Source organism: Rhizobium sp. 57MFTsu3.2, from assembly GCF_012932765.1.
Lineage (GTDB): Bacteria > Pseudomonadota > Alphaproteobacteria > Rhizobiales > Rhizobiaceae > Rhizobium > Rhizobium altiplani.
The window spans coordinates 1-99,457 of the sequence record NZ_JDWI01000026.1; the positions used below are offsets into that span (position 1 = coordinate 1).

The 99,457-nt window shown below is 59.6% G+C and carries 91 protein-coding genes, 2 tRNA genes and 1 pseudogene; 31 read left to right on the plus strand and 63 right to left on the minus strand.

Going from position 1 to position 99,457, the window contains the following annotated elements; translation table 11 throughout:
- Both AF71_RS23095 and AF71_RS31855 read right to left on the minus strand, forming a co-directional pair.
- A partial coding sequence (locus AF71_RS23095) for an IS110 family transposase (RefSeq protein WP_169683340.1) occupies positions 1-722 on the minus strand: 722 nt, incomplete at its 3' end.
- A 397-nt stretch (positions 723-1,119) separates the two neighbouring features.
- Positions 1,120-1,476 carry a ComEC/Rec2 family competence protein gene (locus AF71_RS31855; protein WP_246733779.1) on the minus strand — a complete coding sequence of 119 codons (357 nt, stop codon included), beginning with the start codon at positions 1,474-1,476 and terminating at the stop codon, positions 1,120-1,122.
- A gap of 675 nt (positions 1,477-2,151) precedes the next feature.
- On the opposite strand from AF71_RS31855, the gene gltA reads away from it, so the two are divergent.
- On the plus strand, positions 2,152-3,441 hold the full coding sequence (gltA, locus tag AF71_RS23105) for a citrate synthase (protein ID WP_018858813.1): 1,290 nt from the start codon (positions 2,152-2,154) through the stop codon (positions 3,439-3,441).
- Between the two features lie 29 nt (positions 3,442-3,470).
- On the opposite strand, the gene lpxB is transcribed toward gltA, so the two are convergent.
- From lpxB to AF71_RS23180, 15 genes are all read right to left on the minus strand, one after another.
- Positions 3,471-4,652 (minus strand): lipid-A-disaccharide synthase, encoded by a 1,182-nt coding sequence (gene lpxB, locus AF71_RS23110; protein WP_169683341.1) that lies wholly within the window; start codon positions 4,650-4,652, stop codon positions 3,471-3,473.
- Complete coding sequence (locus tag AF71_RS23115; RefSeq protein WP_169683343.1) at positions 4,649-5,530, minus strand: LpxI family protein; 882 nt, start codon at positions 5,528-5,530, stop codon at positions 4,649-4,651. Before AF71_RS23115 ends, lpxB begins: the two co-directional genes overlap by 4 nt.
- Before the next feature lie 3 nt (positions 5,531-5,533).
- On the minus strand, positions 5,534-6,352 hold the full coding sequence (lpxA, locus tag AF71_RS23120) for an acyl-ACP--UDP-N-acetylglucosamine O-acyltransferase (protein WP_169683345.1): 819 nt from the start codon (positions 6,350-6,352) through the stop codon (positions 5,534-5,536).
- Positions 6,349-6,816 carry a 3-hydroxyacyl-ACP dehydratase FabZ gene (gene fabZ / locus AF71_RS23125; protein WP_018858817.1) on the minus strand — a complete coding sequence of 156 codons (468 nt, stop codon included), beginning with the start codon at positions 6,814-6,816 and terminating at the stop codon, positions 6,349-6,351. Before fabZ ends, lpxA begins: the two co-directional genes overlap by 4 nt.
- Complete coding sequence (lpxD, locus tag AF71_RS23130; protein WP_062375388.1) at positions 6,809-7,870, minus strand: UDP-3-O-(3-hydroxymyristoyl)glucosamine N-acyltransferase; 1,062 nt, start codon at positions 7,868-7,870, stop codon at positions 6,809-6,811. The genes fabZ and lpxD overlap by 8 nt, the downstream gene beginning before the upstream one ends.
- Before the next feature lie 50 nt (positions 7,871-7,920).
- Entirely contained in the window at positions 7,921-10,257 is a 2,337-nt protein-coding gene (gene bamA / locus AF71_RS23135) for an outer membrane protein assembly factor BamA (protein ID WP_169683389.1), read from the minus strand.
- Between the two features lie 194 nt (positions 10,258-10,451).
- Positions 10,452-11,585: an RIP metalloprotease RseP gene (gene rseP / locus AF71_RS23140; RefSeq protein ID WP_169683347.1), complete on the minus strand. Its 1,134-nt coding sequence runs from the start codon at positions 11,583-11,585 to the stop codon at positions 10,452-10,454.
- Positions 11,586-11,613: 28 nt separating this feature from the next.
- A complete protein-coding gene (locus AF71_RS23145) occupies positions 11,614-12,447 on the minus strand; it encodes a phosphatidate cytidylyltransferase (RefSeq protein ID WP_112641333.1) in 834 nt (277 codons plus the stop codon).
- Positions 12,447-13,193: an isoprenyl transferase gene (locus tag AF71_RS23150; protein WP_169683348.1), complete on the minus strand. Its 747-nt coding sequence runs from the start codon at positions 13,191-13,193 to the stop codon at positions 12,447-12,449. Before AF71_RS23150 ends, AF71_RS23145 begins: the two co-directional genes overlap by 1 nt.
- 43 nt (positions 13,194-13,236) lie before the next feature.
- Positions 13,237-13,797 (minus strand): ribosome recycling factor, encoded by a 561-nt coding sequence (frr, locus tag AF71_RS23155; RefSeq protein ID WP_018858823.1) that lies wholly within the window; start codon positions 13,795-13,797, stop codon positions 13,237-13,239.
- Between the two features lie 52 nt (positions 13,798-13,849).
- Positions 13,850-14,572, minus strand: coding sequence for a UMP kinase (pyrH, locus tag AF71_RS23160; protein WP_018858824.1), 723 nt, complete (start codon positions 14,570-14,572; stop codon positions 13,850-13,852).
- 93 nt (positions 14,573-14,665) lie between these two features.
- Positions 14,666-15,592 (minus strand): translation elongation factor Ts, encoded by a 927-nt coding sequence (tsf, locus tag AF71_RS23165; protein WP_025659039.1) that lies wholly within the window; start codon positions 15,590-15,592, stop codon positions 14,666-14,668.
- A gap of 242 nt (positions 15,593-15,834) precedes the next feature.
- The gene (gene rpsB / locus AF71_RS23170) at positions 15,835-16,602 is read right to left on the minus strand and encodes a 30S ribosomal protein S2 (RefSeq protein WP_016553822.1); all 768 of its coding nucleotides are present in this window, start codon (positions 16,600-16,602) and stop codon (positions 15,835-15,837) included.
- Between the two features lie 247 nt (positions 16,603-16,849).
- Positions 16,850-17,560 carry a pentapeptide repeat-containing protein gene (locus AF71_RS23175; RefSeq protein WP_192240746.1) on the minus strand — a complete coding sequence of 237 codons (711 nt, stop codon included), beginning with the start codon at positions 17,558-17,560 and terminating at the stop codon, positions 16,850-16,852.
- A 700-nt stretch (positions 17,561-18,260) separates the two neighbouring features.
- Complete coding sequence (locus AF71_RS23180; RefSeq protein WP_025659042.1) at positions 18,261-19,097, minus strand: cell envelope integrity EipB family protein; 837 nt, start codon at positions 19,095-19,097, stop codon at positions 18,261-18,263.
- A 137-nt stretch (positions 19,098-19,234) separates the two neighbouring features.
- Here AF71_RS23180 and AF71_RS23185 point away from each other — a divergent pair, with 137 nt between their 5' ends.
- From AF71_RS23185 to AF71_RS23200, 4 genes are all read left to right on the plus strand, one after another.
- Positions 19,235-19,702: a RidA family protein gene (locus AF71_RS23185; RefSeq protein ID WP_113471672.1), complete on the plus strand. Its 468-nt coding sequence runs from the start codon at positions 19,235-19,237 to the stop codon at positions 19,700-19,702.
- Positions 19,702-20,421 (plus strand): glycerophosphodiester phosphodiesterase, encoded by a 720-nt coding sequence (locus AF71_RS23190; protein WP_169683350.1) that lies wholly within the window; start codon positions 19,702-19,704, stop codon positions 20,419-20,421. The genes AF71_RS23185 and AF71_RS23190 overlap by 1 nt, the downstream gene beginning before the upstream one ends.
- 78 nt (positions 20,422-20,499) lie before the next feature.
- Entirely contained in the window at positions 20,500-21,690 is a 1,191-nt protein-coding gene (locus tag AF71_RS23195) for a GNAT family N-acetyltransferase (protein WP_169683352.1), read from the plus strand.
- A gap of 53 nt (positions 21,691-21,743) precedes the next feature.
- Positions 21,744-22,169: an HIT family protein gene (locus AF71_RS23200; protein ID WP_018858831.1), complete on the plus strand. Its 426-nt coding sequence runs from the start codon at positions 21,744-21,746 to the stop codon at positions 22,167-22,169.
- Here AF71_RS23200 and AF71_RS23205 read toward each other — a convergent pair.
- The 8 genes from AF71_RS23205 to AF71_RS23240 all read right to left on the minus strand — a co-directional run bounded on the left by AF71_RS23205 (position 22,166) and on the right by AF71_RS23240 (position 29,662).
- A complete protein-coding gene (locus AF71_RS23205; protein WP_169683354.1) occupies positions 22,166-23,098 on the minus strand; it encodes a phosphatase PAP2 family protein in 933 nt (310 codons plus the stop codon). The two genes, AF71_RS23200 and AF71_RS23205, sit on opposite strands and share 4 nt — an antisense overlap.
- 108 nt (positions 23,099-23,206) lie before the next feature.
- Complete coding sequence (gene clpA, locus AF71_RS23210; protein ID WP_018859929.1) at positions 23,207-25,708, minus strand: ATP-dependent Clp protease ATP-binding subunit ClpA; 2,502 nt, start codon at positions 25,706-25,708, stop codon at positions 23,207-23,209.
- A gap of 10 nt (positions 25,709-25,718) precedes the next feature.
- Complete coding sequence (gene clpS / locus AF71_RS23215) at positions 25,719-26,072, minus strand: ATP-dependent Clp protease adapter ClpS (protein WP_008526939.1); 354 nt, start codon at positions 26,070-26,072, stop codon at positions 25,719-25,721.
- A gap of 259 nt (positions 26,073-26,331) precedes the next feature.
- On the minus strand, positions 26,332-26,703 hold the full coding sequence (locus tag AF71_RS23220; RefSeq protein ID WP_026372161.1) for a phasin family protein: 372 nt from the start codon (positions 26,701-26,703) through the stop codon (positions 26,332-26,334).
- Positions 26,704-26,933: 230 nt separating this feature from the next.
- On the minus strand, positions 26,934-27,356 hold the full coding sequence (locus AF71_RS23225; RefSeq protein ID WP_018859931.1) for a DUF3597 domain-containing protein: 423 nt from the start codon (positions 27,354-27,356) through the stop codon (positions 26,934-26,936).
- A 246-nt stretch (positions 27,357-27,602) separates the two neighbouring features.
- Complete coding sequence (locus tag AF71_RS23230; RefSeq protein WP_007532353.1) at positions 27,603-27,806, minus strand: DUF3126 family protein; 204 nt, start codon at positions 27,804-27,806, stop codon at positions 27,603-27,605.
- Between the two features lie 127 nt (positions 27,807-27,933).
- On the minus strand, positions 27,934-28,767 hold the full coding sequence (gene cysE, locus AF71_RS23235; RefSeq protein WP_169683356.1) for a serine O-acetyltransferase: 834 nt from the start codon (positions 28,765-28,767) through the stop codon (positions 27,934-27,936).
- Between the two features lie 112 nt (positions 28,768-28,879).
- Entirely contained in the window at positions 28,880-29,662 is a 783-nt protein-coding gene (locus AF71_RS23240) for an alpha/beta hydrolase (protein WP_169683359.1), read from the minus strand.
- 154 nt (positions 29,663-29,816) lie between these two features.
- Here AF71_RS23240 and AF71_RS23245 point away from each other — a divergent pair, with 154 nt between their 5' ends.
- Together AF71_RS23245 and AF71_RS23250 are read left to right on the plus strand one after the other, a co-directional pair.
- Complete coding sequence (locus AF71_RS23245) at positions 29,817-30,062, plus strand: zinc-finger domain-containing protein (RefSeq protein WP_018859934.1); 246 nt, start codon at positions 29,817-29,819, stop codon at positions 30,060-30,062.
- A gap of 25 nt (positions 30,063-30,087) precedes the next feature.
- On the plus strand, positions 30,088-31,233 hold the full coding sequence (locus tag AF71_RS23250; RefSeq protein ID WP_018859935.1) for an FAD-dependent monooxygenase: 1,146 nt from the start codon (positions 30,088-30,090) through the stop codon (positions 31,231-31,233).
- Here the strand turns inward: AF71_RS23250 and AF71_RS23255 are convergent, their stop codons facing one another.
- Complete coding sequence (locus tag AF71_RS23255; RefSeq protein WP_169683361.1) at positions 31,234-32,424, minus strand: cystathionine beta-lyase; 1,191 nt, start codon at positions 32,422-32,424, stop codon at positions 31,234-31,236. It lies immediately after the preceding gene.
- A gap of 364 nt (positions 32,425-32,788) precedes the next feature.
- Here AF71_RS23255 and AF71_RS23260 point away from each other — a divergent pair, with 364 nt between their 5' ends.
- The 4 genes from AF71_RS23260 (at position 32,789) to AF71_RS23275 (ending at position 37,057) form a co-directional block, all read left to right on the plus strand.
- A complete protein-coding gene (locus tag AF71_RS23260) occupies positions 32,789-33,814 on the plus strand; it encodes an amino acid ABC transporter substrate-binding protein (RefSeq protein WP_018859938.1) in 1,026 nt (341 codons plus the stop codon).
- A gap of 91 nt (positions 33,815-33,905) precedes the next feature.
- Positions 33,906-35,108: an amino acid ABC transporter permease gene (locus tag AF71_RS23265; protein WP_026372163.1), complete on the plus strand. Its 1,203-nt coding sequence runs from the start codon at positions 33,906-33,908 to the stop codon at positions 35,106-35,108.
- A gap of 1 nt (position 35,109) precedes the next feature.
- On the plus strand, positions 35,110-36,264 hold the full coding sequence (locus AF71_RS23270) for an amino acid ABC transporter permease (protein WP_018859940.1): 1,155 nt from the start codon (positions 35,110-35,112) through the stop codon (positions 36,262-36,264).
- A 19-nt stretch (positions 36,265-36,283) separates the two neighbouring features.
- Entirely contained in the window at positions 36,284-37,057 is a 774-nt protein-coding gene (locus tag AF71_RS23275; protein ID WP_018859941.1) for an amino acid ABC transporter ATP-binding protein, read from the plus strand.
- A gap of 149 nt (positions 37,058-37,206) precedes the next feature.
- On the opposite strand, the gene AF71_RS23280 is transcribed toward AF71_RS23275, so the two are convergent.
- Positions 37,207-37,641 (minus strand): hypothetical protein, encoded by a 435-nt coding sequence (locus AF71_RS23280; protein WP_018859943.1) that lies wholly within the window; start codon positions 37,639-37,641, stop codon positions 37,207-37,209.
- 230 nt (positions 37,642-37,871) lie between these two features.
- Between AF71_RS23280 and AF71_RS23285 the strand changes: the two genes are divergently transcribed.
- From AF71_RS23285 to AF71_RS23295, 3 genes are all read left to right on the plus strand, one after another.
- Positions 37,872-38,933, plus strand: a complete 1,062-nt coding sequence (locus tag AF71_RS23285; RefSeq protein ID WP_018859944.1) for a class I SAM-dependent methyltransferase — start codon at positions 37,872-37,874, stop codon at positions 38,931-38,933.
- Between the two features lie 230 nt (positions 38,934-39,163).
- Positions 39,164-39,238: transfer RNA gene (locus AF71_RS23290), tRNA-Glu, on the plus strand.
- Between the two features lie 215 nt (positions 39,239-39,453).
- Positions 39,454-39,813 (plus strand): hypothetical protein, encoded by a 360-nt coding sequence (locus AF71_RS23295; protein ID WP_156828822.1) that lies wholly within the window; start codon positions 39,454-39,456, stop codon positions 39,811-39,813.
- Here the strand turns inward: AF71_RS23295 and AF71_RS23300 are convergent.
- The 5 genes from AF71_RS23300 to AF71_RS23320 all read right to left on the minus strand — a co-directional run bounded on the left by AF71_RS23300 (position 39,806) and on the right by AF71_RS23320 (position 45,468).
- Positions 39,806-40,219 (minus strand): hypothetical protein, encoded by a 414-nt coding sequence (locus AF71_RS23300; protein ID WP_018859946.1) that lies wholly within the window; start codon positions 40,217-40,219, stop codon positions 39,806-39,808. The two genes, AF71_RS23295 and AF71_RS23300, sit on opposite strands and share 8 nt — an antisense overlap.
- Positions 40,220-40,236: 17 nt before the next feature.
- The gene (recJ, locus tag AF71_RS23305; protein ID WP_169683363.1) at positions 40,237-42,039 is read right to left on the minus strand and encodes a single-stranded-DNA-specific exonuclease RecJ; all 1,803 of its coding nucleotides are present in this window, start codon (positions 42,037-42,039) and stop codon (positions 40,237-40,239) included.
- 182 nt (positions 42,040-42,221) lie between these two features.
- Positions 42,222-43,544: a homoserine dehydrogenase gene (locus AF71_RS23310; protein WP_018859948.1), complete on the minus strand. Its 1,323-nt coding sequence runs from the start codon at positions 43,542-43,544 to the stop codon at positions 42,222-42,224.
- Between the two features lie 64 nt (positions 43,545-43,608).
- The gene (locus AF71_RS23315; protein WP_007532313.1) at positions 43,609-44,826 is read right to left on the minus strand and encodes an LL-diaminopimelate aminotransferase; all 1,218 of its coding nucleotides are present in this window, start codon (positions 44,824-44,826) and stop codon (positions 43,609-43,611) included.
- A gap of 225 nt (positions 44,827-45,051) precedes the next feature.
- Positions 45,052-45,468: a hypothetical protein gene (locus AF71_RS23320; protein WP_018859949.1), complete on the minus strand. Its 417-nt coding sequence runs from the start codon at positions 45,466-45,468 to the stop codon at positions 45,052-45,054.
- A 154-nt stretch (positions 45,469-45,622) separates the two neighbouring features.
- On the opposite strand from AF71_RS23320, the gene phaC reads away from it, so the two are divergent.
- The gene (phaC, locus tag AF71_RS23325; RefSeq protein WP_112641381.1) at positions 45,623-47,461 is read left to right on the plus strand and encodes a class I poly(R)-hydroxyalkanoic acid synthase; all 1,839 of its coding nucleotides are present in this window, start codon (positions 45,623-45,625) and stop codon (positions 47,459-47,461) included.
- 24 nt (positions 47,462-47,485) lie between these two features.
- Here phaC and AF71_RS23330 read toward each other — a convergent pair whose 3' ends face one another.
- On the minus strand, positions 47,486-48,505 hold the full coding sequence (locus AF71_RS23330; protein ID WP_169683365.1) for a methyltransferase: 1,020 nt from the start codon (positions 48,503-48,505) through the stop codon (positions 47,486-47,488).
- Between the two features lie 315 nt (positions 48,506-48,820).
- Between AF71_RS23330 and AF71_RS23335 the strand changes: the two genes are divergently transcribed.
- The 6 genes and pseudogenes from AF71_RS23335 (at position 48,821) to AF71_RS23360 (ending at position 56,539) form a co-directional block, all read left to right on the plus strand.
- A complete protein-coding gene (locus tag AF71_RS23335) occupies positions 48,821-50,146 on the plus strand; it encodes a DUF2778 domain-containing protein (protein ID WP_026372164.1) in 1,326 nt (441 codons plus the stop codon).
- Positions 50,147-50,714: 568 nt separating this feature from the next.
- Positions 50,715-51,551: a type I methionyl aminopeptidase gene (gene map / locus AF71_RS23340; protein ID WP_018859953.1), complete on the plus strand. Its 837-nt coding sequence runs from the start codon at positions 50,715-50,717 to the stop codon at positions 51,549-51,551.
- Between the two features lie 7 nt (positions 51,552-51,558).
- A pseudogene (gene radC, locus AF71_RS23345) lies at positions 51,559-52,379 on the plus strand (DNA repair protein RadC).
- Between the two features lie 149 nt (positions 52,380-52,528).
- Positions 52,529-53,065 (plus strand): dual specificity protein phosphatase family protein, encoded by a 537-nt coding sequence (locus AF71_RS23350; RefSeq protein WP_245268038.1) that lies wholly within the window; start codon positions 52,529-52,531, stop codon positions 53,063-53,065.
- 87 nt (positions 53,066-53,152) lie between these two features.
- Positions 53,153-54,559 carry a Si-specific NAD(P)(+) transhydrogenase gene (sthA, locus tag AF71_RS23355; protein WP_018859955.1) on the plus strand — a complete coding sequence of 469 codons (1,407 nt, stop codon included), beginning with the start codon at positions 53,153-53,155 and terminating at the stop codon, positions 54,557-54,559.
- Positions 54,560-54,748: 189 nt separating this feature from the next.
- The gene (locus tag AF71_RS23360) at positions 54,749-56,539 is read left to right on the plus strand and encodes a radical SAM protein (protein WP_026372165.1); all 1,791 of its coding nucleotides are present in this window, start codon (positions 54,749-54,751) and stop codon (positions 56,537-56,539) included.
- Between the two features lie 38 nt (positions 56,540-56,577).
- Here the strand turns inward: AF71_RS23360 and AF71_RS31860 are convergent, their stop codons facing one another.
- From AF71_RS31860 to AF71_RS23385, 5 genes are all read right to left on the minus strand, one after another.
- On the minus strand, positions 56,578-56,820 hold the full coding sequence (locus tag AF71_RS31860; RefSeq protein WP_018859957.1) for a hypothetical protein: 243 nt from the start codon (positions 56,818-56,820) through the stop codon (positions 56,578-56,580).
- Between the two features lie 336 nt (positions 56,821-57,156).
- Positions 57,157-58,635 carry a trigger factor gene (gene tig, locus AF71_RS23370; protein WP_169683367.1) on the minus strand — a complete coding sequence of 493 codons (1,479 nt, stop codon included), beginning with the start codon at positions 58,633-58,635 and terminating at the stop codon, positions 57,157-57,159.
- A gap of 186 nt (positions 58,636-58,821) precedes the next feature.
- Positions 58,822-58,906: transfer RNA gene (locus tag AF71_RS23375), tRNA-Leu, on the minus strand.
- Positions 58,907-59,060: 154 nt separating this feature from the next.
- The gene (locus AF71_RS23380; RefSeq protein WP_018859361.1) at positions 59,061-59,648 is read right to left on the minus strand and encodes a GDYXXLXY domain-containing protein; all 588 of its coding nucleotides are present in this window, start codon (positions 59,646-59,648) and stop codon (positions 59,061-59,063) included.
- Positions 59,645-60,748 carry a DUF2157 domain-containing protein gene (locus tag AF71_RS23385; RefSeq protein ID WP_018859362.1) on the minus strand — a complete coding sequence of 368 codons (1,104 nt, stop codon included), beginning with the start codon at positions 60,746-60,748 and terminating at the stop codon, positions 59,645-59,647. The genes AF71_RS23380 and AF71_RS23385 overlap by 4 nt, the downstream gene beginning before the upstream one ends.
- 869 nt (positions 60,749-61,617) lie before the next feature.
- Between AF71_RS23385 and AF71_RS23390 the strand changes: the two genes are divergently transcribed.
- The 3 genes from AF71_RS23390 (at position 61,618) to AF71_RS23400 (ending at position 62,590) form a co-directional block, all read left to right on the plus strand.
- Positions 61,618-61,764, plus strand: coding sequence for a DUF1127 domain-containing protein (locus AF71_RS23390; protein ID WP_018859364.1), 147 nt, complete (start codon positions 61,618-61,620; stop codon positions 61,762-61,764).
- 296 nt (positions 61,765-62,060) lie between these two features.
- On the plus strand, positions 62,061-62,204 hold the full coding sequence (locus tag AF71_RS23395) for a DUF1127 domain-containing protein (RefSeq protein WP_018859365.1): 144 nt from the start codon (positions 62,061-62,063) through the stop codon (positions 62,202-62,204).
- 182 nt (positions 62,205-62,386) lie between these two features.
- Positions 62,387-62,590 (plus strand): hypothetical protein, encoded by a 204-nt coding sequence (locus tag AF71_RS23400; RefSeq protein ID WP_026372073.1) that lies wholly within the window; start codon positions 62,387-62,389, stop codon positions 62,588-62,590.
- A gap of 58 nt (positions 62,591-62,648) precedes the next feature.
- On the opposite strand, the gene AF71_RS23405 is transcribed toward AF71_RS23400, so the two are convergent.
- Positions 62,649-63,536, minus strand: a complete 888-nt coding sequence (locus AF71_RS23405) for a LysR family transcriptional regulator (protein WP_169683369.1) — start codon at positions 63,534-63,536, stop codon at positions 62,649-62,651.
- A 111-nt stretch (positions 63,537-63,647) separates the two neighbouring features.
- Between AF71_RS23405 and AF71_RS23410 the strand changes: the two genes are divergently transcribed.
- From AF71_RS23410 to AF71_RS23425, 4 genes are all read left to right on the plus strand, one after another.
- Positions 63,648-64,265: a glutathione S-transferase gene (locus tag AF71_RS23410; protein WP_018859368.1), complete on the plus strand. Its 618-nt coding sequence runs from the start codon at positions 63,648-63,650 to the stop codon at positions 64,263-64,265.
- Between the two features lie 48 nt (positions 64,266-64,313).
- Positions 64,314-66,383 (plus strand): pyridoxamine 5'-phosphate oxidase family protein, encoded by a 2,070-nt coding sequence (locus tag AF71_RS23415; protein WP_169683371.1) that lies wholly within the window; start codon positions 64,314-64,316, stop codon positions 66,381-66,383.
- A 76-nt stretch (positions 66,384-66,459) separates the two neighbouring features.
- Complete coding sequence (gene trmFO, locus AF71_RS23420) at positions 66,460-67,893, plus strand: methylenetetrahydrofolate--tRNA-(uracil(54)-C(5))-methyltransferase (FADH(2)-oxidizing) TrmFO (RefSeq protein ID WP_018859370.1); 1,434 nt, start codon at positions 66,460-66,462, stop codon at positions 67,891-67,893.
- An 88-nt stretch (positions 67,894-67,981) separates the two neighbouring features.
- Complete coding sequence (locus AF71_RS23425) at positions 67,982-68,578, plus strand: class I SAM-dependent methyltransferase (protein WP_169683373.1); 597 nt, start codon at positions 67,982-67,984, stop codon at positions 68,576-68,578.
- Here AF71_RS23425 and AF71_RS31865 read toward each other — a convergent pair.
- The 8 genes from AF71_RS31865 to yajC form a co-directional block, all read right to left on the minus strand.
- On the minus strand, positions 68,551-68,733 hold the full coding sequence (locus AF71_RS31865) for a GDCCVxC domain-containing (seleno)protein (protein ID WP_312867262.1): 183 nt from the start codon (positions 68,731-68,733) through the stop codon (positions 68,551-68,553). The genes AF71_RS23425 and AF71_RS31865 overlap by 28 nt on opposite strands.
- Positions 68,734-68,809: 76 nt before the next feature.
- Positions 68,810-69,847, minus strand: coding sequence for an MBL fold metallo-hydrolase (locus AF71_RS23435; protein WP_018859372.1), 1,038 nt, complete (start codon positions 69,845-69,847; stop codon positions 68,810-68,812).
- 36 nt (positions 69,848-69,883) lie between these two features.
- On the minus strand, positions 69,884-70,543 hold the full coding sequence (locus tag AF71_RS23440) for a peroxiredoxin (RefSeq protein ID WP_018859373.1): 660 nt from the start codon (positions 70,541-70,543) through the stop codon (positions 69,884-69,886).
- Between the two features lie 191 nt (positions 70,544-70,734).
- Positions 70,735-71,202: a hypothetical protein gene (locus AF71_RS23445; protein WP_169683375.1), complete on the minus strand. Its 468-nt coding sequence runs from the start codon at positions 71,200-71,202 to the stop codon at positions 70,735-70,737.
- Positions 71,203-71,270: 68 nt separating this feature from the next.
- Complete coding sequence (locus AF71_RS23450) at positions 71,271-72,122, minus strand: phytoene/squalene synthase family protein (RefSeq protein WP_018859375.1); 852 nt, start codon at positions 72,120-72,122, stop codon at positions 71,271-71,273.
- Between the two features lie 2 nt (positions 72,123-72,124).
- Positions 72,125-72,511, minus strand: coding sequence for an Mth938-like domain-containing protein (locus AF71_RS23455; protein WP_113470175.1), 387 nt, complete (start codon positions 72,509-72,511; stop codon positions 72,125-72,127).
- Between the two features lie 4 nt (positions 72,512-72,515).
- Positions 72,516-75,074, minus strand: coding sequence for a protein translocase subunit SecDF (secDF, locus tag AF71_RS23460; protein ID WP_169683377.1), 2,559 nt, complete (start codon positions 75,072-75,074; stop codon positions 72,516-72,518).
- Positions 75,075-75,130: 56 nt separating this feature from the next.
- Positions 75,131-75,478 carry a preprotein translocase subunit YajC gene (gene yajC, locus AF71_RS23465; RefSeq protein WP_018859378.1) on the minus strand — a complete coding sequence of 116 codons (348 nt, stop codon included), beginning with the start codon at positions 75,476-75,478 and terminating at the stop codon, positions 75,131-75,133.
- A gap of 208 nt (positions 75,479-75,686) precedes the next feature.
- Between yajC and AF71_RS23470 the strand changes: the two genes are divergently transcribed.
- Positions 75,687-76,559, plus strand: coding sequence for an ATP-binding protein (locus tag AF71_RS23470; protein WP_018859379.1), 873 nt, complete (start codon positions 75,687-75,689; stop codon positions 76,557-76,559).
- A gap of 52 nt (positions 76,560-76,611) precedes the next feature.
- On the opposite strand, the gene AF71_RS23475 is transcribed toward AF71_RS23470, so the two are convergent.
- The 13 genes from AF71_RS23475 to AF71_RS23535 form a co-directional block, all read right to left on the minus strand.
- The gene (locus AF71_RS23475) at positions 76,612-78,165 is read right to left on the minus strand and encodes a peptidoglycan DD-metalloendopeptidase family protein (protein ID WP_026372075.1); all 1,554 of its coding nucleotides are present in this window, start codon (positions 78,163-78,165) and stop codon (positions 76,612-76,614) included.
- A 137-nt stretch (positions 78,166-78,302) separates the two neighbouring features.
- Positions 78,303-78,956 carry a protein-L-isoaspartate(D-aspartate) O-methyltransferase gene (locus tag AF71_RS23480; protein ID WP_018859381.1) on the minus strand — a complete coding sequence of 218 codons (654 nt, stop codon included), beginning with the start codon at positions 78,954-78,956 and terminating at the stop codon, positions 78,303-78,305.
- Positions 78,957-78,962: 6 nt separating this feature from the next.
- Complete coding sequence (surE, locus tag AF71_RS23485) at positions 78,963-79,730, minus strand: 5'/3'-nucleotidase SurE (protein WP_018859382.1); 768 nt, start codon at positions 79,728-79,730, stop codon at positions 78,963-78,965.
- Between the two features lie 4 nt (positions 79,731-79,734).
- The gene (serS, locus tag AF71_RS23490; protein WP_018859383.1) at positions 79,735-81,018 is read right to left on the minus strand and encodes a serine--tRNA ligase; all 1,284 of its coding nucleotides are present in this window, start codon (positions 81,016-81,018) and stop codon (positions 79,735-79,737) included.
- Between the two features lie 91 nt (positions 81,019-81,109).
- A complete protein-coding gene (tatC, locus tag AF71_RS23495; RefSeq protein ID WP_018859384.1) occupies positions 81,110-81,937 on the minus strand; it encodes a twin-arginine translocase subunit TatC in 828 nt (275 codons plus the stop codon).
- Positions 81,934-82,548, minus strand: a complete 615-nt coding sequence (gene tatB / locus AF71_RS23500) for a Sec-independent protein translocase protein TatB (RefSeq protein ID WP_169683379.1) — start codon at positions 82,546-82,548, stop codon at positions 81,934-81,936. The genes tatC and tatB overlap by 4 nt, the downstream gene beginning before the upstream one ends.
- Before the next feature lie 49 nt (positions 82,549-82,597).
- Positions 82,598-82,795 carry a twin-arginine translocase TatA/TatE family subunit gene (locus AF71_RS23505; RefSeq protein WP_007532194.1) on the minus strand — a complete coding sequence of 66 codons (198 nt, stop codon included), beginning with the start codon at positions 82,793-82,795 and terminating at the stop codon, positions 82,598-82,600.
- Between the two features lie 185 nt (positions 82,796-82,980).
- The gene (gene scpB / locus AF71_RS23510; RefSeq protein WP_051085621.1) at positions 82,981-83,661 is read right to left on the minus strand and encodes an SMC-Scp complex subunit ScpB; all 681 of its coding nucleotides are present in this window, start codon (positions 83,659-83,661) and stop codon (positions 82,981-82,983) included.
- Between the two features lie 32 nt (positions 83,662-83,693).
- The gene (locus AF71_RS23515) at positions 83,694-84,554 is read right to left on the minus strand and encodes a ScpA family protein (protein WP_169683381.1); all 861 of its coding nucleotides are present in this window, start codon (positions 84,552-84,554) and stop codon (positions 83,694-83,696) included.
- A 21-nt stretch (positions 84,555-84,575) separates the two neighbouring features.
- The gene (gene nagZ / locus AF71_RS23520) at positions 84,576-85,589 is read right to left on the minus strand and encodes a beta-N-acetylhexosaminidase (protein ID WP_169683383.1); all 1,014 of its coding nucleotides are present in this window, start codon (positions 85,587-85,589) and stop codon (positions 84,576-84,578) included.
- A 108-nt stretch (positions 85,590-85,697) separates the two neighbouring features.
- Positions 85,698-88,640, minus strand: coding sequence for an SPOR domain-containing protein (locus AF71_RS23525; RefSeq protein ID WP_169683385.1), 2,943 nt, complete (start codon positions 88,638-88,640; stop codon positions 85,698-85,700).
- 59 nt (positions 88,641-88,699) lie between these two features.
- The gene (gene argS, locus AF71_RS23530; RefSeq protein ID WP_062369581.1) at positions 88,700-90,457 is read right to left on the minus strand and encodes an arginine--tRNA ligase; all 1,758 of its coding nucleotides are present in this window, start codon (positions 90,455-90,457) and stop codon (positions 88,700-88,702) included.
- A 65-nt stretch (positions 90,458-90,522) separates the two neighbouring features.
- Complete coding sequence (locus AF71_RS23535; protein WP_169683388.1) at positions 90,523-91,740, minus strand: deoxyguanosinetriphosphate triphosphohydrolase; 1,218 nt, start codon at positions 91,738-91,740, stop codon at positions 90,523-90,525.
- A 215-nt stretch (positions 91,741-91,955) separates the two neighbouring features.
- Between AF71_RS23535 and erpA the strand changes: the two genes are divergently transcribed.
- Together erpA and xth are read left to right on the plus strand one after the other, a co-directional pair.
- Positions 91,956-92,288 carry an iron-sulfur cluster insertion protein ErpA gene (gene erpA / locus AF71_RS23540; protein WP_018859392.1) on the plus strand — a complete coding sequence of 111 codons (333 nt, stop codon included), beginning with the start codon at positions 91,956-91,958 and terminating at the stop codon, positions 92,286-92,288.
- Positions 92,289-92,408: 120 nt separating this feature from the next.
- Complete coding sequence (gene xth, locus AF71_RS23545) at positions 92,409-93,200, plus strand: exodeoxyribonuclease III (RefSeq protein ID WP_112641435.1); 792 nt, start codon at positions 92,409-92,411, stop codon at positions 93,198-93,200.
- A gap of 38 nt (positions 93,201-93,238) precedes the next feature.
- On the opposite strand, the gene exoR is transcribed toward xth, so the two are convergent.
- The 3 genes from exoR to AF71_RS23560 all read right to left on the minus strand — a co-directional run bounded on the left by exoR (position 93,239) and on the right by AF71_RS23560 (position 99,270).
- Positions 93,239-94,042, minus strand: a complete 804-nt coding sequence (exoR, locus tag AF71_RS23550) for an exopolysaccharide production regulator ExoR (RefSeq protein ID WP_018859394.1) — start codon at positions 94,040-94,042, stop codon at positions 93,239-93,241.
- A gap of 707 nt (positions 94,043-94,749) precedes the next feature.
- Positions 94,750-96,024, minus strand: a complete 1,275-nt coding sequence (locus AF71_RS23555; protein WP_026372078.1) for an OmpP1/FadL family transporter — start codon at positions 96,022-96,024, stop codon at positions 94,750-94,752.
- Between the two features lie 402 nt (positions 96,025-96,426).
- Positions 96,427-99,270 (minus strand): valine--tRNA ligase, encoded by a 2,844-nt coding sequence (locus AF71_RS23560; protein WP_018859397.1) that lies wholly within the window; start codon positions 99,268-99,270, stop codon positions 96,427-96,429.
- Between the last annotated feature and the right edge of the window lie 187 nt (positions 99,271-99,457).

Sequence of the window (99,457 nt, forward strand, 5' to 3'; positions counted from 1 at the left end):
CGACCAGATCTAAATAGCCGCGGATCTGGGGTCTTAATCATCAAAAGCGATGCGCCGACCGGCCCGACACCCGGAATTTGGGCCAGGCGCCTGCTGCATTCATCGGAGCGATGCAACGCGGTCAGTTTTTCCTCGACCGCCTTCGTTTCGGCAAGCAAGTCGCGATACTCAACGCCATGCATGGCAAAANGCTCGCGGGCCAATGCAGGCAGGGATTGATCAGCCGCAATCCGCTCGAGCAACGGTTCGATGCGGCACATGCCCTTGGCTGCGGCTATGCCGAACTCCATGGCAAAGCCGCGGATGGCATTGGCGAGCTGCGTTCGATTGCGAATGAGTCTCTCTCGCAAACCGACCAGCATCAATGCCGCTTGCTGGTCCGCAGTCTTCACCGGCACAAACCGCATTGTGGGTCGGCTCATCGCCTCACACAAAGCCTCTGCGTCCGCCGCGTCGTTCTTGCCGCGTTTTACATAGGGCTTTGCCAATTGAGGCGCGATCAATTTCACCTCATGACCGAACGAACCTAACAGCCTCGCCCAATGATGAGAACCTCCGCAGGCTTCGAGTGCGATGGTAGTCGGCGGCGTTTTCTCGAAGAATTTCACCATCTCCCTACGCGAAAGCTTCTTGCGAAGGACTGGTTGCTCGACTGCGTTCACGCCATGCAATTGGAAAACGCTCTTTGACGTATCCATGCCAATTCGGATAATCTCTTCCACGGACGGTCTCCTTCGATTGAGCTTTCAACGAACTCATTCTGGCACATTGCGATGCCGTTGGGAGCCGTCCACCCCAACACGGCAGATAACCTTTCCGATCTGCCTTGACTGTCCCGCCGCCTGATAGCGTTGACACCCTCCAACAATTGCGGTGGTTGATGTAGCTCCGCGGCGAGCGCCATTCGCCATTGGTCGAAAATGAAGTCAGGCGGATGCGGCCGGTTCGGTGCAAGGACTTGTCCTCTCACAATCGCGACGAGATTGCCGTCTTCGGCAATGACCATGTCGGGCGGCGGTTCGCTCGGCGCAACCACAACGAGCACTGTTGCCAGCGCTGCAACGCCAGCGCCGAGGTAGCGGATCTTGGTGCGCAGAGGGGCAAGTAAGAGGAACCCTGCTACCGCCACAGGAAAATACCAACCCGGCAATCTGCCGATATCGATATTGCCGCCCAGGCCGAGACCATCTGGGCAATGGCGATCACGATGTCGAGCCCGAAACCGGCAATTTTCCATGGAATGACGTCGAGGCCAAAAGGTGTCAGCAGCATAGCGAGCATGCCCATCGGCAACACCACGAAAGAGACCACCGGCATGGCCATGAGATTTGCCGGCAGACCATAAGCGCTGAGCCGGTGGAAGTGCTCGACGGCGAAAAGCGCGGTCGAGAAGCCGCCGATCATCGCGGTCAGCAGGGTGCCACCAAAGAAGCATATGATGAAAACGACGGGCGTTACTGCGGCGACCTGCAGCAAGGGATGTTCGTGCGGCGGCCTTCTTGACCAGATCGCGTAAACCGGCGACGAGGGCAAGCGTCGCCGCAAACGACATCCGGAGCTCGGCCGGGGGCACTTCCAAGCACGAACCAGAGGATCGCGCCCGCCCCAGCGAAGACGGACGAAACCAGGAAGAACCGCCCATGCTCTATCTCCGTTGCCACGGCGAGACGAAGCCACACGGTACAACGATCCGGCGCAGTCCTTATCCGTGTCGGCCACGGCACGAAGGATTGCGTCCGGAAAGTTAGCGGAGGTTCCGCAGGAACTCGTGGCACGAGAAAAGAAGGCTGTGGCGCGCGCCCAAACGCGTCCGCGCCGGGTGTGGCTTCCCTCACCTCCAATGGCCTCAACCCCGGCATGCATTGCGCCCAAAAACAGCCGCCCGTACAACCAGAATGAAAGCTAACGGGCTTCCAAGCAAGAATAATCGATTGAAATCTGAAGGAAAATCGGAAGCCGGAAAAGCTAAGGATAATCATCAGCTTCTGCTATGCGCAGGGGTCATCGCAGAAGTGCCCAAAAGTTGATACTGCGATGCACAAAATGGCGTCACGGTAACTTGGCATTAGGCGCGCGATCATATAGCAATCATCGACGACGCTTAACCCTATGGCGCTTTTATGGCGCCAACCGCCAGTTTGGAGGATCATAATGACGGAACAAAGCGCAACACTGAAAATCGGTGACAAATCAGTCGATCTCGCCGTCAAGAGCGGCACCATCGGTCCTGACGTCATCGATATCGGCGCCCTGTACAAGAACACGGCTTCCTTCACGTACGATCCTGGTTTCACCTCGACCGCGTCCTGTGAATCGAAAATCACCTATATCGACGGTGACGCCGGCGTACTGCTGCATCGCGGCTATCCGATCGAGCAGCTCGCCGAGCACGGCGACTTCCTCGAAGTCTGCTACCTGCTTCTCTACGGAGAACTGCCGACCGCAGCCCAGAAGAAGGACTTCGACTATCGCGTGACGCATCACACGATGGTGCATGAGCAGATGAGCCGGTTCTTCACGGGCTTCCGCCGCGATGCACATCCGATGGCTGTCATGTGCGGTTGCGTCGGCGCGCTGTCGGCGTTCTACCACGACTCCACCGACATCACCGATCCGCATCAGCGCATGGTCGCAAGCCTGCGTATGATCGCCAAGATGCCAACGCTGGCCGCCATGGCCTACAAGTATCACATCGGCCAGCCCTTCGTTTACCCGAAGAACGATCTCGACTACGCGTCGAACTTCCTGCGCATGTGCTTTGCAGTTCCTTGCGAGGAATATGTGGTCAATCCGGTTCTGGCCCGCGCCATGGACCGCATCTTCATCCTGCACGCCGACCACGAGCAGAACGCGTCGACCTCGACCGTCCGCCTCGCAGGCTCGTCGGGTGCAAACCCGTTTGCCTGCATCGCAGCCGGCATTGCATGCCTCTGGGGCCCGGCACACGGCGGCGCCAACGAAGCAGCGCTGAACATGCTGACTGAGATCGGCACTGTTGACCGCATTCCGGAATACATCGCCCGCGCCAAGGACAAGAACGATCCGTTCCGCCTGATGGGCTTCGGTCACCGCGTCTACAAGAACTACGATCCGCGCGCCAAGATCATGCAGAAGACGACGCATGAGGTTCTCGGCGAACTCGGCGTCAAGGACGATCCGTTGCTCGAAGTTGCGATGGAACTCGAGCGCATCGCCCTAACCGATGAATACTTCATCGAGAAGAAGCTCTATCCGAACATCGACTTCTACTCCGGCATCACGCTGAAGGCCCTGGGCTTCCCCACGACAATGTTCACCGTGCTGTTTGCCCTTGCCCGTACGGTCGGCTGGATTGCCCAGTGGAACGAGATGATCGAAGATCCGGAGCAGCGTATCGGTCGGCCGCGCCAGCTTTATGTCGGCGAACCGGAGCGCGACTACGTGCCGGTTTCCAAGCGCTAATCGGCGATCACAGACAGCAAAAAGCCCGGTCAGAAATGACCGGGCTTTTTCTTTTGGAGAACGTCGAGAACAATCTCTGCCGCATGTTCTCCCGGCGGCTTCTCGGTCTGCATTCTCTGCCAGAGAACGTCGAAGCCCTGCATCATTGCCTGTCGTGGCAGGCTATCCGCTGAAAGCTTCTCCATCCAGCGAGCGAAGCTGCCGCCTCGGACCACGTCGTTGATATACTCGGGCACAACAGCGTAATCGGCGATCAAGTTCGGAAGCGCAGCACTCCACGTTTTGATCTTGCTGGTCATGAGCCTGATGATCCAGTCCGTCTTGTACGCCGAAACACAGGGAACGCCCGTCAAAGCCAGCTCAAGCACGACAGTGCCGGAGGCAGCCATGGCGGCATCGGCCTCCGTGAACGCTCGCCACTTCGCCTCGGCTCCCGTCACGATCTCCGGCTTGGCCGTCCAATCCTTGACGAGCTCACGGATCATGGCTTCGCGGCGTGGCATCGTCGGCAAAATAATACGCATCTCGCCGTTGCGCGCTACCAACTCGCTAATGGCATCGCCAAAGTGTGGCAGCAGCTTGGCGATCTCCGACGAGCGCGAACCCGGCAGAAGCATGACTGTCTTGCGGTCGGCCTGGTTTCGCGGCTTCGTCTGCGCGCGCTGGCGTCGTGCATCCAACAGGTTGGGATCGGCTGTCAAGCGGTGGCCGACATAAGTTGTCGGCGGCCCGCCCAGCTTGCGCATCACGTCCGGTTCGAATGGCAACACAGCGAGCACATGGTCGACATAGGCGAGCATGCGCTGCGCCCGGTATTCCTTCCACGCCCATACGCTGGGGCAAACGTAGTTGACGACAGGCAAGCTGGGCAGCGCCGTGCGAACACGCTTTGCGACCCTGTGCGTGAAGTCGGGACTGTCGACGATAATAAGCACATCAGGCTTTGCGGCGATGATGGCCGACGCCGTCTCACCGATACGCCGAACGAGCCGCGGCAGCTTCGAAAGCACCTGGGTGATGCCCATGACCTGAAGGTCGGCGAAATCGAAAAGCGAGCGCAGACCCTGCGCCTCCAGCCCCTCGCCGCCAACGCCGATGAGTTCCACGTCGCCAGGAAACTTCCGTTTCAGAGCGGCGATCAGGTCGGCACCCAGGAGGTCGCCCGAAACCTCTCCAACAACAATGGCAACTCTCAGTGAAGCTTCGCTCACGCCAGCCCCCAGGATGGCAATCCCCTATCCAGTCCGCATACAAAGATACCGGCTTCATCGGCAGCCTTGATGACGGCGTCGCGCTCCAGGATGAGCGAGCGGCCCGCCTCCACAGCCACTCCGGCAAGTCCTGCTCTCTGCAGGTTCTCGATCGTCGAAATGCCAATCGATGGCAGGTCCGCGCGGATATCCTGCTGCGGTTTGCACAGTTTCACCAGCACGCCGCGGCGGCGCTGAGAAATTCGCCCCGCCGACCGCAGCTCGGCGACACGCTCCAGCATGCTGTCCGTGCCTTCCACGCCTTCGAGCGCGACAATGCGACCGCCGACCGACACCGACCCTTGACCGACGTCCAGCCTGCCGAGCGCATCCGCTGCTTCTGCGGCTCGCGCGATGTCCTTCGCATTATCGAGGCTTGGTCGCACAGCGCCCAGCGGACCGACCGATGCCAGCAGATCCGGTGCGATCTCGTGCGCGCCGACGACCCGGCGCCCATTCTCTTCGATCAGCGTGATGACCATCCGCAACACGGTATCGTCGCCACCAGCGAGCAGCGTCCGGATTGTCGACGGTAATTTCACGAGGGTCCTCAGCGTCGGCCGCACTTCGCGCCATTCCGGACGCCGGCGTACACCACCAGACATCACGACGCGGTCGATGCCGTTGCCTTCGAATATCCGACTGAGAGCGGCAAAATCTCCGACCCCGATAACCGCATGGTCAAAGCCTTCCCAAGAGCGATCGGCCTCGTCCTTTAGAGCGATAATAAAGGGATTTTCACCTGCTTGCCGCGCCGCGGTGGCGACATAGGACGGCAGAAGCCCGCTACCTGCGATGATGGCCAAGCGGCCTTTTGCCATGTCACCCGCGAGAGCCAAGCATCACCCTTTCTGTCCCCTGGTCGGAGAGGAAAGAGCGCGATCGCTATCGGCTGCGATGAAGTCGAGGATCTGAAGGACCTGCTTGCAATCGGCGTATTCATCCCGGATCGCGGCGGCGTTGGCACGGATCGAACCGGCGCCTTCGAAGATCGCCTTGTAGGCGCGCCGCACGGCATGAATCGTCGCCCGGTCAACACCGGCGCGGGTCATGCCAACGACGTTCAGTCCACTCAGAAGGCCCGGATTGCCGTTCAGCATGCCATAGGGAATGACGTCATAGCTGACCGCAGAGAGACCGCCGACGAACGCCTGGCGACCGACACGTGTGAATTGGTGCACGGCACAGCCACCACCAAGAATGACACGGTCCTCAATCGTCACATGGCCGGCGAGCATCACGTTGTTGGACATGATGACGTTGTTTCCTACCCGGCAGTCATGGGCGATATGCGAATTCGCCAGGAAAAGGTTGTTGTCGCCAACAATCGTCTGGCCACCAAAATCGGCGGTACCCGTGTTCACCGTGACGCCCTCGCGGAACGTGCAGTTGTCGCCGACCGTCAAGGTCGTTTCTTCGCCGCCGTGATGGACGCTCTGCGGATCGCCGCCGATCACGGCCATCGGGAAAACGCGGCACCCCTTACCAAGCGTCGTCCTGCCGGATACGACCGAATGCGCCAGCAACTCCACGTTATCACCCAGCACGACCTTCGGCCCGACATGGCAGAAAGGGCCGATCTTCACGTTCTCGCCAATCACGGCGCCATCTTCGACGACCGCCATCGCGTGAATGCTGGCGCTGGCTGCTATCGTGCTCATGCCTGATCCTTGCGAACGATCATCGCCCCGATGTCGGCTTCGGCGACGAGCGCTCCATCAACCTTAGCATCGCAATGGAACTTCCAGATATTACCGCGCTGTTTCTGTTTCTTCACGTGGTATTCGACGCGATCGCCGGGAACGACCGGCTTGCGGAAACGCGCGTTATCGATCGTCATGAAGTAGACGAGATTGCCGGTTTCGCCCTGCTTCTTGGCGCAGATCGCGCCGGCCGTCTGCGCCATCCCCTCGATGAGCAGAACTCCCGGCATAATTGGCGATTCCGGAAAGTGACCGGTGAAATGCGGTTCGTTTGCAGTCACGTTCTTGATACCGACCGCGGATTCGTCGCCATCGATCTCGATAATCCGGTCTACGAGCAAGAACGGATACCGGTGTGGCAGCAGCTTCATGATCTCGATGATATCTGCCGAAGAGAGCGAAGTCTTTGCTTCCTCAGTCATTCTTTTCTCCCGTTTTCTTGCCGCCGGTTGATCGCGCCAAAATCGCGGCCGTCTCCCGTAGAAAATCGTTGATGGGGCGGGCCGGCACACCGCCGTAGCGCTCACCAGCGGGGATGTCTCCGATCACGCCGCTCTTTGCAGCGATCTGCACCCCGTCGCCAATCTTGATATGTCCGTTCAGTCCTGCCTGACCGCCGATCTGCACGCCGTCGCCAAGCACCGTACTGCCGGCAATGCCGACCTGCGAAACGATGGCACAGTGACGTCCGATGCGGACGTTGTGGCCGATCTGGACCTGATTGTCGATCTTCGTGCCCTCGCCGACGACCGTATCATCCATCGTACCACGATCAATCGTTGTATTCGCGCCAATCTCGACATGATCCTGGATAATCACCCGGCCGATCTGAACGATCTTGATCATCCCGCGTGGACCCGGAGCGTAGCCGAAACCATCCTGGCCGATCCGTGCACCATTGTGAATGATGACGCTGTTGCCAATGAGGGCGCAGAGCACGCTTGCGCCAGCCGCGATCGTGCAATTGCGGCCGATCTTGACGTTGGGCCCAATGATAGCGCCGGCGCCAATATGTGTACCCTCGCCGATTTCAGCGTGCGCACCGACCACCGCCATCGGCTCGATCGAAACCTTCCCTTCGAGACGGGCCGTAGGATCAACAACCGCGCGATCCGAAATACCAGGGGCTTCGGAAAAAAGGGCTTCTGGCCGCAGCGCCTTCGGGTAGAGGAAACCACCCGCCATCGCAAAGGCCGCATGGGCATTCTTCGAAATCAGAACAGGCAGATGATCCGGCACCAGCGAGCGCAGCCCCGCGCTGCAAAGCACTGCAGACGCTGCGCATGTCGCAAGCTCGTCCTTGCTCCGCTTCGAGATGATGTAACAGAGATCGCCCGCCTTCGCCCGACTTACGGGGGAAACGGAACGGATCACGACATCTGCATTTTTGGGGTCAGCAAGCTCTGCCCCAAGATACTGCGCCAACTCCGAGAGTTTCACGCCATCATGGGGCAGAAAAAAGCTATTTTGCTCCATCGGCAAATCTCCAGAACGGAATTCGGTTTTACGGTTCCGGACTGCCGATATCAGAATTGGTTGTTTATGCCAAACTTGAAGTGCTGCGTCTTGTCAAAGTCTTCCTTGGCGACCGGAATAGCGTAGTCGACGCGCAGCGTACCGAATGGCGACGCCCACATAAGACCAACGCCGACGGACGCACGGAGTGACGCATCTTCGCCGTTCACAGTATCACCGAGCGGGTCGACATCATTGCCGAACAGCGTGCCAGCGTCGGCGAACAAGGCGCCACGCAGGCCAAAGTCGCGCGGAACCAACGGGAGCGGGAACGTCGCTTCAGCCGAGACCGTGAAATAGGTCGTACCGCCGAGCGGATCGTCGTTCGCCCCGGCAATGCGCGGGCCGATGCCCTTGTTTTCGAAGCCTCTGATATCGCCGTTGGTCAGCGTGAACTGGTCAAAGACGTTCAGGCTCTTGTCAAAGCCTACGACATAACCCGCCGAACCCGTAACCGAGCCGATAATGTCAGCATCATCGGCCAGCAGATGGAAATACCGCGCCTTGCCGTAGATCTTATAGAACTGCGAGTCACCGCCGATACCAGCAATTTCCTGCGTAACGCTTGCGTAGATGCCTTCGCGCGGCAGCGTCATGTCGTCAAGCGTGTTGTAGGTCAGCGTCTGCGAAACAGACGACTTTACCCATGGGCTATTCTCAACAAGGTTCTGATACGGCGCAGACAGATCGCTCAGCGAACCCGAGGGATCGTACTTCATCTGCTTGTAGTTGTAGCGGAACGTCGTCGCCAGATCTTCCGTGATCGGCGCCGTGGCACGAAGAACACCGCTGTTTTCTTCGTAGTCGTAGTTATCGTTGCTCGACGTCTCGCTGTGATTGAGGTCGAAACCGACAGCCAAACGGTAACCGAGGAAGTAAGGCTCAGTGAAGTTCAGGCCATAGGTACGAGAACCTTCCTGACCACCACCAGCGCTGACCTTGATATACTGACCGCGACCCAGGAAGTTCTTTTCCTCGACCGAGGCTTCAAGCAGCAGGCCGTCGCCGCCGGCCGCATAGCCCGCGCCGATACCGAACGAACCCGTCGACTGGTCCTGCACATCAACCACAACGACAACGCGGTCCGGAGAGCTGCCCGGCTGCGTCGAGATGTTGACTGACGAGAAGTAGCCGAGAGCTTCGAGACGGCGCTTTGCCCTCGTGATCATCTGCTGATTGAAGGCGTCGCCTTCGCTCATGTCGAACTCGCGACGAATGACAAAGTCGCGCGTGCGGCTGTTGCCGCGGATTTCGATACGCTCGACATAGGCGCGCTCGCCCTGGTCAACGAGGTATTCGACGCCGATCGTGTTGTTCGCCAGGTCACGATTGCCGCGCGGCGTTACGCGCGCAAAAGGATATCCAGCGGAGGCGACCTGGTCAGAGATCGCTTCCATCGACTTCTGGACTTCCTTGGCGCTGTAGACCTGGCCCTCGCGAGTGCGGACGAGCCCCTGCAACTGCGTGGCATCAACTCCGGGAACCGTCGATTGCACGGTTACGGCGCCGAAATTGTAGCGCGGACCTTCTTCGATATTGAAGGTCAACGTGTACTTGTTGGTCGCCTCGTCGAAGGTCGCGTCCGACGAGATGATACGGAAGTCGGCAAAGCCGCGATTGTAATAGAACTGACGCAACGCCTCTTCGTCAGCGCGAAGCTTGTCTTCGCTGTAGACGTCCTTGCGTGTCAGGAACGACAGGAAGTTGGAGCGCTTCGTGTTGATGACCGAAGCGAGACGGCCGGAGCTATAGGCATTGTTGCCAACGAAATTGATGGCGCCGATCTTGGTGCGATCACCTTCGTCAATGACGAAAGCCAGATTGACGCGACCTTCGCCGAGCGGCACGACCTGCGTGGTCACCTGGACCTCGCTGCGACCGGTTGCCGCATACGCGTCCTTGATCGACTGAATGTCCGCCTGGATCTGCGCGTCGTTAAAAGGTCCGGCCGCGTGCGTCTTCACGATCGCAGCAAGCTTGTCGTCCTTGATCTTCCGGTTGCCGTTGAAGACGACCTGGTTGATGAGCTGCGCTTCCTGGACCGTCACGACCAGCGTGCCGCCGGAAACGGAGATCTTGACGTCGGAGAAATAGCCCGTGTCGTAAAGCTGCTTCACAGAGTCATCGATGTCGGTGTTGGAAAAGCTCTGGCCAGGCTGGATTGTGAGGTTCGAGCGAACGGCCTCAGCGCCGACACGGCTGGCGCCGCGCACATCGATGCGCTGAATCACTGCAGCTTCTGCCGTCGTAGCGGAGACGAAAACCGCTGCACCTGATCCCGAAGCAACAATACCTGCAGACAGCGCAACCGCCGATACTGCGTTCAAAAATCTTGAACCAGCCTTCATTTCACCCATTACCTTTTTTCTCGTCCCCGGCCCCAGGCGTCCCCCGATTCCGGTCACGTGTGTCGTTTTACCCGCTTTTGTCTTACAAGCAAGGGAGCAAGTTAATTTCTGTTTACTTCATTTCAAAGCGTGACGCATTCGCCACTACAGCTTTGAAACATCGTAAATAAATGGTAATTTCCCTCGTCGAGCAATCAACCAATCAAAGCACTTATATCGTTCCAGGTGGCAAAAACCATCAAGCTCAAAACCATCGCCAAGCCAATGCGAAACGCAATGTCCTGCGCAGACGAACCCAACGGTTTTCCCCTCACGGCTTCAATCGCATAGAACATCAAATGTCCGCCATCAAGTACCGGAACCGGCATCAAATTCAGTAATCCGATGGAAACAGACAAGACAGCGGCAAGCTGAAGCAAAGCTGCAACGCCCAACGTCGCCATCTGACCGGAAGCCTGAGCCACGCGGATCGGTCCGCCAAGCTGGTCTGGCTTCATATAGCCGGAGATCAGGTTGCCAATATACTTGAAGGTGCCAGTTACGATGTGCCAGGTCTGGATCGCGCCTTCCTTGACCGCCTCCAGCGGCGAGTAGGTCTGTACCCGGAAGTGGCCGACCTCCTGGTTGGTGACGATGCCGATCAGGCCGATTTCGATCTTGTTGCCGAACTGGTCGGTCATATCGGTTCGCGCCGGCACCATCGGCACATCCAGCTTCTGGCCGTTGCGCTCGATCGTTACGACAATTTGCTGCTCGGGCCGAATGCTGACGTAGCGCCGGACGTCGTCAAAAGTCTCGACCCTCGTGCTATCGATGGCGATCAGAAGGTCGCCAGGCACGACGCCCGCTTCGGCTGCAACGCTGCCCGGCTTGACTTCGGCAACCACAGGATCAGCAACCGATCGACCGTAGATCGAGAAGAGAACCGCAAAAATCGCAATCGCCAGGATGAAATTCGCTATCGGGCCGGCAGCAACCGTTGCGGCACGCTTCCACAGCTTCGCACCGGCGAAGGACCGCGCACGATCCTCTTCCGACATTGACGCGAGCTTGTCGTCATCGGGCTTGCTCGATACATCCTCGTCGCCGAAGAAGCGGACATAGCCGCCCAGCGGTATCAGTGAGAGCTTCCAGCGCGTTCCATGCTTGTCGGTGAAGCCGAGCAATTCCGGACCAAAGCCGATCGAGAACGCCAATATGCGGATGCCGCTCCATCGCCCCACCAGATAGTGGCCCATTTCATGCACGAAAACGAGCAATGACAGCACGAGGACAAAGGGCACGATATAGCCCGTCAGGAATGCCAATATACCGGTCAAGCCAAGCATCTGATTTTTCCGCCAGCCTTTGCAGACATTATACGCCGAACAGGGCTGCACCGAGCGACGTTATTTCGCCGCCCTTTATCAGCGAAAAAAGCCCAGCTAGCAAGAACGCCGCAAAGCAGGCGAAAATGAGCCCGTCGACACGGTCCATGACGCCGCCATGCCCTGGAATCAGGTGGCTCGAATCCTTGACGCCGAAGCGACGCTTGATGAAGGATTCGAAGAGATCGCCGCTCTGACTGCATACCGATAGGATGAACGCAACCGGAGCCGCGAGCACGAGGCTCTGCGGAAAGGCAAAATAGGCAACCAGGCTACCGGCGATCACAGCGGAAACGGCGCCGCCAATAGCGCCGGACCATGTCTTTCCGGGAGATATCTTCGGCGCCAGCTTCGGGCCACCGATGGCGCGCCCGACGAAATAAGCAAGAATGTCGGTCGACCACACGACTGCGAATACAAAGAGCATCGCGAAAAGGCCGACGCTATCGGAGCCGCGGATGCTCGAAAGGGCAATTCCCGTAAGACCGGCGTACACGATCCCCGTGGGAAACCAGCGCGATACGCCGGACACAAGCACGAAGCCGACAGCAATCAGGAAGAACAGCACCAGTAGCAGCAGGGAATATCCAAGCGTCCCCGCAACGACGGCCACCGCGATTGCCGCCTGCCCTATCCAACCGATCGCATTGGCGACCGGCTGTTCCGTGGCAAGCTTCGTAATGGTCGACCATTCATAGTAGATCAGCAGTCCGATCGCTGCCGACAGTAGGCTGAAGGCAACGCCGCCGTACCAGGTGGCGAGCAGAACGATAACGGCAAGGATTACGCCCGAAATAATGCGTAGCTTCAGCTCCTGCTGCATCAGGTGCCCACTGCCGCAGCCGCCTGTGCCACCAGTCCGCCAAAGCGACGGTCGCGCGACGCGAAGGTTTCCAACGCCGAGTAGAAGATCTCCCGGCTGAAATCGGGCCAATACTCGGGCACGAAAATGAACTCGGAGTAGGCCGCCTGCCAGAGCAGGAAGTTGGAAAGGCGTTCTTCACCACTTGTGCGGATGATCAGGTCCGGATCCGGGATCCCGGCCGTGTCGAGCCGCGCATCGATCAGCGCCGGAGAAATATCCTGCGCCTTCAGCCGGCCTGCCTCTACATCCCGTGCAAGGCTCGCCATCGCACGCGCGATCTCGTCGCGCGAGCCATAGTTGAAGGCGATGATGAGCGTCAGCGCGGTATTCGTCTTTGTGGTCTCTTCCGCATCCACGAGAAGATCGAGGATGTCGCTCTTGAGGCTGTGCCGGTCGCCAATCACTTTCACGCGCACGTTCTGGCGATGCAGTTCCGCCAAGTCACGACGAATGAAGGCTTTCAGCAATCCGAGGAGATCCGAGACCTCCGTTTCCGGACGCCGCCAGTTTTCCGACGAGAAGGCGAAGAGCGTGAGATATTTGATCCCGACGTCGCCCGCTGCGCGCACGGCCTCGCGCACAGCGTCAACGCCCTTTCGATGCCCCATCGTCCGCGGAAGCCCGCGCTGCTTTGCCCATCGGCCGTTGCCGTCCATGATGATGGCAACGTGTTCTGGCACAGTCAAAAATGTTCGTTCCGACATTTCCCGTCCGGTTCTTGCAGCCAAGGCGCAGCCGCAGCGCGCCTTAAACCTGCATGATTTCCTTTTCCTTCTCGCCAAGCAAGCGGTCGACCTCAGAAATCGTCTCGTCGGTCATCTTCTGCACACGATCTGATTGTGCCCGGCTTTCGTCCTGGCCAATCGCACCGTCTTTTTCGGCTTTCTTAAGGCCGTCCATGCCGTCACGACGTACATGGCGAATCGCAACCTTGCTCTTCTCGGCATAGTCGTGGGCGACCTTCACCAGCGATTTGCGGCGCTCCTCGTTGAGCTCCGGCAGCGGGATACGCAGGTTCTGGCCATCGATGATCGGATTGAGGCCGAGGTTGGCCTCGCGGATCGCGCGATCGACGGCGTTGACCATCGACTTGTCCCAGACGGAGATGCCAAGCATGCGCGGCTCTGGAACGGTCACGTTTGCCACCTGGTTCAGCGGCACGCGCGAACCATAGGCCTCGACCATGACAGGGTCGAGAATGTTGGCCGAGGCGCGGCCGGTGCGCAGCGATGCGATATCGTGCTTGAACGCGGAAATCGCGCCATCCATGCGGCGCTTGAGTTCCTTGATGTCGATGCCTTCACTCATTTTATTGCTCCCGTCTTGGTAGAAGCTGCGGCAAAGCAGGCCGCCCACTCAATCAGTTATCAGAGACGATGGTCTTGAGGCCACCGCCTTTGAGGATTTCAGCAAAACCACCCTTCTCGTGGATCGAGAAGACGATGATCGGAATGGAATTCTCTCGTGCAAGCGCCACTGCCGCGACGTCCATGACGGCCAGTCCCTTGTCGAGGACTTCCTTGTGCGTCAGGTGGTCGAAGCGCGTCGCCTCGGGATCCTTTTTCGGATCAGCCGAATAAATACCATCGACTTGCGTTCCCTTGAAGATCGCTTCCGCTCCCATTTCGGCGGCGCGCAGCGCGGCTGCCGAGTCCGTCGTGAAGAACGGGTTGCCGGTGCCGCCTGCGAAGATCACGACGCGGCCGAGCGACAGATGGTAGAGCGTCGCGCGCTGCGAGAAACTCTCACAGATCTCCGGCATCGCAATCGCCGAGAGCACAACAGTGTCGATGTTCAGCTTGCGCAGCGACGTTGCCAGCGCCAGCGCGTTGATGACGGTCGCGAGCATGCCCATGTGGTCGCCGGTAACGCGATCGCCACCCTTGGAGGCAACTGCGACACCGCGGAAGATGTTGCCGCCGCCGACGACGACGCCGACTTCCACACCCATCTGCCGCGCTTCGGCTATGTCAGCCGCAATGCGGTCTGCGACCGCTACATCAATTCCAAATCCCTGGCTGCCCATGAGGGCTTCGCCGGAAGCCTTGAGTAGAACGCGTTTGTAGACAGGCTCTGACGACATCGTGGCTCCTCGTATATTACCGCTGTGTGCCGGATACACGAAGGGCACCGCGTTGTCACGCGATGCCCTTCGGTTTTCACATGTATAGGTCGATCAGCCCTTGGCGACAGCGGCCACCTCAGCAGCGAAGTCGCTCTCTTCCTTCTCGACGCCTTCGCCGAGGAGAAGGCGTGCCATGCCGACGACTTCGATCTTGGCGCCGGCTTCCTTTTCTGCTTCCTTGACAGCAGCGCCGACCGTCAGGTCGGGGTTGATGACGAAAGCCTGCGAGAGCAGAGCAACTTCTTCGAAGAACTTGCGCATACGGCCTTCGACCATCTTTTCGATGATGGCTTCCGGCTTTCCGGATTCGCGGGCCTGCTCGATGAAGACGTTGCGTTCGCGCTCGGCAACGGCAGCGTCGACTTCTTCGGCGCGGATGGCGAGCGGGTTGGTCGCAGCGATGTGCATGGCAACCTGGCGGCCGATCGAGGTCAGGACGGCCTTGTCACCTTCCGACTTCAGGGCGACGAGCACGCCGAGCTTGCCGATGCCGTCGCCAGCAGCGTTGTGGATGTAGGTCGCAACAACGCCGTGCTCGACTTCGAGCTTGGCAGCGCGACGGAGCGTCATGTTTTCGCCGATGGTCGCGATCGCGTCCTTGATGGTGTCGGCGACCGGCTTGCCGGATGCCGGGTATGTCGCGGCAGCAATGGCTTCAACCGTGCCATCGGTGGACAGGGCAACGTTGGCGATGCCGCGAACGAGATCCTGGAAGGCATCGTTGCGGGCAACGAAGTCCGTTTCCGAGTTCAGCTCGACGACAACAGCCTTGTGACCGGCGCCGGCAATGGCAATCAGGCCTTCAGCAGCAGCGCGGCCGGCCTTCTTGTCGGCCTTGGAGATGCCCTTGGCGCGCAGCCAGTCGATCGATGCTTCGATGTCGCCGTTGTTTTCGAGCAGCGCCTTCTTGCAGTCCATCATTCCTGCGCCGGACTTCTCGCGCAGTTCCTTCACCAGTGCAGCCGTAATCTCGGTCATAAGCTTCCTCTTGTCGGTTCAAACGGTGGCCCGCAAAGGCGGTGCAACACCGGATTGAGGCACGAAATGTACCTGTATGTATGACAGCGTGATGAAAGACGCCTCATACGAAACTCAAATGGCGAGAGACTGATCGCCCTCGCCTGAAACGGTCAAGGCCGCCGAACTTTAGAAAGTCGCGAGCGGCCTTTTCCCAATCTCTGGAAAGCATGACGGGCCATCCAGCCCGACTGCTTCTTTTATCAGGCTTCGGCTTCGCCTTCGAGCGCCGGCTCAACCGGAGCTTCGATCGATGCGCCGAGATCGCGGCCCGACGAGCTCTGCTGGCGAGCGATACCGTCGATGGCAGCGCGTGCGATCAGGTCGCAGTAGAGAGCGATGGCGCGCGAGGCGTCGTCGTTGCCCGGGATCGGATAGTCGATCAGATCAGGATCGCAGTTCGAGTCGATGATTGCGACAACCGGAATGCCGAGGCGCTTGGCTTCGTCGATCGCGATCTTTTCCTTGTTGGTGTCGATGATGAACATCAGGTCCGGCGTGCCGCCCATATCCTTGATACCACCGAGAGCCTTGTCGAGCTTTTCGCGCTCGCGCTCGAGGTTCAGGCGCTCTTTCTTGTTGTAGCCGGACTGTTCCGAAGACAGGATTTCGTCGAGCTTGCGCAGGCGCTGGATCGAGTTGGAGATCGTCTTCCAGTTGGTCATCATACCGCCGAGCCAACGCGAGTTGACATAGTACTGAGCGGAACGCTTGGCCGAGTCAGCGATCAGCTCGGAAGCCTGGCGCTTGGTGCCGACGAAGAGAACGCGGCCGCCACGAGCAACGGTGTCGGAGACAACCTGCAGGGCGCGCGACAGCATCGGAACGGTCTGAGCCAAGTCGATGATGTGGATGTTGTTACGATCGCCGAAAATGTACGGCTTCATCTTCGGGTTCCAGCGGTGCGTCTGGTGGCCGAAGTGGACGCCTGCTTCGAGGAGCTGGCGCATAGAAAAATCGGGCAATGCCATGCCTTGTAATCCTTTTCCGGTTGAACCTCCGCAAGGCTAACAGCACCCTCTTCGAGGATGCCACCGGGCGGAACAATCCGGATTTCTCCCGGACCATCCCATGCCTTACGTGTGGAATGCGGGTGGCCTTACCCTCCCTTCCGCAGAAAATCAAGGCTTCCTGCGAAAAAAACGACATTCGGAGCCGGCAGCCAGCGTGGGGTGGAGAGGATGGGCCGGCAGGCCCTTGGCGTCACCGCGCCAAGCGTCAATCGGACTCGCAGGGCCAGCTTGTCGGCGCGGAGAGACCGGCGGGCAACTTGGTCTTGGCATCCCCGCAGGCAAGATCGACCTGAGCCTGCTCGAGACCAGTCGCGGCAGACAAATCAAGCCCTTCGATCCGCGTCAGAAACATGAAGGCGCGATCGAACGCCACCGGTCCTTCAAATGTTGCCTCGCTGAGGTCAGCGCGAGATAGATTGGCGAGCGAGAACCGTGCGCCCGTTAGAACGGCTCTGTCAAAACTTGCGCGGCCAAGTTCGGCCTTCTCAAAATTCGCACCACTGAGCTTTGCACCATTGAAATTGGAGCGTTGGAGTTCCGCGCCGGCGAACGACGCTCCTTCTGCGAAAACGTTCTCGAAGCCGGATCGATAGGCCTCGATTTTCGAGAAGTTCGCCTTGCCGGCCTGCGCTCCCGTAAGCCATGCCCGCACCAGTGTTGCCTTCTCGAAATTCGTTCCGGTCAGGTTGGTGTGGCTGAGATTGGTCAGGCTGAGATCGGCATCTCCCAGGTTGGCACCCTGGAAGTCGCTCCCTTGCAACATGAGATTCCTCTTGGTGCATTCACTCCAATTAACTCCTGCCGCCGGCGTGCTGCCGCAATCTGCAGCGAGGGCCGGAGGGCTCACGAACAACGTCAGCGCAACCAGTCCCGTTGAAATACCATAGAGTCCACCACTCAAAACACCATGCCGCATCGTCAAGATTCTCACTCCAATCCGACTCTAGCGCCCAAATCAGCACGCCTTTCGAATTACTAGCATAGAGAGGGTTTACTTAGCGACAATCGTCGGCGTGCGCATTCGTGACGGTTCTTTGCGAAACTAGACAGCGGATGCCATAAAAATTGCTGCTCAAAGCCGTGTCCAAGCGCTCGTCGAAGGTTCGGAGGCAATGCGACAGAGCGTTGTCGCGAACCGTGCGGATCTCCTATATGCTTAGCGGCGAGCGCCCTGTCATGCGCGATCTGAGAAGGGACGGAAAATGTCCACTCTAGCGCTTTTAATAGTGCAGGCAGATATTCCCAACGAAGCGGACCGAGCGCCTTTCGACGATTGGTATGATCGCCATATGCCAGACGCAGTACGCGCTTTTGGGGCACTCCACGCGTGGCGCGCTTGGAGCCGAACCAATCCCTCGAAGCACACTGCCTTCTATGAATTCTCTAGTTTGGAGGCAGCGAACGCCGCGATGCGATCGCCGGGCCAAGAATTCGATGTCACATGGGGCTCACGCGCCACACGGACGCGTGACGTTCTAGAGGTTGTTCAAAGGGCGCCTGTTTCAGACTGAGCAGGCCCGTTCAAGCTGGGAAATCGAACCTTCAGCCCGCGACAAAGTTCATGAAGTGCGAGTTTAGGTAGGGATGTCCTGCTTGTTGCACCTGCTACATTCCGGTTATTTGCAGGCAGCCGATTTGCTGTCGAGCAGTTCGAGCTTCGCAAGCCTGCCGCTCAAAACAAAATCGCCATAGTCCATCGTCAGATCACGCGTGATGCCATTTTCATAGAGCTTGAACGACATACGGTAAACCGGCAAAGCGTCCGTCTTCGTATTCTCGTTGAAATACGAGATCGTGACCGGCCAGAAGGCTGCCTTCGAGAAGGCGCCAGCGTTGCCCGCATCGGCCTCGTCGGTTGCGGGCGCCACCTGCTTTCCGACCACAGTCGTCGTCACCAACGCCTTGTCTCCATCGTCCGAGCCGTCAAAGACGCGCGCCTCGAACAGGCGCTTGCCAGCCTTGGCGTTCTGGATCACGTCCAGCATATGTTCCGTTGGGAACCGGCTTGCCGCCAGCTGCAACTCCTTGCTGGTCGGCTGGGTCAAGGCAACCTTGACACCTTCAGCCTGGTCCTGCGCGGCACCGTTAACCTCCTTGTCGAGCTGGTCGTCGGTGAAGGATTTGGTGTCGAAGGTGAACCGGCGGTCCTTGAGGTTCTCGAAGGTCTTTGTCTGCTGGTCGCTGACGCGGACGGCATCGCCCGTATCGATCTGGGTAACGAAACGGAAGTTAGTGGTGAAGCCCGTGCAGTAATTGCCGTCGAACTCATAAACCATGCGGCCCGACATGCCCGAAATGCCGGAACGCTCGGAGGCATCCTTCAATTCCAGATCGTAGACCGCCCGGTGAGCAACGAGGCCAGTCGCGATCGCCGCACTCGTTACCGGCGCGGCCGCATGGACGGTCGTCGAAACGCTCGCCAGAAGAAGTGCGGCAAGACTCGATCGGAACATTGACAATCTCCTGTTGGACTCGCCTGCAATGTTATAAGAACGCTTTCGGCCAAATCGAGGCTCGAAAATGTCACAAAGCAGATTCCAAGCCTTGATGCATAATTTTAGAACTATTGACAATAAAAGCGGAGAGGAAAATGCCCGATCAAATCGCTGCGCGCCTGAAAGAAATGGGGATATCCCTGCCTGAGGCTGCTGCACCGGCCGCCAACTACGTCCCCTACGTCATCAGCGGGAACCTTCTCTATATCTCCGGACAGCTGCCGCTCGAGGGCGGAAAGATTGCTGTTCTCGGTCACCTGGGCAAGAATGTAGACGTCGCAACCGGCCAGCGCGCCGCGGAACTCTGCGCCATCAACATCATCGCCCAAGCAAGCGCTGCCCTCGGCGGCGATCTCGGTCGCATCAAGCGCGTCATCAAGCTCAACGGCTTCGTGGCCTCCACTCCTGATTTCGTCGAACAGCACCTCGTCATCAATGGCGCCTCCAACCTGATTGCAGGCGTGCTTGGCGAGGCCGGAAAGCATGCGCGCGCCGCCGTCGGCATGGCCGCGTTGCCGATGAACGCCGCTGTCGAAATCGATGCGATCGTGGAAATTGCCTGATGACCTCAGCAGCATGGCTCAAGGAGCAACCGGTCGCCCATCGTGGCTATCATGACCTCAACAAGACGGTCTGGGAAAACACACTCTCCGCCTTCACGCGCGCAGTCGATGCAGGATTCGCGATCGAGTGCGATCTGCACTATGCGTCCGACGGCGTTCCTGTTGTCTTCCATGACGAGGATTTGGAGCGTCTGTGCAATCTGAAGGGAGGCGTGCGCGAACGCACGTCCAAGGAGCTCGGTCTCATCTCCGTCGGCGGGACGACCGACAAGATCCCGACGCTGCGGCAGCTGCTCGATCTCGTCAAGGGTCAGGTTCCCTTGGTCATCGAGCTGAAAGGCCGCGAGGCCGATGACGAGGGCTTTGCCGAAGCAGTTCTCGAAGTGCTTGAGGGCTATGAAGGCAAGGTCGCCCTCATGAGCTTCGACCACTGGCTGCTTCGCGATCTGAAGGCGCTCAATGCCCCCTATCCTCTCGGGCTGACGGCAGGCGGCAACAAGCCGGAAGAATTCGAAGTGCATGAAAAGGCGATGAAACTCGGCCTTGACTTCATTTCCTATTTCGTCGCCGACCTGCCGAACCCGTTCATAACCGCCCAGCGCGAAAAGGGCATGGTTGTCATCACCTGGACCGTCCGCGACGAAAAGGGGCGAAAGCATACCTTCGAGAATGCCGATCAGATGACGTTCGAAGGATTCGATCCGCGCGTTTCGGTTTGACGCTCGCTTTTTGGACAAGATCATGCTCAGACTGTTGGTGAGCCCTATTCTCCTCCCAAACGGTCTCGCATTCGCTCCATGACAGACGAACTTTCAATCCGCATCGAGCGGTCTTTCACCGCGATTTCCCCGGAGAGCTGGTCTCAGCTTTCCGGGGCCTCCCGCAAAGGCAGCGTTCTCGCCTACAATCCGTTCGTGTCGCATGCTTTCCTGTCCTCGCTGGAGGAATCAGGATCGGCGACCGCACAAACCGGCTGGATGGGTCATCATCTTCTATTGGAAACCGACAAAGGCGAACTCATCGGCGCCCTGCCCGGTTATCTCAAGAACCACAGCCAGGGAGAATATGTTTTCGACCACGGCTGGGCCGATGCTTTCGAACGAGCCGGCGGACGCTACTATCCGAAGCTGCAATGCTCCATCCCCTTTACCCCTGCGACCGGCCCGCGCCTGCTTGTCGCCGAAGGTCTGCAGCGCCTGCCGATCCAGCACGCCATTGCCGAGAGCCTCAAGGAGGTCGTGCGCCGGCTTGGCGTCTCTTCCGCCCACATCACATTCGTGCCCGAAGACGAGATCGGCATCTTCGAAGGTGAGGACTACCTGCACAGGACGGATCAGCAGTTCCACTTCATCAACGAAGGCTACGCCAATCACGAGGCATTTCTGGAAACGCTCGCGTCGCGCAAGCGCAAAGCACTTCGCAAGGAACGCCGCACCGCACTCGAACACGGCATTGAAATTGATTGGCTGACCGGTCGCGATCTGACAGAACGGATCTGGGACCAGTTCTTCGAATTCTATATGGACACGGGCGGCCGAAAATGGGGCCGGCCTTACCTGACGCGCAAATTCTACTCGCTGATCGGCGAGCGCATGCCCGATGACATCCTGCTCGTCATGGCAAAGCGTGACGGTCGCTATATTGCCGGCGCGATCAACTTCATCGGCGGCGATACGCTTTATGGCCGTCATTGGGGCTGCATCGAGGACCATCCGTTCCTGCATTTCGAAGTCTGCTATCATCAGGCAGTCGACTTTGCATTGGCGAAAGGCCTCAAACGGGTGGAAGCCGGCGCCCAGGGCGAGCACAAGCTGGCACGAGGTTACCTGCCGGTGACAACTCACTCCGCGCATTATGTTGCTCATGCTGGGTTGCGGCGGGCTATAGCCGACTATCTCGAGCGCGAGCGCGACGACGTAGAGCACATGAACGAGATCCTGACGGAGCACAGCCCGTTTCGAAAGGGCGAGCGCCAGCAGGAGGATTGACGCTTTCGCCCCTGCCGCGCTACGCGATCACAGCAGCAACGAGGAGAGTTCGTATGACCAGCGCCGCCTACGACAGCAACAACATTTTCGCCAAGATCCTGCGTGGCGAAATTCCCTCGCACCGCATTTACGAAGACAGCGACACGATCGCCTTCATGGACGTGATGCCGCAGGCTCCGGGCCATGTGCTTGTCCTTCCCAAGGCGGCGTCACGCAACCTGCTCGATGCTGACCCGACCGTTCTCGCCAAGACCATCCCCGTCGTCCAGAAGATCGCCAATGCCGTCAAGGAAGCCTTCGACGCCGACGGCGTCTTCGTCTGCCAGTTCAACGAACCAGCCGCCGGCCAGACCGTCTTTCACCTGCACTTCCACATAATCCCGCGTTTTGAAGGTACGGCCCTGCGTCCGCATTCCGGGCAGATGGAAGACAATGCCGTACTCGCGGCGAACGCGGAGAAGATTAAGGCTGAGCTCTAGTCCGCCAGCCGTATTGTTGAATTTTGCGCATCCGCCGGCGTCGCCTTCTCAAGTAGAGATCGCGCCAGTGCATAGGCGATAGCAAAGGTCACACCACCGCCGACAAGATCGACCAGATGATGCCCTCCGTGTACGAGAATTGCGGGCATCATCAGCGCATTCAGGATGGCCGCTGGAACGAAGACGAACCGGATACGGGCAAGGAAGCAGACCGACATGCACGCCATGACCATGTGGAAGGAAGGGAATGCGATCAGGCCGAGCACATTGGCTGGCGTCAGATGAGTGCTTCCTTCGCGCAACACGCGGCCGAGTTCCGTTCCATAAGCGGGACTAACAGCCAGCGGCATTGCCTCGAGGACCTGCCGAGGGAGCCGCTGGAATGCAGAGGGACCGATCGACGGCAAGAAAAACCAGAACATGATTGCCAGCAGCGCCCCGATAACTCCCGTCAGCAGAAAATGCTGCAGTCTCGTTGTTCTTCCGGAAAAACCAAGAACCAGGATCACGCCTAACAGCTGCATCAGCGAACTCGTGTAGACCGCGTACAACACGAGACCAACCAACGGATGGCGCGCAGCCCATTCGACGATAGCGGGCCAGGAATACCCAAGCATGCCGTCGATCTGCGTTAGCGTGCCGTCAATCTGCGCGAAGTAGGAAGGCAACAACAGATAGTTGAAGATAGAACCGGCAATCGTGAAGAGCACGAAGAGACCCGCAGCGGTCGCCGCTGCCGCGATCCGGTCATTGTGGCGGACATGCCGATAAAATTGGCCAAGGGCAACCAGGAACGCGCCGCAAGCAATGAGGCTCGCATATCCTACAAAGTCTATTCCAACGCCCTTCAACAACAACAGGCAGGCATCAAGAAGTGCCAAGGTCGTGATGATGAAAACAATGAAACGTTCAGCCGGCAGAAACACCATCGTAAGGCTCCTTGCTGGAGCCGATATAAAGCCGGTTCACTTAAGAATCGTCTAAGCAACCGCTAGTGCGAAAAAGAAAAGGCGGCCTTCGGCCGCCTTTTGCTCAGTTTACTTCTTCGGAACCCTCGGAACCGCACTTCCCTTCTTGGGCAAGCTCTTGGTTACCGGTTCGGCTGCTGCCTTCGCCTTCTTGGCCGTTGCCTTTTTCGGGCGGGCCTTCGTCTTCAACTCGCCGTCATCCTCATCATCGGCCTCGGAATGGACGACTTCGGCTTCCGGCTTCGGCTTGATCGGGGCGCTGTCCGACACAGCTTCGAGGATGATGCCGGGCTTGCCATCTTCCTTCGGACCGACCGTGACGTTGACGACGCCGCCCTTGCGCAGCTTGCCGAAGAGGATCTCGTTGGCAAGCGGCTTCTTGATGACGTCCTGGATGACGCGGGCAAGCGGGCGAGCACCCATCTTGTCGTCGTAACCCTTCTCGGCCAGCCAGGCGATGGCGTCCTTGTGCAGATCGAAGGTGACGTTCCGTTCGGAAAGCTGTGCTTCGAGCTGCATGATGAACTTCTGCACGACCTTGTAGATGACTTCCGTCGGCAGCGCCGCGAACGGGATGATCGCGTCGAGGCGGTTGCGGAACTCGGGCGTGAACAGGCGGGTCAGCGCCTCTTCGTCTTCGCCTGTCCGCTTGGACGAGCCGAAGCCAATCGCGGCCTTGGCCATCTCCGATGCGCCCGCGTTGGTCGTCATGATCAGGATGACGTTGCGGAAGTCGATCTTCTTGCCGTTGTGGTCCGTCAGCGCGCCGTGGTCCATCACCTGCAACAGGATGTTGTAGATGTCGGGATGCGCCTTCTCAATCTCATCGAGCAGCACAACGCAATGCGGATGCTGGTCAACGCCATCGGTCAGGAGACCGCCCTGGTCGAAGCCGACATAGCCGGGAGGTGCACCGAGCAGGCGCGATACCGTGTGCCGCTCCATGTACTCGGACATGTCGAAGCGCAGAAGCTCAACACCCAAAGACGACGCCAGCTGCTTTGCAACCTCGGTCTTGCCGACGCCTGTCGGGCCGGAAAAGACGTAGGAGCCAATCGGCTTGTTCGGTTCACGCAGGCCCGCGCGGGCGAGCTTGATCGACGTCGACAACGCTTCGATCGCATTGTCCTGGCCGTAGACGACCGAGCGCAGTTCCTGCTCGAGATTGGCAAGAACGGCTTCGTCGTCCTTCGACACCGTCTTCGGCGGGATGCGCGCCATCGTCGCGACCGTCGCTTCGATCTCCTTCTCGGTGATCAGCTTGCGGCGCTTGGACGGCGGCAGCAGCATCTGAGCAGCACCAGTCTCATCGATCACATCGATTGCCTTGTCAGGGAGCTTGCGGTCCGAAATGTAACGGGCGGACAGCTCGACGGCGGTCTTGATCGCTTCGTTCGAATAACGCAGGTGATGATATTCCTCGAAGTAAGGCTTCAGGCCCTTCATGATCTCGATCGCATCGTCGATCGACGGTTCATTGACGTCGATCTTCTGGAAACGACGAACCAGGGCACGGTCCTTCTCGAAAAACTGGCGGTATTCCTTATAGGTGGTCGAACCGATGCAGCGGATCGCGCCCGAGGACAGAGCCGGCTTCAACAGGTTCGATGCATCCATCGCGCCGCCCGACGTTGCACCCGCCCCGATGACGGTGTGGATCTCGTCGATGAACAGCACGGCGCCCGGATATTCTTCCAGTTCCTTGACGACCTGCTTCAGGCGCTCCTCGAAATCGCCGCGATAGCGTGTGCCGGCCAGCAGCGTGCCCATATCCAGCGAGAAGATGGTGGCATCAGCAAGCGCTTCCGGCACCTTGCCCTCGACGATGCGCTTGGCAAGGCCTTCGGCAATCGCCGTCTTGCCGACGCCGGGATCACCGACGTAGAGCGGGTTATTCTTCGAGCGACGGCACAGAACCTGGATGGTGCGGTTGACTTCAGCCTGGCGGCCTATCAGCGGATCGATCTTGCCGCTTTTGGCTTTCTCGTTGAGGTTCACGCAGTAGGCCTTCAGGGCGTCCTGCTGTTTCTTCGGACCGCCCTCCTCCTGATCACCGCTGTTGCGAGAAGCCGGCTTGCTCTCGGACTCGCCGTCGTCCGCGCCACGCGGCGGACGGGACTCGGACGAGCCCGGCCGCTTGCCGATCCCGTGCGAGATATAGTTGACGGCGTCGTAGCGGGTCATTTCCTGCTCCTGCAGGAAGTAGGCAGCATGGCTCTCGCGCTCGGCGAAAATGGCAACAAGGACGTTTGCCCCCGTAACCTCTTCGCGACCGGAAGACTGCACATGGATCACCGCTCGCTGGATGACACGCTGGAAGCCTGATGTCGGCTTAGAATCCTCGTCATAGCCAGTGACCAAATTGGAAAGTTCGTTATCGACATATTCAACAAGCGTTTTGCGCAGCGCGTCGAGGTCGACATTGCAGGCACCCATGACCGCGGCCGCATCGGCATCGTCGATCAGGGCGAGCAGCAGATGCTCGAGCGTGGCATATTCATGATGCCGCTCGTTGGCAAAGGTCAGTGCCTGATGGAGCGCCTTCTCAAGACTAGGCGAAAATGTTGGCACGTTCAGATCCTCACTTCTTTTCCATGACGCATTGCAGCGGATGCTGGTGCTGTCGGGCGAAGTCCATCACCTGGCTCACCTTCGTCTCCGCCACCTCGTATGTAAATATCCCGCATTCACCGACGCCGTGATTGTGGACGTGGAGCATGATGCGGGTGGCACTTTCACGATCCTTCTGAAAAAAACGCTCGAGGATATGAATGACAAATTCCATGGGTGTGTAATCGTCATTCAGGAGCAGCACGCGATAGAGATTGGGCTTCTTGGTCTTTGGCTTCGTGCGCGTGATGACCGAGGTTCCGCGATTTCCGTTGTCCCCGTTCCTTTCGCTGTCGTTTTGCATCCGGATCGGCTTGGCGATCATTTTCTATCATTCCTCGATCATTCCGGTGGGCCTGGGAGGCGTGATTGCCCACCGAATATTCGAACTACTAACTTAGTCCATCCTTGCGCGATTTTAAGCCCCTCGTTTCACACTGCAATCACATTTCGGCCGGTGCCGACGCAAAGACACAGAAACTGGCGAAAGCAGATGACGGACGTCGCGAAAAAAGAAAAGACCGGCCGCAGATGCGTAGCCGGTCCTCGATTTTCAAGGGCTATGCGGCGATTGCCGCCTATCGTTATGCCGCTGCGGGCGTGACAACTGTGGCTGCTTTCGTCGCCTTCGCGGTCGCTGCAGCAACAGGCGCTTCGTATGGTTTGTAAGCGCTTTTGGCGAGATCGGAATACATTTCGCCGAGCTTGGTCGCCTCGCTCACGAAGTTCTCGTATGCGCTTTTCACATAGTTGGTCTGCAACTCGAAGGCAGCTTCAAAGCTGCGCGCTCCGGAAAGACTTTCAAAATGTGTGACCGTGTCCTGAAAGGACTTCTTGGAATACTCCACGGCTTCAGCGGCAATCGCCTGGAAGCCCTTGGCTGTGTCCGAATAGCTTTTCAGCATGGTATCCATGGCTTCCTTGCTCTTCCGGTTGGCGTCATCGAAATTCAACATGACCATCATCCTCCTTGGCCTTTGCAAGCAGGATGAAGCGTAGCTGCAACGCACAAATAGTCAAGCACGATTGTGCATTGCAAAACAACCTTCACTTGCATCCACCCTGTTTTCTTCGGGCAAGACACAACGACACCATCTCCAATAGTTGATTTTGCTAAAATATATCAGGAGCGCCGCAACCAAGAGCTTTCGAAGAATTTCGGTGCGGCGCCGCCAGCATTGAGCCGTCAATCAAGGAGGTCTGCCGGAACTTTTCCGCCATTCTCGGCAAGCCGTTTCATCAATGCCTTGTGCAGGAACATGTTCATGGTGGCGGTGTCGTGCGGATCGCCGGTAAAGCCAAGCTCTGCCGCAAGTTCCTTGCGCTCCGCAAGGCTCGCGTCCATACCGACAGCCTTCATAAGATCGACGATCGAACGGCGCCAATCCAGCTTCTGTCCGCTCTTCTTCACAGCGGCATCGAGCAGCGGCACGATATCGATCGCAGCTGCGGCGGGCGACGCGGTGGCCGGAGTCGGCTGCGATGGGGCAGCGGGCGCGGCGCTTGGCGCTGCTGCGGTCGGCGGTGGCGTGGGTGTCGCGGACGGTGTGACCGGAGCGGCCACGGCTTCACCAAAAATCGCGTGCTTGATCTTGTCGAAAATACCCATTCTCAGCATCCCTCCTTAGCGCCAGAGCACATGCTCAGAAGAGGAGATGGAGCATTCGACGGAGTGGTCCAGAGAAGGCAGCCTATTTTTCCGCTAAAGATTGCCCTGCGAAAAGAAACAATCGGAGGTTTGCGGGATCAAGGCCTGAGCCGCGCTGCAGATCGATCAAGCGACTTGCCTTGAGAAGCCAGCCGCTCGCGGGCGCGACATGGCAGACGGGCGGCGAGGCCGCCCGTCAATCACAAATCAAAGATCAACGTCGAGGATTGCCATCGAGAAATTATAGGAGCGGTCGCCGTCCTCGTCATCGATATAGACGACACCCAGAAATTCTTCGCCGAGATAGACTTCCGCGGAATCGTTCTTTCGCGGGCGTGCCTTGACGATCACCTGCGGGTTGAACGTGCGCTTGAAATAGGCGTCGAGCTTCTTGATTTCTTCGGGCTTCACACTGCATCTCCTGAGCGGTCTCGGTTGGCCGCTTCTTGCATGGGAAAGACGGCGCTGTAAAGGCGCGGGGACAGACGCGCGAACGCTATCCCCGCCGATATGTCGTACTGTTAAGACGGTAAGCGGCTCAGATATCCGCGCCGATCACCTGATCCATTATTCGCGACGGTTCCGAACACCCGGCTTCTCCGACCACTTTGGCCGGCACGCCCGCCACAGTCGTCTTCGGCGGTACCGCCTTCAGCACGACAGAGCCAGCGGCAATGCGCGAGCAATAGCCAACCTCGATGTTGCCAAGAATCTTGGCGCCGGCGCCGATCAGGACACCGCTGCCGATCTTCGGATGCCGATCCGAGCCTTCCTTGCCGGTGCCGCCAAGGGTGACACCATGCAGGATCGACACGTTGTCGCCAATCACAGCGGTTTCGCCGACGACCAACCCGGTGGCATGGTCAAGGAAAATGCCCCTGCCGATACGCGCTGCGGGATTGATGTCGGTCTGGAACACGCTCGAGGATCTGCTCTGCAGATAGAGCGCCAGATCGCGGCGGCCGCGGTTCAGCAACCAATGCGCTAGGCGGTGCGTCTGCAGCGCGTGGAATCCCTTGAAATAGAGCACGGCTTCCATGAAACGCAGGCATGCGGGGTCGCGGTCGTAGATCGCCTGAATGTCGACCCGCAGGATCGCGCTCCACTCCGGCCAATCCTCCAGCATCTGATCGAAGGTCTGGCGCAGCAGGATCGCTTGCATGTCCGGATGATCGAGACGTTCACAGATGCGGTAGATCACGCACTCTTCGAGCGACCGATAATTCAGCACGGTCGAATAGAGAAATGCGGCCAGCACCGGATCGTTTTCCGCGGCAACACGCGCTTCCTCGCGCAGGCTGTCCCAGATCGGATCCATCACCTTGAGAGGATTGCCAGTCTCAAGAGAGCGAATGTCTGTCTTTGCGACCATGAAAGGTCTCCTCGTATGCGTAGGCTCGGCTCTATATAGGGCAAAAACCTGTTAACATAAATGGGTACTTGGGGAATCCTTTGTCCCGCAGCACCGGCATGGAGGCAAGTCACTATCCGGCGACTTTGGCATAAAACTCCAGCACCGCCTTCTTAAAAACGCGGTCACCGACGGCCAGCATGTGATCGCGGCCGGGAATATCAAGCGCCTGGGCATGCGGCATCAGCGCAGCCAGTTCCTGGGCTGAACCTGCAATGTCGTCCTTCGTTCCAACGCCGATCAAGGTCGGCGCCTCGATTTTCGCCATGTCGGAGCGTGCCACGAGGTCGCGAGATCCCTTGATACAGGCGGCGAGTGCGTCACGGTCACTCTTCGTCTGGTCGGCGAAGGCCCGGAACATGCGTCCGCGATCATGAGAGACATCGTCGAGCGACGGAGCCAGCAAGGCATCAGCAATCGGATCCCAATCGCCGACACCATCCGTCATGCCGATCCCAAGACCGCCGAGGACCAGCGAGCGGACCCGGTCGGGGTGGGCAAGTGCCGCAAAAACGGAAATGCGGGCTCCCATCGAGTAGCCCATCAGGTTGGCTTCCGGAATCCCAAGGTGATCAAGGAGCGCAATCGCATCGCTTGCCATATGCCAGGGACGGTAGGCCTCGGCATCCCTTGGCTTGTCGCTTGCACCGTGTCCGCGGTTGTCGATAGCTATGACTCGGTAGCCCTCGTCGCCCAGGGTCTTCAGCCAGCCGGGATTAACCCAGTTGACGTTGGCGCTGGAAGCGAAACCGTGGATCAACAGCACGGGAGCGCCGCCCGGATCGCCTTCATCGAAGAAGGCAAGCTTCAGCCCATCATGTGTCAAGCTGGAAAAAGCGGGCGTATTCAAGTTCATCGGACTGTCCTTTTTGCCGGACCATATTTTATAGGCCAGAGAACTGAAACCCTCGCAGGTGCAAAAACTGTGCGTCCGAGCGCTCTTTGGCTCTACACATTTGCGGTGAAGGACTATAAGGTCCGCGCACGTTACAAAGCATTCGGAGACAGACATGGCCGGCCACAACATTCCCCACTTCCAGAACGACGGCGGACACCGCGTTATCGAAGTCGGCGTGAAAGAGTTCATGTGCACCGGTGCCTCCGTTCCGTTCGATCATCCCCACATCTTCATCGACATGGGCGATGAGAACGAGAAGGTCTGCTCCTACTGCTCGACCCTCTACCGTTTCAATGGTGCGCTGAAGGCAACCCAGACCAATCCGGCTGGCTGCGTCTTCCACGTCAAGGCCGCCTGACACCCATTTCGAGATCGGAAAGCCTATGCCGGCTAAACATGCCGCCATCGTTGGCGCGGGCATAGCGGGCCTTACAGCTGCACTTGCTTTGGCACGGCGCGGCATCAGTTCCGAGATTTTCGAGCAGGCGCCGGAACTGACCGAGGTCGGCGCCGGTCTGCAGATTTCGCCCAATGCGTCACGCATTCTGGCCGAGTTGGGAGTACTCGCGCGCCTGACCGACGCCTGGCTCGAGCCGGACTCCATCCAGCTGATATCCGGAACCTCACTGCGCCGGCTGGCAGCCGTTCCCGCCGGGAGCTTTGCACGCGCCCGCTGGGGTGCTCCCTACGGCGTCCTGCATCGCTCCACGCTGCAGCAAACCCTGCTCGACGCCGTCGCCAACGAGCCGCTCTGCCAGATACATCTAGGCGCGCAGATCAAGGGCCGGCCATTGTCAGACCGCCAAGCAGACCTTCTGATTGGCGCCGACGGCGTCTGGTCGCAGGTTCGGGAAAGCATCGAAGGCAGCCCCTCGCCGCGGTTCTCCGGCAACATCGCCTACCGTTTCACCGTTGACGCCGCAAATGCGCCCGCCTTTCTTGAACGGACGAGCGTCTCTGCCATCCTTGGTCCCTCAGCGCATCTCGTCTGTTATCCGCTTAGGGAAGCCAACCGTTTCAATATGGTGGCGATCACCGCCGGCAATGCCGCATCGCACGACTGGACCAACCAGCCGACGGAAGCCCAGCGTCAGCAACTGCTGTCGCGTTTTTCTCGGTGGCATCCTGCGATCGTCGAACTATTCGCCAAGACAGGCGACGTCACCTTCTGGCCCTTGTACGAAACGACGAACGGGCGTTGGCACGACGGCCACAACTGCGTCCTCATCGGCGACGCCGCACACGCAATGATGCCTTTCGCGGCGCAGGGTGCCGCAATGGCAATCGAAGACGCTTATGAGCTTGCGCTGTTCGCCCCGTCGCATCCCGTCGCCGAAGCCCTGCGGTTGTTCGAAGCGCATCGCACGCCGCGGATTGCGCGGCTGCGCCAGCGCGGTGCATTCAACCAGTTTGCCTATCACGCCCGCGGACCGATGCGCATCGGCCGGGACATCGTTCTGGCGCTGCGGCCGCCGCAAAGTCTCGCGGCGGATCTCGACTGGATTTACGGCTACCGCGCCGGCACTTGATCAGACGGCTTTTGCCGCGGCGAAACCGCGCTCGATATCGGCCTTGATATCGACGACATCCTCAAGCCCGATCTGCAGACGGATGACCGGCCCCTCGGCGGGCGCCTTGCAGATACGGCGATCGCTCAGGTTGACGTGAAGCGCGAGGCTCTCGAACCCACCCCATGACCAACCCAGGCCGAAGATGTGCAGCGCGTCGAGGAAGGCGTGCGCCTTGGCCTTGAATTTTTCCGGCGCGTCCACGGCAAGCACGAAAGAGAAGATGCCGCTCGCGCCCTTGAAATCGCGCTTCCACAATTCGTGCGATGGGAAGCTCGGCAGCGCCGGATGCAGCACCTTGGCGACGTCCTCCCTGCCCTCCAGCCATTTGGCGATCGTGAGCGCACTTTCATAGTGTCGCTCCAGGCGCACGCCCATGGTCCGCAATCCACGCAGGATCTGATAGGCGTCGTCAGGCGCTCCGCAAATGCCGAGCGTAATGTTCGCTTCGTGCAGCTGCGGCCAGTAATTGGCGTTTGCCGAGACTGTTCCCATCAGGATGTCCGAGTGCCCGGACGGGTATTTGGTGGCGGCGTGAATCGAGACATCGACACCGAAGTCGAGCGGCCTGAAATAAACAGGCGTCGCCCAGGTGTTATCCATCGTTACCACGGCCCCCTGCTTGTGGGCGACCGCGGCAATCGCCGGAATGTCCTGCATTTCGAAGGTATTCGAGCCAGGCGCTTCCGTATGAACGAGCTTGGTGTTCGGCTTGATCAGCGCTTCGATGCCCGCACCGACCAGCGGATCGTAATAGTCTACTTCTACACCGAGACGCTTCAGCATCGTGTCGCAGAAATGACGGGTCGGTCCATAGACCGAATCGACGATCAACGCATGGTCACCGGCCGACAGGAACGCCAGGAACGGGACGGTAACAGCTGCAAGGCCCGAGGGCACGAGGATAGTCCCAGCGGACCCTTCCAGCGCATCGATCGCCTCGCAAAGCGCATCCGTCGTCGGGGTACCGCGCGTTGCATACGTATACTTCTGTCCACGTGTCTCCATCGTCCTCGCATTTGGAAAGAGGACCGTGGAGGCATGGACAACGGGCGGATTGACGAAACCGTGGTATTCGGCCGGATCGTTGCCGAGGTGGGAAAGGCGCGTGTTGATGCCGGCGTTCTGAAGCAGGCCTTCTTTATCTATCATATCGGAAATGCCTTTGGCGGTGGGATGCAGCCAAACTCTTGGACCGCGTAAAACGATCGGTCAACCCCGTAGCCCGGACTCGCACAGCATCCCTGCCATGCAAATTCCTCAGATATATCAGCGGTTTTGCGCGGTTTTTTTGGCAAGATGCTGCCATTTCGATAGCCATCTGCGCATTTTATGCGCCTCAATTAGTGAATTGCCGAAATATCACGCAATCTTTCATCGCGACACTTGACCATAGTGACATTTGCGACTGTGATAGCACCAACTCGCGCCGGGAGGGTGTCGGGTCATCTGGGAGGTTTGCCTGCTTCGCGAGCGCTCCCACAGAAAGATAAGACAAAGGAAAAGGTTGGGAAAAATGAAGATTAAGCTTCTGTCGGTCGCCATCGGCGCAGCAGTTTTCGGAGTTGGCGCTTCTGCAGCTTCTGCCACCACGCTCGAAGACGTGAAGGCAAAGGGTTTCATTCAGTGCGGCGTCAACACCGGCCTTCTCGGTTTCGCGCAACCTGACGCTTCCGGCAACTGGGCCGGCTTCGACGTCGACTTCTGCAAGGCAGTTGCTTCGGCTGTCTTCGGCGACCCGGCCAAGGTGAAGTACACGCCGCTGTCGGCCAAGGACCGTTTCCCGGCGCTGAAGTCGGGCGAAGTCGACCTTCTGTCGCGTAACACCACCTGGACGATCAACCGCGACACCGCGCAAGGCTTCAACTTCCGCCCGATCACCTACTACGACGGCCAAGGCTTCATGGTCCGCAAGAGCCTGAACGTGAAGTCGGCACTTGAGCTGTCCGGTGCGGCCATCTGCGTCCAGTCCGGCACGACGACGGAACTGAACCTTGCCGACTATTTCAAGTCCAACAACCTCCAGTACAATCCGGTCGTTTTCGAGAAGCTTGAAGAGGTCAACGCGGCCTATGACGCTGGTCGCTGCGACGTCTACACGACTGACCAGTCCGGCCTCTACTCGCTGCGTCTGACGCTGAAGAACCCAGACGAGCACATGATCCTTCCGGAAATCATCTCGAAGGAGCCGCTCGCCCCGGCCGTTCGTCAGGGTGACGATCAGTGGTTCGACATCGTGTCGTGGACGGCCTATGCCCTCATCAATGCCGAAGAGTTCGGCATCACCCAGGCGAACGTCGATGAAATGAAGAACTCGGCCAATCCTGACATCAAGCGCTTCCTCGGCACGGAAACCGATACCAAGATCGGCACCGACCTCGGGCTCACCAATGAATGGGCTTATAACATCATCAAGGGCGTCGGAAACTACGGCGAAGTCTTCGAGCGCAACGTCGGCAAAGGCAGCCCGCTCAAGATCGAGCGTGGTCTGAACGCGCTGTGGAACAAGGGCGGCATCCAGTACGCTCCGCCGGTCCGCTAAGCGGCTGGTCAAGACTTGGGAAGGCGGTCAGCCGCCTTCCCTATATAAAGAGAAAAGCCCGAAAACGGGCTCATAGGGGATAAGACTCGGCATGACGCAAGAGGCTATGCACACGTCACATGTGCAAAGCACTGGCTGGAGTTTCCGGTCGGTGGCTTACGACCCGAGGATTCGGGGCATTTTCTTCCAAGTTCTGACCGTCGCGCTCATCGTCGGCTTCGTGTGGTGGATTGCCCATAACACGGCTCAAAACCTCGCCCGCGCCGGCACGGCCTCCGGCTTCGGGTTTCTGAGCGGGCGCGCCGGCTTCGACATCGGCCAGTCGCTGATCGAATATTCGAGCGATGCGACGTATCGCCGAGCCCTTGTGGTCGGATTTTTGAATACAATCCTCGTCGCGGTCACCGGCATCATTACGGCCACGATCATTGGCTTCGTCGTCGGCATCGGGCGCCTGTCGCACAACTGGCTGATCGCCAAGCTCTGCACGGTGTATGTCGAGGTATTTCGCAACATCCCGCCGCTGCTCGTCATCTTCTTCTGGTATCAGGGCGTTCTCGCTGTTCTGCCAGGCGCGCGAGAGTCGCTGCACCTGCCACTGAACATGTTTCTCAACAATCGCGGGCTCGCCTTCCCGAAGCCGATCTTCGGTGAAGGCATGTGGGCGGTTGGCGTGGCATTTCTGGTTGGTATCGTGGCAGCCGCAATAATCGCGCGCTGGGCGCATAGACGTCAGGCCGCAACCGGTAAGCAATTCCACACGATCTGGGCTTCCATCGGGCTGATTGTCGGCCTGCCCGGTCTGGTGTTCCTGCTGTCCGGCCTGCCGCTTTCGTTCGATGTGCCAGTTGCTGGCAAGTTCAATCTCACCGGCGGCTCCGTCATCGGCCCGGAATTCATGTCGTTGTTCCTGGCACTGTCCTTCTATACGGCGGCATTTATTGCCGAAATCGTCCGCGCCGGCATTCGCGGTGTGCCGAAGGGCCAGTCCGAGGCCGCCGGCGCACTGGGCCTGCATCCATCAAGTATCACGCGCCTCGTGGTGGTTCCGCAGGCTTTGCGCATCATCATTCCGCCACTCACCAGCCAGTACCTGAATCTGACGAAGAACTCGTCGCTCGCGATCGCCATTGGCTTTTCGGATCTCGTCGCCGTCGGCGGTACGATCCTGAACCAGACCGGACAGGCCATTGAAGTCGTGTTCATCTGGGCGGTCGTCTATCTCGCCATCAGCATCCTCACATCGCTGTTCATGAACTGGTTCAACGCCAAGATGGCCTTGGTGGAGAGATAAGATGTCGACATCCAACCAAGCGTTCGTCCGAACGAATTTCATCGATGCCGAACCCGCGCCGCGTAGCGAAAGCGGGCCTCTGGCCTGGATCCGCAAGAACCTGCTGGCTACGCCGAAAGACGTCGTCCTGACGGCTCTGGCCGTTGCCTTGCTCGCATGGGCATTGCCGCACGTCATCAACTGGCTATTCATCCAGGCCGTCTGGACCGGAACGGACCGCACCTTCTGTGCAACCACCGTTCAGGGCGGCACGCAACCCGACGGCTGGAGCGGCGCCTGCTGGGCGTTCGTCAATGCGAAGTTCGACCAGTTCGTCTTCGGTCGATATCCACTGGACGAACGCTGGCGTCCGACAATCGTCGGGATCCTGTTTGTGCTGCTGCTCGTGCCTATGCTGATCCCCAAGGCACCATTCAAGCGCACCAACGCCATTCTGCTGTTTGCCGTCTTGCCGCTTCTTGCCTTCTGGCTGCTTTATGGCGGCTTCGGGCTCGAAATGGTGGATACGCCGCTCTGGGGCGGCCTGATGGTGACGTTGGTGCTCTCCTTCGTCGGCATCGCCGTGTCGCTGCCATTCGGCATCATCCTGGCACTCGGACGCCGCTCGAAGATGCCTGTCATCAAGATGGTCTGCGTCGGCTTCATCGAGATCATTCGCGGCATACCGCTGATCACCGTGCTGTTCATGGCGAGCGTGTTGCTTCCGCTGTTCCTGCCCACAGGCTTTACGATCGACAAGCTGCTCCGCGCCTTGATCGGTGTGGCGATCTTCGCCTCCGCCTACATGGCCGAGGTTATCCGTGGCGGCCTGCAGGCGATCCCGAAGGGCCAGTCCGAAGGGGCCGACTCGCTCGGGCTCGGCTACTGGCAGAAAATGCGGCTGATCATCCTGCCGCAGGCGATCAAGCTGGTCATCCCGGGCATCGTCAATACATTCATCGGCATGTTCAAGGACACATCGCTGGTGTCGATCATCGGCATGTTCGACCTGCTCGGTATCGTCCGTTTCAACTTCACGGACGCCAACTGGGCGAGCGCGGTGACACCCTTGACAGGCCTGATTTTCGCTGGCTTCGTCTTTTGGCTGTTCTGCTTCGGCATGTCGCGCTATTCAGGCTTCATGGAACGCTATCTCGATACCGGCCACAAACGATAAAAGATAAGGGAACGAACACATGGCTGAGGCTCAACCAAAGAAGATGACCGTTTCGGCAACCGACGTTGCCGTCGACATCATCGGCATGAACAAGTGGTACGGTGATTTTCACGTTCTGCGCGACATCAATCTGAAAGTTATGCGTGGCGAGCGCATCGTCATCGCCGGCCCGTCGGGTTCCGGCAAGTCGACGATGATCCGCTGCATCAACCGTCTGGAAGAACACCAGAAGGGCCAGATCATCGTCGATGGCGTCGAACTCACCAACGACCTCAAGAAGATCGACGAAGTGCGCCGCGAAGTCGGCATGGTCTTCCAGCACTTCAACCTATTCCCGCACCTGACGATCCTGGAAAACTGCACGCTGGCGCCGATCTGGGTGCGCAAGATGCCGAAGAAGCAGGCGGAAGAAGTCGCCATGCACTTCCTGAAGCGCGTCAAGATCCCGGAACAGGCCAACAAGTATCCGGGCCAGCTCTCGGGCGGTCAGCAGCAGCGTGTGGCAATCGCCCGCTCGCTCTGCATGAACCCGAAGATCATGCTCTTCGATGAACCGACCTCGGCGCTCGACCCAGAAATGATCAAGGAAGTTCTGGAGACCATGGTCGGGCTTGCGGAAGAAGGCATGACGATGCTCTGCGTGACGCACGAAATGGGCTTCGCGCGCCAGGTCGCCAACCGCGTCATCTTCATGGACCAGGGGCAGATCGTCGAGCAGAATTCGCCGGCCGAGTTCTTCGACAATCCGCAGCACGAACGCACCAAGCTGTTCCTCAGCCAGATCCTGCACTAGGTCGATTGGCGAACAACAAATTCAAGGCCGTCGGATTTTTCCGGCGGCCTTTTCGTTTCGGGGCACTTCTGGCGGTTCACACGCGGCGCCATAACATCACAAACAAAAGGCCCCGATGACGGGGCCTTCCGAGGCGAGCCTGAGAGCGATCAGGTCTTCAGCTTGGCATTGCAGAGGCTGTAGAAGCCGCCGCCCTTCTGGATCCACTTCAGGCCATTGAGCGTGTTCGCATCCTTGTTCTGATGGTAGGCGTCGACGCAGGTATGCATCCGGCCCTTTCCGGGCGTTTCCTTGGCGTATTTCGGTGAAATTGCTGTCGGGAACGACACGCCCTTGGGCGCCGTCATCGTCGGCTTGTCCGGTTCTTCGCCACTGTTGAGGGTGACATCGGGTTCGGCCGTCGCATCCGGACCGCACTGCGCCTTGCGGAAATCGTTCCACTTCATGTTCTTCGCAGAGCCGTCAGCCTGGGCCGATTTATACTTCGCGCTGCATTCCTTCATGGTCAGCGCCGAGGACGGCGTAGCAAACGCCAACGCCCCGAGCAGGGAAACGGATGCAAGAATAGTCAACTGCTTGATCATGATCTTTCCTCCAGGCCTCCAGGGGCAATCAAACTATCAGGCTGGCCAATTTTCTTGTCAACGCGACAATTGGCGCAACCAGTACGTTAGATTTGTTCCGGGCAACCGTCGAGCTCCACTGACGGGATAACATCCCCGCGATGCAGCAGGCGTTTGCTTAGCGGCAAAACGCCGACGGTGGTATAGTGCCGGCCGGGCTGGCTTTTCCTGCACTTCCGAGGGAGGAAGACATGCGCGAACCTGACATGCAGAAAGTAGATGCACTCGTCGGCAGGTTAATCGGCGATGTTGGCGCGGCCGTCTCCGGAGCGCTGGTGGTGCTGGGCGATGATCTCGGCCTGTTCAAGGCCATGGCCGACGGCAAGCCGCGCAACTCTTCCGAACTGTCGAAAAAAACAGGTATCAAGGAACGTTATATCAGGGAGTGGCTGTCCGCCCTCGCAGCTGCCGACTACGTCAGCTATGACGAGAAGAGCGATCGCTTTCATCTGACGCCAGAGCAGGCCATGGTCTTTGCCGAGGAGGACAGCCCAGCCTTCTTTGCTGGCGCCTTTCAGGTCGTGCAGGCCATGTGGACGGACGAACCGAAGGTGGCTGACGCCTTCCGGACCGGCAAGGGTGTGGGATGGCACGAACACAGCGCCTGCCTGTTCCGCGGCACGGAGCGTTTCTTCCGGACCGGCTACAACAACAATCTGGTTGCTGAGTGGATTCCGGCGCTCCAGGGCGTCGACGCCCGCCTCAAAGCCGGCGCCAAGGTCGCTGATGTCGGCTGCGGCCACGGCGCTTCGACGATCCTGATGGCTAAGGCCTATCCTGCCTCGACGTTCTTTGGCTTCGACTATCACGCCCCGTCGATCGAGCGGGCGAAGGCTGCCGCCAAGGAGGCCGGCGTCTCAGATCGCGTCACATTCCAACAGGCGCCCGCCGCCGGCTTTCCTGAGGGGAACTACGATCTCATCGCCATGTTCGACTGCCTCCACGACATGGGGGATCCGGTCGGTGCCGGCAAGCATGTCAAGGAATCGCTCTCGGCCGATGGAACCTGGATGGTCGTCGAGCCCTTCGCCCACGACTGCCTGAAGGACAATCTCAATCCGGTCGGCCGCGTCTACTACGGCGCGTCGACGATGATCTGCACGCCGGCGTCGCTCTCTCAGGAGGTCGGCCTCGGACTCGGCGCGCAGGCCGGGGAAACCAAGCTGCGTAAGGTCGCCCTCGATGCCGGCTTCAAGCATTTCCGCCGCGCCACGGAAACACCCTTCAACATGGTCTTCGAGGTGCGCGCCTGAGGCGAGGTGCGGCGCGCTTGGCCATGGCCCGCCGCGTCACCTGAAACTTTCCACATGCTGAGAAGAGCTTGTGAATATAGAAATAACGGCGAAATATCAAAAAGATAGACAGATTTTCCTAGGCGCCGGAGGTTCAAGGGAGAGAAAAAATCGCGCCATTGTGATTTTTTCTGGTTTTGCCGCTTGCGGGATTCAAAGTGCCTGACTATAAGGGCGCCACCACGAAGGAAGCGCCCTTCGTCTATCGGTTAGGACACCAGATTTTCATTCTGGGAAGAGGGGTTCGACTCCCCTAGGGCGTGCCATCGTTTTCCTTTAAAAATCAGTTGTTTAGATACCCGCTTGCGAAAATTCGATAATTATTTCGAGTTTCGGGGGCAAGCGGATTATATGCTGCTTTTCGCAAAGCGAATGTCTGGGAATCAGCCACCTGCTATAGCTTGGGCTCGGACACCATATGGTTCGAGCCCTCCCCGCCATCTACCTAGCAGCAGAATGAGCAGCCCATGGGTCACCTAAAATGACGGCTGATCTTCTGCGGCGTTACGGCGAAGCGGCGCTCCGCAACGCAGAGGAACCTCTCGTCGAAGCATCGCTATTGCGTGACCCTGGCACATTGCGCGAGCCTACTTCTTGGCTGTCGCGCGCATCGAGGAAGCGGGCAAGACTACACGCATTTGATGCTCAGAACCGACACTTCTCTGATCACGCCGTCTGCAAAGGGCTGAAAACAGCGATGGAGAGTCACTCCCAGAAAATCAACTATGCATTGGTAGCGTGGACCCTGAGTGCTCCCGAGCCGCGTGATGCGCTGAAGATAGCGCTCGATCTGATTTTTCACATTAAGCGCGGGCGCGAGCCCTCGATGAGCGTCAGGTAAAGACGCACTCGATTTGGCCAAGCGGACCGAAGTCGGCTGCGAGATGCTGGCCTGCCCAAACCTGAAGAATTTTCGAGCACGAACCAGTTGCGACCACGTCGTTCGGCTCGAGCTGGCGGCCCTTTGCTGCAAGCTCAGCAGCGAGCCAGGCGACAGCGTTCAACGGATCACCCATGACTGACGTCGCCTTTCCCGAAAAAACGGTATGCTTGAACAGAAATGTCGTCACGTCGATCTTGGCGACCTCGTCAAGCGGTATGCCGGGAGCAGGATCGCCGCAGATCGTTGCGACATGCAGGCCAAAGTCGGCAATCGCGGCATAGTCGCCAATCAATGTCCGGCGAGTCCGGCGGCCGATGACGCCAATGGCCGGTCGACAGGCGAGGATAGCGTCGCGAGCCTTCACTGGATAGCCATGTGCACTCACCGCGCCGGAGCGGCGTCCTGGACGCGTAGCTGGATGCGTCGTACACCCTGGTAGTGGTCCGCGCTAAGCGAGCCTGCAACATGGAGGTTGGCGCCCCTCGAATTCAGCAGCAGGTTGCCGAGCTGCGTATCGGCGGCCCGGAAGGCGATCCCATCAAGGCGGGCGCCGTCCATGGCTTCGAGCGTCACCTTCACGTGCTTCTCACCAACCAAACGAGAATCGCGAAGCCGATGGGCGGGAACAGCAAAGAGCGGCTGTGAATGCCCCGAGCCGTAAGGCCCGGCCGTCTCGAGGCGGTCGATCAGATCGAGCGTCGCGCCGCTGGCGGCAATCGCGCCGTCGATCTTCAGCTTCTCGTTGGCGACGAGTGCGGCAACCGTCTTTTCGGCTCGCTCGGCAAAGAAGCTGCGCAAGCGGCCGAGCTTGTCGCGCTCAACGGTGAGACCGGCAGCCATCGCGTGGCCGCCGCCCTTGACCAGCAGGCCATCGTCCACAGCCGCGCGCACCATCTTGCCCATGTCGAAGCCGTTGATGGAGCGACCCGAGCCGGTGCCTTTGCCGGATGGATCGAAAGCAATGGCAAAGGCCGGGCGCTTGAAGCGCTCCTTGAGACGGGCGGCAATCAGGCCGACGATCCCGGGGTGCCACTTTTCGTGGGCAGTGACGATGACCGAGGCGCCCTTGCCGTCCCCATATTCCGCCAGTGCCTCGGCCTCCGCTTCCAGCAGCATCGCCGCTTCCATAGCCTGCCTGTCGCGGTTGAGCTCATCCAGCTGCATGGCGATGGCCTCGGCCGCGCTCGTGTCGTCCAGGGTGAGCAGGCGGCTCCCGAGTGCCGCGTCGCCGATGCGCCCACCGGCATTGATGCGCGGCCCAATCATGAAGCCGAAGTGATAGGGCGTCACCGGTCCAGCAAGACCCGCCTTGCGAAAGAGAGCGGACAGGCCCGCATTGCCCTGGTGGCGAGCGGCGATCAGCCCCTTGACGACGTAGGCACGGTTCAGACCCTTCAGCGGCACGACATCACAGACGGTCGCAAGCGCGACGATATCGAGCCATTGCAGCAGGTCGATCGACCGTACGCGCGGGTTTCCTGCTTCCCGCAACAGCCTTAGCGTCGCGACGAGCACGAGGAACACGACACCCGCCGCGCAGAGATGTCCCTGCCCGGAGAGATCGTCCTCCCGGTTCGGATTGACCAGCGCGTGGCACGGCGGCAGATCGTGTGTCACCTGGTGGTGATCGATCACCACCACATCGATATTCCGCCTGGCTGCCTCGGTGAGGGCATCGTGGCTTGTGGACCCACAATCGACGGTGACGATCAGGCGTGCGCCATTGTCAATCAGACTGCCGATTGCCGCAGCGTTAGGCCCATAGCCCTCGAAAATTCGATCCGGAATATAGATCTCAGCTTTGACGCCGAAGTGCTTGAGAAAGCGGAACATAAGCGCCGACGAGGACGCGCCGTCGACGTCGTAGTCGCCGAAAATCGCGACCTGCTCCTGGTTGCGGATGGCCTCGGCGAGCCGCTTTGCCGCCTTCTCACAATCCGTCAGCGTGTAGGGGTCCGGCATCAGGTTGCGGAGCGTCGGATCAAGAAACTCCAGCGCCTCGTCGACGGTGACACCGCGTCCAGCGAGGACGCGCGCGATAAGTTCAGGCAGCCCGTGCACCTGAGACATCGCAAGCGCCCGGTTCTGGCCGGCCTGATCCAGTCGCGATATCCAGCGGTTGTCCAGTACGGACCTCTCCACGCCCAGAAACGCACGTTGTACCGGATCGGCCGGAATCTCCATATTGCCTGCTGCCCTCGTCGCTTGTCACCACCCCGGGACCGGGAGTGATATCGGCAGCTTTATGCGGCTTGGCCCGGCCGCACAACGGTTTTGGACGAGACACTCGACGTTAGCTGTGGATGCGCGTGGCTGATCTACCGCGGCACCTTCAGCAACATCGATCTTCTGGGAGCGGGTGAGGCTCAGTCTTCCTTCGGCCGCTCGATGCGGATCACCTGCGGTTCACCCACATGATAGCCCTCGCCCTTGATTGCGGCGACCGCCTTGCGAACGCAGTCCTCTGTTGTCGCGTGAGTCACCATGATGATCGTCTGGTGATGCGACGGCGCAAGGTGCTGCTTCGAGCGCTGGACGATCGATTCCAGCGAAATATGGTTTTCCGCCATGTGGGTCGCGACGCTTGCAAACACGCCCGTGCGGTCGAGCACGGTCAGGCGAATGAAATATCCGCCTTCGTGGCTTCGCATCTGCGCCTTGCGGTAGGGCTCGAGCGATTTGGCGGGATGGCCGAGAACGGGCACGCGCTGGGCGCCAGGTCGGCTTTTTGCGATGTCCGCGATGTCACCGAGAACAGACGAAGCCGTCGCATTGCCGCCGGCGCCGGGCCCGACCATCAGCAACTCACCGAGAACATCGGACTCGATCGCCACGGCATTGGTCACGCCGTCGACCTGTGCAATCACGGAATCGACGGGCACCATCGTCGGATGGACGCGCTGTTCGATGCCGGTATCGGTCCGCTGTGCAACGCCGAGCAGCTTGATGCGGTAGCCGAGATCGGCGGCAGCGTGGATGTCCTCGATCGAGATGTTGGTGATGCCTTCGAGATAGATATCGTCGGCCGCGATCTGGTTTCCGAAGGCGAGCGTCGTGAGAATCGAGAGCTTGTGGGCGGTGTCGTTGCCTTCGATGTCGAAGGCGGGATCGGCTTCTGCATAGCCGAGGCGCTGTGCCTCCTTCAGGCAGTCGGCGAAGGACAGGCCTTCCTTTTCCATCTTCGTCAGGATGTAATTGCAGGTGCCGTTCATGATCCCGTAGATGCGGGAGATCGTATTGCCCGTCAGCGATTCGCGCAGCGCCTTGATGACGGGAATGCCGCCGGCAACCGCTGCTTCGAAGTTCAGCAACGCGCCCTTCTCTTCCGCGATCGTCGCCAGTTCGACGCCGTGGTAGGCAAGCAGCGCCTTGTTTGCTGTCACCACATGGAGACCGCGCTGTAGAGCAGCGCGTACGGAGCTGTTTGCCGATCCACCGACGCCGCCCATGAGTTCGACGAAAACGTCGATGTCGCCCTTCTCCGCCAGATCTTCCGGCCGGTCGAACCACTCGATGCCGCCGACGTCGATGCCGCGGTCCTTGGTCTTGTCGCGGGCGGAAACACCCGTAATCAGGATCGGGCGTCCGCACGTTGCGGCCAGCTCGTTGCTGCGCTGCTGAATGATACGGACAAGCGAAGCACCAACGGTACCTAAGCCCGCAATGCCGATTTTGAGGGCATCTGCCATGGATCGATCCTGAAATGTGTCATGAAGGGCAGCCGCCGGAAGCGGCTGCCGTTGAGGGATTATATCAGCGATGTGCGTTGAGCGAGATGACGTTGTGCATCGTCTCGTCTGCCGTCGACATGAACTTCTTGATGTTGCGGGCTGCCTGACGAATGCGGTGCTCGTTCTCGACGAGCGCCAGGCGCACGTAGTCGTCGCCCATTTCGCCGAAACCGATGCCTGGCGCGACAGCCACGTCGGCTTTCTCGACGAGCAGCTTGGAGAATTCCAGAGAACCGAGGTGACGGAACTTTTCCGGGATCTTGGCCCAGGCAAACATCGTCGCTGCCGGCGGCGGCACTTCAAAGCCGGCCTTGCCGAAAGTATCGACCATGACGTCGCGGCGGCGCTTGTAGACGTTGCGGACTTCCGCGATATCAGAGCCGTCGCCGTTCAGCGCGTGCGTTGCCGCTACCTGGATCGGCGTGAACGCGCCGTAGTCGAGGTAGGATTTGACGCGTGTGAGCGCGGCGATCAGACGCTCGTTGCCGACGGCAAAGCCCATGCGCCAGCCGGGCATCGAGAAGGTCTTCGACATCGAGGTGAACTCGACCGTCACATCCATCGCACCCGGAACCTCGAGAACCGACGGAGGCGGCTCACCCTCGAAGTAGATTTCCGAATAGGCAAGGTCGGATAAGACGATGATATCGTGCTTCTTCGCGAACGCGATGACGTCCTTGTAGAAGTCCAGCGTCGCCACAAAAGCCGTCGGGTTGGACGGATAGTTGAGGATCAGCGCCAGCGGCTTCGGAATCGAATGGCGAACGGCGCGTTCCAGCGGCGGGAAGAAGCTCTCGTCCGGCTCGACCGACATCGAGCGGATGACGCCACCGGCCATCAGGAAGCCGAAGGCGTGAATCGGATAGGTCGGGTTCGGGCAGAGGATGACGTCGCCCGGTGCGGTGATTGCCTGCGCCATGTTGGCGAAGCCTTCCTTGGAGCCCAGCGTCGCGACGACCTGCGTGTCAGGATTGAGCTTCACGCCAAAGCGGCGCGCATAATAGGCAGCCTGCGCCCGGCGAAGGCCGGGAATGCCCTTGGAGGACGAATAACGATGCGTGCGCGGGTCCTGGACGACTTCGCAGAGCTTGTCGACGATCGCCTTCGGGGTCGGAAGGTCAGGGTTTCCCATGCCGAGATCGATGATATCGGCCCCGCCCGCTCGCGCGCTTGCTTTCAAACGGTTGACCTGTTCGAAAACGTAAGGCGGCAAACGCCGGACTTTGTGAAACTCTTCCATTTCTTTCCCCACGGAAATGCGGCCACCGCGGCCGCGCTCGAAGTTCGTCCTAAATTCCCGGCTGTTCGCGATACGAACTTCAGAATCACCAACGCCGTATTCATCAGACTTGCGTCGCACGGCATTTCTTTGACGGAAAGCCGCGCAGGCCGTGCATTATCGGGAAAAATTCATCTTCCGCCACAGATGGAAGGCTTTGCTTCCAAATTGCAGCGAAGGCAAGGCCTAATTGGCGATTTCTGAGAGCGTTTCGGCGCCGTGCTCGGCCGCTAGCTTGCGAAATTCCGCGACGCGACGCTGGTACTCGGCTTCCGAGATCGTGCCGGCCTTGCGCTGGGCGGCAAGCGCCGTCAATTGCTTCTGAACCCCGCCAGCCTCGTCGTCGCTCATCTGAACGTTTGCGGCCGTGAGCGGTGCCCCGAATCCCGGATAGCCGTCCTTGTAATGAGACAGGCCGCTCTCGGTCGGCTCTTCACCCTTTGTCGCGCTCATGACAACGGGCGTCGGGGCCGCTTGCCTTGCCGCGAAGGCGGCCTTTTCCTCGGGCGTCTGCATGCATCCGGCAAGCGCCATGGCCGCGGCGGCGCCGATGAGCGCGATACGGGTCATGTTTGCGATGGTGCGGATGCCAATTCTCGTCATTTGCCAGAGGTCCCAAATCCTGAGGTGCTTCGACTGTTAGATTCGTCGCCGCCACAAAGCAATAGCACGAGCGTGCGTCAGCGGAACTTGTTTTATAGATCTTTCCAGATGTACAACTCAATTTGCAGGAACATGCCGCCGCCGGAGGAGACACGTGACCGACAGCAAGCAGCAAGACGGCGACAAGGCAAAGAGCCGGGGATTCGATGCGAAGGACCTGGATCCGTACCTGATGAAAGATCCCGAGGCGATGGCGGTCAACTTCGCCCGTGCACTGGAGAATCTCGGCAAGGCGGCCACGGCCTGGCTTGCGCCACGCGAACGTGGCGAGATCGCAGAAAATGCAGCGGAGCCGGTGACCGACATGGTCAAGACGCTCTCCAAGGTCACCGAATACTGGATCTCAGATCCGCGCCGCACCTTCGAAGCTCAGACCCAGTTGATGAGCAGTTACTTCGGTATCTGGATGCGCTCGATGCAACGCATGCAGGGCGAAACGCCGGCGGCGGAACCGGAGCGCAACGACAAGCGCTTTGCCGATGAAGACTGGCAGAAGAACCCGTTCTTCGAGTTCCTGAAGCAGGTTTACCTCATCACCGCCGATTGGGCGGAGAAGATGGTCGCCGAAACGGACGGGCTCGACGAGCACACGAAGCACAAGGCCGGTTTCTATGTGAAGCAGATCACGGCCGCCCTCTCGCCGACCAACTTCGTTGCCACCAATCCGCAGCTTTACCGCGAAACGATCGCGACCAGCGGCGAGAACCTGGTGCGCGGGATGAAGATGCTTACCGAGGATATCGTGGCGGGCCAAGGCGACCTGAGGCTTCGCCAGACCGACATGACCAAATTCGCCGTCGGTCGCGACATGGCGCTGACCGCGGGCAAGGTGATCGCGCAGAACGAGATCTGCCAGATCATCCAGTACGAGCCGACGACAGAGACGGTGCTGAAGCGCCCTCTCCTCATCTGCCCGCCGTGGATCAACAAATTCTATATCCTGGACCTCAACCCGCAAAAATCATTCATCAAATGGTGCGTCGATCAGGGCCAGACCGTTTTCGTGATCTCCTGGGTCAATCCGGACGCGCGGCACGCGCAAAAGGATTGGGCCGCCTATGCGCGCGAAGGCATCGACTTTGCCCTCGACACCATCGAGAGGGCGACGGGTGAGAAGGAAGCGAACGCCGTCGGCTACTGCGTCGGAGGCACGCTGCTTGCGGCAACGCTAGCGTTGCACGCCAAGGAAAAGAACAAGCGGATCAAGACCGCTACCCTCTTCACGACACAGGTCGATTTCACCCACGCCGGCGACCTCAAGGTCTTCGTCGACGAGGAGCAATTGGGCCGGCTTGAAGCCCACATGGAGGAGATCGGCTACCTCGACGGCTCAAAGATGGCGACCGCCTTCAATATGCTGCGGGCTTCCGAACTGATCTGGCCCTATTTCGTCAACAACTATCTGAAGGGCCAGGAACCGATGCCCTTCGACCTTCTGTTCTGGAATGCCGATTCCACCCGCATGGCGGCGGCAAACCACGCCTTCTATCTGCGTAATTGCTACCTCAGGAACGCGCTGACGGCGAACGAGATGATCCTGGACGGTCAGAAGCTGTCGCTGAAGGACGTCAAGATCCCGATCTACAATCTCGCCACCCGCGAAGATCATATCGCGCCTGCAAAATCGGTGTTTCTCGGCAGCCAGTTCTTCGGCGGCAAGGTCGATTTCGTGCTGGCAGGCTCCGGCCACATAGCGGGCGTCGTCAATCCCCCGGACAAGAAGAAATACCAATACTGGACCGGCGGCGGCGTAACCGGCGACTATGAGACGTGGCTTACCAAAGCGGCTGAGAACGCCGGCTCGTGGTGGCCACACTGGCAAGCCTGGATCGAGGCGAAGGACAACAAGCGCGTGCCCGCCCGGAAACCGGGAGGCACCGCGCTCAACGCCATCGAGGAGGCGCCGGGAAGCTATGTGATGGAGCGAGCCTAAGAGCGACGCCCCTGCTCGGCTTCGTCACTCCAGGAAGATCAGACTGGCAGGTGACGGGGGCAGCGGTCGGGAAACGAACTCCTGAAAACCAGCCGACTTGGCCATATCGGCCAGTTCCCGCTCCGTGTAGGCGTCTCCCTTCGGTGTCGTGGCCAGCATGACCATGGCGAAAGCAGCCGGGAACTCGGGCGACACCCGATCCTCGTTCGGAACGAACTCGACGATCGCAACGCGGCCTCCTCCCGCCAGACTTGCTCGCGCCTTTTTCAGGAGCATGACGCAGCCTTCGGCGTCAAAGTGATGAAGGAAATTCGGCAGCAGGATGAGATCATAGCCACTGCCCCAATCAACCTCGAAGGCACTGCCGGGTCGGAAGCTGAAGCGCCCCGCTACTCCTGCATTCGTTGCATTTTCCTCGGTCACCGCAAGAACCGGCTTCCAATCAATAGCAACCACGCTGGCAGATGGCGCCACCTTGGCGATTTCTATACCGAAGGCACCAGGACCGGCGGCAACGTCCAGCACCTTGCTTGGCAGCTTTGACCATGTCGCAACGTCAGATGCCACAGCTTTCGCGCTCGCTGTGTTAAGCCCAAACATGCCCCTCGCAAACTTGACCCAAATAGGGTTGTCCGGCTCCACGTTGGCCAAGCCGACGGAGCCTCCGTTGCGGACGTAGGCGGCAGGGTTTTCGAGGAACAAGGACATCATTTGCGGCGACCCCATGAAATCGATCGCCGCACCTATATAGGCCGGGGAACGCCTGTCCAGAAAGGCCTTGCTCGACGGCGTCGGCGCATAATTCTCACCGCTCTTCGTCAGAAGACCCGAAACTACCAGGAAGTCGCAAAGAATGCGCACCCCACGCTCGGCGCAATTAATGTCCGACGCGAGCATCGCCGCCGTGCGCGCTTGCCCGCCAAATTTTGTGAAAAGATCGAATTCGATCGCTGCCTTCATCGCCGCCGTTTTCCGAAATGCAAACATCGCATCAACAAGCAAGGCTGGCGAGATTTCTTCATGAACCACTTGTGTCGAAGACATCGGCTTTCCCTCCCAACGTGGAGCCACGCGACGGGAGGTATTCATAGCAGAATCCGCATTCCTCGGCACGTCCTGACAAAGGAGGAGCAGGCAAAAAGCCGGCGCCCCAGGGACATGCCCAAAGCCTGCCCTCAATTTCGAACGGCTCGAGCGAGCTCGTAAAGGAATTGGTTACCATAATTCGGCATCCTGCCAATCAACCGGACATATTAGCGAGCCGCAATTTAGCCCTGATGCTTCTATACCGGCCCCGGCGAAGGAATTTCCATCGGTTCGTACCGCCGGCCCAGTAACGAGTTGTGAAAGACGGGTCTCATGGCGTTTGCGGTCGATGTGTTTAGCAATAGCAGGCCTATAGGTACGTCCATTTCTCGTTTCGGTTACTCTTTCCGCTTTCTTTCAGGTGCAGCTCTCATCGGTGCGGGGTTTGCCGCTTCAGCGTGGGTCGTCGCTACACTTGCGACCATGCATATGGTCGCACCGGCCCCGCATCCGAGCGCCGGTCGCTTCGCCGACATCGCGCTTGCCCCCGCAAGCGTCGCGAAGACCGAGCCTGAGCAACGCCTCGTTCACGTCAAAAAATTCTCGCGCTTGCGCATGAGCACCGATGCCGAACTGGCCCTTGCAAGGGGTGTTCACGTAGCCGCTCCGTCGGCGGCGCTTGCGGCGGCATTTGTCGGGCAGTCCGAACCTCTTGCGCTCTCCGAAGCCTCCCCGAACAGAGAGCTGGCGACGGCTGTCGCGTCAGCGGCACCCGCTCAGCCCGCGCGCCCGGCCAAGGACGACACCGTAGAGGTGGCATCAGCGACCGTTGCCTCGACTGACCGTATCATCATCCCGTCGAAGCAGGAGGTCGCAGCCGCCGAAGGACCTGCCTTGCTGGCGCTCGCAGCAAGCCCTGCGGCCGAAATCAAGGGACAGGTACCGCCCGCCGCCACCAAGCCCGGCCCGGTCGAGATTGCGGCTCTTGCGCCGACTGAGCAGCCTGCACCGGGGGCAACCCAGCCGTTCGATCTCGTTTTGAGCGGCACCGACACCGCGATCCCCTTGCCCATGGCTCGGCCCGATGGCCTGATCAAGCGGGCTACCCCCAACGATCGCAGTGCTCCGGCTGAACCCGTACTTGCCTATGCGCGCCCGGATGCCGGCGCTTCCGATGATGACGACGATCAAATGCCGACGGTGAAGAAGGGGCTGTCCCCCGCGATCGCCCGCAATGGCGTCGCGGTCTACGACATTTCGGCCAACGTCGTCTACCTTCCGAACGGCGAACGCCTGGAAGCCCATTCCGGCCTCGGCAAGATGCGTGACAATCCGCGTTATGTGCATGCCAAGAACCGCGGCCCGACCCCGCCGCATACTTACAATCTGACGATGCGCGAAAGCCTTTTCCACGGCGTCGAGGCGATCCGACTGAACCCTGTCGGCGGTGCAGGCTACGTCTACAACCGCGTCGGCTTGCTTGCGCACACCTACATGCTCGGCGCCCGCGGCGACTCGAACGGTTGCGTGTCCTTCAAGGACTACAAGCGCTTCCTCGCTGCCTTCAAGCGCGGCCAGATACGCCAGCTGGTGGTGGTCACGAGCATGCCGAACAAGCCGACGTCCACCTTCGCTTCGTTGTTCTCGTCGCGCTCCTAATCAATAGTCAAAAGAAAACACCGCGCTCGATTTTCCCCGCACCTCGCCCCCATGCCATCATCCCCTTGTCCCGTCGCGGATACACCGCAAGGCGTTGCGGCGAGGCGGAACCGGCGCAGGGTGCGGAAGAAGGACGTGAGCTTCCGCATCAGGGGTCTGCAGAAAATGGTCTCCCTCTGGGGACGGCGGCGTCCGCGCGAATGCGGCGTTGAGTTGAGCCTCGGACGTGCCTGTGTGGCACACATGGTCCCCAGGGGAAGCGAAGCTTGCTCGGGCAAGGCCGCAGAGGGACCGGAGTTGCGGACATAAACCGACGAACGGGGCTCTGGGAAGAGCCATATGATTTTATCTCAACGAGGCAAATTCCAGCGCCCCGTCCAATGCATGCATGCTCAAGCCGCGGGTCGTGAGGATCGCGTGAGGGCGAAGACGCGTGCCGCTCGCAGAAAAGCCACTTGGCACCGATACACGACGCACACGGCAGAAATAGCATTCGCCCCATTGATCGCGATGGACGAACCCGGCATAGCTGCATTATGTACCAGAATGACAATCCTAAGGGCCTGCAATGGTGAATTATATCGAAGCCTCTTCCGCGCCATCGAAGAATACCGGCGCAATTAGGCTCTACGGTCCCGAAGCATTCGAAGGAATGCGGAAGGCGTGCCAAGTGACGGCGCGTTGCCTCGATGAGCTGGCGGCGTTCGTGCGGCCCGGCGTTGCGACCGATGCAATCGACCGTTTCGTGTTCGAATTTGGCATGGACAACGGCGCGATTCCGGCGACGCTCAACTATCGCGGATACACAAAGTCTACCTGCACATCGATCAACCATGTCGTCTGCCATGGCATTCCGGATGCAAAACCCCTGCGCGAAGGCGATATCGTCAACATCGACGTCACCTACGTGGTCGAAGGCTGGCACGGCGATTCAAGCCGGATGTACCCGGTCGGAACCATCAAGCGCGCTGCTGAGCGGCTGCTTGAAGTGACCTATGAATCCCTCCTGCGTGGCATATCGGCCGTTCGGCCCGGCGCCCGCACCGGCGCGATCGGGGAAGCCATTCAGACCTATGCCGAAGCCGAGCGCTGTTCCGTCGTGCGCGACTTCTGTGGTCATGGCGTCGGCGCGCTGTTCCACGACTCCCCAAATATCCTGCACTATGGTCGCGCGAACGAAGGGCCCGAACTGCGGGAAGGCATGATCTTCACGATCGAGCCGATGATCAATCTCGGTCGGCCGCATGTGAAGGTTCTGGCGGACGGCTGGACTGCGGTAACGCGCGATCGCTCACTTTCGGCGCAATACGAACACACGGTCGGGGTTACTGCCGATGGCTGCGAGATTTTCACGCTTTCGCCAGGCGGCCTCGACCGACCCGGCCTCCCGCCCTTGAACCGATGAGCGCTTGATGACGAAGGGTCCTGTTTCGCATTCCAACGACGCCGAACTGCCCTTGGCCACCAGCGATGCAAGCGACGAACGCTCCTTTTTCGCGGAACAGGCCGCCAAGCCGGCATCCTTGGCGAAGCAGGCCAGCCTCTCCGCCTCGCTTGGCAAGGAAGAGCACTACCACGGGCACCGCGAGCGCCTGCGCGACCGCTTCCGTCAGCATGGCGATACAGCCCTCGCCGATTACGAGTTGCTCTAACTGCTGCTGTTCAGGCTGATCCCCCCGGCGCGACACCAAGCCGATCGCCAAGGCGCTGCTCGAGCGCTTCGGCTCGCACGCTGCCGTCTTCGGTGCACCGCTGCCTCTGCTGCAGGAGGTAAAGGGCATCGGCGAAGCCGTGGCGCTCGATTTGAAACTGGTCTCGACGGTCGCACAGCGGACCCTGAAGAGCGAGCTTCGAGGCAAGCAGGTGCTGTCGTCCTGGTCGTTGGTGATTCAATACTCACGCCGCGATGGCTCACGAGACACGCGAGCAATTCCGCATTCTCTTTCTCGACAAGCGCAACGCATTGATCGCCGGCGAGGTTCAAGGGCGGGGCACGGTCGATCATACGCCGGTCTATCCGCGCGAGGTTGTGCGGCGGGCGCTGGAGCTTTCGGCCACAGCCCTGATCCTCGTGCATAATCATCCCTCCCGCGATCCCACGCCGTCACGGGCCGATATCGACATGACCAAGATGATTGTCGACACCGCAAAGCCCCTCGGCATCACGGTCCACGACCACATCATCATCGGCAAGGACGGTCACGCTAGCCTGAAAGGGTTGCGTCTGATATAGGGGTCTAAACCTATAGGAGTCTAAAGTGCTTCAGGTATCCGTCAGGTTTAGGTGGCAAAGGGACAATGCTGCAATCAAACTGCTCCGGGACCTTTATGACGCCAACCGCCTCTCGCCGATTTCCTCGCAGCGCGATAGCAGCGCTGTGCTTGCTCGCCGGGTCTTTTCTCGCCGGTGGCAGCTACGCCCTCTACCTGACAGTTACGGACAACTTCCACGCGGTCGTCGATGGCGAAGTCTATCGTTCATCGCAGCCATCGCCTGAAGCCCTTGCGGGTTTCTCGAAGCGTTATGGGATCAAGACGATCATAAACCTGCGAGGCAATAACCCGGTACGGAGCGCCGAAGTCGAGCAGGCAAAGACACTTGGCATCGAGCATATCGATTTCCCGATGTCGGCCTACAAGGAGCTTTCGCCAGAGCGAGCGATGAAATTGATCCAAGTCATGAAGGACGCGCCGAAACCGCTGTTGATCCATTGCAACTCAGGCGCGGATCGAACCGGTCTCGCTTCCGCTCTCTATCTGGCCGGCGTCGACAAGACGAGCCAGGGGGTTGCGGAGAAACAGATGTCCATCTTCTACGGGCATATCGGGTTGCCTTTCGCTCGCGCCTTCGCCATGGACCGCAGCTTCGAGAAGCTGGAACCCTACTTGGCTTCAATAAATCCAGACCTCTCCTCCTAGAGCATTTTGCAACATTGACCTGCCCCGGTGGACGCGCGACATATTGCGTCGCAAAATGATTCCAGCTTTCCAATCGGGGCCAGCCTAATGTTCCAGTACGATCTCGTTGTTGTGGGCAGCGGCCCGGCAGGCCGCCGCGGCGCAATCCAGGCAGCCAAGCTTGGCAAGAAGGTCCTGGTCATCGAGCAAGGCAAGCGCGTCGGCGGTGTTTCGGTGCACACCGGCACCATCCCCTCCAAGACGCTGCGCGAAACGGCGCTCAATCTGTCCGGATGGCGTGAGCGCGGCTTCTATGGCCGATCCTATCGCGTGAAGGAAGAGATCAGCGCGGATGACCTTCGGCGCCGCCTGCTGATCACCCTTGATCACGAAGTCGAAGTGCTGGAACACCAGTTCGCCCGAAACCGGGTGCAGCACATCAGGGGCAAGGCAAGCTTTCTCGACCCGTCGACACTCGAGGTCGTCAAGGATGATGGGGAAGTGGTCAAGGTCACGGGAGCGAGCATCCTGCTTGCGGTCGGCACGAAACCGTTCCGTCCGGACGACATCCCATTCGATAACAAGACGGTGCTCGACAGCGACGAACTGCTCGACATCGACGAGCTGCCGCGCTCGATGGTCGTGATCGGCGCGGGCGTCATCGGCATCGAATATGCGACGATCTTCAGCGCATTGGATACCGCGGTGACCGTGATCGATCCGAAGGCGACGATGCTCGATTTCATCGACCGGGAAATCGTCGAGGACTTCACCTACCAACTGCGCGATCGCAACATGAAGATCTTGCTCGGCACCAAGGCCGACAAGGTGACGCGTCTCGACAATGGCAAGGTTGAACTGAAGCTCGACAATGGTCGCCGCCTGGTGACAGACATGGTCCTGTTCGCCGCCGGGCGCATGGGCGCGACCGACACGCTCAACCTGGACGCGGCCGGGCTCGAAGCTGATAGCCGCGGTCGCCTCAAGGTCAATCCGGAGACCTTCCAGACGTCCGTACCAGACATCTATGCCGCGGGCGATGTCGTCGGCTTTCCGAGCCTGGCATCCACCTCGATGGAGCAGGGCCGCATTGCTGCGCGCGTTGCTATCGGCGCGGTCGCGAAGGAGCCGCCAAAGTACTTTCCCTACGGCATCTATGCCGTGCCTGAGATCTCCACCTGCGGCCTGACCGAGGAAGAGATGAAGGAGCGCGGTATCCCCTATGAATGCGGCATCGCGCGTTTCCGCGAGACTTCGCGTGGCCACATCATGGGACTCGATACTGGGCTTCTGAAACTCATCTTCTCTCTGAAGACGCGCCGGCTGCTTGGCGTGCACATCGTCGGCGAAGGAGCGACCGAGTTGGTTCACATCGGCCAGGCAGTGTTGAACCTCAAGGGCACCGTCGAGTACTTCGTCGAAAACACCTTCAACTACCCGACCCTCGCTGAAGCCTACAAGATCGCAGGCCTCGACGCGTGGAACCGCATGGGCGACATCAAGTCGGAGCTTTAAGCCCTCCGACTAACGGCAACCGATTCGAATTTGATAATTTCTTGAACGAAAACAGACACCTACGCGCCGTCCAAAATCCATTCCAACTGACTTATTTGTGTCGAATAGCATCGGTAAAAGCTTTACTTGTATAATCCACCGTGTCTGGTAGCGTCCATTTTCGGGGATTCCTCTTACCAGCGAGTGACCGTGCAAGATCTTCCAAAGACTGCCGAACGGACCTTTCAGCTCATCCTCATCAAGCCGTCGCACTATGACGATGACGGCTATGTAATCCGGTGGTGGCGGGCGATGATCCCGTCGAATTCCTTGGCTGCGATCTATGGAATCGCTGCCGACTGCGCCGAACGCAAGGTATTGGGGCCCAATGTCGGGATCGAGATTACGGTCATCGACGAGACCAACACTCGGGTCAACGTCCCCGCACTTCTCAAGCGGCTTGAACAGCACGACAATTTCGGGATGATCGCCCTGGTTGGTGTGCAGTCGAACCAATATCCGCGGGCGCTCGACATTGCCCGGCCCTTCCGCGCTGCCGGAATTCCGGTTTCGATGGGCGGTTTTCACGTGTCGGGATGCCTGGCCATGCTCGACGGCAAGGCGGTCGGCCTCGACGCCTGTCGCGAGATGGGCATCTCGATGTTTGCTGGAGAGGCAGAAGGCCGGTTGGATCGCGTTCTACAGGACGCCGCCGCCGGCAAGCTTGAGCCGCTCTACAATTTCATGAACGACCTGCCCAGCATCGAAGGTGCCGCCGTCCCATTTCTGCCGAAAACCAATGTCGCGCAGACGCTCGGCCTCAGCACGAGTTTTGACGCCGGCCGTGGCTGCCCCTATCAGTGCTCCTTCTGCACCATCATCAACGTGCAGGGCCGCAAGTCGCGTTTCCGCTCGGCCGACGATGTCGAAAAGCTGGTGCGAATGAACTGGGCGCAAGGCATCCATAAGTTCTTCATCACCGACGACAATTTCGCACGCAACAGGGATTGGGAAGCAATCTTCGACCGCCTGATCGAACTCAGGGAGAAGGACGGCATTCCGCTCGGATTGATGATCCAGGTGGACACCCTCTGCCACAAGATCCCGAACTTCATCGAAAAGTCAAAGCGTGCCGGCGTCACCCGCGTCTTCATCGGGCTTGAGAACGTAAACCCGGACAACCTCACGGCGGCCAAGAAGAACCAGAACAAGATCACCGAATACCGGAAGATGCTGCTTGCCTGGAAGGCACAGGGCATCATGACTCTCGCCGGTTACATTCTCGGTTTCCCCGCGGACACGCCGGAGACGATCCGCCGCGACATCGCGATCATCCAGCACGAACTGCCTCTTGATGTCATTGAATTCTTCGTGCTGACACCACTGCCGGGCTCGGAAGACCACCAGACCTTGTGGAAGAAAGGCGTCGAGATGGACGCCGATCTCAACATTTACGACGTGGAGCACGTCTGCACCGCGCATCCGAAGATGAGCAAGCAGGAATGGGAGGGCATCTACCAGGAGGCCTGGTCGCTCTACTATTCGCCGGAGCACATGAAGACGCTGCTGCGCCGGGCCGTTGCCACGGGCGTGCCGCTCGCCAGCCTCGTGAAGGTCCTTGTGTCGTTCGCCACAACTGTACCGTTGGAGAACGTGCATCCATTGCAGAGCGGCCTTCTACGTCTCAAGCATCCCTCCGAACGGCGGCCCGATATGCCGCGAGAAAGCGCTGTAACCTTCTGGCCGCGTTTCGTCTGGGAGACGGTCACCAAACACCTGTCGCTAGGTGCGACCATTGCCAAGCTTGCAATCAGCGCCTTCTTCATCGCACGAGACAAAGCGTCCAAAGCCTATATGGACCAGGCACTGACACCGGTCGGTGACCATGAGGATGAGACGCTTGAACTCTTCACGAAGACAGCCGGCGGGCGGGCTGCTGTGTCCCACATTCACAAGGTCGCGGAATTGACCCACGCCCACAAGGCCCGACCGGCAGTCTGAGGTCGACCGCCGCCGCCGACAACGCAAGAACGGGCCGGTTAAATTTGTGCCGCAGAGATCGCCGCTATATTGAGTAGTGACGCAGCTTGAAGCGTGTCGAGAAATTCCACGCACTCAACCAGCCTGCCGTTCTCGAAGGTCATCTTGTCCATGATTTCGGTATCGAACTTGGTCGTACTATGACGCATCTGGCCGACGCGATGAACCGGTGCAACATTTCCGTCGACACGGATGTCGAGTTCCAGCGCCGTCATGTCCCAGGTGTCAATGAACTGCCGCATCGTCGCGCGGAGTGCAGCGCTGCCGACAACCGGGTTGGTGAGTGACGCCAGATACTGGCTGCCTTCTGCCCGGAAAACGCAATTGTCCCAAGGAATGACATAAGCGCATCAAGGTCCCCCCGATGCCGCGCCTCGAAAATCCGCCTTGTCAGGTCTGCGCCGGAAGCCATCGTCAATCCTTCCCCTGCCAACAACGCTTAGATTGCATCAGATCATTCCAAAATGCAACCATATCGTGTGACCTGGACGGACGGCAGCCTAAAAGCAGGCACGCGACCTGGAAAAGAAAAAGCCCCGCACAAGGCGGGGCTTTCGTAAATTTCAACTGGCCGAAGATTACTCGGCGCCTTCCTCGGAAGCCTTCTTCTTCGGAGCTGCTTTCTTCTTCGGAGCAGCTTCTTCGCCTTCAGCAGCTTCTGCCTTTGCAGCAGCCTTCTTCTTAGGAGCGGCCTTCTTGGCATCCTTCTCGGACTCTTCGCCTTCTTCGTCGGCGAGCAGTTCTTCCTTGGTCACCTTCTTGTCCGTGACGTCGATTTCGGTCAGCAGATGGTCGATGACCTTTTCTTCGAAGATCGGAGCGCGGATCGAGGCTGCCGCACCCGGCTGGCTGCGGAAGAAGTCAAGGATCTGCTTTTCCTGGCCCGGATACTGGCGCAGCTGCTCGTAGATGGCGCGCTGCATTTCGTCTTCGCTTACTTCGACGCCGGCCTTTTCGCCGATTTCAGAGAGAACGAGGCCGAGGCGAACGCGACGCTCAGCGAGCTTTTTGTACTCTTCGCGTGCCTTCTCTTCCGTCGTGTCTTCGTCTTCGAAGGTCTTGCCGGACTGAGCGAGATCGTTGGCGACCTGGTTCCAGATGCCGTTGTACTCGGCGTCGACGAGCGAGGCCGGGGTCTCGAACTTGTACATTTCGTCGAGCTGGTCGAGGATCTGACGCTTGACCTTCTGGCGGGTCATCGAGCCGTACTGCGACTCGATCTGGCCGCGGACGATTTCCTTCAGACGGTCTGCCGATTCAAGGCCGAGCTTCTTGGCCAACTCGTCGTTGATTTCAACGTCGGCCGGAGCAGCAACGTCCTTGACCGACAGGTCGAAGGTGGCTTCCTGGCCAGCGAGGTTCTTGGCCGGGTAGTCAGCCGGGAAGGTAACGGTGATGGTCTTCTCGTCACCAGCCTTGGTGCCGACCAGCTGGTCTTCAAAGCCCGGGATGAACCGGCCGGAGCCGAGAACGAGTTCGGCGCCCTGGTCGGTGCCGCCCTCGAAGGCAACGCCGTCGACCTTGCCGACGTAGTCCATCGTGATGCGGTCGCCGTTGGCGGCCTTGCCCTTCTTGGTTTCGTACGAACGGGCGCTTTCAGCGACCTTCAGAACCTGTTCGTTGACTTCCTCTTCGGAGATGTCGACGACTTCGCGCGTGATCTTGATGCCCTTGTTGGACTTCAGTTCGATCGGCGGCAGAACTTCGTAGGACAGCGTGAACTCGAAGTCCTTCTGAGCGGCGAGGATCTGTTCTGCCTCGTCCTTGTCTTCCGTCATCGCGATTTCCGGCTGCGTCGCGGACTTTTCGCCGCGTTCGGCCAAGATGGCGGTCGGCTGCTCGCGGACGATCTCGTTGACGAGGTCGGCCATAATGGACTTGCCGTAAACCTTCTTGAGGTGAGCGGCCGGAACCTTGCCCGGACGGAAGCCGTTGATGCGGACCTTGTCCTTCACGTCGGCAAGACGCTCATTCATCTTGACTTCCATGTCCTTGGCCGGGATTACGACCTTGATTTCGCGCTTCAGCCCTTCAGCGAGCGTTTCGATAACCTGCATGTCTTCCTACCTCATTTCGTGGCGGCCGTGCCCAGACGCCGTTCGTTTCGATGAGCACGACGCCGGAAAGTTGCCGAGCGTGGCTTGTTCTCAATTCTTATTCATTCCGCCCCTGGCGGAACGGCGCCTTGCTGCCGGGTAATCGAGGAACACCGGTTCCGGTCCCCCCGCCTGCAAGCCAGCTTTTGGTGCGGGTAGAGAGACTTGAACTCCCACGCCTTGCGGCACCAGAACCTAAATCTGGCGTGTCTACCAATTTCACCATACCCGCGTTCTCAAAAACCGCATGCATATGCCTGCACATGAGGCCTTCCGGAGCGCGGCGTCTCTATAACACCCGATTTGGGAGAGGCAAAGGAAAAATGAAGGGCAAATGACAGTGATTTCGCCCGCGCTCGCAGGCTTCCACACCATTCGGCGTCAACTTAATAAAGAGGCTCGTCGTAGGCGGGCTTCCCGTCGACGAGCAGGCTGCGTATCTGTGGCGTTCCATCCGAGGCCACGCGAACGGCAATGGAGACGTCACCGCCCTGGCGCGCCTTCTCCAAGGCCGTGCCCTGGCCTTCCGGAACGTAATAGCGTTCGATGCCATACTCGACGCGGATGTGGTCGGCGGAATTGGGGCCATAACTATAGAAAGGCCTGCTATGCAGAACCACGGTGCCCGGTTGCTCGGCCAAGCGTTCGAACGATGCTTCGACAATGCCCCAGAATCCGCCATCGCCAGGCTTCAGCCGCACCCATAGGCTCTTCTTGCCCTGGTCCTGCGGTACACCGCCAACAATCGATGCTACCGGGACCGAGGAGATCTCGTAGTTCAGCACGACATAGTCACCGCGCAGAAAGTCGCGCGGATCGACGGGCGCGGTCTTCAGCAGAGCGTCGGTACCGCTGCGCAGAATCGACGCACGGCTCTCGATCGCATAGCCAAGAACGGCGGTCTGCAGCGCCGCTACGATGATTGCAGCGACGATGTAGCGGCTGCCTGAGCCTTGCGGCGAGAAAATGCTCATACGCTTGCCTCCGGAGTTCTGAGGGCAAATCGCCGCTCGAGGCGAATGACGAGCCACGCGACGGCCGCAACGAAGAGCCCCGAGAACAGGAAGAGGCTCGATGTCCCGAGAATCGACCCGACGGTCACCGACGCAAGGTAGAGCATCTCAGCGGCAAAGGCGGCGTAGGCCAGATAGCGCACCGCACCGTTGTTTCGTCCCTGGAGCGCAATGGCAACAACTGCGGCGCCCAGCGTCACCAGCGCCAATGTCACGAACTGCCAGCCATGCTCCAATTCAATATGGAGCAGAAGGAGACCGATGATGGCGACGAGGAAAGTGTAAAAGGCAGGAGCCGATCCGGCAGTCCTGAGAAGCGCGGAACGTCGTGCTACCGGCAGGCTGACGAGAACAAAGGTGAGCATGCCGCCGATAGCATAGGCGAGCGCGAGCCAGAAATTCTCGTTCACCGCATAGAGCCAGGTAAGCCAGGCGACAAGCAGCAGATACGCGAGATGGCGCGCGCGATCCGCGCCGGTGAGGTGGACGAGACCAATGACAACCGCTGCCATGAGCGGCACAATCCAGGGATCGAGGCCGACCCAGCGCGTATCGTAGGTATCGAGATAGGCCGCGAAGCTGCCCCAAGACAGAAAGCCTGCCACCGCGGCGACGACGCCGGAGCGAAACAGCACCGCCGAAACCACTGCCATGCCAAACCACAGGTACATGACCGTCAGTTGGTCTCCCGACAGATGATACATCTGCCCGATCAGCGAAATCGCTCCACCGAAGGCCAATGTCCCGATCACCAGCAGTCCGCCCGCTGCGCCGGTTGCGCCGCGCCTGAGCATGACCGCCGCGCCGAGATGCACGACCCAGATGATTGCAAGAATGACGGCGACGCGCACAAGACGCGGGATGGCTTCCCAATTCGAAGCGACAACCAGCAGGATCGCCGCCCCTAGCAGGATTGCCGCGAGGATCATCAGCACGTTGCCAAGGCTGAAGCTTGCCGGGCGCGCGTCATATTCCTCCAAGAGCGCTCCTGCAGTTGCCTCCGGCAAGAGCCCCTTTTCCACCCAAAGCGAGAGGTCTCGCTCCAATCGACCGCGATACATGCCCTACTCCGCCAAACGCGCGACTACGCGCTTCCTCTCTTTGCTTTATAGCCGTTGATCGAGCACGAGGGAAATATTCCCATACGAATTCGTCATTGGGCGAATTTGGGGTGCTTTTTAACCGATCCATAACGGCAGGTTGCTAATATACACTCCATACTCGCAAGCCATGCGATTTCTGCATGGGCAGCATGATTATATTGCACTGCAAAATACCAGTAAGACGATTTATATTACTAATCAGAAGGCAAGGGGACGGCGCCCTGCCCCGGGTTACCGGAAAAGCCTGCGAAGATGATCTTCGTAACGAAATTCGGAGCAGCGCACTCCTCCTCCCAGCGCCCTCCGATAGACTGACGACACTCCTCCTCCTCCCGGTTGTCAGTCACCCTAACGACGCCCACCGGATCCTCCCCCGGTGGGCGTTTGGTTTTCGACAATATCGCAGCGTGGTTTTCCAATGCCTGTTGGACAGCGGTGGCGGATGTGCCTCCCGCAGGTCGCGCCGGTCTAATGGCCTGGCAGCAGGCTCATCGGAGGCAGCAACGACCCCGCAGCCGCTGACCGCCGAACCAAATTTTGCTGCGACCTCCTTGTCGTAGCTGAATATGCCAACCGGCGGCCACTCTGCCTCGCAAGGAGAAAAGGCAACGCGGGCCGGCATACACCAACCATTCTGCCTAATGATTAACCACATAGGCGCGAAATCACGGCGACTAGCACTTGAGACTTGCGCTTAGTGCATAGGTGATCTGAAATCTTGTCTCTGCTACGACTTCGCAGCGCAACATATATTGCAGTCATCAAATAGAGGTCAGCGCCGATCGGCGGCAGCTGGCAGATCGCAAGCCCTAGGAAAGGGGACAAAAATGAACTTCTCTCGCTCTTTCAACAACTGGCGCAAGTATCGTCAGACTGTTTCCGAACTCGGCCGCATGACCAACCGCGAATTGCACGACCTCGGTATCGACCGTTCTGACATCCATCGTGTTGCTCGCGAGGCTTCTGCCCGCTAATCCAAGCGACTTGCTATCCTCCCAAGCAAGATCGCCTTGATAAAACGCCCGCTGCCCCTAGCAACGGGCGTTTTCTTTTGCCTGGCTACCAGCTTCCGCGATAGTTGCAGTCAATTCCCCGTCCCTTTTGGCGTGGCTCAGAAAACAATCGCTGCATTCGGAATGAGCATCACATGCACAATTGCATAGCAGATGCCGCTTCTTTGCACTGCACAATATGACAGAGAAGACTTATATGAACGTCAACGATGAGACGGCGATGGGGCCGCTCTGACGATCATTCTGAGGAAAAGAACATGAACCCGATCCGCATTGCAAAGAACTGGATGAGCTATCGCCGCACGCTCAGCGAACTTGGCAGCCTCTCCAACCAGGCGCTCGCCGACATCGGCGTTACCCGCTACGACATCCGCAATATCGCTTCCCGCTCGTTCCGCTAATAGCGGCAAGCGTGAAGCTTCCAAGACGGCGCCTTTGGCGCCGTTTTTGATTCTGAGCCCCTTCACGGCGAGCGCGCCCGCCACGGGCATGGCTGTTAATACCGCACTTCCATCATCCTTTAGGATGGACTCATATTAGTCATTGTGAAAGTATCCGGCATTACCCAAGGGAGACATGCGTAATGTGCCGATATAATCTTCGCATGGAGGACGGACTCTGGACCGTTGTCGATGCCACGACACAACGGCCGGCGGAGTTGAACAACGTGCAGATGGCTCGGATGACGTGGCGCGAAGCATGCGACATGGTCGATATCCTGAACAACCTCGATCGTATAAGCTCCCTGTCCGAATGCTACGAAGCCTCGGCCAAGGCCATGGCATAAATGCCGCCTTTGCGGCACAGCGTATCGGGCTGATATCTACCTCGACATACGTCTGCCTCTAGAGGCCGAGCGCCTTTATCTTCTGAACAGCAAAGTCCACGAAAGCACGTGTCTTGGCTGAGACGTGCCTGCCCTCTACGTGGACCACGTGGATCGGCAGTGGCTCTTCCTCGTACTGATCGAGCACCGTCCTCAACCGACCGGCAGCAAGATGCTCCGCCACCTGATAGGACAAGGTCCGCGTCAGGGCCCACCCCGTCAACGCCGCGGAGATCGATGCATCGACGGTGTTGCAGTACATGCGCGGGTGAAGCTTGACGGGCGTATGGTTGGGCGCGAAGTGCCAGTCCAACGGCGCCGATGATCCCGTATTGACGATGGTCACGTGCCGGGTGAGATCCGCCGGCGTTACCGGCTCGCCATGACGCGCGAAATAGGCCGGCGCGCCGCAGACAACGCGGCGCACGCCGCCGACTTTGTTCGCCTGCTGGTCCGAGTCCTGCAGGTGGCCGATACGAATGGCGACGTCGATGCCCTCCTCCACGAGATTGACCATCCTATCGAAGAACAGGACGCGCCCGGTGACCGCCGGGTGCGTGCTGAGAAACGCGGTCAAAATCGGGACGACATGGATCTGACCGAACAATACCGGCGCAGTGATGCTGAGGATTCCGGATGCCGTTGAATGGGATCCACCGGCAGAGGCTTCCGCCTCGTCGATATCACTGAGAATCCTTCGGCAGTCGTCGGCATATCGGCTGCCTGATGGCGTCAGCTTCACCGAGCGCGTTGAGCGCACGAACAGCCTAGCACCTGTAGTTTCCTCCAGATAGGCAACTGCGCGCGTAACGGCCGGAGCGCTCATGTGAAGTTGGCGTGCAGCCTGCGCAAAGCTTGCCGTCTCGGCGACCTTGACCAAAACCCTCATGCATTGAAGCCGATCCATAGGATATCCCGCAATATTCCACAAATTGAAATAGTGACTTTCATATTATCGCAATTCAACGCGCAGCAGGAAACAATTATTGTTTGTTCACCTCAATCGGAGATCAGATCGATGAAGCTGTACTCGCATCCTCTATCGGGCCATGCCCATCGCGCCCGCCTCTTTCTGTCGCTTATCGGCGTCGATGCCGAAATCGTGGAGGTCGACCTAGCGGCGGGAGAACACAAGAGCCCCGATTTCCTGGCGCTCAACCCATTCGGGCAGCTGCCGGTGCTTCAGGACGGCGACACCGTCGTCAGCGACTCCAACGCCATTCTTGTCTATGTCGCCAAGACGTATGCGCCGGAGGGATGGCTGCCGGAGGAGCCGGCAGCGGCGGCTGCGGTTCAGCGGTGGCTGTCGGTCGCGGCGGGCGAGATCGCCTATGGTCCATGCGCGGCCCGTCTTGTGACCTTATTCGGCGCGAAATTCGATACTGAAGAAGTGATCGCGAGAGCTCATCGCATTCTTGGCCTTGTCGATGCCCAACTGACCGGTCGTGAATGGATCGTCTCAACGAGACCGACGATCGCCGACATCGCCCTCTACAGCTACATCGCACGGGCGCCTGAGGGGAACGTCGACCGGTCTGCCTACCGTAGCGTAACGACCTGGCTCGAGCGCATAGAAGCTCTTCCCGGCTTTCAGCCTTTCCAGAAATCACCCGTGGGCATTGTCGAGGCCGCTTAAGGCGCCGCATCGCACCGCACCCGACCAAAAGCCGTGAAGGAGCCAGTTATGCCCACCGAGGCACAGAGCACCACCTCCTCTCCCTGGCATGCCGGAGAGATCGCACTGCAGGAGAAGGTCGGCGTCGCGAAGCGAATGGACGAAGTGGGCCGCCGCGTGCTGCGAGATCACCTGATCGATCAGCATCGGCAGTTCTACCCGCAGCTGCCCTTCATCGTACTTGGGACGGTAGATGAAGACGGCAACGCATGGGCGACACTCCGTGCCAATCGTCCGGGCTTCCTTCAGAGCCCGGACGTCCACACACTGAGTGTCGACCTTCCCCGTGAGCCGCTCGACCCGGCCGACGCGGGAATGGACGACGGCAAGGCCATTGCCATGTTGGGCATCGAGCTCCACACGCGCCGTCGCAACCGGCTGAATGGCACTATCCATCGAACCGGGCAGGACGGCTTCGATGTGCGTGTTGGGCAGGCCTACGGCAACTGCCCGCAATATATCCAGCTGCGCGATTTCGAGTTTACACGGGATCCAATGCAGCCCTCCGGGTACGACCCGGTCAGTTTTGGCAATCTGGAGGGTCGGCCTGCCGAAATGATCGCCAAGGCGGATACATTCTTCGTCGCCTCGTATGTCGGCCGCGACCATGAAGGGCGCCAAATCGATGTTTCGCATCGTGGCGGCCGGCCCGGCTTTGTCCGGATTGGCGAGGACAGTGTTCTGACGATCCCGGACTTTGCCGGCAATCTCTTCTTCAACACGCTCGGCAACATTCTTGCCAATCCGCGGGCGGGGTTGGTCTTCGCGGATTTCGAGAGCGGCGACCTGCTGCAGTTATCGGGCAGCGCCGAGGTCATTCTGGAATCGCCTGAGATAGCGGCGTTCCAGGGGGCGGAGCGTCTGTGGCGCTTTCGCCCGACACAGATCGTCTACCGGCAGGAAGCGTTGCCGCTGCGCTGGCGATCGCGCGCCAATGGTCCATCTCCCAACTCCCTGATGACCGGGAGTTGGGATGAGGCTGACGCGCGGCTTCAGGCGATTGCCCTCGCCAAGAGCTGGCGGCCCTTCCGCGTCACCCGGATCGTCGAAGAGAGCGCCAGCGTGCGCTCGTTCTATCTCGAACCGATAGACGAAGGCGGGATCATTCCGCATGTCTCCGGCCAGCACCTACCGATCCGCATCAAGCTCGAGGGATCGGATGTGCCGGCGGTGCGCACCTATACGATCTCCTCGGCCCCCTCCGACAGTATCTATCGCATCAGCGTCAAGCGCGAAGGGCTTGTCTCGGCGCATCTTCACGATGCCATCCGGCAAGGAGACATCATCGAGACACGCGCCCCGACAGGCGCGTTCACGATCGACCCCGGCGAGAGACGCCCTGCCGTCTTGCTGGCGGCGGGCATCGGGATCACCCCCCTGCTCGCGATGCTGCGGCATGTCGTCTACGAGGGGCTGCGAACCAGGCGGATACGACCGACCTGGCTGATCTATTCAGCGCACAACGCGTCGGAACGTGCATTCAATGCCGAGCTGCAGGCACTCGCCGCAGTGTCCGGCGGCGTCGTTAAGCTGGTCCGGTTGCTCAGCGATACTTCTGATACGGTCGCTGGTGAAGACTATGACAAGCAGGGGCGGGTCGACATGACCCTGCTCAGCAGCGTGTTGCCGTTCAACGACTACGACTTTTATCTGTGCGGTCCAGCCGGCTTCATGCAGTCGGTCTATGATGGCCTGCGTGGATTGAATATCTCCGATAGCCGCATCAATGCCGAAGCGTTTGGACCCGCGTCTCTCCAGCGATCGGGAGATGCGCTCCCGCGATCGCCCGCGCGCGTCGCCGCTGAAGAACCGCAGCCGGTCTATTTCATGCGCTCCGGTAAGGAAGCACGCTGGGAGCCAGGATCGGGCACGTTGCTCGAGCTTGCCGAAGCGCGCGGCTTGGCGCCCGAGTTCAGCTGTCGCCTTGGCAATTGCGGAAGTTGCAGGACGAAAATCCTGTCAGGCTCCGTCGCATACACGAAGGAGCCGACCGCCGACACCGCCGATGACGAAGCGCTGATTTGCTGCGCCGTGCCGGCGGCGAGCGACACGGGCGCTCGGCTGAAGCTGGATATTTGACGGCATCGGTGCCGGCATCGATCAGTCGCCAATTCTTCGGTTTCCTGCGCCAGCCCAGCGTGGTAATCAGCCGCGCATGAACAAGACCTTTTCCCATTCTCCCATCCATGTGGTCGGCGGCGGGCTCGCCGGCTCCGAGGCAGCCTGGCAGATCGCAAATGCCGGCGTGCCGGTTATCCTGCACGAGATGCGCGGCGTGCGTGGCACCGACGCCCACAAGACCGACGGCTTGGCCGAGCTCGTGTGCTCCAACTCCTTCCGCTCTGACGACGCGACCAGCAACGCGGTTGGCGTTATCCATGCCGAAATGCGCATGGCGGGATCGCTGATCATGGCGTGCGCCGACAAGCATCAGGTCCCCGCCGGTGGCGCGCTGGCCGTCGACCGCGACGGTTTCTCGGACGCCGTTACCAAAGCGATCCAAGAGCACCCGTTGATCACGGTCGTTCGTGAAGAAGTAACCGGCTTGCCGCCGACAGAATGGGATCTCGCCATCGTTGCCACCGGCCCGTTGACGGCACCTTCCCTTGCAAGCGCCATCCAGGCCGAGACGGGCGCGGACGCGCTGGCCTTCTTCGACGCAATCGCGCCGATCGTTCATCGGGACAGCATCGATATGGATATCTGCTGGTACCAGTCGCGCTATGACAAGGTCGGTCCCGGTGGCACCGGCAAGGATTACATCAACTGCCCGATGACCGAAGAGCAGTACAACGCTTTCGTCGATGCCCTGATTGCCGGCGATACTGTCGGATTCAAGGAGTGGGAAGGAACGCCTTACTTCGACGGCTGTCTTCCGATCGAGGTGATGGCAGAGCGCGGCCGCGAGACGCTGCGGCACGGCCCGATGAAGCCGATGGGCCTGACCAATGCGCACAACCCGACGGTCAAGGCCTATGCCGTCGTTCAGTTGCGCCAGGACAATGCGCTCGGCACGCTCTACAACATGGTCGGCTTCCAGACGAAGTTGAAATACGGGGCCCAGGCCGAGATCTTCCGCATGATCCCGGGGCTCCAGAAAGCCGAATTCGCTCGCCTCGGCGGCCTTCACCGTAATACCTACATCAATTCGCCCACGCTGCTCGACCCGTCGCTCACGCTCAAGTCCCGCCCGGGCCTGCGCTTTGCCGGGCAGATTACTGGCTGCGAAGGCTATGTCGAAAGCGCCAGCGTCGGCCTCATGGCTGGCCGGTTCGCCGCTGCCGAGCGAAAGGGAGAAGGAGTATCCCTGCCGCCGGCCACGACGGCGCTCGGCTCGCTGCTCGGCCACATCACGGGCGGACACATCGTCAACGACGAGGAGCCGGGCAAGCGGTCGTTTCAGCCGATGAACATCAATTTCGGCCTGTTCCCCGAGCTGGAGCCCGGCTCGATCGTCAAACCCGAAGGCGTGAAGCGTTTCCGCGGCAAGGACAAGACGATCATGAAGCGGCAGCTGATCGCCAAGCGGGCGCTTGCGGATTGTGCCACCTGGCTCGGGCAGGACGTCAAGCTCGCGGAGAGTGCGTAATCGAGCCGGGAGCCTACCGATCTAGCCATCGACAGGCGTCTCGTCGCTGTCGAAATTCTGTGTGGTGAGACCTCCTCGGGGGCGTGACATGGCAGCATTGTTTCAAGGCACGTCCATGCCGGACAGGGATTGGTGGTCTGTGCTGTGGCCTGATCCCCAAGGGCTGCTTCAACAGATTGGCATCCGGCGGGGCATGAGCGTTCTCGACCTTTGCTGCGGCGACGGTTACTTCACCGGCCCGCTCGCAGCACTGGTCGACGGACGGTTGGCGGCGCTCGATCTCGATCCCGCCATGATCGAGCTGGCAAAGGCCGAAGTTGAGCGCAGCGGCGCGTCAGTTCGCCAGTGGATTTGCGCGGACGCCACGTCGGCGCTGGCGAAACACCTTGACGAATCGGTCGATTTTGTCTTGATCGCCAATACCTTCCACGGCGTTCCTGACCAAGTAGGTCTCGCATGTTCCGTAAGGGAAGTTCTGAAACCGGACGGCCTGTTCTGCATCGTCAACTGGCACCCGGCTCCGCGAGAGGAAACGGTGGTCCTAGGCAAGCCCCGGGGACCGCGAACCGAGATGCGCATGTCGCCCGAAGCGGTTCGTACCGTTGTTGAGACTGCTGGCTTTTCCATGCAGCGGGTCGTCGATCTGCCGCCCTATCACTACGCGGCCCTGTTCGAGGTGGCCTGACAACACCGCGAGATCGCGCGGGTTTGGATCGGCGGGCACGGAACCGACCCGTATGAGCAAAAGACGCAGCAATCGCCGTGCTTCGCCTTGAGCGTCGCGCCGCAGCCCTGGCATTCGTGGAACCAAACGCAGGCATCGACCGGCACCGTTTCCACTGATCGGTGCCCTCAGATCGGACAGGTCAGAATCGATTGCCGCTGCACCATTGCATCGCTTGCCATAGGGCGCTCGTTAATGCGCGATCGGTCCGTCCGCCTTCTTCCAGGCGTCGATGCCGCCTTGAATATGAAAGGCCAGCGGAAGACCGGCGTCATGCGCTGCCTGCACGGCCATTGCCGATCGTTCGCCGAACGCGCAATAGAAAAGCAGCCTCTTGCGGGTTGAAGTTGCCAGCTCATGCAGCGTACCGCCAGCGCCTATGCTTTCCTCGAGCGAGGGATAGGGGACGTGAAGAGAGCCCGGGATCGTGCCGTTTCGCTGCCGTTCGGCATTCTCGCGCAGATCGACCAAGGCGACGTCGCCGAGGCCGACGACGCCCAGCGCTTGCTGCGCCGTCAGCGCCCAGCCATGGCGCATTACGTTGTCCTGGTTCATCCCGACCTTCATGTTAGCCGGAACGGCTACGTCCATCATCTTCGGATTGGCCAGTTTCAGATTGTTCATCAGATCGGCATATTCATCGGCGGATCTTACCTGCAGGCGTGGATTGAAGGCCTTTTCCTCGCCGATGGTCGAGACCGTATCGCCCTTGTAGTCGTGTGCAGGGAAGACCATCGTCGATTCCGGAAGCTTCAGCAGTCGGCCAAAGATCGACTCGTATTGCGCCCGGGGATCTCCGTTCTGGAAATCGGTGCGGCCGGTGCCGCGAATGAGCAGGGTGTCGCCGGTAAAAACACGGTCGGGCAAAACGAAACTGTAGGAATCGTCGGTGTGTCCCGGCGTATAAATCACATCGAGGGCGAGTCCCTCGATGGTCAGCTTCTCATTGTCCGACAGACGCATCGAAACGACGTCGGCCTTTGTTTGCTCTCCCATCACGGTAATACAATGGGTCTTGTCGCGCAGCGCGCCAAGACCTGTGATGTGGTCGGCATGGAGATGGGTATCTACGGCCTTCACGAGCTTCAGATCGAGCTCGCGGATGAGCTGAAGATAGCGATCAACCCTTTCCAACACCGGATCGATGATCAGCGCCTCGCCGCCATTCCGGCTTGCCAGCAAATAGGAATAGGTGCTCGACACCGGATCGAACAGCTGCCGGAAGATCATCCCCACCTCCTTCGTGGCGGCTTGCTTTGCGATTGCCTATCCGTGCGGTTGCGGCACGATCCTGATATAGGGCTTCGGTGCTCGCCAACCTTGCGGGTACTGCTTCTTTGCGTCGTCGTCGGAGACTGAACCGGCGATGATCACGTCCTCGCCGTTCTTCCAGTTCACTGGCGTAGCGACCTTGTGCTTTGCGGTAAGCTGCAGGGAATCGATGACCCGCAGCACCTCATCAAAGTTGCGCCCCGTGGTCATCGGATAGACCATGACCAGTTTGATCTTCTTGTCAGGCCCTATCACGAAGACGTTGCGGACGGTCTGATTGTCGGCTGGAGTGCGCTCGGTCGGATCGCCGGATACGAGCGCGGGCAGCATGTTGTAACGCTTCGATACCGCGTAATCGACGTCCGCGATCATCGGATAGTTTGGACGATAGCCCTGCGTTTCCTCGATGTCTATCATCCAGCTGGTGTGGCGTTCGAGCGGATCAACGGAAAGACCGATAATCTTCACACCGCGCTTGTCGAATTCGGGTTTGATCCGCGCCATGTAGCCGAGTTCGGTCGTGCATACGGGGGTAAAGTCCTTCGGATGCGAAAACAGCACTGCCCAGGAGTTGCCGATCCACTGGTGAAAACTGATCACGCCTTCGGTTGTCTGAGCTTCGAAATCCGGAGCGGTATCATTGATTGCAAGCATCACGCACCTCCATCGCGTTTGTGAATACAAACTCAAACTAATGCCGGATAGCGTAAATCTTGCGCCTATTTCGGACCGTAGGCAACGGCAAAACGGCCGCGGCGACGCATCGCGCGGGCCGCGCCGACGAGGATCATTGTGAATGCGGGACGGCCGCAGCGAAGGGATATCCCGGTTCGCCAGAACCTTTGCTACTGGCCGTTTGCGACCGTGGGATTGTGCGACGGCAATGCCTTGTCAGGCTCGGCCACGTAGTTGCCGAGCAGCCAAAGTGCGACCTCCGACGCCACCCTGGCGGACGCGAATTCAAAGGTGCCGCTGTGATGTGGTGCGTCGAGGAACTCTATGTTGAGGCCTCGCCCGGTTTCGGAGCCGAGCACACGCGCCCTTCCCGGCTCAAAAACATGGCACGAATAATGCCGCTGCATATTCCGCATGATGCCGGCCTTGTTGTCATGCAAACGCACGAACACCGCCTGCCCATCGGCAGTCGCCTGCAACTGGCGGATTGCTTCGTTGGGGAAAGCCCGGTTGAACTCGATGATCGCGAGCCCGGTATCGTGCAGGCCATCTTCCTTGTTCTGCGCCGCCATGCGCGTCGAAATGAAGGCGATGAAGATGACGATCGCGAATATAACGCACCAGACGATTATGCTCACATCCCTCTCCGATCAAATCGACAACGGCGTCTTTATAACGCACGAGCCTTGCGCGAGTTTAAACAGGGTCAGATTTTCTTGCGCATCAGCGCAAGCAGCATGCCGGCCTGGCGCCGAAACTGCGATCGCTGGATCTGCCGATCGAACAGTCCCGCGCCTACCTTCTGGGCGTTGGAAAGAACCGGCTCCGCCATGGTGACAGGCAAAAAGGCGGGAAACACCGACTGCGGTATTGCGACACGTCTCGCCTTGGCAAGATGGTCGCGTCCAAGTCCCGCAAAGGCTTCGATCGCGGCAGAGATTCGCGGCTTGTCCTCGCCGGCGAGAAACGCATCACGATCGAGCCCGGTAGCGGACAGGATTTCAAGGGGAAGGTAGAGCTGGCCGCGGTGGCGATGCAACGGCATCAGGAGCAGAAGACCGGCGATGGCCTGCGCAACGCCCGCGTGCCCAGCAGCCTCAGCAGATGCGGTGGCCGCCTCCGGCGCAAGCACGAGACTTGCCAGTTGGATCAGCGCAGACGCCGTCTCGCCGGCATACCCCTCAAGTGAGACCCGCGTCACCATCGGATCGTCGTAGAGATCGAAGATGCGGGCATCGATCATGTTGACGAGTGTCTGCGATGGCAGGCGGTGGGTTTCAATCGCCGACAACAAGGCGGCGGCAATCGGGTTTGCCTGGGTGGAGCCGTGCGCGCCGCCCTCCAGCAGATCGCGCCAGTACTGCATGCGAACCTCCCCTGGAAGGGGATCGTGCACCAGATCGCGAATGCGCGCGAGCTCGGCGTTGAAAGCGTAGAGAGCTGCCAGAGCGCCCCGCCTTACTTCCGGCGCCAGCAGGCAAGCCAGATAGCGGTCGCGGTCGTTGTCACGCAGCGTCGCCAGGCAAATGTCCTGGTTCGTCAAAGACTGCTCCGCCATTGTCAAACCGCGATCAGTGCCGCGGCGACAGCGCGGGATTCCATGAGCATGATATTGAAGGTGCGGACGGCCGCGCCGGTGTTCATGGGATCCGAGGAAATACCTGCAGCCTTGAGCGCGGCCTTCAGATCAGGCGGGATCGGACGCATGTCGTCTCCCGTCCCGATCAGCAGAACCTCAATCTCGGCTGCTTCATCGAGCACCTTTTGAAAATTCTTGATCGACAGAGGCTTCGACATGTCCATGTCCCAGCCATAGATGCCGGACGGCAGGCAAAGGATCGACCCGCGATGAGACATGTCAGCGAAACGGAAGCCGCCATTGCCGTAGGTATCGATGGGCGCACGTCCAGGAAAATGCGCCTCGCGGATTTCTATGCCTCTTGCCATATTCTCACACTGCCGGATTGCCGGGGTTCGTATCCGGCTCGGCCACTTTCTTGTTCTGATCGTTGTCAATCGCGTCCGGGCGGAGCTTGAAGGCTATCAGCACGGGCGCGGCTATGTAGATGGAGGAAAAGGTGCCAATGGCAACGCCGAACAGCATCACAAAGGCGAACGGGCGGATCACGTCGCCACCGAAAAGGCAGAGCGCCAGCAGCGCCAGCAGCGTCGTTGCCGCCGTCAGAACGGTGCGCGACAGCGTTTGGTTGATGGAAGCATCGATCAGGATCGGCATAGGCATCTTGCGATAGCGCTTCAGATTCTCGCGCATCCTGTCGTAGACGACGACTGTATCGTTGAGCGAATAGCCGACGATCGTCAGGAGGGCCGCAACGCTTGTGAGATTGAATTCCATGCCGGTCAGTACGAAAAGGCCTAGCGTCAGGATGATATCGTGGAGCGTCGCGATAATCGCGCCGATCGCGAATTGCCATTCGAAGCGGAGCCAGATGTAAAGCAGGATGATAGCGAGCGAACCGAGTGTGCCCAACGTCGCGGCCCTGGTCAGTTCGCCTGATACGGCGGGGCCGACAACCTCGACACGCCGGATCTCATAGTCGTCGCTCAATTCATCACGCAGCAACGTCATGGCAGACTGTTCGGCATTCTCGCCGCCGCCTTGCGCCTGGATGCGGACCAATGCCGTCGACGGGTCGGAAAGGCGGCGAGCCTCAATGGCCCCGATGTTCAGATCACCGAGGCGAGCGCGGATATCATCACGATCGGCAGCACCTTGCTTCGCCTTGACTTCCACCAGCGACCCGCCCGCAAAGTCGACGCCAAGATTTGCACCGACTGTCGCGAAGCCGACCATGGCGAGAATGGAAAGCACGGCCGACACCGTGAAGGTGTAGCGCCTGATACCCATGAAACGGATGTTCGCGCGGTCGAAAATGCCCGTCTGAACATCCCTTGGCAGATGCCGCGGGTGCTTGCGATGCAGCCAGGTAACGACAATCCAGCGCGTCAGCGTGAAGGTAGTGAAGACCGTCGTCAGGATTCCCGCGGCCAGTGTCACTGCAAAACCGCGGACGGTATCGCTGCCGAGATAATAGAGAATGACGGCCGCAATGACGATCGTGACGTTGGCATCAAGGATCGTCATAAATGCCCGGGAGAAGCCGTTGTCGATCGCATCCGCGAAGGAGTGACCGGCTTTCGCCTCCTCGCGAATTCGCTCGTAGACAAGCACATTGGCGTCGACGGCCATGCCGATGATCAAGACGATACCTGCGAGGCCGGGCAGCGTGAGTGTCGCGCCGATCACGCTCAGCACAGCAAGAATCAAAAGCAGATTCAGGACCAGCGAAATGCCGGCAATGATGCCCAGCTTGCGATAGAAGGCAAACATCAATCCGGTGACAAGGATCGCAGCGACGAAGCCGGCGATCAGACCGGCGCGCTTTGATTCAGCGCCGAGGACGGGGCTGACGGTGCGCTCCTCTACGGTCGTCAACGTCGCCGGCAGAGCGCCGCTTCGCAAGATCAGCGCAAGATCGCGGGCTCCGTCCTCACTGAAGCTGACCGGCACCTTCCCGGTGCCGTCCAGGATCGGCGCATTGATCAGAGGCGCCGCCATGACCTGATCATCGAAAAGTATGGCAAGGTGCCGACCGATGTTCTGGCGAGTCTTCTGCGCGAGGCGTTCGGTCCCTTCAGCATCCAGCTTGTAACTGATTGCGACTGAATCCGTGTTCGCATCGGCGACGGCCTGAACGTCAACGAGATTGTTGCCCGTCACGAAATCAGTGCGGTCCACGAGATAGGGAACGGGCGGATCGTCGAGCGAGTAGAGAACCTCTGACGTCGCGGGCCAGCGACCGGCAAGGGCCTCCTGCCCCGACATGCTTTCATCGATCAGCCGGACGGAGAGCTGGGCCGGCTCGCTCAGAATATTCTTCAGGCGCTCGACGTCGACCGAGCCCAGTGCCTTGACGTCGATACGATCGCCGTCTCCGCGGACTGAAAAACTGCTAATCCCAATGCCGGCGATGCGACGCTCGACAACCTCGATGGACTGCGTCTGAGCGGCCACGATACCTTGGTCGATGCTAGCGTTCGAAATTCGTAGCGTAAGCTGTCCGTCATTGCCCTTCTGCAGGGAAACATTCTGAACCGAGCCACCGAACCAGCCACTTTTCGTGCTCACGGTCAGCGCGCTCAACGCACTGACGGCAGCATCCACCTGGCTGGCAGCGGTAATCTTGACGGTGATCTCCTGATCGTTGCCGGTCAGGCCAGTGTAGCGAATATTGGCTTCGCGCAACTTACCGCGAACATCCGCGACTGTGCGTTCGAGCTGGTGCTTTACGATATCAGCGCGTTCTATCTGGAAAAGCAGATGGGAACCGCCCTGAACATCGGGGCCAGGAACAATGTGGCTATGAGCCAGCCACAGGGGCAGCCTCGAACGCTGCCCTTCAGACAACAGATTTGGGGCCGCGAGTATCACGGCCACCACCACCAAAACCCAGATCAGGACGGCCTTCAAGCGGGAAAAACGGTGCATTTTCTCTCGACTATTTCCGACCCGGCCTAATCCGGTTCACATCTTGGTTTGCAATACTATGCAGCGTCCGCCTTGACTGGCTCACCCTTGACGCGAACTTCCGAAATGCCGGTGCGGACGATGCGAACGCGAACGCCGTCTGCAATCTCCACTTCGAGTTCTTTGTCGTCAACAACCTTGGTGACCTTGCCGACGAGGCCACCGCCGGTCACAACCTGATCGCCACGACGGATCGCCTTCAGCGTTTCTTCCCGCTTTTTGGCCTGGGCGCGCTGCGGACGGATCAGCAAGAAATACCATACAACCATCAACGGCACGAAAAGAATGATCATTTCGAAGCCGGAACCGAACGGCGACGCCGCGGTATCGGTGGCAGCCTGGGCAAATGCCGGGGTGATGAACATGCTAAACTCCTCAAACTTTCCGGAGGCGGAACTCCGCCTTTTCTCGGGTGGCCGGACTATAATTGCGGTCTTTGCGAATGCAACAGAAACAGCTGGAAACCGTACCGATTCCGCTGCCTCATAACCTTTCCGCTCGTAAAAGGCCATGCTACGCCGCAGGCAAAAGACACAGTACACTGGTTGCAAGCAGAATTCAGGAGGAAGGCCCATGGCCGGAGACGTCAACAACGCCATTCTGACGGAGCTGCGCCGGCTCACAGATGCGATCGATCGGTTGGCGGGGCCGCCGCCCGCATTGAACGACTGGAACGCGGCCGACTGCTTCGTCTGGTCCCCTGCCCGTCAGCATCTTCAGCCGGTTGCACGGCCGAACCGCGTGGCGCTGAAGCTCATCCGCGGTGTCGACCACGTGCGCGATATCCTGCACGAGAATACGGTGCGCTTCGCCGAAGGCTTTCCGGCCAACAACGTTCTCCTCTGGGGTGCGCGCGGCATGGGCAAGTCGTCGCTGGTCAAGGCTGTTCACGAGGATGTGCGGCGCGAGAGCGGCGTGTCGATAAAGCTGGTGGAAGTGCATCGCGAGGATATTGCGAGCCTCCCGACGCTGCTCGATCTTCTCAAGGACACGCCGCACCGTGTCATCGTCTTCTGCGACGACCTTTCGTTCGACCATGATGACACGGCCTACAAATCGCTCAAGGCAGCCCTTGATGGCGGCGTGGAAGGTAGACCGGACAACGTCCTGTTCTATGCGACCTCGAACCGGCGCCACCTGCTTCCGCGCCACATGATGGAGAACGAGCAGTCGACGGCGATCAATCCTTCGGAGGCGGTCGAGGAAAAGGTTTCGCTGTCCGACCGGTTCGGCCTTTGGCTGGGTTTTCACAAATGCAGCCAGGACGACTATCTAACGATGATCGACGGCTATGCCGACCACTTCAGGCTGCCAATCGATCGCGAGAAGATGCATGCGGAGGCGCTAGAATGGGCCACGACGCGTGGCGCACGTTCGGGCCGTGTTGCCTGGCAGTACATTCAGGATCTCGCCGGTCGGATGCGCATTGCACTCGACCGTGCATAATGACAAAAGCCCGGCTTGAGGCCGGGCTTTTGAGCATCCTCGGACGCAATACCTATTCGAGGAAGGTAATCGGGTTGACCGGCGTCGCGTCCTTCCGAACTTCGAAATGGACCTGCGGCTGCTTGACGTTGCCGCTCATGCCGGAGACGGCGACCGTCTGGCCGCGCTGGATCTTCTGGCCGCGGGCAACACTCAAGGTATCGGCGTTGCCGTAGACGGTGACCGTACCATCGTCGTGGCGGACGAGGACCGTATTGCCGAGCTCCTTCAGGCCGTTGCCAGCATAGATGACCACGCCGTTTTCGGCCGCCTTGATCGGCGTACCTTGGGGCACGGAAATGTCGATGCCGTCGTTGCGGCTGCCGTTGACGTTGGCGCCGTAGGCGGCAATGACAGCTCCACGAACCGGCCAGCGATACTTGCCGATGCCGGTAGCCTCGGGTGCGGCGGACGCCACTTCCTTCTTGGCAGCCTCATCCACCGTCTCGGTGGCGACAGGAGCCTTGTAGGTTGCCGGCTGCGCGGCAGCAGTCGACGTTGCGGAGGCGGGCTCGGCGACTGGCTTCGGCTCTGCCTTTGCCGGAATGGAAGCCGTCTTCATGCCATCCTGAGAACCACCCGGAAGATTAAGCTCCTGACCGATGCGGATAGAACCGGCCGACAGGTTATTGGCGGCCTTCAGATCGTCTATGCTGGTGCCCGTCGCCTTGGCGATCTTGGCGAGCGAGTCACCCGGCTTGACGACGTAGGTGCCGCCGGCGCCCTTTGGCCCCTTGCCTGCACCGGCCGCAAGTTTGTTGGACGGATCGGCATTTGCGACTGACTTGTCACGGGCGGAGTTCGCACCCGGAACGACCGCAACGTTCTGTTCCTGCTGCTTGTTCGGTTGCGGCAGATGCCCACCCTTGGAGAGGTCGGCGCTTTGGGCGGCTGCCTTTGCTGCATTGCCTCCGTTGAAGGTCGGGATCAGGATGATCTGGCCCGGCTTGGCGGCAGCGGCAGTCTTGAAGCCGTTGACCCGAAGGATCTCCTTCTCCGGCACACCGTAGCGGTTGGCGAGTGTCGCGATGCTTTCACCCGGGCGAAGTGTGACGGACGGCGCATTGGTTGCCGACCAGCCGGAAACCTTGGGGTTCGTGCCGGTGACGATCGAGTCTGTCTTCGGTGGAACGAGAATGGGCGCCGACTTCTTCGGAGCAGTGGCGGCAGGGAATGGCTGGGCGAGTGCGACTTGCCTTTCACGGGATGGCGCTGCCGGTGCAACGGCGGAGGGAGCCGCAAGTTCGGAGCGCTGGACGGAAACAGGTGCCGAGGCCATGCGGGCGCTGGAGGCGCCATAAGCGGGCTGCGCGGAATAAGGCTGGCTCATTGCCTGGCTACTTGGCGCGTAGCCGCCCTGTGCCAAATCCGCCTGCGGCACCGGATCGGCCTGCATACCTCTGCGAGGGATTGAGTTGGTCGTCATCTGATCCTGACCGGATGACGAGAAGAGACCACCGAAACGTGTCACATCGGAACTGCAACCCGTTGCCGCACTCGCCAGCAAAGCCGCTATCAGGACATTACCGGCAGACTTGCCCACTCTTGGCGAAAGACTGAAACGCATGACTCGACCCACTGATTAACGCAACCATTTGTGGGTTTATTAAAGCGCGTTAGTATTACCACGCGGTTAAGGTGCCGGAATCCGCGAGATTTTTTTGAGGGATTGCTAACCATAGCAACGCTTGCGAGCCGATCGCCCTAGAGTTGAGATGCGAGACGAGGGACGATCGGAAGATAGGGTGTGTCGAACAGCTCCTCGCGCTCGAAGCGGCTGCCCGTTTTCGTGAGCCGCACGAGGCGACACTCCTTGTCGGAAATCATCAATGGAGCGATCATCGAACCGCCGGAAACGAGTTGGTCGGTGTAGAACCGTGGCATCGAATTGAACGCAGCGGTTACGACGATACGGTCGAAGGTCCCCTCTCCCTGCAGACCGGCGCTGCCGTCAGCCTGGCGGATGATGACGTTTCGCAGTCCGAGCGAGTCTATACGGCGCTGCGCATTCGTCGTCAGTGTCTTGTAGCGGTCGATCGTCAGCACGCGCTCGGCCATGCGAGCCATGACGGCGGTCATGAAGCCGCTGCCGGTGCCTACCTCGAGCACGCGTTGCCCGGGTTTGATTTTCAGGTGATGAAGGATCCTGACCGCGAGATCGACGCCTTCGATGAAGGAGCCGCATTCGATCGGGATCGTGCGGCTCGAATAGGCCTGCTCGGCAAATTGTGCCGGCACGAACAGCGACCGCGGCGTCTGCTCGACTGCAGTCAGCAGGTCCAGATCGGACACGCCTTCGGCTCGCAGCCTCAAGACGAGCGCCGCAAAACCTTCCTTCTCCACCAGCCGTGCCGTCAAAATAGTCTACTCCGTACCCGAAAGCGCCCGCGCGACTCGGTCCTGTACGGAATAATCAGTCAGATCCAGTTTCAAAGGCGTTACCGAAATCTTGCGGCTTCTCAGGGCGTGAATATCCGTGCCTGCGACGAAGGCGCCGGCGCGTTCTCCAAACCGGAGCCAGTAATAGGGCAGGCCGCGCCCGTCGGAACGGGCATCGACCTGCAGGTTGAAGGCAAGCCGCCCTTGCGCCGTCACTTCCACGCCCTCGACCTCTTCCGGCCGGCAATTCGGAAAGTTCAGGTTCAGGAAGGTGCCGTCAGGCAGGTCGAGCGATATGAGCTTGTCGAGAAGTGCCGGCGCATGCGCCTCGCAGACCTCCCAGGGGACCACCCTTGCCCCGTCTTGGTGCAGATAGGCTTGGCTCAACGCAAAGGAGCGGACACCCTGCAGCGTGCCCTCGATCGCCCCGGCGACGGTGCCCGAATAGGTCACATCATCGGCGACGTTAGAGCCTGAATTGACGCCCGACAGCACCAGGTCGGGCTTGACGTCCATAACCTGCTTGACGCCCATGATGACGCAATCGGTCGGAGTTCCGCGCAGCGCGAAATGCTTGTCGGAAATCTTCCGAAGCCGCAACGGCTCGGAAAGACTCAGCGAATGCGCAAGGCCGCTCTGGTCCGTCTCCGGCGCGACAATCCAGACATCATCGGACAGCGTCCGCGCAATCCGCTCCAGCGCCGCGAGGCCTTCCGCGTGAATGCCGTCGTCGTTGGTGAGCAGAATGCGCATCGGCTCAGGCCGCCCGTTCGATCTTCGTCAAACCGCCCATGTATGGCAGCAGAGCATCGGGAACGGTCACGGAACCATCCTCGTTCAGGTAGTTCTCCAGAACCGCAATCAGGCAGCGGCCGACCGCCGTGCCGGAACCGTTCAGCGTGTGAACGAACTTCGTCGCCTTGTCTTCCTTGCCGCGATAGCGCGCATTCATGCGACGCGCCTGGAAATCGCCGCAGACCGAGCAGGACGAGATTTCACGATAGGTGTTCTGGCCGGGCAGCCAAACCTCGAGGTCGTAGGTCTTGCGCGAACCGAAGCCCATGTCGCCGGTGCAGAGCGTCATCGTGCGGAAATGCAAGCCGAGGCGCTTCAGCACCTCTTCGGCGCAAGCCGTCATACGCTCGTGCTCGGCAAGCGAACTCTCGGCATCGGTGATCGAGACGAGCTCGCACTTCCAGAACTGATGCTGGCGCAGCATACCACGCGTGTCGCGTCCGGCAGAGCCTGCCTCCGATCGGAAGGACGGGGTCAGCGCGGTGAAGCGAAGCGGCAGTTTCTCCTGGTCGAGGATTTCGCCCGAGACGAGATTGGTGAGCGTCACCTCGGCGGTTGGGATCAACCAGCGGCCATCCGTGGTCTTGAACAGGTCCTCCGCAAACTTTGGCAGCTGGCCGGTGCCGAACATGGCATCGTCACGAACCATCAGCGGCGAGCTGACTTCGGTGTAGCCGTGCTCGCGCGTATGCAGGTCGATCATGAACTGACCGAGCGCACGCTCCAGCCGCGCCAGCGGGCCGGTCAGCACGGTAAAGCGCGATCCCGAGAGCTTCGCAGCCCGTTCGAAGTCCATGTAGCCGAGCGCTTCGCCGATTTCGAAGTGTTCCTTCGGCGTATGATTCCAGCGGGGCTTTTCGCCGACGACTCGGGCAACGGAATTGTCGTGCTCGTCCTTGCCAACCGGCACGTCATCGTGCGGGATGTTCGGAATGCGCGACAGCGCATCGTTCAGTTCGTCCGTCGCCTGCCGCTCGCCCTCTTCCGCGGCCGGAAGCAGCGACTTCAAGTCGGCTACTTCGGCCTTCAGCTTTTCAGCAAGCCCATTGTTTTTCTGGGCCATCGCAGCGCCGATCTCCTTGGAGGCGGCATTGCGGCGGGACAGCATGTCCTGGACGCTCTGGATGGCCGAACGGCGCTTTTCGTCGATCGCGATCAGGTTTTCGGACAAAGGCTCGGCACCACGCTTGGCAAGTGCCGCATCGAGGGCTTCGGGATTCTCACGGATCCATTTTATATCGAGCATCGTCGTTCCAGGTCGTTGTAAAAAAGATAACCCGGCCAAAGCCCGGCTAGGCCTCGACCGGATGCTTGGAAGCGCTCATTGAGGGAGATCGTCAGACGTTGTCCGTCTTGGCAACGTCCGTGTTTCCTTCAGCCTCTTCGACCGCCTCGCGGGCACGCTGGCGCTCCACGAGTCGCGCCGCGTAGATGGAAATCTCGTAGAGAAGGATGGTCGGCAGTGCAAGGCCGATCTGGGACATCGGATCGGGCGGCGTCAGCACCGCTGCCACGATAAAAGCGAGCACGATCGCGAACTTGCGCTTCTCGGCCAGCCAATCGGAAGTCAGCAGCCCAACTCGGGCGAGCAGCGTGGTGATGACAGGAAGCTGGAAGACCAGGCCGAACGAAAACACCAGCGTCATGATCAGGCTGAGGTACTCAGAGACCTTCGGAAGCAGCGAGATCGCGACATCGCCCTCACCCGGCGCCTGCTGCATGGTCAGGAAGAACCACATGACCATCGGCGTGAAGAAGAAATAGACGAGCGAAGCACCCATCAGAAACAGGACCGGCGACGCAATCAGAAACGGCAGGAAGGCCGCTCGCTCGTTCTTGTAGAGGCCAGGGGCGACGAACTTGTAGATCTGCGCGGCGATAATCGGAAAGGCGATGACCAGGCCGCCGAACATGGCGACCTTTACCTGCGTGAAGAAGAACTCCTGCGGCGCGGTGTATATGAGCTGCGCCTTGGACACGTCTAGATGCGCCCAGGTCACCGCCCACTTGTATGGATAGACGAGCACATTGAAGAGATGCTTGGCGAATATGAAGCAGGCGATGAACGCGACGAAAAACGCACCGATCGACCAGATCAGCCGCGTACGCAACTCCATCAGGTGTTCGATCAGCGGCTGCGGCTTGTCTTCGATTTCACCGCTCATGCGTCGTCCTTCTTCTTCTTTGCTGCCGTCTTCTTCGGAGCGGCTGTGGCGGCGGCCGCAGGCTTCTTGGCGGCCGCTGTCTTCGTCGAAGTCCGCTTGGGCTTTCCGACCGGAGCAGCAACTGCGGCAGGCGCAGGCTCCGCCTTGGCGCGCGGTTTACGGGCCGCCTTCGGCTTTTCCTGGGCTGCCGCATTTTCAACGCCTGCTGCAACAGGCGCCGGTGCTACGACCGGCGGCGTCTCTGGCAGGCTCATCGACGGCTCAGGAACCGATACGGCAGCTGGCGGAACTTCGGTCTTGTTATCGACCGTCGTCGCCTTCTGCAGGTCAGCCTTGATTTCGTTGCCCATCTGGCGAAGCGGGTTCATTGCTTCGCGCAAGGTGTTGACGGGGTTCAGCTTCTGCGCATCGGTCAGCGTCTGGCGAACTTCGTCCAGATCCGCTTCACGCAGGGCCTCGTCGAACTGGGCACGAAACTCACCGGCGACCTTACGAGCGCGCTGCGTCATCTTGCCGAACGCACGAAGCATCGGCGGCAAGTCCTTAGGACCAACCACCACGATCAATACGACCGCGATGACAAGCAGCTCGGTCCAGCCAATATCGAACATTCAAGGCTCCTGAACGGGAAACGTGGGGGCTACGTTGCCCGGAAGTGGATTACTTCGTTTCGTCGGCCTTGTGATCGACGGTCTTGGCAGTCGTGGACTCAGGCGCGTCTTCGTCGTTCATGCCCTTCTTGAAGCTCTTGATACCCTTGGCGACATCACCCATCAGCTCCGGAATCTTGCCGCGACCGAACAACAAAAGCACGATGACCAGAACGATCAGCCAGTGCCACATGCTAAAAGAACCCATTACGCTAACTCCCTGTTGCGATGTTTCCAGATGTAAGAGCTTCCTACACCAATTCCAACATCAAAGTTCCCCTTGGATTGTCGCTTAATGTCACGGGATCGCCCTCTGTGACAAGAGAATACACATCCGAAAAACTATGATCGGCATTGTTTTCGCGATGCGTGGCGGAACCAAGACAAATCCGATTAGTCTTCGGACCCGCCGCCCGGTGCAAGCAGGCCGAGTTCCTCAAGATCGAGTTGCGTTATTGGATCTTCGTCCTCGGTCAACTCGTCGCTCATCATAGGCGATGGTACATTGAAATTGGCCGGTATGCGACCGGAGAGCAGCCCTGCCCCCTTCAACTCTTCAAGCCCCGGCAGGTCGCGGAGTTCTTCCAGGCCGAAGTGATCGAGGAAATCGCGGGTGGTACCGAGCGTGACAGGCCGGCCCGGCGTGCGCCTGCGGCCGCGAAACCGAACCCAACCCGCCTCCATCAGCACGTCGATCGTGCCGCGAGAGGTCTGCACGCCCCTGATGTCCTCGATTTCGGCGCGTGTCACCGGCTGATGATAGGCAATGATCGCCAATACTTCCAGGGCCGCGCGCGAGAGCTTCTTCGTTTCGTTCTCGTCGCGCCGGATGACGAAAGAGAGATCAGCGGCCGTTCGAAACGCCCACGCATCGTCTACCTGGACGAGGTTGACGCCGCGATGGGCATATTGCTCCTTCAGGCGCAACATGATGGCGCGGACGTTGAACGTGCGAGGCAAGCGGTCTGCGATGAAGCTTTCGGAAACGGGCTGGGCGGACGCAAAGACCAGTGCCTCGGCGATGCGCTCTGCCTCGGTCTCCGCACGAACCTCGTCGTCTGAATTTTCCACCATTACGCTATCGATGTGTTCTTCTTCCAGATCGGTCACGCCGGTCGCTCCTGTTCGACGACCTGCAGCGTCGCATGCTTGGGGCCTCGCCGCATGTAGAGGGGCTGGAAGGCTCCATCCTGCCGGATTTCGAGTTTGCCTTCGCGGACCAGCTCCAGCGAAGCCGCAAACGCACTGGCAATCGCCGTGACCCTGTCTTCCGGAGATGACATGTAACGCAACAGATAGGATTCGAGTGCAGTCCACTCGCTGACCTCGCCGATAATGCGGGTCAGAAGCTCGCGGGCGTCCGTCAGCGACCAGACGTTGCGGCGCGCGATGGTGACCTGCGTCACGGCCTGACGCTGCCTGAGCGACGCGTAGGCCGTCAGCAGATCATAGAGGCTTGCATCATATGCGGACTGATGCCTGTCCGGGATGTGCTCTGGGACGCCGCGAGCGAAGATATCCCGTCCGAGGCGGTTGCGATTGACAAGACCGCTCGCGGCCTCGCGCATCGCTTCGAGGCGTTTCAGGCGGAAGGCGAGCGTCGCCGCCATCTCCTCGCCGGAGGGCCCGTCGTCCTTGGCCTGCTGCGGGATCAGCAGACGCGATTTCAGGTAGGCAAGCCAAGCGGCCATCACGAGATAGTCGGCAGCAAGCTCTATCCGTATCCGCCGCGCGCTTTCGATGAACTGCAGATATTGCTCCGCCAGCGCAAGAACAGAGATGCGGGACAGATCGACCTTCTGATTGCGGGCGAGATAGAGCAAGAGGTCGAGGGGACCTTCGAAGCCGGCAACGTCGATCAGCAGGGCCGGATCGGAGGTCGCGCGCTCAGCACCGCTCTCCTGCCACAGCTTGTCCATCGGCGTAGCCGCCGTCTGTGGCCGTTCCGTGCCCTTGGTCGTCGTCACCCTGCCCTGTTCCTTTCGCAATCAGACCGTTGCAAACATCGCATCGAATTCGGCCCGAAGCGAGGCCTCGTCGGCCTTGTCAGCTGTCGGGAAGCCATTCAGCACCGCTTCTGCCCGCAAATGCGACTGGCCTTGCAAGACCGGTACGTTTGCGACCACCTGCTGCATTTCGTCCATGTGGCCATTGCAATGCAGCACGATATCACATCCACCGCCGATGATGTTGGCGGCGCGCTCACCGATCGTACCAGCAAGCGCGTTCATCGACGTATCATCGGAAAGCAATAGTCCTTTGAAGCCGATATGGTCGCGGATGACGCCGTCAATGACCTTGCGTGAGGTCGTTGCCGGACGCTCCGAGTCGATGGCCGCAAAGACAACATGACACGTCATCGCCATCAATTCGTTCTTCATGGCAATGAACGGCGGGAAATCGTGCGCCTCGAGTTCCGTGCGCGAGACGGTGACAACCGGCAGTTCGTGATGTGAATCCGCAAAGCCGCGCCCGTGGCCAGGCATGTGCTTCATCACAGGTAGAAGGCCACCCGCCTTCAAACCGTCGGCAGCGGCACGCCCCATGGCCGTCACAGTTGCTGGTTCACCGCCATAGGCGCGATTGCCGATCACGTTGCTGCTGCCTTCCACCGGCACGTCCAGAACCGGCAGGCAATCAACGTTGATCCCGAGGCCCGAAAGATCGAAGGCGTGCAGCCGCGACATCAGCCATGCGGCTCGCAGGCCCTTTTCTCTGTCCTGCCGATAGATATCACCAAGCTGTTGCCCCGACGGATAATGCTGGAAGATTGGCGGCCGGATACGCTGGACGCGTCCACCCTCCTGGTCGATCAGGACCGGCGCGTGCCAACCGACAGCGTCTCGCATTTCCGCGACGAGGTCACTGATCTGTTGCGGCTCGGAAATATTGCGCCCGAACAGAATGAAGCCCCAGGGGCGCTCGGTGTTGAAAAACGCCTTTTCATCGGGAGTGAGGGATAGGCCGCTACAGCCAAGGATCATTGCTTTTGATTCGGTCATACCCGAATCATAGAGGTGCCTTGCGGAATTACGAGCCGCGTCAATCGGCATTCACAAAAAAAGCGGCGGACCAGAGGCCCGCCGCTTTCATTGAATGTTTGCAGAAACTTACTTCGAGATAAGGCAGCTGCCGCCTGCAGCACGGTACTTTTCGCAAATGGCCGCGGCTTCGTCCTTGGAGCCTGCCGGGATACGAAGGCGGTAGAACGTGCCCTTGCCCGCAATATCCGCCTTGCGGATCTCGTAGCTGCGACCGGCAAGCACGCTCGCGAACTTCTTCGAAAGGCTAGCGAAGGTCTTCTTCGCCTCTTCCTCGGAGGGAAGCGATGCGATCTGGACGCCATAACCGCTAGCCGATGCAGTCGGCTGAGCCTGGGTCGCAGCCGGCGAAACAGCGGCAACGTCCTTCGGCTTCTGAGCTGCCGGCGCTTCAACCGGTGCCTTCGCCGCATCGATCACGGGGCGCGCTGCGGGAGCCGGTGCAGTGTCGCTCACCGTCGAGCTCTTCACGGCGCGAACCGGCGGATCGACATTCGCCGGAGTGGCGGCAGCCGCCTTGGCTAGCGCGTTTTCAGAGGGAGCCTGAGCCGCCGTCGGCTTGGTTGCTTCAACCGGAGTCGAACGGATGTCAGCGGCAGCAACCTGTCCCGACGCCGGGAAATTAGCAGCTGTGCCGCCAGCCGGCTTTGAGCCAGCCGTGATCTTCTGCGTCTGAACCGGCGTTGCCTTCGGCAGCGTCGGGGCCGCTTCAGGAGCCGGCTCGTCGCGGGCAACCAGAGTGCCGTCCGGGCGGACGATCATGGTGCGGACCTTGCGGGCGGAAACCGATGGAGCCTGATTGGCATTGTCTGCCTCGTCGGCAGCGGCCGTATCCTCGCTCGGCAGCAGGCGCGGATCCTCGGTGTCTCCGACAGGTGTCGCCATGGGCGGCGTCGCGATATCGCTGTCGTTGTCCTCAGGCAGCGTTTCCGGTGTTAGCGTGCGCTGCACGACGTCCACCGGCTGCTCGTCACTGGATACAAGCGCCTTCTGCTTAGGCGCCTCAGCAGCGGCCCCACCAACGCTGTCGTAAACAGCCTTGTCCTGGTTCGGCACGGTCTTGCCACCGGGGTTTTCCGGTACGACCTTAACCGGCTCGTTGTCCGCCGTGATCACGCGCGGCTCGCCGGAGGCGATGCCGAGGCCTCCATCGCGGGCCAGGAACGTGTAACCTGCATAGGCGACACCGCCGAACACGACGATTGCCGCAGCGGCAGCCAGCATACGCTTCATCGAGCGTGCGCGGCTCATGTCCTCGGCTTCACTCGCCGACTGGATCTGCACCTGAGAAACGTTCTCGCGGCGCTGTACCGGCTCGTTGACGCTCCGGCGGAAGTCTTCTTCCAAAGCGCGCTCGAACTCGTCCAAGCCCTGCAATGGTGCCTGCTTGGCGACGGACGCTGCCGGTGTTGCAGTCGGCGCGACGGAGACGGGCGCACGGGTCCGCCATTCCTCGACGACCGGTTTCGCGGGCATTTCCACCGGATTTGCGGGTGCAAGAAGGTTGGCGATCTCGGCGTCGACGTCGAAATCGAAATCGGAGGTCGCTACGACCGGCTCCGGCTGCTCAATAGGCGGCAGCACGGGCACGTGCATCTCTTCGACGGCTTCCGGATGATATTCCGCATCCGAGATCATCGACGGATCGAACGGGAGATCGTCTCCGGCATCGGCCGTGAATGCGGGTGTAACAGGCGCCTTCGCGACGAACGCTGCCTCGGCCGGGGCCTGGTGGATCGGGGCGGCAGCAACGACCGGAGCGGGCGCCGGCTGGAAAGCGGGCACCGGGGCAACCGGCTGAGGTCTGACCACCTCGACATGCTGTGCCTGAACTCGCGCCGGCTCGGCCGCTTGCGGTTGCACCTTCACGGGCTCAGCAAAGTCAAAGTCGGCAAGCTCCAGCTCGATACCTTCAAGATCGAGTTCAAAGTCATGCCCAGCGAAAGGATCGTCACCTTCCGGTTCGGCCTTGGCCGTGGGAGCGGCCAGAGGCGGCTCGACCGGCTTCGGCAACGGCGCCACTACGCGGGCGGGCTCCGGCGAGTGCGGAATCTCTGCGACATCGGCCGCAGGCGTGTTCTGACGCTCAGGAACAGGGTAATGCGATACGTCGGCGAGGAGTTCGTCGATATCGAAGGCAATATCGTCGCTCTCCGTCGGCGCGGCTTCGGTCAGCGCGGCATCGGCCTGAAGGGCACCGTCATCCTTCGCTGCAGCAGCCAGATCGAAGGCGCTGTGATCGATGACAGGTTCATCGAACGGCGCCCCTTGAGGCACCTCAGGCGCATCGTAAACCGCCTCGGCTTCTTCGTGCCGGTCGATTTCAGCAGGAAAGCCTGCGGCAACGGGCACTTCGAAAACAGCAGCGCTCTCCGACGCAGCGGCGACTGGCTCCGGCGCTACAACAGGAATAATCGGCGCGGGTGAAGGCTCATCGCGACGTGCCGGATGGAAGTTGGCGATCGGCAACCGAATGCTGGCCGCAGACCACTGCGGCGCCTTGGCGGGGGCCACCGGAGCAGCGGAGGCCGGCGACGCGCCGATCGACATCTCGAGTTCTTCGATCAGATCCCGTGCGCCACCAGAAATCTGCTCGCCCTCACGGACGGCATTCGACGCCCACGCGGCAGGGGTCAGGTTGGAAGCCGCGTCCAAAGACCGATGGGCCACCGGCTCGCTCGCGACTTCAGGCTCGACAGCAAATTCGGGCTCGGCCTGGGCGACCGGCGAAAGATCGGCTTCGACAAGAGCCTCAAAGGCAGCCGGTTGCTCGAAAGGGGGTTCAGGCAGATCGAAGGAAGCCTCAGACTGAGGCGCATCGTAGCGCTCGAATTCGCGCAACAATTCATCCTCGAGATTGAAGGCCGGCTCCTGTCGGGGGGCATCTTCGACGGTATTTGCTGCTACCCGCGGCTCGAAGCCGACGATGCGGGCAAGTTCCGCCAAAGGATCATCGTCAGCAAAGAGGTCCGTATTCTTACGCGTGTCATACGCCCGCTGTTTGTCTGCCATACTCATCCCACTCGCAACTGCTAAGGTTTATGCCAGAGCATTGTGGGTAAATGGTGACGCTACCGCATCTCATCCGGCGCAGCGGTACCCGCAATGGCAAGTCCCGACTTCAAAACCGACGCAACGGCGTACACCAGCCCTAATCTGGCTATACTCGATTCTCGGTTCTTATCGTTAATAAATCGTAAGTCTACTTGATCCTTACCTTTATTCCAGTGCGCATGGAAAGAACTCGCCAGATCATAGAGGTAAAATACGACGCGGTGAGGTTCCTGTGACTGCGCCGCAGACTCGACCAAGCGTGGAAACTCCGCGGCCTTCGCAACCAGCTGCAATTCCGCGGGATCCGAGATGCCCGCAACAGCGTTAGCAAGGTTGGCCGGGGTCACGTCGAGGTCAGGAAATGCCTCCTTCGCCTGCCGGAAAACAGACATGCAGCGCGCATGTGCATACTGCACGTAGAACACCGGATTATCCTTCGATTGCTCCGTTACTTTGGCGAAATCGAAGTCCAGCGGTTCCGAACTCTTCCGGTAGAGCATCATGAAACGAACCGAATCGCGACCGACCTCCTCGACGACGTCGCGGAGCGTGACGAAGTCGCCCGAGCGCTTCGACATCTTGACCGGCTCGCCATTCCGGAACAGCTTCACGAGCTGGCAAAGAAGGACGGTCAGCTTTGCCTTACCTTCGGAAACGCCGCGAGCGACCGCTTCCAGGCGCTTGACGTAGCCGCCGTGATCAGCACCGAGAACATAGATCATCTCGTTGAAATCGCGGTCGAATTTGTTCTTGAAGTAAGCAACGTCGGCAGCAAAATAGGTGTAGGAACCGTCCGACTTGATCAGCGGGCGATCCATGTCGTCGCCGACTTCCGTCGAGCGAAACAGCGTCTGCTCGCGATCTTCCCAATCCTCGGGCAACTGGCCCTTCGGCGGCGGCAATGTGCCCTTGTAGACGTGTCCCTTGAATGTCAGGTCGTTGATCGCCGTGCGGATCGCGGCGGCGCCATTGGCATGCAGCGTGCGCTCCGAGAAGAAGACGTCGTGATGCACGTTCAGAGCATCCAGATCATCGCGGATCATCGCCATCATCGCATCAATGGTGCGATCCTTGACGAGTGGCATCCACTGCTCTTCCGGCATGTTGTGCAACTTGACCCCGTAATCATTCGCGAGCGACTGACCGACCGGGATGAGATAGTCGCCAGGATAAAGGCCGGGCGGAATCTCTCCGATCTTCTCTCCGAGCGCTTCGCGGTAACGCAGGAACACGGAGCGCGCCAGCACGTCGATCTGCGAGCCCGCATCGTTGATGTAGTACTCCTTGACGACATCAAAGCCGGCAAAAGAAAGCAGGTTGGCTAGGGCGTCGCCGACAACGGCGCCGCGGCAATGGCCGACATGCATAGGACCAGTCGGGTTTGCCGACACATACTCGACGTTGACACGCTTGCCAGCGCCAATCGTCGAGCGGCCGTAGTCTGTACCGGCCTCAATCATCGAGGCAAGCAGGCGCTGCCAGTAACCGACGGAGAGCCTGATGTTGATGAAGCCGGGTCCAGCTACCGAGACGTCAGCGACGTCGGCGTCTTCCTTCAACTTCTCCGTGATGATCTCAGCCAAGGCGCGCGGATTGGTGCCGAGCGGCTTTGCGAGCACCATCGCGGCGTTGGTTGCAACATCGCCGTGGCTCGGGTCGCGTGGCGGTTCGATCGCGATGCGGCCGAAATCCACCTCGGATCGCTTCTCCTTGACCAGATCGATCTGTTCAAGGGCGGTTTTAATCCGGGCGTCGAAATCGGTAAAAAGGTTCATCGCACTCTTCCATGCATAGGCTTTGCCACAAGGCATTTGTCCGGTCCTAGCCGGGCGACCGCTGCCTATCGCAAATCTGGAGTGTGGTCAAACAATCGCCTGTGGGCACTGATCGCGTAGGTGTCGGTCATCCCCGCCAGATAGTCGCCGACATGGCGCGCCCTCGCCGCTTCGGCAAGCCCTGCGATGTGATCCACCCAATAGTGGCTCTGCATCTCCTTTGGATTGGCCATATAGGCCCCGAAGAGATCGGTCACAATCTGCGCAGCACCGGCACGAATACGCATGATCTCGGGGTGCCGGTAGATGCGCTTGAACAGCATCGCCTTGATCTGCCGGTCAGTCTCGGACATCTCGTCGGAGAATGTCGCGATTACCCGATTGGCCAGGCGAACATCCGTTACGCTTTTCGGCTTGATCTCCGCAAGACCCCGTTGGGCAACGGAAATGACGTCTTCGACCATCCGTGTGATCTGGCGGCGCATGATCTCGTGGGTAAAGCGGCTGGGCTCAAGGTTCGGATAGCGTTCCCGTACCTCGGCCATCAGACCGGCCAGAAACGGGATCTCCTCCAGCATCTCAAAGCTCAGGTAGCCGGAGCGAAGCCCGTCGTCGATGTCATGCGTGTTGTAGGCAATATCGTCAGCGATGGCGGCCACCTGTGCCTCAAGGCTGGCATAGGTATCCAGTTCCAGGTCGTGGATCTCGCAATAATCCAGGATCGGCTGTGGAACTGGCCCGCGTGTGCCGGCACCGTCCTTCGTCAGAAGCGGGCCGTTGTGCTTGACCAGCCCTTCAAGGCTTTCCCATGTCAGATTGATGCCATCGAAATCGGCATAGCGGCGCTCCAGCTTAGTGACGATGCGCAGCGATTGGGCGTTGTGATCGAACCCGCCGTAGGGCAGCAGAACCTCGTGCAGCGCATCCTCGCCGGTGTGACCGAAGGGCGTGTGGCCGAAATCATGGACGAGCGCCACGCCCTCAGCGAGATCTTCGTCCAGCTTCAATGCCCGGGCCAGCGCGCGGGCAACTTGCGCGACCTCGATCGTGTGCGTCAAACGGGTGCGATAATGATCGCCATCCTGGGCGATGAAGACCTGCGTCTTGTGCTTCAGCCGGCGAAATGCGGTCGTGTGAACAATACGATCCCGGTCACGCTGAAAATCCGACCGTGTCGGGCTGAAATCCTCGGGATAAAGCCTGCCGCGAGTCTTCCAAGGGTCCGCTGCATAGACGGCCCTCTCGCTGTCGCCATAACCCAAAGCATGCCTGTCGATCGTCATTCGTCACCATTACTTATATGCGGCAGCCCGCCCATTGACGCCGCCCTGCACTCTTCATACCTATAAGAGCATAAACGGCAAAGTGATGCTTTAGCAGTCACTTTGCCCGAACTGGCGCTTTCGTGGTATAGAGCGCAAGTGGCTATGAAATCAGCCGCTTGAAACGAGCGGCTAACAGATATTCTCTCCGGATCTTGACCCCGGCAGGAGCAAACATGACGGACACAAGTGTAACCCTTTCCGATGCTGCGGCAAAACGAATCGCAGCGATCGTCGGCACCGAACCCGGGAAGAGCGCGCTGCGCGTTTCCGTAGAAGGCGGCGGCTGCTCAGGCTTTTCCTACAAGTTCGACCTTGCAGATGACCCGCAGGACGACGACACGATCGTCGAAAAGAACGACGCCAAGGTGCTGATCGACAGCCTCTCGTTGGTCTACATGGCCGGATCCGAGATTGACTTCGTCGACAATCTCCTTGGCCAATCCTTCCAGATCAAGAACCCGAACGCAGTTGCAAGTTGCGGCTGCGGCACAAGCTTCTCGATCTAATCCCTATCCCTGGTATCCACATCGAACCGCCGAAAGATTCCCTTGCGGCCGGTTTTATCGTCTTGTCCGCGATCGAAAGAGCGCGATACAAGAAGCCGACGAAGCGGAATAGGACACCCCATGAAGATCGCGACCTGGAACATCAATGGCGTCAAGGCGCGCATCGACAATCTCACGCAATGGCTGAAGGACTCCGATCCCGATATCGTCTGCCTGCAGGAAATCAAGACGATCGACGAGGGCTTCCCGAGGCTCGAAATCGAAGCGATGGGCTATCATGTCGAGACACACGGCCAGAAGGGCTTCAATGGCGTCGCGATCCTTTCCAAGACCAAACCTGACGAAGTGAGCCGCGGGCTGCCGGGCGATCCGCTCGATGAGCAGGCTCGCTTCCTGGAAGCCGTCTTTTCGCTGCCGGGCAACCGCGTCGCCCGCGTGTGCTGCCTGTACCTGCCGAACGGCAATCCTGTTGAAACCGAGAAATACAGCTACAAGCTCGCCTGGATGGAACGGCTGCGCTCATTCGCGGCCGACCGTCTGGCCTACGAGGAAATCCTGATCCTCGCAGGGGACTACAACGTCATCCCGGAGCCGCATGACTGCTTCGACCCGAAGGCCTGGGAGAACGACGCGTTGTTCCTGCCGCAGACGCGCCAGGCATTCCGCAAACTAGGAGGCCTCGGACTGACGGATGCCGTGCGCGCGACGACCGATGCCGTTCAACTCTACTCGTTCTGGGATTATCAGGCGGGTGCCTGGCAGAAGAACAACGGCATTCGCATCGACCACCTGTTGCTTTCGCCCGAGGCTGCCGATCGCATGACATCATCAGCGATCGAAAAGCACGTTCGTGCCTGGGAGAAGCCGTCAGACCACGTGCCAGTCGTAGCCTACTTCGATTTCGCGGCCTGAGCTTTTTCGTTCAGATTGGCGACAGCGCTCAGCGCGCTTTAATCGGCGCCGTTGACAGCGATCTTGTGAGAAAGCGCCACGGCCGAGCGGCGATCGCTTTCCGTTGCGACGGAGAAAGCCTGCTCCTGCAGGGTCTCCATCCAACCGCAGTCCGTGGGCTTGCAGCGGTCGAGCGCCGCGGTCATTAGCGCGAGCCCGTTGGCTGCCTGCCCTTCCTGGAAGAGGATATTGCCGAAGACGGCCATGGCACCGGGATGGCCGCTCTTGCGGGCCTGGTTGAGCCACTTCTTTGCCTGCTGCGTGCTGGTGCTGCCGCCTTCGCCCGCCAGCATCATCTGTGCCAGCTGGAACTGCGCCTCGGGCACCCCGAAGGTAGACGCGACCTGGAAGTAGAGTTGACGCGCCTGGTTGAGATCGGTCTTTACAGGGCTACCGGGAATTCCGTGCTTGTAATAGTTGGCAAGCGACAGAAGGGCGTTGACGAAGAATCCTGTATCTTCAGAGCCAGGCTCGACGCCCTGCTGCGCAATCTCGCTGTAGATCTTGAAAGCTTCGAAATCATCCTGCGCGACGCCATCGCCGTCGGCATACATGTTGGCGAGCGCCCAGCGTGAGCCCGTGTGTCCCTTTTCCGCCGCGTATTTATAGGCTTCGACCGCCTCTTCCTTCTGGCCGTTCTTGTAGGCTTTGAAACCGAACTTGAAGAGGTCGAACGGGCCAGACTCCTTCGATACACCCGACTTTATGTCGAATGCACCCGCTGGGGAGACAATTGCCGCGCAACAGGCAATGGAAATCCCCATGAGCATCATTCTGAAAGGTCTGAACTCGGACGTCAGCATTTCACTCGGTTTCTTTCGATTCCACCCGTGCGGACTTTCGATCCGCGGATGCATTCCTCCCGGCGAGCGATCCCGCGGTGGGCTCAATGGCCCCTTTGCCCGCGTCGCATCCAGCCTTCCGCCCTCCTGCGAGAGCTTCAATTCCAAGCGCATCGACACTGTCCGCCCGCTGCCCGGCGCGGCTCCCCCGCGATGCCATTCGCCTCACTCCCGCGGCCCGGCTCCGCGCCTTTCCGCAGTCGAGAAAAAGGTAATCACCAATTGTGACCAAACCTGTATCGTTGTTACCGGAAGCCGATTCCGACAACGCCAATCGGTTTGAATGCGAGAAGAAAGAGAGGTTCGGAAGCGCAACGTCAGAGCGAAGTTCTGAGACGGAATAGCCTTGCGGGAAAAGGGAAATCGCGCTGGCCGCGGCATCGTTGCCGCAGGCCTTACCCACCCTGACTGTATCCGCTACGAATTCGCTCATCGTACTCTTTTACGCGCACCTTACGCCTGTCATTCCCTCGCCCGCATATAGCGCTGCGCCTAGTTTGTGGCGGGAAATGGACAATTTCAGCTTGGCATCATCTTACGCAAATGCTGGTAAAAAACTGTTGCTGAATCGTCACAAAACGAGACAGGGAAACGCCATGCTTAACGACCCGTACACAAAGAAAAGCCCGGCAGTTTTGCCGGGCTGATCTGCGGTTCATCTTTGAAACCTAGAATTTCACCTTGATGCTGGTCGAGACAGCGGCCACGAGATCATTGCCGAAGTCGTAAGAGACGTCGGTTCCGTAGGGAACACCATTCTCCACCAGCACTCCGGAGGAACCGCTCGTCAGAACGCCGAGGGCACCGGCAAGGCGCCATTCAATGTTGTCGGTCGGGTTATAAGCAGCGCCGACCCCAACCGTCCAGCTGTCCGTCTGCGAGCCATAGCCGTGGCTCGTACCGCGGTCCCAAGTCAGGCTAACAGCGCCGGTCCACTGCTCATTGAACTTGTGACCAATGCCGCCGGTAATGGTCCAGCCATCTTGATAGAGCAGATCAAGAGACGTGAGCTGAGTTCCGCTCGTGGCGGTGCAAGCCCTGCCCTTCGTGTATGTAGGGCAGAGTGAGATCGACTGGAGGACACTCCAGTTGGTCCATTTCACAGAACCAAATGCCAGCCAATCTGGCGCAATACCACTCTGAAGCTTTAGCTCCAGCGAGTCGGGAGCTTCCGCCTCGCCGAAGACATTCGTGACTGCGCCATAGGGCGCGGCATTCAGCGGTGCGACTGGCGCCCGGACCTGCGTCAGGTCAACCGTACCACTCAGGCTGTCATACTTCACACGGCTGTTATAGACCAAGCTCGCGCGCATCGCGTATTCTGGAATTTCATATGCGATGCCAGTCCGCCATCCCCAAGCATTGTCTTCAAGGTCCAACCGACCTACGCCCGTTCCGGTGCCGAATGCGATTGGAACCGTGCTAACTAGGCGCTCCTTGAAGCCTTCCACTTCCTGATAGAAGGCGCCGCCAATCAAGCGAAGCTGGCCAGGGCCCACATCAAACTTGTACGAGCACGTCGTGGCATAGTTATGCGTCTTGATCTTCGTTTCGATGTTGTTGTTGGCACCTGCCCAATTGATGCCGGGATTCGTGTGTGCGCCAAATGGCTCGGAGTAGTCGAAGAGGCAGTCCACATCTTCATACCCGGCCTTGAAACCGACGTAGGGGACTGCATAATTCTCTGTGTCGTCCGCCGAGTGGGACCGATTGTTCAGGTTTCCGCCGCCGGGCCGAATGGAAGGATCAGTGTCCCTCACATTCTTCAATTCGCGCTGCGGCATGACATAGATCACGGCCGACTGCGCTGAAAAGCGCGACTGATCAAACAGCAGATCGATATTATAGCCGCTGCGGTCAAGACCGCCCGCGAAGGACGGCTGCGCCAGCGTTGAAAATAGAACCAGCGACACAATGCTGGCCGAAGTCATACGAGATGCCAAGGTGTCTCCCCCACTCGGGCAATTGCAATGGCGGGACTGTGCCGACGATGCCGATAAATGGCAACTTTGTGATCGGGCGTGATTAGAAACTGCACCAACAGATGCTTTACGTAAAAATTTGACGGGCACGTCAATATTCCAACAATTTAGAAGAAAATTCCACGAAAGGTAAAACTACCCAAGCAATTGAGGTCGACCATTCCACGATAACGCCGCCCTGTAACAGAGAAACAACAGTCATATTTTTCGCCAAACGGCTCAAGAAAACGTGTGAAATCAAGGATTCCCGTCAGCGATCACGGCAAGCCTGGCCTTGAAATCCATCAATCTCGACCGAGCCTGAAAAAAGGCGCCCGATTCGCAATCGGACGCCTTAGAATATATTACTACCAAGCGTTGATTTTATGCCGCCTCAGACACACGCGATAGTGCAACCCGCAGGCTGGCGATCTGGCCTTGCAATTCCTCGAGGCGATCACGTTCAGCGGCGACCACCTCAGGGTTGGCATTCGCGACGAACTTCTCGTTCGAGAGTTTGCCGTTGATGCGGGCGATCTCACCGTCGGCCTTGGCGATCGCCTTCTCGAGGCGAGCTTTCTCCGCGGCAAGGTCGATCAGGGTGCCGAGCGGCAGGCAGACAGTTGCCTCGGCAACGATGATCTGCGCGGCTCCCTTCGGTGCCTCGCTGCCCAGCGAGATGGCGTCGACACGGGCAAGACGCTTGATCGCGGCGTCGTGCCGAACGAGCCGCTCGCGCGTCAGGCTGTTGGCGTCCACAACGACCAACGGAGCAACGGCAGACGGCGGAACGTTCATTTCGGCGCGAACCGAGCGAATGCCGGAAACCAGATCGATCAGCCAGTTGATCTCATCGGCCGCCGCATCGTCGGCGTAGGACGGCGCCGGCCATTCGGCATGGCAAACCAGCGTGTCGCGTTCGATGCCCTCGCCTGCGGTGTGCGCCCAGAGTTCTTCCGTCATGAACGGCATGAACGGATGCAGGAGCTTGTAAATTTCTTCCAGGATGTAGGCCGCGCAGGCCTGCGCTTCCTTTTTAGCACCCTCGTCCGTGCCGTTGAAGACTGGCTTCAGCAGCTCGAGATACCAGTCGCAGACCTGATTCCAGACGAAGCGATAGAGCGCCCCTGCTGCATCGTTGAAGCGGTAGGATTCCAGGGCTTCCGTTACGTCACGTTCCGTACGGGCAAGCTCCGTCAGGATCCAGCGGTTGATCGTCAGTTCAGCTGCTTCCGGCACGAAATGCGGATCGCTCTTGGCGCCATTCATCTCGGCAAACCGCGTCGCATTCCAAAGCTTTGTGCCGAAGTTGCGGTAGCCGGCAATGCGGGCTGGATCGAGCTTCACGTCACGACCCTGGGCTGCCATGATCGCCAGCGTGAAGCGTAGCGCGTCGGCGCCGTATTCATCGATCAGTTCCAGCGGATCGATGACGTTGCCCTTGGACTTCGACATCTTCTGGCCGTTCTTGTCGCGGACCAGCGCGTGGACATAAACCGTGTGGAACGGCTCGACCGGAACGCCATCGTCATCCTTCATGAAATGCAGGCCCATCATCATCATGCGGGCAACCCAGAAGAAGATGATGTCGAAGCCGGTGACCAGAACGTTGGTCGGATAGTAGCGGTCCAGCTCCGGCGTCTGTTCCGGCCAGCCGAGCGTCGAGAACGGCCACAGCGCGGAGGAGAACCAGGTGTCGAGAACGTCTTCATCGCGCGTCAGGATTTCGCCGGGCTTGAAGTTCTCGAGCAGGTCTTCGACGTAGGCCTTCATCGGGCCTTCGTGCGAGAGATAGTGCTGGATCGCCGCCTGCAGCGCTTCTTCTTCGGTCTTTTCAACGAAGACCTGACCATCCGGACCGTACCAGGCCGGGATCTGATGGCCCCACCAGAGCTGACGGGAAACGCACCACGGCTGGATGTTCTCCATCCACTCGTAATACGTCTTGTCCCAACTGCGCGGAACGAGCTTAGTCCGGCCTTCACGGACCGAGGCGATCGCCGGTGCCGCGAGCGTCTTGGCGTCGACGTACCATTGCTCCGTCAGGCGCGGCTCGATCGGGACACCACCACGGTCACCGTGGGGAACCATGTGTTTGTGCGGCTCGACCTTGTCGAGCAGGCCGCCTTCTTCAAAGATACGAACGATGATCTTGCGGGCCTCGAAACGATCCTTGCCCTCAAGTTCGTCCCAGGCGCCGTGCAATGCGGCGGCATCCGGAATCCCCTCCAGGAAATCCTCATTATCCTTGAGCGTGATCCGAGCGTCGGCAGTGAGCACGTTGACGACTCGCAGACCGGCACGCTTGCCAACATCGAAGTCGTTGAAATCATGTGCCGGCGTCATCTTGACAGCGCCGGTTCCGGCCGTCGGGTCCGGATAATCATCGGCGACAATCGGAATTCGCCGACCAACGATCGGCAGGATGACATGCTTGCCGACGAGCGGCTTGTAGCGCTCATCCTTCGGGTTCACCGCGACGCCCGTGTCGCCAAGCATCGTTTCCGGGCGAGTGGTCGCGACGACGATATAGTCACGCGTTTCCCATTCCGTTGCCTTGCCGTCGTCATCGAAGGCGATGGGATGCTGATAGGTGACGCCGGGCTCCAACGGATAGCGGAAGTACCAGAGATTTCCGTTGACCTCGTGCTGCTCCACCTCGATGTCGGAGATCGCCGTCAGGAGTTTCGGATCCCAGTTGACAAGGCGCTTGTCCCGATAGATTAGGCCTTCCTTGTAAAGCGTTACAAAGACTTCAAGAACGGCCTCCGAAAGCCCCTCGTCCATCGTGAAGCGCTCACGCGACCAATCGCAGGAGGCGCCGAGGCGCTTCAACTGGTTGAAGATAAGGCCGCCCGATTCCGCCTTCCACTCCCAGACCTTATCGATGAAGGCTTCGCGCCCCATGTCGCGGCGACCTGGCAGCTGCTGTTCCATCAGCTTGCGCTCGACAACCATCTGGGTGGCGATGCCAGCATGGTCCATGCCCGGCTGCCAGAGCACATCCTTGCCACGCATGCGCTCGAAGCGGACCATGATGTCCTGCAGCGTGTTGTTCAGCGCGTGCCCCATGTGCAGCGAGCCGGTCACGTTCGGCGGCGGGATGACGATGGTAAAAGTCTCGGCGCCCGGCTTGGCGTTGGCGCCCGCGCGGAAGGCGTCCGCCTCATCCCATTTCGCAGCGATTTTCGGTTCAACGGTAGCGGAATCGTAGGTCTTGTCGAGCATTTGGGGACCAAAATCTGGAGGTTCTTAGATGCGGGTTGTAAATAGGATGGCTACGGGCAAGTCAATAAAAAAGCCGCCCCGGAGACCGGAGCGGCTCAGACTGCTGACAAACCCGTCGATATTTTCGGCGGGTTTGTTTTTTGGACGTTGGTTGTTTTAGTTGGGTTCTGAGGCGGGGCGAAGTTGG

Bases quoted from the DNA above. Each gene is read 5' to 3' on its own strand.
- AF71_RS23455 (WP_113470175.1), bottom strand. From the start codon at position 72,511: ATGGCAAGAGGCATAGAAATCCGCGAGGCGCATTTTCCTGGACGTGCG.
- argS (WP_062369581.1), bottom strand. From the start codon at position 90,457: ATGAACCTTTTTACCGATTTCGACGCCCGGATTAAAACCGCCCTTGAA.
- AF71_RS23275 (WP_018859941.1), top strand. From the start codon at position 36,284: ATGGCTGAGGCTCAACCAAAGAAGATGACCGTTTCGGCAACCGACGTT.
- AF71_RS23225 (WP_018859931.1), bottom strand. From the start codon at position 27,356: ATGGGTATTTTCGACAAGATCAAGCACGCGATTTTTGGTGAAGCCGTG.
- gltA (WP_018858813.1), top strand. From the start codon at position 2,152: ATGACGGAACAAAGCGCAACACTGAAAATCGGTGACAAATCAGTCGAT.
- AF71_RS23175 (WP_192240746.1), bottom strand. From the start codon at position 17,560: ATGCGGCATGGTGTTTTGAGTGGTGGACTCTATGGTATTTCAACGGGA.
- AF71_RS23285 (WP_018859944.1), top strand. From the start codon at position 37,872: ATGCGCGAACCTGACATGCAGAAAGTAGATGCACTCGTCGGCAGGTTA.
- AF71_RS23245 (WP_018859934.1), top strand. From the start codon at position 29,817: ATGGCCGGCCACAACATTCCCCACTTCCAGAACGACGGCGGACACCGC.
- AF71_RS23390 (WP_018859364.1), top strand. From the start codon at position 61,618: ATGAACTTCTCTCGCTCTTTCAACAACTGGCGCAAGTATCGTCAGACT.
- tig (WP_169683367.1), bottom strand. From the start codon at position 58,635: ATGCAGGTTATCGAAACGCTCGCTGAAGGGCTGAAGCGCGAAATCAAG.
- bamA (WP_169683389.1), bottom strand. From the start codon at position 10,257: ATGAAGGCTGGTTCAAGATTTTTGAACGCAGTATCGGCGGTTGCGCTG.
- lpxA (WP_169683345.1), bottom strand. From the start codon at position 6,352: ATGAGCACGATAGCAGCCAGCGCCAGCATTCACGCGATGGCGGTCGTC.
- AF71_RS23425 (WP_169683373.1), top strand. From the start codon at position 67,982: ATGGCAGCATTGTTTCAAGGCACGTCCATGCCGGACAGGGATTGGTGG.
- AF71_RS23470 (WP_018859379.1), top strand. From the start codon at position 75,687: ATGGCCGGAGACGTCAACAACGCCATTCTGACGGAGCTGCGCCGGCTC.
- AF71_RS23525 (WP_169683385.1), bottom strand. From the start codon at position 88,640: ATGGCAGACAAACAGCGGGCGTATGACACGCGTAAGAATACGGACCTC.
- AF71_RS23335 (WP_026372164.1), top strand. From the start codon at position 48,821: ATGGCGTTTGCGGTCGATGTGTTTAGCAATAGCAGGCCTATAGGTACG.
- AF71_RS23185 (WP_113471672.1), top strand. From the start codon at position 19,235: ATGCCCGATCAAATCGCTGCGCGCCTGAAAGAAATGGGGATATCCCTG.
- recJ (WP_169683363.1), bottom strand. From the start codon at position 42,039: ATGGAGATTCCGGCCGATCCGGTACAACGTGCGTTTCTGGGCGTGGAG.
- nagZ (WP_169683383.1), bottom strand. From the start codon at position 85,589: ATGACCGAATCAAAAGCAATGATCCTTGGCTGTAGCGGCCTATCCCTC.
- AF71_RS23295 (WP_156828822.1), top strand. From the start codon at position 39,454: ATGACGGCTGATCTTCTGCGGCGTTACGGCGAAGCGGCGCTCCGCAAC.
- frr (WP_018858823.1), bottom strand. From the start codon at position 13,797: ATGAGTGAAGGCATCGACATCAAGGAACTCAAGCGCCGCATGGATGGC.
- AF71_RS23265 (WP_026372163.1), top strand. From the start codon at position 33,906: ATGACGCAAGAGGCTATGCACACGTCACATGTGCAAAGCACTGGCTGG.
- AF71_RS23190 (WP_169683350.1), top strand. From the start codon at position 19,702: ATGACCTCAGCAGCATGGCTCAAGGAGCAACCGGTCGCCCATCGTGGC.
- erpA (WP_018859392.1), top strand. From the start codon at position 91,956: ATGACGGACACAAGTGTAACCCTTTCCGATGCTGCGGCAAAACGAATC.
- fabZ (WP_018858817.1), bottom strand. From the start codon at position 6,816: ATGACTGAGGAAGCAAAGACTTCGCTCTCTTCGGCAGATATCATCGAG.
- AF71_RS23270 (WP_018859940.1), top strand. From the start codon at position 35,110: ATGTCGACATCCAACCAAGCGTTCGTCCGAACGAATTTCATCGATGCC.
- map (WP_018859953.1), top strand. From the start codon at position 50,715: ATGGTGAATTATATCGAAGCCTCTTCCGCGCCATCGAAGAATACCGGC.
- AF71_RS23260 (WP_018859938.1), top strand. From the start codon at position 32,789: ATGAAGATTAAGCTTCTGTCGGTCGCCATCGGCGCAGCAGTTTTCGGA.
- AF71_RS23385 (WP_018859362.1), bottom strand. From the start codon at position 60,748: ATGTATCGCGGTCGATTGGAGCGAGACCTCTCGCTTTGGGTGGAAAAG.
- AF71_RS23310 (WP_018859948.1), bottom strand. From the start codon at position 43,544: ATGGCAGATGCCCTCAAAATCGGCATTGCGGGCTTAGGTACCGTTGGT.
- AF71_RS23200 (WP_018858831.1), top strand. From the start codon at position 21,744: ATGACCAGCGCCGCCTACGACAGCAACAACATTTTCGCCAAGATCCTG.
- AF71_RS23205 (WP_169683354.1), bottom strand. From the start codon at position 23,098: ATGGTGTTTCTGCCGGCTGAACGTTTCATTGTTTTCATCATCACGACC.
- AF71_RS23505 (WP_007532194.1), bottom strand. From the start codon at position 82,795: ATGGGTTCTTTTAGCATGTGGCACTGGCTGATCGTTCTGGTCATCGTG.
- AF71_RS23150 (WP_169683348.1), bottom strand. From the start codon at position 13,193: ATGTCGGAACGAACATTTTTGACTGTGCCAGAACACGTTGCCATCATC.
- AF71_RS23280 (WP_018859943.1), bottom strand. From the start codon at position 37,641: ATGATCAAGCAGTTGACTATTCTTGCATCCGTTTCCCTGCTCGGGGCG.
- AF71_RS23250 (WP_018859935.1), top strand. From the start codon at position 30,088: ATGCCGGCTAAACATGCCGCCATCGTTGGCGCGGGCATAGCGGGCCTT.
- AF71_RS23195 (WP_169683352.1), top strand. From the start codon at position 20,500: ATGACAGACGAACTTTCAATCCGCATCGAGCGGTCTTTCACCGCGATT.
- AF71_RS31860 (WP_018859957.1), bottom strand. From the start codon at position 56,820: ATGCGGCAGTTCATTGACACCTGGGACATGACGGCGCTGGAACTCGAC.
- sthA (WP_018859955.1), top strand. From the start codon at position 53,153: ATGTTCCAGTACGATCTCGTTGTTGTGGGCAGCGGCCCGGCAGGCCGC.
- secDF (WP_169683377.1), bottom strand. From the start codon at position 75,074: ATGCACCGTTTTTCCCGCTTGAAGGCCGTCCTGATCTGGGTTTTGGTG.
- surE (WP_018859382.1), bottom strand. From the start codon at position 79,730: ATGCGCATTCTGCTCACCAACGACGACGGCATTCACGCGGAAGGCCTC.
- yajC (WP_018859378.1), bottom strand. From the start codon at position 75,478: ATGTTCATCACCCCGGCATTTGCCCAGGCTGCCACCGATACCGCGGCG.
- xth (WP_112641435.1), top strand. From the start codon at position 92,409: ATGAAGATCGCGACCTGGAACATCAATGGCGTCAAGGCGCGCATCGAC.
- AF71_RS23560 (WP_018859397.1), bottom strand. From the start codon at position 99,270: ATGCTCGACAAGACCTACGATTCCGCTACCGTTGAACCGAAAATCGCT.
- lpxD (WP_062375388.1), bottom strand. From the start codon at position 7,870: ATGGAGCAAAATAGCTTTTTTCTGCCCCATGATGGCGTGAAACTCTCG.
- trmFO (WP_018859370.1), top strand. From the start codon at position 66,460: ATGAACAAGACCTTTTCCCATTCTCCCATCCATGTGGTCGGCGGCGGG.
- pyrH (WP_018858824.1), bottom strand. From the start codon at position 14,572: ATGTCGTCAGAGCCTGTCTACAAACGCGTTCTACTCAAGGCTTCCGGC.
- AF71_RS23145 (WP_112641333.1), bottom strand. From the start codon at position 12,447: ATGCAGCAGGAGCTGAAGCTACGCATTATTTCGGGCGTAATCCTTGCC.
- AF71_RS23220 (WP_026372161.1), bottom strand. From the start codon at position 26,703: ATGTTGAATTTCGATGACGCCAACCGGAAGAGCAAGGAAGCCATGGAT.
- AF71_RS23450 (WP_018859375.1), bottom strand. From the start codon at position 72,122: ATGGCGGAGCAGTCTTTGACGAACCAGGACATTTGCCTGGCGACGCTG.
- AF71_RS23255 (WP_169683361.1), bottom strand. From the start codon at position 32,424: ATGATAGATAAAGAAGGCCTGCTTCAGAACGCCGGCATCAACACGCGC.
- AF71_RS23180 (WP_025659042.1), bottom strand. From the start codon at position 19,097: ATGTTCCGATCGAGTCTTGCCGCACTTCTTCTGGCGAGCGTTTCGACG.
- AF71_RS23330 (WP_169683365.1), bottom strand. From the start codon at position 48,505: ATGTCTTCGACACAAGTGGTTCATGAAGAAATCTCGCCAGCCTTGCTT.
- AF71_RS23535 (WP_169683388.1), bottom strand. From the start codon at position 91,740: ATGACGATCGACAGGCATGCTTTGGGTTATGGCGACAGCGAGAGGGCC.
- rseP (WP_169683347.1), bottom strand. From the start codon at position 11,585: ATGCTTGGCTTGACCGGTATATTGGCATTCCTGACGGGCTATATCGTG.
- AF71_RS23240 (WP_169683359.1), bottom strand. From the start codon at position 29,662: ATGAACTTGAATACGCCCGCTTTTTCCAGCTTGACACATGATGGGCTG.
- AF71_RS23395 (WP_018859365.1), top strand. From the start codon at position 62,061: ATGAACCCGATCCGCATTGCAAAGAACTGGATGAGCTATCGCCGCACG.
- AF71_RS23435 (WP_018859372.1), bottom strand. From the start codon at position 69,847: ATGATCTTCCGGCAGCTGTTCGATCCGGTGTCGAGCACCTATTCCTAT.
- cysE (WP_169683356.1), bottom strand. From the start codon at position 28,767: ATGGTCGCAAAGACAGACATTCGCTCTCTTGAGACTGGCAATCCTCTC.
- AF71_RS23405 (WP_169683369.1), bottom strand. From the start codon at position 63,536: ATGGATCGGCTTCAATGCATGAGGGTTTTGGTCAAGGTCGCCGAGACG.
- AF71_RS23410 (WP_018859368.1), top strand. From the start codon at position 63,648: ATGAAGCTGTACTCGCATCCTCTATCGGGCCATGCCCATCGCGCCCGC.
- tatC (WP_018859384.1), bottom strand. From the start codon at position 81,937: ATGAGCGGTGAAATCGAAGACAAGCCGCAGCCGCTGATCGAACACCTG.
- AF71_RS23475 (WP_026372075.1), bottom strand. From the start codon at position 78,165: ATGCGTTTCAGTCTTTCGCCAAGAGTGGGCAAGTCTGCCGGTAATGTC.
- tatB (WP_169683379.1), bottom strand. From the start codon at position 82,548: ATGTTCGATATTGGCTGGACCGAGCTGCTTGTCATCGCGGTCGTATTG.
- AF71_RS23440 (WP_018859373.1), bottom strand. From the start codon at position 70,543: ATGCTTGCAATCAATGATACCGCTCCGGATTTCGAAGCTCAGACAACC.
- rpsB (WP_016553822.1), bottom strand. From the start codon at position 16,602: ATGGCATTGCCCGATTTTTCTATGCGCCAGCTCCTCGAAGCAGGCGTC.
- exoR (WP_018859394.1), bottom strand. From the start codon at position 94,042: ATGCTGACGTCCGAGTTCAGACCTTTCAGAATGATGCTCATGGGGATT.
- scpB (WP_051085621.1), bottom strand. From the start codon at position 83,661: ATGGTGGAAAATTCAGACGACGAGGTTCGTGCGGAGACCGAGGCAGAG.
- serS (WP_018859383.1), bottom strand. From the start codon at position 81,018: ATGCTCGATATAAAATGGATCCGTGAGAATCCCGAAGCCCTCGATGCG.
- clpS (WP_008526939.1), bottom strand. From the start codon at position 26,072: ATGATCGCCAAGCCGATCCGGATGCAAAACGACAGCGAAAGGAACGGG.
- AF71_RS23400 (WP_026372073.1), top strand. From the start codon at position 62,387: ATGTGCCGATATAATCTTCGCATGGAGGACGGACTCTGGACCGTTGTC.
- AF71_RS23320 (WP_018859949.1), bottom strand. From the start codon at position 45,468: ATGACGAGAATTGGCATCCGCACCATCGCAAACATGACCCGTATCGCG.
- AF71_RS23315 (WP_007532313.1), bottom strand. From the start codon at position 44,826: ATGGAAGAGTTTCACAAAGTCCGGCGTTTGCCGCCTTACGTTTTCGAA.
- AF71_RS23380 (WP_018859361.1), bottom strand. From the start codon at position 59,648: ATGAGCATTTTCTCGCCGCAAGGCTCAGGCAGCCGCTACATCGTCGCT.
- AF71_RS23415 (WP_169683371.1), top strand. From the start codon at position 64,314: ATGCCCACCGAGGCACAGAGCACCACCTCCTCTCCCTGGCATGCCGGA.
- tsf (WP_025659039.1), bottom strand. From the start codon at position 15,592: ATGACCGAGATTACGGCTGCACTGGTGAAGGAACTGCGCGAGAAGTCC.